Below are 112,060 nucleotides of genomic sequence, written 5' to 3'. Positions count from 1 at the left end.
CTGGGCCGAGGCCGCCCAGCTCCCGCTCGCGCTGCTGACACCGGACATGCGCTTCCGCCAGTTCATCGACGACGCCTTCGAGAGCAGCGGCGCCGTGGCGACCCCGCAGGTCGAGACCGACTCCGTCGCCTCCCTGTGCGCGCACGTCGCCACGGGCGCCTGGGCGAGCGTCGTCCCGCACACCTGGCTGAACGCGATGCCGATGACCGGTGGGACCCGTGCCGTACGGCTGGTGGAGCCCGACGCCAAGGCGCAGATCTCGGTGGCCATCCAGGCCGCCACCCCCGGCTCGGTCGCCGCCCGTGCCTTCCTCAACGTGGTCGCCGGACTCTCGCTGGACGAGGCGTTCCTGTCCGCGCGTCCCGACCTCGACGCCGTACCCGCCCCGGCCGGGGAGCCGTACGGCAGGCAGCCCGTGACCGTCAGCGGGGCGGGCTGATGCCCGCGGCCGGGGCCCGGGCCCCGGGGAGGCGGTCCTGACGACGGACACGGCCGCCGACGGGAGCCCGCGAGGGCCCGGGGCGCACCGCGCTCCGATCGATAAACGCCGTAAATCAGCTGGTTGGCAAAAGATCTTGGACGCATCGGCCCCCACGCGCCGATGGTGAACACGGAAGACGAACTCGGCGACCCTCTAGGGAGGATCCGGACCATGACGGACACTGTCACACAGGACACGGGGGTGGAGGGCGCCGAGGAACCGGCCGCCCTGACCGACGGGATCCATCTGGTCGTCGACGCGCTGAAGCTCAACGGGGTCGAGACCATCTACGGCGTCGTGGGCATCCCGATCACCGACCTGGCCCGCCTCGCCCAGGCGTCCGGCATCCGTTACATCGGGTTCCGGCACGAGAGCGACGCCGGCCACGCGGCGGCGGCGGCCGGCTTCCTCACCCAGAAGCCCGGCATCTGCCTGACGGTCTCCGCGCCCGGCTTCCTCAACGGACTCGTGGCGCTCGCCAACGCCACCACCAACTGCTTCCCGATGGTGCAGATCTCCGGCTCCAGCGAGCGCCACCTCGTCGACCTCCAGCGGGGCGACTACGAGGAGATGGACCAGCTCGCCGCCGCCAAACCCTTCGTGAAGGCGGCCTACCGGGTGCAGCGGGCCGAGGACATCGGCCGCGGTATCGCCCGCGCCCTGCGCACCGCGATCTCCGGCCGCCCCGGCGGCGTCTACCTCGACATCCCGGCCGCCGTGCTCGGCGAGATCATGGACGCCGACAAGGGCGCCGCCTCGCTGTGGGAGCTGGTCGACCCCGCGCCGCGCCAGCTCCCCCAGCCGGAGGCCGTCGACCGCGCGATCGAGCTGCTCGCGAGCGCCGAACGGCCGCTGGTGGTGCTCGGCAAGGGCGCCGCCTACGCGCGCGCGGACGAATCGATCCGCGAGTTCGTCGAGACCACCGGCATCCCGTACGTGCCCATGTCGATGGCGAAGGGCCTGCTGCCCGACGACCACCCGCAGTCGGCCGCCACCGCACGCTCGCTCGCGCTGCGCAAGGCGGACGTCGTCATGCTGGTCGGCGCCCGGCTCAACTGGCTGCTCGGCCACGGCGACGCGCCCCAGTGGAGCCCGGACGCCAAGTTCGTCCAGGTCGACATCGCGGCCAACGAGATGGACAGCAACCAGCCCATCGCCGCCCCGCTCGTCGGCGACGTCGGCTCCGTGATGGAGGCGCTCGTCGAGCGCAGCAAGCCCGGCCGGATCGCGGCCCCGGCGCAGTGGCGCGAGGAACTCGCCTCCCGCTCCGCGCAGAACGTCACCAAGATGGCCGGCCGGCTGAAGGCCGCCGAGACCGCGCACCCGATGAAGTTCCTGGGCGCGCTCCAGGCCATCCGCGACGTCCTCAAGGACAACCCGCGCGCCTACGTCGTCAACGAGGGCGCCAACGCCCTGGACCTGGCCCGCAACACGATCGGCATGTCCGTACCGCGCCACCGCCTGGACAGCGGCACCTGGGGCGTCATGGGCATCGGCATGGGCTACGCCATCGCCGCCGCCGTGGAGACCGGCGAACCGGTCGTCGCCATCGAGGGCGACAGCGCCTTCGGGTTCAGCGGCATGGAGATCGAGGCCGTCTGCCGCTACGGCCTGCCGATCGTCACCGTCGTCCTCAACAACAGCGGCGTCTACCGGGGCGACGACCCGTCGTCCAACTCCGACCCCGCGCCCACCGCCCTGAAGGCCCGGCACGACCTGATGATCGAGGCGTTCGGCGGCAAGGGCTACCAGGCCACGACGCCCGAAGAGGTCGCCACGGCCCTCCGTGAGGCCCTGGCGGCGGGCCGGCCCGCCCTCATCGACTGCGTGATCGACCCCTCGGACGGCACCGAGAGCGGCAACATCGCGCACCTCAACCCCAAGGGCATCACGGCCAAGCACTGACCACGTCCCGCCCCACCGCATCGAGATGCTTCACGAGAAGGAACAGACATGACTGAACTGCCGCTCTCCGGGATCAAGGTCATCGACTTCACCGGCGTACAGGCCGGACCGGCCTGTACGCAGCTGCTCGCCTGGCTCGGAGCCGACGTCCTCAAGGTCGAGCGCACCTCCGGCGGCGACGTGACGCGCAACCAGCTGCGCGACATACCCGACCTCGACGCCCTGTACTTCACCATGCTCAACAGCAACAAGCGCTCCCTGGCCATCAACACCAAGTCCGCCGAGGGCCGGGAGGTCATGGAGAAGCTGATCCGCGAGGCCGACGTCCTCGTGGAGAACTTCGCGCCCGGCGCCATGGACCGCATGGGCCTGGGCTGGGAGACCCTCCAGGAGTGGAACCCGCGGCTGATCTTCGGCTCGGTCAAGGGCTTCAACGAGGACTCGCCCTGGAACGACCTCAAGGTCTACGAGAACGTCGCCCAGTGCGCGGGCGGCGCCGCCTCCACGACCGGCTTCTGGGACGGCCCGCCCACCGTCAGCGGCGCCGCCCTCGGCGACAGCAACACCGGCATGCACCTGGCGATCGGGCTGCTGGCGGCGCTGATCGACCGGGACAGGACCGGCAAGGGCCAGAAGGTGGCGGTGTCCATGCAGGACGCCGTGCTCAACCTGTCCCGCGTCAAGCTCCGCGACCAGCAGCGCCTGGACAAGGTCGGCTACCTGGAGGAGTACCCGCAGTACCCGAACGGCGAGTTCGGCGAGGCCGTGCCCCGGGGCGGCAACGCCGGCGGCGGCGGCCAGCCGGGCTGGGTGCTCAAGTGCAAGGGCTGGGAGACCGACCCGAACGCGTACATCTACTTCACGGTCCAGGAGCAGAACTGGAAGCGGACCGCGGAGGCCATCGGCCACCCCGAGTGGGCCGAGGACCCGGAGTACAGCACCGCCAAGGCCCGCCAGAACCACATCTTCGAGATCTTCGGCGAGATCGAGAAGTGGCTGGCCGACAAGACGAAGTACGAGGCGGTCGACATCCTGCGCAAGTGGGAGGTGCCGTGCGCCCCGGTGCTCAGCATGAAGGAGATCGCCAACGACGAGGCGCTGCGCAAGAGCGGGACCGTCGTCGAGGTCGAGCAGAAGGGCCGCGGCACCTACCTGACCGTCGGCAGCCCGATCAAGTTCTCCCGCTTCAAGCCGGACATCCAGGGCGCCCCGCTGCTCGGTGAGCACACCGACGAGGTCCTGAAGGGCCTCGGCTACGACGCGGACGCGATCTCCCAGCTCCGCGACAAGCAGGTCATCATCTGACCGAACCCTGCGGGAGCCGCACACAGGAAGCCGGCTCGGGCCCCACGGCTCGGGCCGGCTTCCGCCGTGTCCGCACCGCACCCGAGAGACGCCGTCCGAAGGGTTCCGGTGAGGCCAGGAGCGCGGGATACTGGATACAGTATTCGATTGGTGGACGGCATCATGGACGACGACCGGCGTCAGGCCAGACACGCGCTCCTCCTCCTGCCCGCGCGACGCGCCTCCGTGGGCAGCGCACGACACTTCGCCGAGGCGCTGCTGCGCCAGTGGCGCCTGCCCGAGGACGACCGGGACACGGCCGCCCTCGTCGTCGGCGAGCTGGCGGCCAACGCGGCCGAGCACGGCCGCCCCCACATGGCGCTGCGCCTCACCCTGGGCCCGGACTTCCTGCACATCGGCGTCCGCGACCACGGCATCGACCCGGGCCCCCGCCCGCCCCGCCCCGACGGCGACCCCGACGAGCACGGCCGCGGCCTCGGCATCGTGGGCGCCCTCGCGGCCCGGATGGACGTACGGCGGGACAGCGCGGGCTGGAGCGTCCTCGTGGACCTGCGGCTCGGCGCCCAGGACGGCCCCTGGCCGCCCGCGGTGGAGGCTCCGGGCCCCGTGGGCCCCGCGACGCGGAAACGGCCGGACACGGGTGTGTCCGGCCGTTCGCTCGGCTGGGGGCCGGGCCCCGCCGTCACAGCGCCTTGAGCTCCTCGGTGATCTCGGCCACCGACGCCTTGGCGTCGCCGAAGAGCATCGCCGTCCGCGGCGTGTAGTACAGCTCGTTGTCGATGCCGGCGAAGCCGGGGCTCATCGACCGCTTGAGCACGATCACCGACCTCGCGTGGTCGACGTCGAGGATCGGCATGCCGTAGATCGGCGACGAGGAGTCGGTGCGGGCGGCCGGGTTGGTCACGTCGTTGGCGCCGATCACCAGGGCCACGTCCGTGCGCCCGAACTCGCCGTTGATGTCGTCCATCTCCTTCATCTGCTCGTAGGGCACGTCCGCCTCGGCCAGCAGCACGTTCATGTGGCCCGGCATCCGGCCCGCGACGGGGTGGATGGCGTGCTTGACCTCCACGCCCCGCGCCTCCAGCAGCCCGGCCATCTCCCGCACGACGTGCTGGGCCTGCGCGACCGCCATGCCGTAGCCGGGGACGATGATGACCTGCCCGGCGTACGCCATCTGGATCGCGGCGTCGGCCGCGCTGGTCGTGCGCACCGTCTGGTCGACGGCGCCGCCGCCCGCCGCCCCGGACCCGCCCGTGCCGCCGAAGCCGCCGGCGACGATCGCCGGGATCGAGCGGTTCATGGCCTTGGCCATCAGGTTGGTCAGGATGCTGCCGGAGGCGCCGACGATCATGCCGGCCACGATCAGCGCGGTGTTGTCCAGCGCCAGCCCGGTGGCCGCCGCGGACAGCCCGGTGAACGCGTTCAGCAGGGAGACCACGACCGGCATGTCCGCGCCGCCGATCGGCAGCACGACCATCACGCCCAGCACCGCCGCCGCCAGCAGCAGGCCCACGATCAGCGCCTCGGAGGAGGCCCCGAGGCCGATGGCGACGGCGCAGCCCAGCGCCGCGAGCAGCAGCGCGAGGTTGAGGGCCTGCTGGCCCCGGCCGAGGGTCACGGGCCGCCCCGGCAGCACCTCCTGGAGCTTGCCGAAGGCGATGAGCGAGCCCCAGAACGACACCGATCCCACGATCGCCGCGAACAGCGAGGTGACCGCGACGTACGCCGGCTCCGACGCGTAGGCGTGGCTGTCGCGGAACTCCACCCAGGAGATCAGCGCCACCGCGCCGCCGCCGACGCCGTTGAACAGGGCCACCATCTGCGGCATGGCGGTCATCCTGACCTTCTGCGCGGCCGGCACCCCGACCACCGTGCCGAGCACCAGGCCCAGCGCGATCAGCCACCAGTTGCCCGTCCCGGGGGTGAGCAGGGTGGCGACGACGGCGACGACCATGCCGGCCGCCGCGGTGAGGTTGCCGCGCAGGGCCGTGCGGGGGCCGGTCAGGCCCGACAGGCCGTGGATGAACAGCGCGAACGCGACGATGTAGAGGACGGTGACGACGTCACTCACGGCCGGCACCCCCTTCGGTCCCGGTCTTCGCCGGGTTCTTCTTGAACATGCCGAGCATGCGGTCGGTCACCAGGAAGCCGCCGACGACGTTGATCGTGCCGAAGGCGATGGCGACGACCAGCAGCAGCTTGTCGAGGAAGCCGGACGCGGACTGCCCGACCAGGATCAGCCCGCCGAGCAGCACGATGCCGTGGATGGCGTTGGTGCCGGACATCAGCGGGGTGTGGAGCGTGTTGGGCACCTTGGAGATGACCGCGAAGCCGACGAAGCCCGCGAGCACCAGGATCGCCAGGTTGGCCAGGAACATCAGCCCACCTCCGTCAGTTCCGCGCCCTCGCCGGTGATCCGGCAGGCCGCGACGATCTCGTCGGTGGGGTCCGGCGCGAACGCGCCGTCCTTCGTCATGAGGTCGAGCAGGGCGAACACATTGCGCGCGTACAGCTCGCTGGCGTGCTCGGGCATGGTCGCCGGGAGGTTGGCCGGCGCCGAGACGGTGACGTCGTGCCGGACGACGGTCTCGCCGGGCACCGTCAGCTCGCAGTTGCCCCCGGTCTCCCCGGCGAGGTCCACCACGACACCGCCCGGCCGCATGCGCCGTACCGCGTCGGCCGTGACCAGCCGGGGCGCCGGGCGGCCCGGCACCAGCGCGGTGGTGATCACCACGTCGAAACCGGCGATCGCGTCGGCCAGCCGCCGCTGCTGCTCGGCCTGTTCGTCCTCCGTGAGCGCTCGCGCGTAGCCGCCCTCACCGGCGGCCTCGATGCCCAGGTCGAGCCACCGGGCGCCGAGGGAGCGCACCTGCTCGGCGACCTCGGGGCGCACGTCGAAGCCCGTCGTACGGGCGCCCAGGCGCTTCGCGGTGGCCAGGGCCTGGAGGCCGGCCACGCCCACGCCGAGCACCAGCACGGTCGCCGGCTTCACCGTGCCCGCCGCGGTGGTGAGCATCGGGAAGAAGCGGGTGGAGTGCTCCGCGGCCGCCAGCACCGCCTTGTAGCCGGCCACGTTCGCCTGGGAGGAGAGCGCGTCCATGGACTGGGCGCGGGAGATCCGCGGCACGGCCTCCATCGCGAAGCCGGTGACCCGGGCCCGCTCCAGCTGCCCGGTGATCTCCGGCCGGGTCAGCGGTGCCAGGAAGCCGATCAGGGCGGAGCCCGCGGCGAGCCGGCCGATCTCGGCGGACGTCGGGGGGTTGACCTTCACCACCACGTCGGCCGACCAGGGGTCGCCGAGGGTGGCTCCGGACTCTTCGTACTGCTCGTCGGGGATCAGGGCGCCGGACCCGGCACCCGATTCCACCACCACGGACAGGCCCGCTGCGCGCAGGCGTTCGACGACTTTGGGGACGAGCGCGACACGGCGTTCGCCGCTCGCCGTCTCCCGCGGCACTCCGATCACGGTCATGTGTTTCTTCCTGGCTGAGGGTGGTGCGTCCCGTTCTCCGCAGTGCCGGGGGCCGGGGGAGAGCGCACACGGAACGTCTGGATCGGACGAGGATAGTGGGGATCGAATACTGTATGCAATGCCTGCAGATGTATTGCATACTGTATGGAGTAGGGGCCTACCCTGGGGCATGGCCCTCACTCGCACGCCCACAGCCGCGCAGGCCCTCGACATCCTCCTGTCGGGCAACCAGCGCTTCGTCGACGGAATGCCGCAGCACCCCAACCAGGGCGCCGCGCACCGCGCCTCCCTGGCGCCCGCCCAGCACCCCTTCGCCGTGCTCTTCGGCTGCTCCGACTCACGCCTGGCCGCCGAGATCGTCTTCGACCGCGGCCTCGGCGACCTCTTCGTGGTGCGCACCGCGGGCCACGTCCTCGGCGCCGAGGTGCTCGGCAGCATCGAGTACGGCGTGGGCCAGCTCGGCTGCCCCCTCGTCGTGGTCCTTGGCCACGACTCCTGCGGCGCCATCCGCGCCGCGCGCAGCACCCTGGAGGACGGTCTGACACCGGGCGGCTACGTACGGGACGTCGTCGAGCGCGTGACGTCCAGCGTGCTCGCCGCGCGCGCCGCCGGGCTCAGCGAGGAGCCCGACATCGTGGACGAGCACGTACGGCACACCGTGGACCTCCTCCTGGACCGCTCGCCCGCCCTCGCGGGCAGCGGCACGGCCGTCGTCGGCCTCTCCTACCACCTCGACGACGGACAGGTGCGCCTGGTCACCACCCGCGGCCTGGACGACGCCGAGGCCGCCTGACCCCCCACCCGCACACGACCGGGCCCCGGCTCCCCCCGCGACGAGGGGAGCCGGGGCCCGGTACCGCGTGGGCCGGTCAGCGCGCCGGTTCCTCCCGGGCGGCGCGCAGCAGCCGGGCGCCCTCGACCACCACCGGGTCCAGACCGTCCGCCCCGGTGTCCACCAGCTCGAACAGCCGGGCCCGCATCCGCGGGTCCCAGAACCGGTCGATGTGGTTCGCCAGCGACTCGGCGGCCCGCCCGGCCGGCACGTGCCGGAAGTTCGCGGCGATCTGGTTCGCCATCCGCTGCTCGGACGGCACTCCCGCGGCCATCTCAGTCCACCGCCGCGAGCCGGTCCGCACCGGCGGACTCGGCGTCGTGCCGCGCGAGCGGATGCGCGAGGCCCACCTGGACGGCGGTCACCTTGTACTCCGGGCAGTTGGTCGCCCAGTCGGAGTTCTCGGTGGTCACCACGTTGGCGCCGGTCACCGGGTGGTGGAACGTGGTGTAGACGACGCCCGGCGGCATCCGGTCGGACACCTTTGCCCGCAGTGTCGTACTGCCCACCCGGCTCGCCAGCGTCACCATGGCGCCGTCGGTGATGCCGCGGTTCTCGGCGTCCAGCGGGTGCAGTTCGAGCACGTCCTCGGGGTGCCAGGCCACGTTCTCCGTACGCCGTGTCTGGGCGCCCACGTTGTACTGGCTGAGGATGCGGCCCGTGGTCAGCACCAGCGGGAAGCGCGAGGTGGTGCGCTCGTCCGTCGGCACGTAGGCGGTGACCATGAACTGGCCCCTGCCGCGCGTGAACGCGTCCACGTGCATCGTCGGGGTGCCCTCGGGCGCCTCGTCGTTGCACGGCCACTGCACGCTGCCGAGCTTGTCCAGGACCTCGAAGGAGATGCCCTTGAACGTCGGCGTGACCCGGGCGATCTCGTCCATGATCTGGCTCGGGTGGTCGTACGCCATCGGGTAACCCATGGCGGTGGCGATCTCGCAGACGATCTGCCACTCGTGCTTGCCCGTCTTCGGCTTCATCACCGCGCGCACCCGGTTGACCCGCCGCTCGGCGTTGGTGAACGTGCCGTCCTTCTCCAGGAACGACGCGCCCGGCAGGAAGACGTGCGCGAACTTCGCCGTCTCGTTCAGGAACAGGTCCTGCACCACGACCAGGTCCATCGCGGCGAGCGCCGCGCTGACGTGCTGGAGGTTCGGGTCCGACTGCGCGATGTCCTCGCCGTGCACGAACAGACCGCGGAACGACCCGTCGATCGCGGCGTCGAACATGTTGGGGATGCGCAGCCCCGGCTCCGGCAGCAGCTCCCGGCCCCACAGCTCCTCGAACACGGTGCGCACCGCGTCGTCGGAGACGTGCCGGTAGCCCGTGAACTCGTGCGGGAAGGAACCCATGTCGCAGGAGCCCTGCACGTTGTTCTGGCCGCGCAGCGGGTTGACCCCGACGCCCTCGCGGCCGATGTTGCCGCACGCCATGGCGAGGTTGGCCATCCCCATGACCATCGTGGAGCCCTGGCTGTGCTCGGTGACGCCGAGGCCGTAGTAGATGGCCGCGTTGGGCGCCGCCGCGTACAGCCGTGCCGCCGCCCGCAGTTCCTCGGCCGGCACCCCGGTGATCGGCTCGGTCGCCTCCGGGCTGTTCTCCGGCCGGGCCACGAACTCCGCCCACCCGTCGAAGCCCTCGCACCGGGCCGTCACGAAGTCCCGGTCCACCAGGCCCTCGGTGACGACGACGTGCGCCATCGAGTTGATGACGGCCACGTTGGTGGACGGCTTGAGCTGGAGGTGGTGCGCGGCCTCCACGTGCGGGGAGCGCACCAGGTCGATGCGGCGCGGGTCGACCACGATCAACTGGGCGCCCTCGCGCAGCCGGCGCTTCATCTGGGAGCCGAACACCGGGTGCCCGTCGGTGGGGTTGGCGCCGATCACCACGATGACGTCGGCCTCGGCCACCGAGCGGAAGTCCTGGGTGCCCGCCGACTCGCCGAAGGTCTGCTTCAGCCCGTAGCCGGTGGGGGAGTGGCAGACGCGGGCGCAGGTGTCGACGTTGTTGTTGCCGAAGGCCGCGCGCACCATCTTCTGGACGACGTACACCTCTTCGTTGGTGCACCGGGAGGAGCTGATGGCGCCGATCGAACTGGGGCCGTACGTCTCCTGGATGGCGCGCATCCGGGTCGCGACCGTCCGGATCGCCTCGTCCCACTCGACCTCGCGCCACGGGTCGGTGATCCGGTCCCGGACCATCGGCTTGAGCTTGCGGTCGGGGTGGGTCGCGTAGCCGAACGCGAAGCGGCCCTTGACGCAGGAGTGGCCCTCGTTGGCGCCGCCGTCCTTGTACGGCACCATCCGCACCAGCTCGTCGCCGCGCAGCTCGGCCTTGAAGGAGCAGCCGACACCGCAGTACGCGCAGGTGGTGATCACCGAGCGGGACGGCATGCCCAGCTGGACGACCGACTTCTCCTGGAGCGTCGCCGTCGGGCACGCCTGCACGCACGCCCCGCAGGACACGCACTCGGAGTCCATGAACGACTCGCCGGCCCCGGCGGAGACCTTGGAGTCGAAGCCGCGGCCCTCGATGGTCAGCGCGAACGTGCCCTGCACCTCGCCGCAGGCCCGCACGCACCGCGAACACACGATGCACTTGGACGGGTTGAAGTCGAAGTACGGGTTGCTCAGGTCGGGCTTCGCGTCGAGGTGGTTCTCGCCCTCGTAGCCGTAGCGCACCTGGCGCAGCCCCACCGTGCCCGCCATGTCCTGGAGTTCGCAGTCCCCGTTCGCCGAACAGGTCAGGCAGTCCAGCGGATGGTCGGAGATGTACAGCTCCATGACGCCCTGGCGCAGCTTCTCCACCTTGGGCGTCTGGGTGCGGACGACCATGCCGTCGGCGCACGGGGTGGTGCAGGACGCCGGGGTGCCGCGGCGGCCGTCGATCTCCACCACGCACAGTCGGCAGGAGCCGAACGGCTCCACGCTGTCCGTGGCGCACAGCTTCGGGACGTCGATGCCGGCGAGTGCCGCCGCCCGCATCACCGAGGTGCCCTCCGGCACCGTGACGGGCAGTCCGTCCACCTCGACCGAGACGGTGGCCGCACCCGGGCGCTCCGGGGTTCCGTAGTCGGGTTCCTTGAGCAGGGTCATGCCGTGCCCTCCTCCCTCGCGAGGAAGTCGTCGGAGAAGTGTGTGACGGCGCTGCGCACGGGCATCGGCGTCAACCCGCCCATGGCGCACAGCGATCCGTCGGTCATCAGCTCGCAGAGGTCCTCCAGGAGCGCGAGGTTCTCGTCGCGCCGCTCGCCGGCCACGATGCGGTCGATCACCTCGACGCCGCGCACCGAACCGACGCGGCACGGCGTGCACTTGCCGCAGGACTCGGCGGCGCAGAACTCCATCGCGAACCGTGCCTGCGCGGCCATGTCGACGGAGTCGTCGAAGACCACGACCCCGCCGTGTCCCAGCATGGCACCGGCGGCCGCGAACGCCTCGTACTCCATGGGCAGGTCGAACATCGACGTCGGCAGGTAGGCGCCCAGCGGGCCGCCCACCTGGACCGTGCGCACCGGGCGCCCGGACAGGGTGCCGCCGCCGTAGTCCTCGACCAGTTCGCGCAGGGTGATGCCGAACGCGGTCTCCACGATGCCGCCGCGCGCCACGTTGCCGCCCAGCTGGAAGACCTGGGTGCCGCGCGAGCGCTCCACGCCGAGTTCCTGGTACGCCTTCGCCCCCTCGGCGAGGATCACCGGGACCGTGGCGAGGGTGAGGACGTTGTTGACGACGGTCGGCTTGCCGAACAGGCCCTCGATCGCGGGGATCGGCGGCTTGGCGCGGACCGTGCCCCGCTTGCCCTCCAGGCTCTCCAGCATGGAGGTCTCCTCGCCGCAGATGTACGCGCCGGCGCCGACCCTGACGTACAGGTCGAAGGAGAGGTCCGAGCCGAGGACGTTCTCGCCGAGCCAGCCGCGTTCCCGGGCGATCGAGATGGCCGCGCGCATCGTGGCCACCGCGTCCGGGTACTCCGAGCGGATGTAGACGTATCCCTCGCTCGCGCCGACCGCGTGGGCGGCGATCGTCATGCCCTCGATGAGCATGAACGGGTCGCCCTCCATGACCATGCGGTCCGCGAAGGTGCCGCTGTCGCCCTCGTCGGCGTTGCAGCAGACGAACTTCAGCTCGCCCGCGCACTCCAGCACGGTCTTCCACTTGATGCCGGCCGGGAACCCGGCCCCGCCCCGGCCGCGCAGCCCCGACTCGGTCACCGCGGCGACCACGTCGGCGGGCGGCAGTTCGAGCGCCTTGCGCAGCCCGGCCAGGCCGCCGTGGCGCTCGTAGTCCTCGGGGGAGAGCGGGTCGGTGACGCCGACGCGGGCGAAGGTGACCCGGTTCTGGCGGGCCAGCCACGGCAGTTCGTCGACGATCCCGAGGCGCAGTGTGTGCTCGCCGCCGTCCCACAGGCCGGCGGCGGCGAGCGCCGGCACGTCCTCGGGGGTCACCGGGCCGTAGCCGACGCGCCCCTCGGGCGTGACCACCTCGACCAGCGGCTCGGCCGAGAGCATGCCGCGCGAACCGTTGCGCACCACCTCGACCGCGCGGCCCTCGTCGGCCGCCGCCTTGCGGATCGCCTCGGCGACCGCGTCCGCGCCGACGGACCGCGCCGCCGAGTCGCGGGGCACGTACACCCGTACCGGGGTGTCGGCCTCCCGGGTCATGACGTCACCGCCTCGTCGAGGATGGAGCGCAGCCGGTCCGGGCTCACCCGTCCGAGCACCTGGCCGTCGACCTCGACGGACGGGCCGAGGGCGCAGTTGCCGAGGCAGAAGACCTGCTCGACGGTGACCGAGCCGTCGGCCCGGGTCTCGCCGAGGGCCGTGCCCGTGCGCTCCTGGGCGCATGCCACCAGGGCGTTCGCGCCGAGTGCCTGGCAGGCCTCGGCCCGGCAGATGCGGACCGTGGTGCGGCCCGCGGGCGCCTCGCGGAAGTCGTGGTAGAAGGAGACCACGCCGTGCACGTCGGCCCGGGACAGGTTCAGTTCCCGGGCGAGGAGCGGGACGGCCTCCTTCGGTACGTGGCCCAGTTCGGCCTGGATGGCGTGCAGGATCTCCAGCAGTGGACCACGCCGGCCGCGATGGGCCGCCACGATCGCACTGACGGCGGCCTCCGTGGTCACGTCACTGACGCTCGTCGTCGTCATGATTCCTCCCCCTCGCCGCCTGCTCGTGCGGTGCATAACGCCCCTGAGTGCGAACCGAGTCGGGTTCCGTGTGCCTGTCTGTACGCGCTCTGTGCATGTGGCTGTATACGGGTTTCTCGTTCGTGGAATACTGTATGCAGTTCCCGATCGATACGTCCACCGTCCGGAAGACGCCAACTGCCTCGCGGGACGTCCTGGCCGCCGCGCCGCGCGCCGGTCAGATGAGGGCGGTGGAGGCTGCCGGTTCGGGCCGCGGCGCGGGCACCGCGTCCAGCCACGCGCGCACCGTGCTGAGCACCCCGTCGAGCCCGCCGTCGTCCTCGACGAGCAGCGCGCCCGCCGGGATCAGCACCGGGTCCGCGCAGACCGTGGACGTCCCGCTGCCCCGGGGGCCGGCGCCGCTCGGGCGGGCCGGCACGTACAGGCCGGGCGCGTCCGCGGGCACCAGCCAGAGCGCCCGGCCCGCGCCGCCCGCCGGGTCCGAGGACCAGATGTAGCTGTCGGCCTCGCCGGCCGCGACGACGTCGTGCTTGCGCGCGTGCAGCGCGACCACGTCGCCGGTGCGGTGCGCCGTCGCCCGCGGGGGCGGCGCGGCGGCGTCGGGGCCGGTCTCCTCGCCGGCCGCGTCGGCCAGGGCGAGGGTGCTGAGGTGGTGGCCGACGGCGACCTTGCGGCGCACCCACGGGCTGCCGTGCGCCTCGATGAAGGCGACGGCCGCGTAGTGCGAGCGCAGCACGGCCCCGGTGGCCGGGCAGGCGCGCGACACCTGGGCGACGACGTCGGCGGCCTCGGTCAGTCCCAGGCCGCCGCCGCCGACGTCGGCGGAGACGGTGAGCCCCAGCAGCCCCACCTCTCCGAGGGCGGCCACCGACGCGCGCGGGAACCTCCCCCGGGTGCCGGAGTGCGGGGCGGAAGGGGTGATGGTGCCGATCAGGACGGAGGAGAGGGCGGAGCGGTACGACATCGGGCGGCTCCTTGAGTCTCGGAGGATTGCATACTGTATACCGCGATCGCTCGCACATCCATGCCCCCGGAGGCAAAACCCTTGCGGGAGGGGGCCGGGGCGCCCGTTCGCCGTCCGTACGCGTGAACGCCATACCGCGTCTTTGATCGTTCTTGGGGAAAACCACACCCGTTCACGGGGATCCCTCCCGCCACACGGCGACTAAGGTCCCTGCTCGCTGCATGCAGTTCGGTTCCACCACAGGTCAGGACCGGGTGCCCGTTCGTCGGGCACCGGGACCCGGCCTCCCCGCTTTGCCCACGGAGTACCGGCCAGGGGGCGCTGGCGAGTCTCTCGAGCAAGGGGAACGAAACGACATGACCAATGCATCACCCATACGCACGGCCCACCGTGAGGTCACGGATGCCAACGGCCGTGTGTACCGGATCGGCGAGAGTCCGCGGGACATCCTCGGCGGGCCACGCCTGCTGATGGTGGTGTTGCCGTGGGTGGCGATGATGGCGATCAGCGTCGCCGAGTACGCCTACGGTTCGGCCGAGGAGACCCTCTCCTCGGTGCACGGCTGGTCCAGCACCAACACCTTCTGGCTGCTCGGTGTGTGGACCGTCTTCCAGGCGGCCGTGGCCTTCCCGGTCGGCCGGCTGCGGGAACGGGGACTGCTGACGGCCCGCCAGGCCATGCTGATCGGAGCCGCCCTGGCCGGCGCCGGCTTCTTCGCGCTCAGCCACGCGCCGGACATCACCCTGGCCGTCCTGGGCTTCGGCGTCCTCGGCGGCTCCGGCGCGGGCATGGTCTACGCGACCTGCATCAACATCGTCGGCAAGTGGTACCCCGAGCGCCGGGGCGGCAAGACGGGCTTCGTCAACAGCGGGTTCGCCTACGGGTCCGTACCGATGATCTTCGTCTTCACCTACGCGTTCGACGCGCACAACTTCCGTACGGTCCTCGACCTGGTCGGCACCTACGTGCTGGTGTTCGTCGCCGTCGTCGGCTGGTTCTTCAAGGACCCGCCGAAGAACTGGTGGCCCGCGGACATCGACCCGCTCGCCACCAAGCGGGACACCAAGCGCGACGCGGCGCTCACCAAGAACCCGCCGGCGGTACGGCAGTACGGGCCCATGGAGGCGGTCCGCACCGGCATGCTGCCGCTGATGTGGTTCTGCCTGACGCTGACCTCGGGCGTGTCCATCTTCGGCATCTCCTTCCAGGTGCCCTTCGCCAAGGAGGCCGGGTTCGGTCCGCTGGTGGTCGCCTCCTCCATGGGCGTCATGGCCGTCGTCAACGGCACCGGACGCGGTGTCATGGGCTGGGTCTCCGACGTCCTCGGCCGCAAGCAGGCCCTCGTCCTCGTCGTGGCCGTCGAGGGGCTCTCCCAGTTCGGCGTGCTGTGGGCAGGTGACCTGCACAACGAGGCCCTGTTCATGATCTTCGCGTTCGTCTCGGGCTTCGGCGGCGGCTCGTTCTACCCGCTGTTCGCCTCGCTGGTCCCCGACTACTTCGGGGAGAACAACAACGCCCAGAACTACGGCCTCGTCTACAGCTCCAAGCTGGTCGGCGGCCTCGCCGGCAGCGGCCTCGGCGCCACCGTCGTCGCGGCCTGGGGCTACTCCGGGGCGTACGCCCTCGCGGGCTGCTTCGGACTCGTCTCGGCGGCGCTCGCCATGCTGCTGCGCCAGCCCGGCCGCACCGAGGCCCGCGAAGTCCGGCCGGCCGAGCTCCAGGTCACCGGTGTCACCAAGGTCACCGGTGAAAAGGTCTGACCCCCGGGTGAGTTGAGCACCCGCCCGCCCCGGGCCCCCGCCGCACGGTCGCGGCGCGTGGCCCGGGGCGGGCGGCCCTGCGTGCGGGGGAAGGCCCTGTGCGGTGAGGGCGGCCGGGGCCGGCCCGCCGGGGTCAACGCCCCGAGCCGGACCGTCCGTTGCTCGCGGCGCGTTCGCGGTAGCTGGTCCGGGTGTGCTCGGTGTGGGCCCGCATCAGCCGCTGCGCGCGCTGTTCGTCGTGCGACGCGATCGCGTCGATCATCGCCCGGTGTTCGTCCCAGGAGAGCGAGCCACGGGTGCGGGCGACCGGCGTGTAGAACCAGCGCACCCGGCGGTCCACCTGGGCGGACAGCTCCGCGAGCACCGAGTTGGCGGCCAGCTCCATCACATACGCGTGGAAGGTGGCGTTGGCCGCCACCACGGCGTCGATGTCGTCCGACTCCAGCGCCCGTTCGCCCGCCTCGCACAGCTCGCGCAGCCGCGCCGTCGTGCGCTCGGTCGCGTTGGCCGCCGCGAGCCGCGCCGCCTCCGCCTCCAGCAGGCCGCGTACGACGAGGAGCTGGTCGGCCTCCGCCTCCGTGGGATCGTGCACGAACGCGCCCTGGGCGGGCCGCAGGTCCACCCAGCCCTCGGTGTTGAGCCGTTGCAGCGCCTCGCGCACCGGCTGGCGCGAGACCCCCAGATGACCGGCGAGTTCGGTCTCCACCAGATGCTGGCCCGGCTTGAGCGACCTGGTGACGATCAGGTCCAGCAGGGCCTCGTAGACGCGTTCACGCAGCGGGCCGGGGCGCTCCAGCCTGGACACGGAGCCGGTCGGCAGCGCAGACGCCATGGCTTCACTCCTCGGTTGTTGACTCACCGGCGACAGACATTGGTTTTCGTCTACAGTCTACCGCCCATGTGTTCGCGAACCGGCTGAACGTCCGCCGACGGCCGGATGAGCCCCCGATGTCACCTCCCGTGATCGACCTGTCCTGCACGCCCCTTGTCAGCGTGAAGCGGAATACTGTAGACAGAATGCTGTCGACATTTGATGACGCCCGGCGGTCACGGACACGGCAGCGATGCGGTCCCGACCTCCGCGGCACCCCATGACCGTGTCCACGGACGACGACGCCCGACCCGACGCGCGGCGGCCACCGCGCGCCGGCGGCGTCGTCGCACGTGGCACGGATGCGGGACCGGCCGGCGGGTGCGCCCCCTGGGCCGGCCGGTCCCCTCGTCCGACACCGGACGCCCGGCGCGGTCGTCCCGCCGCCGGGCCGCCCGGAGAACGGTCAGCCGGAGAACACGCTGACCAGCAGCGCCACGTTGAGCGCCACCACGACCACGCTGATGCCCCACGCGGTGTACGTCGTCGCCCGCCGGTTGACCCAGCGGCCCATCACCGCCCGGTCCCGGGTGACCAGGACCAGCGGGACGAGGGCGAAGGGGATGCCGAAGGACAGGATGATCTGGCTGACGACCAGGCTCTCCGTGGGTCCCGCGCCGGCGGCCAGGACCACGATCGCCGGGATCATGGTGAGCAGCCGGCGCAGCAGAACCGGAATGCGCCGGCCCAGGAAGCCGCCCATGACGACCTCGCCCGCGTACATGCCGACACTGGTTCCGGCCAGACCGGAGACCAGCAGGGCGAGGGCGAAGGCCAGCGCCGCGAGCGGGCCCACGAGCTTCCCGTAGGCGTCGTGCGCGGCGGCCAGCGAGTCGGCGGCGCCCGGCGTGCCCGGGTGGAACAGGGTGGCCGCGGACACCAGCAGCGCCACGTTCACGGCGCCCGCGAGCCCCATCGCGATCAGCACGTCGACGCGCACGTGACGCAGCAGCCGGTGGCGCAGCGGCCGGTCGGGGTCCCCGGGCGGGCCGTCGGCGCCGGGGGAGAGGTCCAGGCTGAAACGGTCGCTGGTGAGGGCCGAGTGCAGATAGATGACGTGCGGCATGACGGTCGCGCCGACGATGCCGCCCGCGAGGACCAGGCTGTCGGCGCCGGACAGCCGGGGCAGCAGACCGTCGGCCGCCCCGCCGAGCGGCGCCCCGGCGCCCAGGACCTGCCCCATGAACAGGGCCAGCAGACAGGTCAGCCCCGCCGCCATCAGCACCTCGAAGCGGCGCCGGCCCCGCCCGCGCATGGGCATGAGCAGCAGCGAGACGGCGCCGACGAGCACCCCGCCGAGCCACAGCGGTATCCCGGCCAGCAGGTGGAGCGCGATGGCACCGCCGACCACCTCGGCGAGGTCGGTCATCACCACGACCGCCTCCGCCTGCGCCCACAGCCCCCACACCACCGGCCGCCGGTACCGCTCCCGGCACACCCGCGGCAGGCTCATCCCGGTGGCCACACCCAGCTTCGCGGAGAGGTACTGCAACAGCATCGCCACCACGTTCGCGGCGAGCAGCACCCACAGCAACAACGGCCCGAAGGCGGCCCCCGCCTGCACATTGGTGGCGAAGTTCCCCGGATCGACATAGGCGACGGCGGCCACGAACGCGGGCCCGAGTAGCGTGTACGACAACCCGGCCCGCAACCGGGGCCGCCGCTCCCCGGGAGTCCGCCCGCAAGCCTTCGACGAACGAGGGGGATCAAGCTCCGGCGACTGGGCGGAAGTGGGTTCGATCGCCACGGGGTTCTCCTTGCTCTCCGGTCCGGACAGCGCCCCGAAGGGGCGCGGGGAACTGCGCGATCAACCACGACGAACCCGCGGTCGACCATCAACCGCACATGGCAGAGGCAACGAACCACCCACTACGGGATGTTGGACGGACGGGCCAGCCCCTCCGCCAGATCCCCGATCTCCGGAGAGACGATGGCCCCGGGATTCAGGACGACCTCCTCCACCACCAGCGTCTCGGTCGTCAGCAGCAGCGCAGCGATCGACGCCGCACTCAGCAGCGCGCACCGCGTGACCTTCACCGGATCGACGATCCCCCGCTCGTACAGATCGACGTAGTCACCGGCCATCGCGTCCAGCCCACTCCCGTTGGGCAGCGCAGCGACCTCCGCCTCCGCCTCGTCGGGATCGAGCCCCGCGTTGATGGCGATCCACCGCAATGGCTCGGCGAGCGCCCGCTCCACGATCGCCTGCCCGGTCACCGCGTCACGGTCGGTCAGCGCGAGCTCGGCCAGCCCCGCACGGGCGTGCAGCAACGCCGCACCGCCCCCCGCGACGACCCCCTCCTCCGCGGCCGCCCGGGTGGCCGCGAGCGAGTCCTCCAGCCGCATCTGCTTCTCCTTCAGCTCCACCCCGCTCGCGGCGCCGACCCGGATGACGGCGACCCCGCCGGAGAGCTTCGCGATGCGTTCGCCGAGCTTGTCCCGGTCGTGCTCGTTGGTGGCGCGCTCCAGCTCCGTCTTGAGGTTCTCGATGCGCTCGGCCACCCGCTCGTCGCCGCCCGCCCCGCCGAGCACCGTGGTCGAGCGCTCGGTGGCGATGACCTTCTCCGCCCGGCCGAGGTCGTCGAGCGTGACGCCCTCCAGGGTGCGTCCCGCGGTCATGGTGATGACGCGCCCGCCGGTGAGCGCGGCCATGTCCTCCAGCTCGGCGATCCGCCGGAAGCCGAAGCCGGGCGCCCGCACGGCCAGCGAACGGAACGTGCCGTGCGCGGCGTTGGTCACCAGCATGCCGAGCGCGGGCCCGTCGACGTTCTCGGCGACGACGACCAGCGGCGAGCCGGTGCGCATCACCAGCTCCAGGACCGGCATCAGCTCCTGCACCCGGGTGATCTTCGTGTCGCAGTACAGCAGGAACGGGTTCTCCAGGACGGCCTCCATCCGCCCCTCGTCGGTGATCATGTACGGCGAGATCCAGCCGTTGTCGAACTCCAGGCCCTCCGCGTACTCCACGGAGAGCCCCAGCGTGGACGCCTCCTCCACGGTGACGACACCGGTGCGGCCCACCCGGGCCACGGCCTCGGCGATGGCCCCGCCGATCGCGGGGTCGTTGCCCGCCGACAGGGCCGCCACGCGCACGAGTTCGTCGTCCGAGCGCACCGGCCGGGCCTGCGCGGCCAGCGAACCGACGGCCGCCGCGACCGCCGCCTCGATGCCGTTCTTCACCAGTACCGGATTGGCACCGGAGTTGACCGCCTTCAGCCCCTCCCGCACGATCGCCTGCGCGAGCACGGTCGCGGTGGTGGTGCCGTCGCCGACGTCGCCGTTGGTGCGGGTGGCGACCTCCTTGACGAGCTGGGCGCCCATGTTGGCGAAGGGGTCCTTGAGCTGGATCTCACGCGCGATGGTGACGCCGTCGTTGGTGATGGTGGGCGGACCGGTGAGCTTCTCCAGGACCGCGTTGCGGCCCTTCGGGCCGAGGGTGACACGCACCGCGTCGGCCAGCGCGTTCACCCCGCTCTCCAGCAGTGCGCGCGCTTCGGCGTTGAAGCGCAGTTCCTTCGCCATGGCGGTGTCGTCCCTTCGGTACGGCGGTGTACGGGGGGTACGCGCGGGTGGAGCGGTGGCGGCGGCCCGGTGTGCGGTCTCCGTGGTGCGCCGACCCGCTTGCGGGTCCACGGATCGGCCGCCGCCACCTGCAAGGGGGCGCCGCCGTCACACGGGGAGGCGTGCGGTGGCGCCGGCCGGGCCCGCGCAAGGCCCGGTGTCAGGGGTGAGGCCGGCGGCGGCCGTACCGCCGCGCAGCAGATGCCGTTCGAGTCCCGCGGCCGGTACGGCACGTCCCCGGTCGTCGGTGAACAGGGCGGTGCCGGGGTCGGCGGGCAGCCCCAGCAGGGTGCGCCGCCGGCGGAGCGCGACCGTGAGGCGTTCCGGGAGGTCGCCGAGCCGGGCCTCGGCCAACTGCCGTGTCGTCCAGCCCCGTTCGAGCAGCCGACGGCCGAGCTCGGCCTGGGCGGCGAGATGGCCCCGGCGCAGGGAGGCGGCCCGCAGCTCCTCCGGCCGGCCGGCCGTGGCGAGCCCCGGGAACGCCTCGGCGAACGAGGTGCCGCGGCCCACCCCCCGGTTGATCTCGGCGGAGGCGAAGTGGTCCTCCAGGACCACCGTGCACCGGCTGGCCCAGGACAGCCCGGCCAGCGCCTGCCGGGCGTCCTCGACCATCAGCCAGGCGAAGCCGGGCGCGCAGAAGGAGGTGGGCAGCCGCAGTCTCGCCTCGACCGCGCCGTCGGCACCGACGCTCACGGCCCGGACGAAGCCGAGGTCGGTGATGGGGCGGTCGAGTTCCGGGTCGAGCACCGCCGCCAGCGCTGAGTTGACGGCGGTGATCCGGTCGACCGCGTCGGTGACGGCGGTCATGCGCCCACCCCACCGGGTGTCTCGGCGAAGCGGACGAAGCCGTCACCGTCCTTGCGGTACATGGGACCTCCTCGGCCGTCAGTCGACCGGGCTGAGGTCGAAGTCGATGTACTCTGCGGCGTCCTCGGGGTTGGCGAAGAGCACGGTGCGGTCGTCGAGGTGGACCATGCGCCCGTAGTGGGTGGACATGATCTCCTCGAACTCGGCCTGGTCGAAGTCGAAGCCGAGGGCCTTGGAGATCTCGTCGAAGTCGAAGGTCAGCACGCGTTCGCCGTCCACTCGGATCATCGACGGGTAGTCGGTGACGGTGACGTTCTCCTTGCCGCGCATGACGTCGGCGACGACATGGCCGTTCTGGTTGTTCATCAGCGTCACGCCGCACTTGTTGGACGAGGTGCGGTCGGCGCTGAACTGCTGGGGCAGCGTGGTCACTTGTCGGTCCCTTCGCTCGTGCGGTCGGCGGGCGCGGCGAGGCCGAGGTCGCCGATCAGCCGGCCGAAGCGCTCCTTGGCGCGGTCCAGGCTGTCCTCGAAACGGATGGGCTTCTCGCCGGGCTGCGACCACAGCGGCTGGAGCCGCCGGGCGGCGTCCAGGCTCACCGGCACCCAGCGCTCCGCCCACTCCTGGGCGACGGCCCGGTTGGCGGCGCCGTGCGTGTCGTCGCCGAGCAGCAGCGTGAACAGGGCGCGGGTGTAGCGCAGGTCGCGGTCGTAGTCGTTCTCGCCGGCGCCCAGCACGGTCGGGGTGGTGTAGTCGCCGTTGCGGGCGGCGATCTGGAGCACCAGATGACTGCGGAACAGCTCGCCGACCAGCGGCTCGAAGACGACGTTCGCCGCGAACAGCGCCTCGGCCCAGTCGTCCACCGCCGTCAGCCGCTCCACGTTCTCGCGCACGCCCTGCCACGCCGGGTCCGACTGCCACACGTCCTTGTGCGCGGAGCCGTCGAAGCCGTCCAGCTGCTCCTCGACGTCGAGGTTGTACAGCGCGAGGTCCTGGGCGAAGCGCAGCTTGTGGGCGCCGTTGACCGCCATCGCGTTGTTGATCATGTTGGTGGGGGCGGAGCGCTGGATCGCCACGAACACGTGCATGCCCAGGCCCTGTTCGGCGTGCATCCAGGCCCCGACGTGCCGCTCCACGAAGCGCGCCCAGGAGCGTGTCCACAGCCCGTACGCCTCCGCCTTGCGGGCGTTGGCCAGGTTCTGCTGCACCTGCCGCACGACGTTGGCGTTGTTGCGGTAGATCGTCTGCTCCCACTCCTCGTTCGGGTCGAGGAAGCGGTGCCAGTCGGAGGACCTGAGCGCGGTCCAGTCCTGCGGGTATCCGGCGGACCCGTCGGCGAAGCCGTAGATCCAGCCCTGGAGCAGGTGCCGTTCGGGGTCGGGCTGGACGTCGAAGGTGACGTCCTCGTACATGGTGGCCCGCAGCTTCTGTGGCTTGTAGTAGGAGAAGGCGCGGCTGGTGGAGCTCGGGAAGGTGAGGGCTCCCGCCTCCGCGTCCGTGAACTGAGGCTTGGGGAAACTGCGTTCGGCCTTGACCGGCTTGTCGGCTTGCGTGGTCATGCGTACGGCTCTCCTCGCGACGCTGGGGTCAGGTGTCGGTGGAAGTGGTGAACTTGTCCAGGAAGATCCGCTCCTCGGGCACGCCCTTGCCGGTGAGCAGGTCCAGCGCGGCGTCGCACATCGGCGGCGGACCGCACAGATAGGCGTCGGCGCGCGACAGGTCGCCCTCGTGCCGGTCGACGACCTCGGTGATCAGACCGGTCTCGTACGCTCCGGAGGCGTCCTCGGACAGCGCCGGGACGAACGCGAAGTCGGGTATCCGGGAGCCCAGTCCGGCGATCTCGTCGAGGGCGAACAGATCGCGCGCGGTGCGCGCGCCGTAGTAGAAGCGGGTGCGCCGGGCGGTGCCGGCGGCGGCGAGGGCGCGCAGCTGGGCCAGGATCGGCGCCATGCCCGCGCCGCCCGCGAGGAGGATCAGGTCGCGGTCCGGGGCGTCGCGCATCACACAGGTGCCGTAGGGGCCCTTGACGGTGAGCGGGTCGCCCGGACGCAGCCGTTCGCCGTCGAGCAGACCGGAGAACAGCCCCCCGGGGTAGCGCTTGATGAGGAACTCCAGCTCGCCGCCGGGCGGTCCGGCCATCGAGAAGGACCGCCACTGCTCGCCGCCCGGCACCCTGATGTCGACGTACTGCCCGCTCCGGTAGGGGAGTTCACCGTCCGGGTCGACCGTGAGGGCCAGCCGGACGATGTCGTGCGTCTGCGCCTCGACCGCGGCGACCGTCGTGCGGACCTCGCGCGGCGGGATGCCGTTGAGGAGCATCTCCTCGTCGTAGTTGATGAGTTCGACGGAGAGATCGCCGTAGGCGTGCGCCCGGCACAGCAGGACGTAGCCCTCCTCGCTCTCGTAGTCGGCGAGCGCGAAGGTCGAGTAGCGCTCCATCTGCTGGTCGCCGTCCAGCAGGAAGGACTTGCAGGAGGAGCACTGGCCCTCCTTGCAGCCGTGCATGAGCATCACGCCCTGGCGGAACGCGGCGTCCAGGACGGTCTCCTCCTCGTCGGCCTCGATCTCGATGCCGACCGGTTCGAAGCGGATGCGGTGCTTGTCGCCCACAGGGACCAGCCTTCCGGGGCGGCGGCCCCGCGACGGTTCGCCGCCGCCCCTTGCCCGGGTTCGGTCAGAGCATCGAGGGGGTGATGTTGGTGCGGCCGCGGTAGTCCGCGACGTGCGCCTCGCGCTCCTCGTCGGACATCTCGTTCAGCGACACGTTGGGGCTGACGAACGTGTTGCCGCGCACGTCGTCGAGCGTCCACAGCTTCTTCGGGTCGTCGAGGTCGAGGTGCGGCTGCGGGACGAGGGTCCTGCCGTCGTCACGGACGTAGCCCAGGTCCTTGATGATGTCGGCCAGGTCCTGCCCGTGGTACACGGTCTCCCACTCGCGCTTGCCGGTCAGCCGGCCCATCGACGGCGTCGGCCGGCCCTCGTACTCGGGACGGAACGCGGTCCGGTCGGTCCACGCGCAGGTCTCCGAGCAGTAGGTGCGCCACTGGCCGTCGACCTTGTCGACCACCATGTCCTGCCGGATCAGGCAGGGCACCATGCACGACCAGCAGCGGTGCGGGTACTGGTAGCCGACGTCCTCGAACGCGATCGGCTTGTTGGCGCCCGGGTGCCGCAGCCGGTTGTACGCCTCCCACCAGGCGCCGTACTCCGCGTACCAGCCCGGGTACTTGGACTCGAACCACTCGAAGTCGGCGTCCGTCATCCCGTCGATGCGCCAGAAGTTGACCGGCCAGCCGGTCGCGAAGAACTGGGCGACCTTGTGCACGTAGCCCTGCTCCCAGATCCGCTTCCACGCCTCCTCGACGAGGTCGTGCGGGATCTTCAGACCGTACTTCTCCAGCGGGATCAGGTACGACCGGTAGTAGTCGTCGTAGATCCAGCGGCGCCACATCTCCGCGTACGAGTCCCGGTCCCCCCGGCGGTCCTTGGAGCCGTACTCGATGAACGTGCCGATGGCCGCGTCCACCACGCAGTGGTTGTTCCACCACGCGTAGCGCAGGTCGCGCTCCAGGAGCTGGCGGTTGTCCTCGTCGGCCAGCGCCATCAGCAGGATGGAGTAGCCGTTGGAGATGTGCCGCGACTCGTCCGACTGCACCGAGTGGAACACGGTCGGCAGCAGGTAGTCGCCGTTGGCCGCCGCCTCGGCGGGCATGGCCACGAACAGGGTGTTGGTGAAGGCGGTTTCGGCGACCAGCGTCAGGTAGACGTTGGCGGCGGTGATCGCGTCACCGGTGATGAACCCCTCGCCGAACTGGCGGCCGATGGTGCCGGCGTAGCAGTTCGCGAACGCCTTCTCCGAGATGTCGAACCCGGCGGGGTCGATGTAGTGGTTCATGTAGAGGCGCTTGAGGTTCATCTGGATCGTCGAGTGCCGCACCTCGTCGATCATCTGCACCGCGAGCCCGTTGTGCAGCTGCGGGTTGGGCACGGCCCCGATCGCCATGGGCATCGCGCGGGCCGCGCTGATCTCGGGGAACGGGATGATCGACAGGAACAGCTTCTGCCACTCCATCCAGCGCTGCTGGACCTGGCGGAACATGTTGCCGCGGATCGCGCCGTCCATCGCGCCGTAGACCCGGTTGTCCTTCTCCTCCTCCATCGGGAAGTAGGAGCGCAGGACCTGCTTGAGCGGGTCCTTCTTGGGGGCCTTGTCGAAGCGGTAGTCGGTGGCGAAGCGTGTCGAGGGCGTCGCGAACGTCGGTTCCCACGACAACTCGGTGATCTTCTTGTGCGCCTTGCTCAGGCTCTGTCGGCTCACGGGTGAGACTCCTCCGGCTGACTCGGCGTCGAGGCATCGCCTCGGTCGGCCCGGTGCCGCGGCGGCGCACAGCCGTCGATGACCGGGGCGTCGCCCATCGTGGGGGCGCCCGCCGCGACGGGTCGTCTCAAGATGAGACACGGGTCACTGCGCGGGTCTGGCCCCCGTCGGACGGCCGGACTTAACGTGCAGGACATACCCGGAGCCGGAGCGTCACCACAGCAAACCAGCGGCGTCACAGAACGGCAGAAGGCACAGAGCCCATGGAACCCTTGGAATCCCCGGAACCCGTGGACCGGCCGCGACCGACCCCCTCGGCCGCCCCGCTCGCTCTCGACCGCCCCGTCCCCCACCTCAACCCCGTGCGCGCCCGGACCCTGTTCCTGGAGGGCGGCCAGGTCCCGGCCGCCGACGTGCGGGAGCCGATCCTCAACTCCTGGCAGCGCTCCCGCTTCTGGGGCGTGGACGCCGACCGGATCGAGGCGCCCTACAACGCGGACTTCGATCCGCACTCCCGGCTGGCCACGGCCGCCCGCCCGGTCCTCGACCGGCTCGCCGAGGCCCTCCAGGGCACGCCCATGTCGCTGATCCTCACCGACTCCAAGGGGCGGGTGCGCGAACGCCGTACCGGGGACCGGGCCCTGCACCGGCACCTGGACGACATCTGCCTGGCGCCCGGCTTCAGCTACGCCGAGGAGTACGTCGGCACCAACGGCATCGGCACCGCCGCCGAGGACGGCCGCACGGCCCATGTCTTCGGCTCGGAGCACTTCTCCGAACGGCTCCAGCGGGTCTCGTGCGCCGCCGCCCCCATCCGCAACCCGGTCAGCGGCCGGGTGCTCGGCCTGATCGACCTGACCTCCTGGCAGCGCACCGCCTCACCGCTGATGCTGGCGCTGGTCCGCGAGGCCGCCGCCGACATCGAGGAACGCCTGCTCGACATCGGCTCCGAACGCGAACGGGCCGCGTTGCGAGCCTTCCTGACGTATCGTCAGAGCTCGCGCAAGGCGCTGGTCACGCTCACCGACGGACTGCTGCTCGCCGACGCCGCCGCCACCGAACTGCTCGGCCCCGACGACCACCGCAGACTGCGCGAGCTGGCCGCCGACCCGGCGGGTCCGATCGAGCAGCGGATGCTGCTCAGCGACGGGCGGGCGGTGCAGGTCCGCGGGCGGCACGTGGAGGGGGAGGCGGGCGACAGCGGCCCCGCCGCCTTCCTCATCGAACTGCGGCTGCTCGCCGAGCGGGAGGAACCCGCCGCGCGCGCCGCCTTCCAGGCACCCCGGCTGCCCGGGATCGCGGGGGCGTGCCCCGTGTTCCAGGGGGTGGTCAGCCAACTGGTCCGGCACTGCGGACAGGGCCGCTGGACCCTCGTCGACGGGGAGGCGGGCACCGGCAAGCACGAACTGGTCCGGGCCGTGCACCGGCACGCCGCCCCCACCGCGCCGTACACCGCGCACGACGCGGCCCACGCCCGCGACGGGACCGCCGACTGGCTGCGCACGGTCTTCCAGGACCTCGCCGAGGACCGCGGCACCGTGGTCCTGCGCCATCTCGAACTGCTGTCGCCCGGCGTCCTCGCCCAGCTCGACGCCGTGCTGCGCACCACCGCGGGGCGCTCGGGCTGGGTCGCCGCGCTGCTCACCCGCGACCGGCCCACCCTGCCCGGCGCGGCCACGCCCCGCGAGGGCACCGACCCCGTCGCGGCGGTGCGGGCCCGGTTCGGCGCGGAGGTCACGCTGCCGCCGCTGCGCCACCGCACGGCCGACATCCCGCCGCTCGTCGACTGTCTGATCGCCCGGCAGGGCGGGGACGCGCGCTGCACCGAGGGCGCGCTGCGGGCCCTCGGCCGGGCGCCCTGGCCGGGCAACGTCCGCCAGCTCGCCGGTTCGCTGCGGTACGCCGACGCGCACCGCACGGGTCCGTACATCGAGGAGTCCGACCTGCCGCCCTCGCTGCTCTCCCAGTCCCAGCACCCCCTGTCCGCCTGGGAGTCCACGGAACGCGACCTCGTCGTCCAGGCGCTGCTCGACCACGGCGGCGACAAGGCGAAGGCGGCGAAGGCGCTGGGCATCTCCCGCGCCACGATCTACCGCAAGATCACGTCCTACGGCATCCGCCTGGGCCCGGACACCCCCTGACTCACCGGGCGCGCCCGCGGTACGCGTGGAAGGCCCATAGGGCGAGGGCCTCCCAGCAGGCCAGGACGAGGCCCGTCGCGGCGAGGCCGGGTCCCGCCGTGGCGCCGGCCGCCGTCGCGACCGCGCCGCACACCAGCAGCAGGACGCCGAACGCGCCGAGCGCCAGCAGCCGTTCGCGGTGTCCCCATGACCGTGTCCCCATCCGGGCCTCCCCGTCTCGCCGGTGGCTGTCGTCCCGTGTCGAGCGTGCGCCCCGGCGGCGGGCCGGGGTGTCTCAGCTTGAGACGCCCCGGCGCGGGGCCGTGCGCAAGACCCCGGTTCGCGCCATAACGACGGATCACCGGGGGCGTCGGCGCGGTGGCTCGCCACCGGTGCGCGGGCCGTGGAAGCAGCGGTGCGGGCGGGTACGGTGCCCGCCGCCGGGGCCGCGGGCCGGGGGTCGAGTCCCGGTCAGGCGCCGTTTCCGGAGGGTTCGCCGGGCCGCCCCGGCAGTATGGTGAGTCCGCTTTTCCAACTCATCACGTGCCGACGCGTGGTGACCGTTCGCGCGAGGAGTTGACATGGGCGCTTCACCCGTCGCACCGGCCGGAAACGGGCTCGACCCCAGGTGGCGACCGTGGACCTCGGAGCACGCCGGGCGCACGGCGGCCGTCGCCCTCGCCGCCGTACGCGACCACTTCGCGGGCGGCGCGCACCCGGTCCGCAGCCTGACCACCCACTTCCTGGCCCCCGTCGGCGCCAGCCCCCTCTACGTCTCCGGGGTCGCGCCCGCCGTCGGACCCGACACGGTGACCTGCGTCTTCGACGGGCACCAGGACGACAGCCCGGTACTCGTCGGCTCGGCCGTCCTCGGCCCCGGCCGCACCGGCCCGTCGTACGAGGGGCTCCGCGCCCCCGCCGGCGTACCCGAACCGGAGGACTGCCCGCACCTCGACCTGCCGGCCGGACCCGCGCCGTTCGCCGAGGACGTCGAGGTCCGCCCCGTCGCCCCCGGCCCGCTCCCCGCCGACGGGCGCCCGGAACTGCTCGCCTGGGTGCAGTTCTCCGACGGGCGCCCGCTGGACACCGGCGCCGTCGTGACCCTCGCGGACGTCCTGCCGCCCGCGCTCCACGCCCGCAGGCCCGTGCGGCTGAGCGCGCAGACGGCCGAACTCTCCGTCCACTTCACCGACGTCCTCGACACGAACGCCCCGCGCGGCTGGGCCCTGGTCAGGGCGCGCACCGAACAGGCCGGCGCGGGCTGGTGCGTCGACGGCGGCGAGGTCTGGTCGTCCGACGGCCGGCTGCTCGCCCTCGCCCGCCGGACCCGCGTGCTGCGCGAGGAGCCCCCGGCCCCCCGGGCCGCCTGACCCGCGCCCCGGCACCGCGCGGCGCCCACCCGACCACCGGGACCGCTCCCGCCGCCCTGGCGTGGCGGGGCGGCAGGAGCGGGCGCAGCGTGGGAGGGAGGGGGCCGAGGAGAGGTGGTCGTATGGACAGGGACGTCTCGGGGGCGCGGGTCGTGGTGGGTGTCGACGGGTCGCCGTCCTCGCACGCGGCACTGCGCTGGGCCGTCCGGTACGCCGGACTGGCCGGCGGCACCGTGGACGCGGTCGCCGCCTGGGAGCTTGCCGGGATGTACGGCTGGTCGGCGCCGGCCGTGGACACCGACTTCGACGAGGAGAACGCCCGGCAGCGGCTCACCCGTGAGCTGGCGGAGGCGCTCGGCCCCGAGGGCGCGGGCGCCGTCCGGCCCCTGCTGGTGCGCGGCAACCCGGTCGACGTGCTGCTGCGGGCCTCCGAGGGCGCCGGGGCGCTGGTCGTCGGCAGCCACGGACGCGGCGGCTTCGCCCGCGCCCTGCTCGGCTCCGTCAGCCAGCACCTCGCCCAGCACGCGAACTGCCCCGTCGTGATCGTGCGCCCGGACGAGCCGTGACCGCACGCCCTCACAGCCGGGCGGTCAGGTCCCGCTCCAGCACCCGGTCCGCCGTACGGCGCGGTGTGGGCGGGCCCTCCGGGCCGTAGCCGAGCCGGATCAGCATGTGGGGCCGGGCCCGCGGGTCCGGTGTGGACAGCGCCAGCTGGTCCCGCAGGTCGGGCCACTCCAGCGCCTGGTGCAGCAGCGACGCCCGCAGTCCCCGCGCCGTCGCGACCAGCAGCACCCGCTCCAGGGCCTGTCCGGCCCGCAGCCAGTCGGCGCGGCGGTCGTGCGCGGTGGTCAGCACGGCGATCGCGGGGCGCTTCTCGAAGGGCCGCGCGGGCAGCACGTGCGGGTGCCGGTGGGCGCCGAAGTCCCGCATGGGGACCCGCTCACGGAAGTCCTGCGCGCCGAGCGTCGCGGGCGGCATGCCGAGCGCCGAGTCGCCGGGCTCGTGCACCCACCGGCGGCTCTCCACGGCCCGTGCGCCGTCCGCCGTGGTCCGGTGCTCCCCCTCGGCCGTGAGCCGCAGCAGCCGGTCGCGGTCGGCGGGCGCCGGATGGTGCAGCAGGGCGCCCTCGCAGCGGGCCGCGTCGGCGAGTTCGGTGAGCACGGCCGCGGGCAGCCGGCGCTCCGAGAAGGGGAACCGGCTGCTGTGCCGGCGCCACAGGGCGTCGTACAGACCGGGGAAGGACGGGGGCCGGGCGCCGGCGGCGAGCCGGACGGTGGCGAGCAGGTCCGGCCGGTCGGGGCGCGGCAGCAGCCGGGTCACCGGCTCCCAGCCGAAGTGGGCCACCGCGACCCGCAGGTTGAACACGGCGCAGCCCACGGAGAGGTGCAGGGCGCGGCCGCTCGGGTCGATGTGCTGGAGCCCGCGTTCGGCGGCCGCGCGGATCTCCAGCGTGACCGTGTCCGGGTCCAGGCGGAACCGCCACGGCTGGGTGTTGAGGATCGACGGCGCGGCCACGGCGGCGGACACGAGCGACTCCAGGGCCGGCCCGTCGAGAACTGCGGAAGGCATCCGGGACTCCTCCCCGCCCGCACCGGGGGAGACCGGCCGGGCTCTGCGACGACCGCTCCAGCGTCCCGCGCCGCGCCCCCACGAGGGCAGGGGCCGTCCGGCCCTACGGGGTACCCCGAGCGCCCCTGAGCAGGGAGGGATGGGTGGCACGGGGACGGGAGAGGTTGGAGGCCGGGGGAGGGGAGTGGGCAGGGGAACGGGTCGGAAGGAGTCGGGGCAGGGGATCGGTACGCCCGGGTGCGTCCGGTGCACGGGCGACCTTCGGGGCCGTGATCCGCCTCGTGTGGCGGGGTACCCGGGGGACGCGTCCCGGCGGTCGCCGCGGGAGCTGCGGGCCGGTCCGGCGCGTATCGCCGGGCGGGCCTTGGCGGGGGGCCCGGCGGGTGGGTTCTGAGGGACGGGTTCCGGCGGGCGGTCCCCGGCGGGAGGGGCCCCGGCGGGTGGGCGGCGGGCGCTCCCTGGCGCAACGGCCCCCGACGGACGGTTCCCGGCGGGACGAGCCCTGCCGGGTGGGCCCTGGGGGACGGGCCTCCGGTCGGTCGGTTCTAGCGGGTGGAGCCGCCCGGTTCGGGCTGGTCCAGGTGGGAGGCGAGGACGGCGGCCTGGACCCGGCGCTGGACACCCAGCTTGGCCAGCAGCCGGGAGATGTGGTTCTTGACGGTCTTCTCCGACAGGTACAGCCGCTTGCCGATCTCCCGGTTGGTCAGCCCGTCCCCGATCAGCGCGAGGATGTCCCGCTCCCGGGGCGACAGGCTCGCCAGCTCGGGCGGCATCGCCGGCGTCTCCGCGGGGTCGGCCCGCAGCGAGCGCATCAGCCGGGCCGTCGTCGCGGGGTCCAGCATCGACTGGCCCGAGGCGACGGTGCGCACGGCCGACACCAGGTCGGAGCCCTTGATCTGCTTGAGGACGTAACCCGAGGCACCAGCCATGATCGCGTCCAGCAGGGCGTCCTCGTCGTCGAACGAGGTCAGCATCAGACAGGCCAGCTCGGGCATCTGGCTGCGCAGCTCACGGCACACGGAGATGCCGTCGCCGTCCGGCAGCCGTACGTCGAGCACGGCGACGTCGGGACGCAGGGCCGGGCCCCGGACCAGCGCGTGCTGGACCGTGTCGGCGTCGCCGATCACGGAGATGTCCGGCTCGGCGTCGAGCAGGTCCGCCAGTCCGCGCCGTACGACCTCGTGGTCGTCCAGCAGGAAGACACGGATGGGATTCTGCTCCGTGAAGGTGCGTGTCTCGGTCATGAGGCCCCTCGTTCCCCGGGTGAAGGGCAGACTGCGGGCTGCCCACCAGGGGATCATCACCCGCGGGCGCCCGCGGCAGCTAGGGCCGACCGGCCCCAGTCACCCGGGGACGGGTGTCCCCGGACGACACGACGGGCCGGTACGCCTAGGCCCTGGGCTCGCGCGGCCGGTGTGCGAGGTCGAAGCGGACGTCCACCACGCCCTCGACCGCCCGGATCAGCCGGGCCGCCACCGGCACCAGGGACGCGTCCCGCATCCGGCCGGAGAGGGTCACGATCCCGTCGTGCACCCCCACCCGCAGGGCCGAGCCCGGCCGGGGGAACAGATAGGACACCACCTCGCGGCGCACCTCCTCGGCGATGTCCTCGTCGGGCCGCAGGAACACCTTGAGCAGGTCGCCGCGGCTGACGATGCCCTGGAGGAGACCGACGTCGTCCACCACCGGCAGCCGCTTCACTCCGCCCCGGGCCATCGCGCGGGCGGCCTCGGCGAGGGTCGCGCCGGCCAGGACGGTCAGGGCGGGGGCGGTCATCAGCCCGCTCGCCCGCACCGCGCCGGCCTTGGCGCGGGCACCGGGGCGCCGCAGTACGGCGTGCCGGTCCACCGGGGCGTCCCGGAACTCCTCCTTGGGCAGCAGGTCGGCCTCGCTGACCACGCCCACGACCCGGCCCTCGCCCTCGACGACCGGCAGCGCGCTCACCCGCCAGTCCCGCAGCAGCCGCACGATCTCCTTGAACCCGGCGTCGGGGCCGACGGACGCCACCGTGAGGGTCATGACGTCGCTGACGATGTGCGGGGTGCCGTGCATGGGCCACTCCTCGGACTCGCGGGCGCGGGGCCCGGTCAGACGGCGCTCCCGGCGCCGTAGGGGGCGTACAGGTCGAGCAGCCGGGTGCGGGCGGAGCGCAGCCGGTGGGCGAGCACCTCGCCGACCCACTGGGAGACGGCGTAACCGAGCACCGGGTCGTCGTGGCACATCGAACGGACGGCCGTCGCGTCGAACTCCCAGGCGCGCACCGGGGTGACCGCCTCGGCGCCCAGGTGCCAGACGTTCGGGGCGAACAGCCAGGACCAGCCGACGAGTTCGTTGTGGCCGAGGGTCTCGATGACGGCCGACCGCCGGCCCGGGACGCGCATGTCCAGCTCGACGGTGCCGGTGCGCAGGACCCAGAAGCGGTCGGCGCGGGCGCCCTCGTCGAAGAGGCGGGTGTTCTGCGGGAAGGACACCTCCCGGGCGATGCCCATGAGCCGCTCCCGCTGCTCGGCGGGCAGGGCACGCAGCATGCTGGGGGTGGGGGGACCGTTCATGACACGCCTCCCTGGCAGACGATACGAACTGTCCCCCTCACCCTCCCCCCGAGCCCCGCCCCCGCCCATGGGCCACCCGTCCCACGCTCGGTGCCATCCGACCCGGGTAAAGCCTTTCGAGGACCGCGGGGAACCAGGGCAAACGCGCCGCACGGCAACTTCCCAGGGGCGCGGGGAACTGCGCGATCAACCACACACGACCCGCGGCCGCCCGCCACAGGCACCCCCGCCCCCGTGGGCGCCCGTCCCTACAGGACTCCACGACGCGCCGCACGGCAACTCCCCCAGGGGCGCGGGGAACCGCGCGATCAGCCCCCCGCCCACCCGCAGTCGCCCGCCGGCACACCCCCCGCCCCGGTGGGCGCTCCCGCGGAGAGGACCATCGGCACCGCAGTGGAGGACACCCGGCCGCTCCCCATCCGCGCTGCGCCCGGGCAGCATCGCCGCGGCACCGCCGCCGGTGGTGTCCGGCACCAGGACCCACCCCGGAGGACTGACCATGCGCATCGTCGTCGCCCTCGGCGGCAACGCCCTGCCGCACCTCGCCGCCCGCACGGGCACGGGCGGCCGCCGGGCGGACGCCGACCGGGTCGCCGCCGCCCTCGCCCCCCTCGCCCACGAGCACGACCTGGTGCTCACCCACGGCGACGGCCCCCACACCGGCCCCCACTCCGACGCGGGCACGGAACCCCAGCAGTACCCCCTGCACCTCCTCGGCGCCCAGGCCCAGGGACTCGCCGGCTCCGTCCTCGCCCGCACCCTGCACGACGCCCTGCCAGGACAGCCGGTCGCCGTCCTGGTCACCCACACCCTCGTCCGCGCCGACGACACCGCCTTCGCCCGGCCCTCGCGCCCCGTCGGCCCGCTGCTGTCCCGCGACACCGCCAAGACCCTCGCCCGCGACCGCGGTTGGTACATCGCCCGGGACACCGGCGGCTGGCGCCGGGTCGTCCCCGCACCGCAGCCCCGACGGATCGTGGAGAGCGACACGATCCACCAACTCCTGCACAGCGGCGTCCTGGTGATCTGCGCCGGGGGCGGCGGCGTGCCCGTCCTCGCCGACCGCCGCACCGGAGCGCTGAGCGCCGTGGACGCCGTCGTCGACAAGGACCTCACCGCGGCGCTGCTCGCCGAGGAACTCAAGGCCGACTTCCTGCTGATCCTCACCGACGTCCCCCACGTGTACCAGGGTTACGGCACCCCCGATCCGACCCCGCTGCTCGACGCGACCCCGGCCGAACTGCGCCGCGGCGACTTCCCCGCGCGCTCGATGGGCCCCAAGACCGAGGCGGCGGCCCGGTTCGTGGAACGCACCGGGGGACTGGCCGCGATAGGCGCCCTGGACGCGGCGTACGACATCGTCCACGGCAGGTCGGGCACCCTCGTCCGCCCCGACCTGACCGGCGCCTGACCGCCTCCCCGCCGACCACGCCCCGTCCGCCCCACGTCTCCCGCGCCTCGACCCGTCCACCCCCCCGTCTCCCACGCCTCGCCCTCATCTTCCCTCCCGTTCACCGGAGTCGGCCCGGTCGCCCGCCCGACCCCCGCCCACCGGCGCATTCGTGACTTCGGGCCAGTTCCCGGCACCCGACCGGACGTGCGGTCAGGGACGTTCAGCCCAACCGCCACAGACCTTCGGCATCCGTCCCGGACGGGGTCGGCGGACCAGAGTTATGGGCGTCAGGCAACGCCGGACCGCCTCCGAAGGGAACACCGTCATGGCCGTCCACGAGCACTCGCAGCCCTCGGGCTTCCACATCGACCTCCACACCGACCGGACCGAGTCCGAGGCCGCCGCGTCGGCCCAGGCCGGAACCCACGTCGCCCGCCGCGCGCTCGCCGTGCTGCGCGTCCTCATCGGCTTCGTCTTCCTGTGGGCCTTCGTCGACAAGCTGTTCGGCCTGGGCTACGCCACCCAGTCCGGCAAGGGCTGGCTGGACGGCGGCTCGCCCACCAAGGGGTTCCTCAGCTCCGTGTCCGCCGGGCCGATGCAGTCCACCTTCCACTCCTGGGCCGGCGACACCTGGGTGAACTGGCTGTTCATGCTCGGTCTGCTCGGCGTCGGCGGTGCCTTCGTCCTCGGTGTCGCGCTGCGGCCGGCCGCCGTCGGAGGGGCCCTCATGATGGCCTTCATGTGGCTGGCCGAGTTTCCGCCCGCCAAGCACCTCGCCGACGGCACCCCCAGCGGATCGTCGAACCCGTTCACCGACGACCACGTGATCTACGCGATCATCGTGATCGCCCTCGCGGCGGCCGGCGCGGGAGCCACCTGGGGCCTCGGCAGGATATGGGCCCAGCTCCCGGTCGTCCGCGACCACGGCTGGCTGCGCTGAACGCCCACGGTGCGACGGGCCGCAGAACCACGGCCCGTCGCGCCGGCGTGTCCACGGGGCCGGTCGGCCCCGGGCGAGGACCAGCGGCCCCTGCCCCGCGCACCACCCCCGTACGACGCTGGAAGCGGTTCCCCGAATCGGAGAGGTGGAGATCATGGCCCGCACCATCACGGTCGGACTGGACGGTTCCCCCGAGAGCAGGGCGGCGGCGGAATGGGCCGCCCGCGAGGCACGGCTGCGCGACCTGCCCCTGAAGCTCGTCCACGTCTGGGAACCCGTCCCCGAACCCATGGCCCAGGCACCGCTCCTCGGCACCGAGACCCAGCAGCACTGGTCCGAGCGCGTGCCGCGCGAGGCAGCGGAGGGACTGCGGCTGCGTCACCCCGGCGTCGGGATCACCACCGCACAGCTCACCGGCACACCCGGCGAGGTCCTGGCCCACGAGGCCGCCGACGCCGAACTCCTCGTCCTCGGCTCGCGCGGCATGAGCGGCCTCGGCGGCTTCATGACCGGCTCCGTCTCCCTCGCCGTCGTCGCCCACGCCGAACGGCCCGTCGTGCTCGTCCGCGCGGGTGAACAGGCCGCCGACGAACACCGGCCCGACCCCGTCGGCATCCCCACCACCGCCACCCCCTTCCGGCCCGTCCTGCTCGGCCTCGACGTCGACGGCCCCGACGCGGACCTCGTCGAGTTCGCCTTCGACGCCGCCGCCCGCCGCGAGGCGCCCCTGCGTGTCCTGCACACCTGGAGCCCGCCGCCGTACTACGCATACGCCTATGGCATGGCCCTCGACCCCGAGATCAACCGGGCGCTCGCCGAGCGCGACACCGCCGCCCTGGCCGAGACGCTGCGCCCCTGGCGGCAGAAGTTCCCGGACGTCGAGGTCGTCGCCGAGTCCCGCTACGGCAGCCCCGCCGTCGAACTCGTCGAGGCCGCCCGCGAGGCGTCCCTCGTCGTCGTGGGCCGCCGCGTGCGCCGCAGCCCCCTCGGCGCCCACATCGGCCACGTCACCCACGCCCTGCTGCACCACTCCACGACCCCCGTCGCCGTCGTCGCCCACACCTGACCCGCCCCGGGGAGGGACACCATGAGGGCAGCCGGCGGCACCCGGCGGCGCGGCCGCCCCGCAGGAGCCGGGGCGACCGGCTCACAGGTGAGCCGCATGGTCCGGGACGTAGGTCTGGAGGTCGCGCGGCGGACGCTCGTAGCCCGTCGACGGCGGCCGGTGCGGCAGCTCCAGGACGGGCGGCGGCACCTCGTGGTAGGGCACCGAGGACAGCAGGTGCGCGATCATGTTCAGCCGGGCCCGGCGCTTGTCGTCGCTCTCCACCACGAACCAGGGCGACTCCGACACGTCCGTGTGGACCAGCATCTCGTCCTTCGCCCGGGAGTACGCCTCCCAGCGCGTGATCGACTCCAGGTCCATCGGCGACAGCTTCCAGCGCCGCAGCGGATCGTCGAGCCGGCGCCTGAACCGCTCCTGCTGCTCGGTGTCGCTCACCGAGAACCAGTACTTGCGCAGCAGGATGCCGTCCTCCACCAGCATCCGCTCGAAGATCGGGCACTGGCGCAGGAACCGCTGGTGCTCCTCCTTCGTGCAGAACCCCATCACCTGCTCGACCCCGGCCCGGTTGTACCAGGACCGGTCGAACAGCACGATCTCCCCGGCCGCCGGCAGATGCTCCACGTACCGCTGGAAGTACCACTGCGTGCGCTCGCGCTCGGTGGGCTTCGGCAGCGCCGCGATCCGCGCCACCCGAGGGTTCAGATGCTCGGCGACCCGCTTGATCGTGCCGCCCTTGCCGGCCGCGTCCCGGCCCTCGAAGACCACCACGAGACGGGCGCCCGTCGATCGCACCCACTCCTGGAGCCTCACCAACTCCGCCTGGAGCCTCAGCAGTTCCCGCTCGTACACCTTGCGCGACAAGGTCGCCGCCCGCTTGTCGGCCATGCCGCCTCCACCGTCCGATGACCCCACGCCGATGACCTCCGGAGCCACCATGCCCACCGTCGAACACCAGGACGCCACGGTACTTTCCGACGACGAACTGCGCACCCTGGACGCCCACTGGCGCGCCGCCAACTACCTCGCCGCCGGACAGATCTACCTGATGGCCAACCCCCTGCTCACCGAACCCCTGCGGCCCGAGCACATCAAACCGCGGCTGCTCGGGCACTGGGGCACCTCGCCCGGCCTCAACCTCGTGTACACCCACCTCAACCGGGTGATCAAGGCGCGCGGCCTGGACGCCCTGTGCGTGTGGGGGCCCGGCCACGGCGGGCCGTCCGTGGTCGCCAACTCCTGGCTCGAGGGCAGCTACAGCGAGACCTACCCCGACGTGTCCCGGGACGCGGCGGGCATGGCCAGGCTCTTCCGGCAGTTCTCGTTCCCCGGCGGCGTGCCCAGCCACGTGGCGCCCGAGACACCCGGCTCGATCCACGAGGGCGGCGAACTCGGCTACTCCCTCGCCCACGCGTACGGCGCCGCCCTCGACAACCCCGACCTGGTCGTCGCCTGCGTCATCGGCGACGGCGAGGCCGAGACCGGCCCGCTCGCCGCGTCCTGGCACTCCAACAAGTTCCTCGACCCCGTGCACGACGGGGCCGTCCTGCCCATCCTCCACCTCAACGGCTACAAGATCGCCAACCCGACGGTGCTCGCCCGGCTGCCGGAGCACGAACTCGACGCCCTGCTGCGCGGATACGGCCACGAGCCCCTGCACGTCACCGGCGACGACCCGGTCCAGGTGCACCACGCCCTCGCCCGCGCCCTCGACGAGGCGCTCGACCGGATCGCCCTGATGCAGCGCAGCGCCCGCGAGGACGGCGTCACCGAACGCGTCCACTGGCCGGTCGTCGTGCTGCGCACCCCCAAGGGCTGGACCGGCCCCGCCGAGGTCGACGGTCTGCCCGTCGAGGGCACCTGGCGCGCCCACCAGGTGCCGCTCGCCGGCGTGCGCGACAACCCCGAGCACCTGCGCCAGCTGGAGGAGTGGCTGCGCTCGTACCGCCCCGAGGAACTGTTCCACGAGGACGGGCGGCCGGTCGCCGACGTCCTCGCCTGCATCCCCTACGGCGCCAAGCGGCTCGGCGCCACCCCGTACGCCAACGGCGGCCTGCTCTCCCGCGAACTGCCCGTGCCGCCGCTCGACGACCACGCCGTCCCGGTCGACAAGCCCGGCACCACCCTCCACGAACCCACCCGCGTCCTGGGCGGGCTGATCGAGCAGATCATGAAGGACACCGCCGGCCGGCGGGACTTCCGGGTGGTCGGCCCCGACGAGACCGCCTCCAACCGCCTCCAGGCCGTCTTCGACGCCAGCGGCAAGGCGTGGCAGGCGGGGACCCTGCCCGTGGACGAACACCTCGACCGGCACGGCCGGGTCATGGAGATCCTCTCCGAACACCTCTGCCAGGGCTGGCTGGAGGGCTATCTGCTCACCGGCCGGCACGGACTGTTCTCCTGCTACGAGGCGTTCGTGCACATCGTCGACTCCATGGTCAACCAGCACATCAAATGGCTCAGGACCTCCCGCGAGCTGCCCTGGCGGGCCCCCATCGCCTCCCTCAACTACCTGCTCACCTCGCACGTGTGGCGCCAGGACCACAACGGCTTCTCCCACCAGGACCCCGGCTTCGTCGACCACGTCCTCAACAAGAGCCCCGAGGTCGTGCGCGTCTATCTGCCGCCGGACGCCAACACCCTGCTCTCCGTCGCCGACCACGCCCTGCGCAGCCGCGACTACGTCAACGTGATCGTCGCCGGCAAACAGCCCTGCTTCGACTGGCTGTCCATGGACCAGGCCCGCGCCCACTGCGCGCGCGGCGCAGGGATCTGGGAGTGGGCCGGCACCGAGAACGGCGGCGAACCGGACGTCGTCCTCGCCTGCGCAGGCGACGTCCCCACCCAGGAGGTGCTGGCCGCAGCCCAGTTGCTCCGCCGCCACCTGCCGCAGCTCGCGGTGCGCGTCGTCAACGTCGTCGACATGACCCGGCTGCTGCCCCGCGAGGAACACCCGCACGGCATGACCGACTTCGAGTACGACGGCCTCTTCACCCAGGACAAACCCGTCGTCTTCGCCTACCACGGCTACCCCTGGCTGATCCACCGCCTCGCCTACCGCCGCGCCGGGCACCGCAACCTGCACGTGCGCGGCTACAAGGAGTCCGGGACCACGACCACCCCGTTCGACATGGTCGTCCGCAACGACCTCGACCGCTACCGGCTGGTCATGGACGTCATCGACCGCGTGCCCGGACTCGCGGTGCGCGCCGCCGCCGTACGCCAGCAGATGGCCGACGCCCGCACCCGCCACCACGCCTGGATCCGCGCCCACGGCACCGACCTGCCCGAGGTCGCGGAGTGGAGTTGGAACGCCTGACCCCCGGTCCGGGGGCCGTCCGGCCCCCGGACCGCCCCCGGCCGGCCCCTGCGCGAGCGGCCCCGGAAGACGGACGATCGGGGTGTGAACAGGCATGGAGGAGAAGCGAGATGACGGACCGCACGCTCGACCGCCCCCCGGTCCACGCCCTGCTCGCCGACGGCACCACCGTCGGCATCCGCCCCGTACGGCCCGGTGACCACGACCGACTGGAGGGCCTGTACGAGGAGATGTCCCCGGAGAACCTCCGCCTCCGGTTCTTCTCCGCCAACCGCCGCTCCGCCGCCCTCGCCGCCGACCGCGCCTGCGACCCCGGCCGCCCGGGCCACCGCGCCCTGCTCGCCGAGACCCTGGGACGGGTCGTCGGCGTCGCCGAGTACGACACCGGCGGCGCCGAGGACAGCGCAGAGGTCTCCCTCGCCGTCGCCGACGCCCTGCACCACCGGGGCGTCGGCACCCTCCTCGTCGAACACCTCGTCTCCGCCGCCCGCGCCGACGGCATCACCACCTTCACCGCCGACGCGCTCAGCGAGAACCACGAGGTGCTGCGGCTGTTCGCCGACCTCGCCCTGCCCACCTCCCGCAGCTTCGAGGGCCCCGAGGTCCGCTGCGTCATCCACCTCGACGAGGACGACACCTACCTGTCCGCCGTGGAGGCCCGCGGCCGGGCCGCCGACGTGGCCAGCCTCCACCCGCTGCTGTGCCCCGACGTCGTCGCCGTCGTCGGCGTCGGCCGCACACCCGGCTCCGTCGGCCGCGCCGTCCTGCGCCAACTGCGCGGCGGCGGCTTCCCCCGCCTCCTGTTCGCGGTCGACCCCGCGGCCGGCTCCGTGTCCGGCGTGCCCACGTACCCGTCGGTCGCCGCGCTCCCCGAGGTGCCCGACCTCGCCGTGGTCGCCGTGCCCGCCGCCGCCGTCCCGGCCGTCGCCGAGGAGTGCGGCAGGGCCGGCGTACGCGCCCTCGTCGTGGTCAGCTCCGGCCTCGACGGAGTCCGGGCGAAGGCCCTGCTGACCGCCTGCCGCACCCACGGCATGCGCCTCGTCGGCCCCGAGTCCCTCGGCGTCGTCCACACCGACCCCGCGGCCCGACTCGACGCGACCTACGCCGCCGGCCGCCCGGCCGCCGGCACCGCGGGCGTCGCCGTCCAGTCCGGCGGCATCGGCGTCGCCCTGCTCGACGGACTGACCCGGCTCGGCATCGGCGTCTCCTCCTTCGTCTCCCTCGGGGACAAGTACGACGTCAGCGGCAACGACATGCTCCAGTGGTGGGAGAGCGACGGCCGCACCGACCTCGCCCTGCTGCACCTGGAGTCCTTCGGCAACCCGCGCGCCTTCTCCCGCACCGCCCGCCGCGTCACCCGCCGCATGCCCGTCCTCACCGTCGACGCGGGCCGCACCGACGCCGGCCGCCGCGCCGCCGCCGCGCACACCGCGGCCGGCGCCACCCCCACCATGACCCGCCGCGCCCTGTTCACCCAGGCCGGCATCACCGCCACCGACTCGGTCGGCGAACTCCTCGGGACCGCCGCCCTGCTGCGCTCCCAGCCGCTGCCGGACGGCACCCGCGTCGCCGTCGTCACCAACGCGGGCGGTGCGGGCGTCCTCACCGCCGACGCCTGCGCCGAGGCCGGCCTCACCCTCCCCGAGCTCACCCCCGCCACCGCCGCCGCCCTCGGCGCCGTACTGCCCGCCGGGGCGCGCACCGCCAACCCCGTCGACACCACCGCCGCCGTGACCGAGGAGCAACTGACCGACTGCGTCGACCTGCTGGTGCGCCACCCCGGGATCGACGCGGTGCTCGTCGCCCTCGTCCCCACGGCCGTCTCCGCCGCCACCGGCGACGACCTCCTGCGGGCCGTCACCGCCGGGCCCGGCCGCCGGGAGCACCCGCTCGCCGTCGTCCGGCTCGAACAGGACGTGCCCGTACGGCTGCTGCCCGACGCCGACGGGGGACACGTCCCCTCCTACGCCGAACCCCAGGCCGCCGCCCGCGCGTTGGCGCACGCCGCACACCGCGCCGCCTGGCTCGCCCGCCCCGCCGGCCGCACACCGGAACTCGACCTCGTCGACAGCGCCCGCGCACACGCCGTGGTCGACGCCCACCTCGCCCGACACCCCGAGGGCGGCTGGCTCGACCCGCGCACCTGCGCCGACCTCCTCGCCTGCTACGGCATCCCCCAACTCCCGTGGGCCTGGGCCGAGTCCGAGGACGACGCGGTGCGCGCCGCCGGACGGCTGCGGGGCAGCGACGGCCGGGTGGCGCTCCAGGCCCACTGGCCGGGCCTGGTGCGCAGGGGCGAGCGGGACGCGGTCCGGCTCGACCTGCGCGGCGACGCCCAGGTGCGCACCGCGTACCGCGAACTCGCCGCGGGCTTCGGCGACCTGATGACCGGGGTGGTCGTCCGGCCGCTCGCCGCGCGCGGCACCGAACTGTACGCGGGCGTCGTCCAGGACGAGGTCTTCGGACCGCTCGTCCTGTTCGGCCAGGGCGGCACGGCCGCCCAGGTGCTCGCCGACCACGCCGCCCGCCTCGCCCCGCTCACCGACCACGACGTCCACGACCTCATCACCTCCCCGCGCTGCGCACCCCTCCTCCTCGGCGCCGGGTCCGGCGGCCCCGCCGACCTGGAGGGCCTGGCCCAGCTCCTGCTGCGGCTGTCCCGCATGGCGGCCGACCTGCCGCAGCTCGCCGAGGCCGACTTCAACCCCGTCCTCGCCACCCCCGACACCGTGACCGTGGTCGACGCCCGCGTACGTCTGCTGCCGCGCCGGCCCCAGGACCCCCATCTGCGCCGACTCCGCTGAGGAGGAAACGGACATGAAGTACGACAAGGTCGGCTCCGTGATGACCACGGACGTCGTCAGCGCCCGCCCCGGGACCCCGTTCAAGGAGGTCGCCCGCAGGCTCGCGGACCACCACATCAGCGGGCTGCCCGTGATCGACGAGGACGACAAGGTCGTCGGCGTCGTCTCCGAGACGGACCTGATGGCCCATCAGGCCGCCGCCCCCGACCCCTACGCACCGCGCCGGCACCTGCCGCGGCCCGTCCGCTGGACGGCCGCCGCGCGCCGGCGGGCCGCCAAGGCGCGGGCCCGCACCGCGGGCGAGCTGATGAGCGAACCGCCCGTGACCGTGCACGCCGACGACACCATCGTGCGGGCCGCGCGGACCATGGCCCAGCGACGCGTCGAGCGGCTGCCCGTGCTCGACGAGGAGGACCGGCTCGTCGGCATCGTCACCCGCCGCGACCTGCTCAGCGTCTTCCTGAGGCCCGACCGGCAGATCCGCGAGGAGGTCGTCGACGAGGTCCTCGTGCGCACCCTGTGGCTGGTGCCGCGCACCGTCGACGTCTCCGTGTCCGAAGGCGTCGTCACCCTCACCGGGCAGGTGGAACGGCTCAGCGACAAGGAGATCGCCCTCTCGGCCACCCGGCGGATCGACGGTGTCGTCGACGTGGTCGACCGGCTCACCCACCGGCTCGACGACACCCGCCTGCGCCCCGCGGAGCAGGCCCTGCACGGCGTGGCCGACGACTGGCTGCGCGGACTGTGAGAGGAGGCGAACCGTCATGACCGGCACCGTGTTGGTCACGTACGGGACGACCAACGGATCGACGGCGCGGATCGCGGAGGCGGTCGCCGAGGCGCTGCGCCGGGACGGACTCACCACGGAGGTACGGCCCGCCGCGACCGTGGCACGGGTGACGCCGTACGCCGCCGTCGTGGTCGGCGGGGCGCTCTACCGCGGGCGCTGGCACCGCGACGCGCGCGCCTTCGTCCGCCGCAACCGCCGCGAGCTCGCCCTGCGCCCGGTGTGGTTCTTCAGCAGCGGACCCCTCGACGACTCGGCCTCCAGGCGGGACCTGCCGCCCGTGCGGGGCGTCCGGCGCGACATGGCCCGGCTCGCCGCCCGCGGCCACGCCACCTTCGGCGGCTGCCTGGAGGAGGGTGCCCACGGCCGGACGGCCCGCATGATCCTTCGCTCGGGCCGGGGCGGCGACCACCGGGACTTCGCGGCCGTCGAATCCTGGGCGGACCGGGTCGCCGGTGAACTGACGCGGCCCTAGCGGTCGTTCACTCCGGTACGACGGCGACGGGGCACGGGGACTCCCGCACGACGGTGCGGACCACGTGCCCCCAGCCCGGCGCGGCGCTGCGGTGGCCCACCACGAGCAGCGCTCCGTGGGCGCGGTGGTGCAGCAGCGCCTCGGCCGGCGGGAACAGCAGCACGTCCTCCACGACGTCCACCTCCGGGTACCGGGCGCGCCACGGCCGCAGCACGTCGGCCAGCAGCTGCACCTCCTGGTCCTCCCAGGCCCCCCGGTCCTCCTCCGGTATCCCGAAGGGCAGGTCGGCGGCCTCGGCGGGCAGCGTCCAGGCGTGCACGGCGTGCAGCCGCAGGCCGTGCAGCCGGGCACATCCGAAGGCGAAACCGACGGCGGACCCCACCGGCCGGCGGGCGTCCACGCCGAGCAGGACCTGATCGTTCCTCCGGGTGGGGGAGAAGCCGTCGGGGACGAGGACGACGGGGCGGGGCACGGTCTCGGGCACCGGCCCTCCGGTGTCCGCGACGACCAGCCGCGCCCCGTCCGCGTCGGCCGCCCGCCCCGTGCACAGGGGCAGCCCGCGCAGCACGGCCGCACGCTCGGCCCAGTCCGCCGCCGCGCGTGCCGTGGTGGTCAGGAGCACTCGGTCCATGGCGGGTCCGCCTCTCCGGTCGGGGCAACGCACGTCCGCCGCACCAGCCTGCCGGGCCGCCGCCCGGTCCGCGCAGGGGCCGAACGGCTCCGCCGCACGGGGCGGCCGGCCCGCACGGGTCACGCCGGGTGCAGCGGCTGCGCCCCCGTGTTCATCAGATGCGCGGTGAACCAGTCGCGGGCCAGCGCGGCGGCCGTGGGCAGGGTGCCCGGCTCGGCGAAGAGGTGCCCGGCGCCGGGCACGACCGCGATGCGGTGCTCGCAGTGCATCCAGTCCGCGGCCAGCCGGTTGAGGCTGAGCACCCGGGTGTCCCTGCTGCCCACGACGAACAGCGTCGGCGCGCACACCCGGGCGAGCGCCGCGGGCGAGGCGAGGTCGGGACGCCCGCCCCGGGAGACGACGGCGCCGATCGTGGGGTCGTCCGCCGCCGCCTCCAGCGCCGCGCCCGCCCCGGTGCTCGCGCCGAAGTAGCCCACCGGCAGCTCGGTCTCGCCGCGCAGCCACGCCGCCGCGCACCCGAGCCGCCGGGCCAGCAGCACGATGTCGAACACGTTGTGCCGGTCGCGTTCCTCGTCCTCGGTGAGCAGGTCGAGCAGCAGGGTCGCGAACCCGGCGCGGTTGAGCACGGCGGCGACGTACCGGTTGCGCGGGCTGTGCCGGCCGCTGCCGCTGCCGTGCGCGAACGCCACCACGGCGCGCGCCCGCTCCGGCACCACGAACCGGGCCGCCAGGGTGACGCGGCCGGCCGGCACCTCGATCTCCCGGTTGGGCGGCGCGGGCGGGCGCACGGGCCGTGCGGCCCGGCCGAGCAGCGCCGTGACCTCGTCGTCGGTGGTCTGCGCGAAGTCGTGGTACCAGGCGCCGACCGAGCCGAAGGCGCGCGCCGGCTCCAGGCACACGACCTCGTCGGCCGGCCCCTCCAGCTGGGCGAGGGTCCGCTCGGGCCCGACCGGCACGGCCAGGACGATCCGGGCCGCGCCCCGGTCCCGCACCACCCGGCAGGCCGCCGCGGCGGTGGCGCCGGTGGCCAGGCCGTCGTCCACGAGCACGGCCGTCCGCCCCGCGAGGGGGACGGGGGCGCGGCCCGCGCGATAGCGGTCCAGGCGCCGCTCCAGTTCGGCGCGCTCGGACCGCTCGACCGCGGTCAGGTCGTCCGGGCCGAGCCCGGTGTCCCTGATCACGTCGTCGTTGAGCACCCGGACGCCGTGCTCGCCGATCGCGCCGAAGCCCAGCTCGGGCTGCCAGGGCACGCCCAGCTTGCGCACGACCAGCACGTCCAGCGGCGCGTCGAGCGCCCGCGCCACCTCATAGGCCACCGGGATCCCGCCGCGCGGCAGGCCAAGCACCACCACGTCGCCGCCCCGCAGCCGCTCCAGTCGCCGGGCCAGACGGCGCCCGGCGTCCGTACGGTCGTCGAACCGCATCCCGCACCTCCTCGGACCGCCCCTTCCATTGCAACGCGCCGACCCCAACTCGGCACCGCCGAATCCAGCCGGTTCCCTCCGGGGGTGGGACGGGGGCGGGGTGGTTCCCGCCGGGGCGAAGTGGGCCGATGGGTTGGTTTCCGGCGGGGGTGGGGTGGACGGACGGGGTGGTTTCCGGTGGGGGCGGGGACGGACAGGGCGGCTCCCGCTGGGGGGCGGGCCTGCGGAGCGATTCCTGCTGGGGGTGGGGCGGGCGGCCAGGGGCCGTTCTCGCCGGGGGTGGAGTGGACGGGGGGCGGTTCCCGGCGGGGGGAGTGGACGGGCCGGGGGCTCCCGCTGGTGGTGGGGTGGGTTGGCGGGGCGATTCCTGCTGGGGGTGGAGTGGACGGGCGGGGCGGTTCCTGCTGGGGGTGGAGTGGACGGGCGGGGCGGTTCCCGGCGGGGGAGTGGACGGGCCGGGGGGCTCCCGCTGGTGGTGGGGTGGGTTGGCGGGGCGATTCCTGCCGGGGGCGGGGCGGACGGGCGGGGCGGTTCCCGCCGCAGGCGAAGTGGACCGGCGGGGCGGTTTCGGCTGGGGGCGGAGTGGACGGGCGGGGTGGTTTCCGCTGGGGCGGAGCGGACCGACGAGGTAGTTCCCGCTGGTGGTGGGGCGGATGGACAGGTGGGTTCCCGGCGGGGGCGGGTGGGTCGGCGGCGGGACTTCCGTCGCGGGTGGAGTCGGCCGGCAGGGGACCGTGGCAGTTCGTCCGGGGCTCGTGTCGGCCTGCCCCCCCGGCGGCCCTGCCGGCTTACCCGGGGCCGTGTCAGCCTGTCCGGTGGTTCCAGTGCGGGTCCACCAGGGCCCACTCGTGGTCCCATGCCGTGAGGCGGTGTCGGTCGAGTCGCCACAGGGCCGTCGCTCCGGCGCCCAGGGCCAGGCCCGCGAAGGCGCAGGCGGCGGCCGCGCCGAGGGTGGCCGCCTCCACGGCCGCCTCCCGGCCGGTGGTCGGCGGGGGCGTGAGGCGGCCCCGGCCGTCCTGCCAGGTGTCGACCCGGTCGCCGGCCCGCAGGCCGGTGCCGACCGCCGTCAGGCCGCTGCGGGGCGTGCCGTCGGGCCCGGTCCACCGGACGGTCGCCCGTACCTTGCCGGCCGCGCCCCACACCGGGGTGCCGGTGGCGTCCGTGACGAGCACCGCCCGCACGGGTCGCCGTTCGGCGCGCTGTTCGGCGAGGACACCGGCGGCGGCCGACGCCGTCACCGCTCCCGCGAGCGCGCCGCCCACCACGACGACCGCCCACACCACCAGTACGAGCCACGCCTCGATCACGTCGTCGCGCCGCCGCAGCGGATTGCTCCGCCACCGCCACAGCAGGTCCCTCGTGTTCCCGCGGGAGCGCATCCGCGCACCTCCTCGTCGTGGTCCGTCCGTACCAGGGTGGCGTCGGCGCACGGCCGGGGGCAGGGGCCCACAGGCCGCCACCGAGGGGCCGCCCGGCACCCACGCTCCGCCCGCCCGGGGGCCGTTCGGCCGTTCCGCGGCGGACCGCGACAGGAGAGGGCCGGACCGGGGCGGGTGGGACCGGGTCAGAGGGGTGGGAGCGGGGGCGTTGCCGAAAGGGGGCCCGCGGGCACGGTCGGGCACAGTTCGAAGACGTTCGCCAGGCCCGCTGCCCGCAGCACCCGGCGGAACATGCCGCTGTCGGTCACCAGGCGCAGTCGGCCGCCGCGCTCCAGCACCCGGTTGCGCACCCGGCACAGCACCCCGAGACCGGCGCAGTCGATGAACTCCACCGGCCGCAGATCGAGTACCAGGTCGGGCCGGGGGCCGGCGGTCAGCGCGTCGAGCCGGGCCGCGAGCGGGGTCGCCGTCAGCAGGTCGATCTCGCCGCGCAGGGTCACGACGGTCGTCCCGTCGACGGTGCGCCCCGTCGTCGGACGCGTGGCCGGCCTCGTGTGCGTGTCGGTCATACGACGAGGAAAACCGCGCGGACGGGCCGTGCGGAAGGGCCGGTCGGTCCAAGTTTCGGCACGGGCCGGCGCAGCGGCGCCGCCCGGAAGGCCCCGCACGGGCGTTCCAGGGGGCCGACCGGCCCATGCGGAACCCGCCACCACGGAACAAGCTGGACTCACAGGGCGAAACACCCCATCCGAACCGGCACACCATCCGAACCAGCGGCACACCGTCCGAACCAGGAGCACGACGAGAAGGCGAGGAACACCATGAAGGGCTTGGTCTTCCACGGGCCCGGGCAGTCCGCCTGGGAGGACGTCCCGGACCCCGCGCTCAAGGAACCCACCGACGCCGTCGTCAGGGTCGACACCGTCACCATCTGCGGCACCGACCTGCACATCCTCAAGGGTGACGTGCCCGAGGTACGGCCCGGCACGGTGCTCGGCCACGAGGCCGTGGGAGAGGTCGTAGAGGTCGGCAGCGAGGTGCGCACCGTACGCCCCGGCGACCGGGTCCTCGTCTCCTGCATCACCGCCTGCGGCCGCTGCCGCTACTGCCGCGAGGCCGCCTACGGCCAGTGCCGCGGCGGCGGTGGCTGGATCCTCGGCCACCTGATCGACGGCACCCAGGCCGAGTACGTCCGCGTCCCGTACGCCGACCTCTCCGTGCACCCCCTGCCCGGCACCCTCGCCGCACAGGACGCCGTGTTGCTCGCGGACATCTTCCCGACCTCCTACGAGGTGGGCGTGCTCAACGGCCGGGTGCGCCCCGGCGACACCGTCGCCGTCGTCGGCGCCGGCCCCGTCGGCCTCGCCGCGATCGCCACGGCACGTCTGTTCGCGCCCGAGCGGATCATCGCGATCGACCTCGCCCCCTCCCGCCTCGAGGCGGCCCGCCGGTTCGGCGCCGACGCCGTCGCCGACGCCCGCGAGGCGCCCCGCCAACTGGTCGACGACCTCACCGACGGCCTCGGCGCGGACGTCGCCATCGAGGCCGTGGGGGTGCCCGAGACCTTCGAGCTGTGCACCCGGCTGGTCCGCCCCGGCGGCCACGTCGCCAACGTCGGCGTCCACGGCAGGCCCGCGACCCTGCACCTCGAAGACCTGTGGATCAGGAACCTCACCATCACGACCGGCCTGGTCGACACCCGCACCACGCCCACGCTGCTGCGCATGGCGGCCGCGGGCAGGCTGCCGACCGGGCGGATGGTCACGCACACCTTCCCGCTGGGGAGCATGGAGGAGGCGTACGACGTCTTCTCCCGGGCCGCCGAGACCGGCGCGCTCAAGGTGGTCCTCGGCGAGGAGCGCCACGACGTGCTCGCACGGACCGGCTGACGCGGGACGCGTGCGGGCGAGACCGACCGACGAAGGAGGTGACGGCCGTGGCCGAGCCGACACGGGCCAACGCGGTCGCCGGGGCGCCACTGGGCGACCTGGGCCGGCGCCTGGCCACCCGGCGCGCACAGCTCGGTCTGACCGTGCCGGAGACGGCCGCGCGGGCCGGCATGGCGGCCAGCTATCTGCGCTATCTGGAGGAGCATCCCGGCGCGGCGCCCGGCACCGGCCCGCTGATGCGGCTGGCCGAGGTCCTGGAGACCAGCCTGACGGAGCTGACCGGCGGCACGACCGATCTGCCGCCGGGCCCCGGGCGGGCCGGGCACGACCCCGAGTTCACGGAGCTCGGCCCCGCCGAGTGCCGCTCCCTGCTGTCCACCCACGGGGTGGGCCGGCTCGCGGTGCCCACGGACTCGGGGCCGGTGATCGTGCCGGTCAACTACGACGTCGTGGACGGCGCGATCGTCTTCCGGACCGCCCCGGGCGCCACGCCCGCGCTCGCGGAGGGCGCGCCCGTCGCCTTCGAGGCGGACCGGATCGACGACGCGTTCAGCCGCGGCTGGAGCGTGCTGGTGCGGGGGCCCGCCCGCACCGTCACCGATCCCGACGAGGCGGACCGGCTCGCCGAGCGGGCGTACAGCACCCCGTGGGCCGGCGGTGGCCGCACGCTCTGGGTGCGCGTCGAGCCGAGGTCCGTCACCGGACGCCGGATCACGGTCTGACACACGGTCACGGCCGCAGTCGGGCCCTTCGCCCGTGCGGCCGGGACCGATGGCCCCTCGCCGCCCGCCCGGGCCCGCCGGAGGATGAACGGACGTACTTCCGCTGTGGACCAGGTGAGAGACGAGACGGCTGATGTATCCCAACGACGGATTCCGCGAACTCGACCGGCAGGAGTGTCTGCGGCTGCTGGCGAAGGCGGCCGTCGGCCGCATCGTCCACACGCGTCAGGCCCTGCCCGCCGTCCTCCCGGTCACCTTCGCCCTGGACGACGACGGCACGGTCCTGCTGCGGACCTCCGCCGCCTCGGAGCTGGTGCGGGCCATCGACGGGTCGGTGGTCGCGTTCGAGGCCGACCAGGTCGACGTGGTCCGCCAGTCCGGCTGGAGCGTGGTGGTCACGGGGGCGGCGGCGGTGGTCACCGACGCCGCCGAACACGCCCGCCTGGTGCGCACCGGCCCGCGCTCCTGGGTCCCCGCGCCCCAGGAGGTCTTCGTCCGCATCGCCCCGGAACTGGTCACCGGCCGCGAACTGGCCACCGACCGCGCCCCCCGCACCACGGCCACCGACCTCCCCTCCTGAACGACGTCCCCTCCGGGGCGAAGGCACCGCCTCCCGAAGGGCGGGCACCGCCTCTCGGCCGCGTGCCGTGCCCCGCGGAACCCGGGCCTCGCCCCCGAAGGACGGCGGGCTCCGCCTCCGGGGGTTCGGGCTCTCCTCCGGGGGCTCCGGAGCGCGGGCCCCGTCCCCCCGGCGCCGCCTCCGGCGCGCGGGTCCGCCCGGTCGGGCCGGGCCCGGCCTCCCGAGGCGCGGCCCCTGTCTCCCCTCCGATGCGCGGGGCTCGTTCGGGACGGTGCGGCGGGGATGCCGAACGGACGTGTCAGGAGGGGCCGTTCGGCACGGGGACGGGTTCGCACGGCTCCTGCCCGGGGGCCCGGCGGGCGGTCAGCATCGTCCCCGTGGATCACCGGGACAGAAGGGAGGCCGGGTCATGACCGACCGTCGGGTGGCCGTCGGAGTGGACGGTTCGCCGATCTCCGTGCGCGCCCTGGACTGGGCCGCGCAGGAGGCCGTACGACGGGAGGCCCGGCTGAGCGTGGTGTACGCCGTTCCCGACCGCGACGAGGCCGTTCCGGTCCTCGGCGCCGCCCTCTCCCGGGCGCGCGCCCGGCACCCGGGGCTCGCACTGGAGGCGGTGGCCGTGGAGAGCGGTGCCGTACGGGCCCTGGTGCGGGCCGGCGAGTCGGCCGCCCTGACCGTCGTGGGCACCCGGGGCTTCGGCGGACTCGCGGGACGGCTGCTCGGCTCGGTCAGCCTCGGCCTCGCCGCCCGCGCCCGGGGCCCGCTCGCGATCGTCCGCGGCGACGGCCCGCCGCCCGGCCGGTCCGGCGCGCTCTCGGCGCCGCCCGGCCCCGTCCTGCTCGGCCTGACCGCCGCCACGGCGACGGTGACCTGCGCCTACGCCTTCCAGGACGCCGAGCGGCGCGGCACCGCCCTGCGCGTCCTGCACGCCGTCGACCCCGGCACGGAGCGGACCCGAGCGGACGGGACGCGCGCGGACGCGCCGACGCGCTCCGCGCTGGACCGCATCCGGGACCTGTACCCCGCGGTCGACCTGGAGGGCGGCACGGTCCCCGGCACCCCGGCGCGCGCGCTGCTCGACGCGAGCCGGGCGGCGGCCGTCGTGGTCGTCGGCGCCCACCACCGGCCGGACGGCCCGCGCCGGTGCCCGGGTCCCGTCGTCCGCGCCCTGCTGCGCCGCGCGCACTGCCCGGTCGTCGTGGTGCCCTCCGCGTGACGCGCGGCCCGTCGGCGTCAGTCCCCGCCCGGCCGGTCCCCGACCGCGGCCAGCCGGACCCCGGTGACCAGGTCGGGGTGGATGCGCACGGCGTACTCCATGCTGTGCTCGTGCACCCACGGATGCACCAGCCGCTGGATACGGGTCAGCTCCTCGGGATCGGTCACCAGACGGGCGTACCCCGTCACGACCACGCTCCAGCCGAGGTGCGTCTCCGGGTCGATGGCGTCGGCCTCGTAGGCCACCACCACCCCCGTGCCGTCGCCCTGCCGGGCGTGGGAGGTCAGCGCCGCGCCCTCGTGGGTGCGGATGACGATGTCGCCCTCGTCCAGGACGTGGTTGACCGGGCGGATGGTGGGCAGGGCGTGCCGGGTGAAGACGATCCTCCCCAGCGACACGCTGCCGAGCAGCCGCAGCGCCTCGACACGGTCGAGGTCGATGCTGCGGGGCGGGGCGTCGTTGCGGGTCATGGCGGGTATCCGTACGGGTCCGTGGCGCGCTCTTCTCTGTGGTCCGGAAACGTCGGTTCGTGTCCGGAAGCGGCCGAGACGGCCACAGTCTGATCATTCGACCGTGCCCGGAGCCCGCACGCTAGGGCCGTTCGGCCCTGGAGCCCCGTCCGGACGGGTCCTCCGGCGCGGCCCGCCCATGGACGGAGCGACACCGCGGGGGATCGGTGCCGCTCCTACGACCCAGTGTCCACCTCCGCCCCCGTCCCCTCCAGTGCCGAACGGACCCGTCAGCGTGCCGGACGGACCAGGGACTCAGGTCCTGGGCCCGGTGGCGTCCCGCCACGGCGGGAGCGAGGACGGGCGGCGCGGGGCGGTGGTGTGGTGGGCCACCCGCTCGGCCTGGGCGCGCAGCCGGTCCGCGAGCCGGTCGGCCAGCTCCCGCGCCGTGGCCTCCGTGGCGTGCACCAGGACCGCGGTCTTCCCGACCCGGATCTCCGCGCCCCCCGACCACGGCGCCCCGGCGTGGTGCGCCGCCGCCCGCGCGATCCGCACCTCGCCGCTGACCGCCGGCAACCCGGGCCGCGCGAAGGCCGCCTCGACCTTGGCACGGACGTACGCGAGGTCCTCCGCGCACACGTCCCCGACGGCCCGCACCCGAACGGCGCCGCCGGACGACTCGTCAACTGTCATGTGGTGAACTCCTTGTGACGGTCCGTCAGTCATGAGAGGCAGAAGGGTACGTCCTCACGCTCACCGCGTGTCGGAGGTCCCCCCCGCGCGGCAGTGCCGCCCGCCCCGCCTCCAGCCGGGCGACCGGGACACGGAAGGGCGAGCAGGACACGTAGTCGAGCCCCGCGTCGTGGAAGAAGCGGACCGACTCCGGGTCGCCGCCGTGCTCGCCGCAGACGCCGATCGTCAGGCCGGGCCGGGCCGCCCGCCCCTCCTCGACGGCGATCCGCACCAGCCGCCCGACGCCGTCCCGGTCGATCGTCTCGAACGGCGACACCGAGAACACGCCCTGGTCGAGATACGCGGAGAAGAACTCGGCCTCCACGTCGTCGCGGGAGAAACCCCACGTCGTCTGCGTCAGGTCGTTCGTGCCGAACGAGAAGAACTCCGCCTCCCCGGCGATCCGCCCCGCGGTCAGCGCGGCCCGCGGCAGCTCGATCATCGTGCCGACCGGGCAGCGCACGGGCACCCCGGTCTCCGCGGACACCTCGGCCAGCACCCGCTCGACCTCCTCCCGCTCGATGCGCAGCTCCTCCACGGCACCGACCAGCGGCACCATGATCTCGGCCCGGGGCGTCCCCCCGGCCCGGACGCGCTCCACGACCGCCTCGGCGACCGCCCGCACCTGCATCGCCACCAGCCCCGGCACCACCAGCCCGAGCCGCACGCCCCGCAGCCCGAGCATCGGGTTCTCCTCGTGCATCCGCCCGACCGCGTCCAGCAGTTCGACGTCGCGCTGCTCGGGCCGTCGCCCCGCGGCCTCCGCGGAGGCGACCCGGACGGCCAGCGCGGTACGGTCCGGCAGGAACTCGTGCAGCGGCGGATCCAGCAGCCGGATCGTCACCGGCAGGCCGTCCATCGCCGCCAGGATGCCCGTGAAGTCCCGCCGCTGGAGCGGCAGCAGGGCCGCCAGCGCCCGGTCGCGCTCCCCGTCCGTCCGGGCCAGGATCATCGCCTCGACCAGCCGGCGCCGCTCCCCGAGGAACATGTGCTCGGTCCGGCACAGCCCGATGCCCTGCGCGCCGAACCGCCGCGCACGGGCCGCGTCCTCGGGCGTGTCGGCGTTGGCCCGCACCTCCAGCCGGCGCACCTCGTCCGCCTGGTGCAGCGAACGGGCCACCGCGCTCACGATCCCGTCCGACTGCTCCCCGGTCTCCAGGTGCCGCATGACCGCCGACGCCACCAGCGGCACCGCGCCCGGGTACACCGCGCCCGCCGACCCGTCCACGGAGACCACCGTGCCCTCCTCGACGACCGTGCCGCCGCGCGCGGTGAAGCGCCGGGCACCGGTGTCGACGGCCAGCTCCTCCGCGCCGCACACACAGACCTTGCCCATGCCGCGGGCGACCACGGCCGCGTGACTGGTCTTGCCGCCCCGGCTGGTCAGCACGGCCCGCGCGGCGACCATGCCCGGCAGGTCGTCCGGGGTCGTCTCCTGCCGCACCAGGACCACGTCCGTGCCGGCCGCGGCCCGCCGCACGGCCTCGGCCGGGTCGAAGACCACCGCGCCGACGGCGGCGCCCGGCGAGGCCGGCACGCCCCGGGCCAGCGGCTCACCGGTCGCCGCAGTGTCGAAGCGCGGGAACATCAGCCGCGCGAGCCCTTCGCCGCCCACCCGGGCCAGCCCCTCCTCCGGCGCGATCAGCCCCTCCTCGACCAGCTCGGCGGCGATCGCGAACGCCGCCTCGGCGGTCCGCTTGCCGACCCTGGTCTGGAGCATCCACAGCGTGCCCCGCTCGATGGTGAACTCGATGTCGCACAGGTCCCGGTAGTGCCGCTCCAGGGTGTGCGCGTGGTCGCGCAGCGCCCGGTACGAGGGCGGGTCGAGCCGGGCCAGCTCGGCGAGCGGCACGGTGTTGCGGACACCGGCGACGACGTCCTCGCCCTGCGCGTTCGCCAGGTAGTCGCCGTACAGACCGGGCCGCCCGGTCGCCGGGTCGCGGGTGAAGGCGACCCCGCTGCCGGAGTCCGGGCCCAGGTTGCCGAACACCATGCGCTGCACGGTGACGGCGGTGCCGAGGTCGTCCGGGATGCGCTCACGGCGCCGGTAGAGCCGGGCCCGCTCGCCGTTCCAGGAGCGGAACACGGCGAGGACCGCGAGCCGCAGCTGCTCGGCGGGGGACTGCGGGAACTCGCGGCCGGTCTCCTCCCGGATCACGCGCTTGTACGTCTCCACCAGTGCGCGCAGGTCGGCCGCCGCCAGATCGACGTCGTCCCGGACGTCCCGCTCCGCCTTCAGCAGGGACAGCGCCTCCTCGAAGCGGGCGGCGTCGACCCCGAGAACCGTGCTGCCGAACATCTGGACGAGACGGCGGTAGGAGTCCCAGGCGAAGCGCTCGTTCCCGGACACCTCGGCGAGCGCGCGCACGGACCCGTCGTGGAGCCCGACGTCCAGGACCGTCTCCATCATCCCCGGCATGGAGAACCGGGCGCCGGAGCGCACGGACAGCAGCAGCGGATCGCCGTCCCCGCCCAGCCGCCGCCCCGCGGCGGTCTCCAGCGCCGACAGGTGCCGGGACACCTCGTCCGTCATCCCGTCCGGTTCCGCGCCGGTCGCCAGGAAGGCCCGGCACGCCTCGGTGGTGACGGTGAACCCCGGCGGCACCGGCAGCCCCAGCCGGGCCATCTCGGCGAGGTTCGCACCCTTGCCGCCCAGCAGGTCCGCCATCTCCCGGCCGCCGTCCGCGAAGTCGTACACCCAACGACCCATCACGCCGCCCTCCTCGGTACGGACTTCCGGTACGCCACCAGCGTCCCCCCGGGGCCCGCCGCCCGCGCAGATGCCGTACGACCCCGGCACCCGGCCGCCCGGCCCCCGCGCACCCTCCCCACACCCAGAATCGGCCCCTCCGGGCGCCCCCGCCCGGCGAGCGCCCGGTACCGTGCCGCACCCCGGTTCCGACCCCGTCGTACCGGTGGGTCCGCCCGATCCGGTACCGTCCGTTCGCGCCTCCCACTACCGTGACAGGTGGGCGGCGCGGTCGGCGTCCGCGCGTTGGTTGAGGGGACCTGGAGGAACGCACGTGGGAAGCCCTGAGGAGGCCCGCGTTCGGCTGCCCCAGCTGAGGCTGGACGACCTGCTGGAGGAGTTGCAGGCCCGGCTGGACGCGGCTCGCGGCACCCGTGACCGGGTGCACAGCCTGCTGGAGGCCGTCCTGTCCGTCGGGCGGGAGCTGGACCTGGAGCAGGCACTGCGCAGCATCGTGGAGGCCGCCGCGGTCCTCGTCGACGCGGAGTACGCGGCGCTCGGTGTCATCGGCCCCGACGGCAAACGCCTGTCGGCCTTCCACACCGTCGGCGTCCCCGAGGAGGAGATCCGGAAGATCGGCCCCTTCCCCGAGGGCCACGGCATCCTCGGCGAGCTGATCCGGCACCCCGAACCGCTGCGCCTCGCCAAGATTTCCGACCATCCGTCGTCGTACGGCTTCCCGCCCCACCATCCGCCGATGAACACCTTCCTCGGTGTGCCCATCCGCGTGCGCGACCAGGTCTTCGGCAACCTCTACCTCACCGAGAAGCGCGGCGGCGCCCAGTTCGACGAGGAGGACGTCTCCGTCACCCTCACCCTCGCCGTCGCCGCCGGTGTCGCCATCGACAACGCCCGTCTCTACGCCGAGTCCCGCACCCGCGAGCGCTGGCTGCGCGCCAACGCCGAGATCACCCACAGTCTGATGTCCGGCGCCGGCCGCGCCGAGGTGCTCGGCCTGATCGCCGAGAGCGCCCGGGAGATCACCGGCGCCGCCCTCACCGTCGTCGCCATGCCCATGGAGGACACCGGCTCCCTCTCCGTCGAACTCGCCCTCGGCGAGCAGGCCGAGAGCCTGCGCGGCCTGGTGCTGCCCGTCGACGGCAGCCTGATCGGCGAGGCGTTCTCCGGCGGCGCCGCGGTCACCAGCACCGACGTCACCCGCGACGAGCGCTTCCCCGACGTGCCGGCCCGCTTCACCGGACTCGGCCCCGGCGTGGCCGTGCCCATCGGCACCGGCGAGGGCGGCGTGCGCGGTGTGGTGCTCCTCGTGCGCGAGGCGGGCCGGATGGCGTTCACCGACAAGGAGACCGAACCCCTCCAGGTCTTCTCCGCGCAGGCCGCCATCGCCATGGAGCTCGCCGAGCGGCGCAGCGACGCCGAGGAGATCGCGGTGCTCAAGGACCGCGACCGCATCGCCCGCGACCTGCACGACCTCGCGATCCAGCGGCTGTTCGCCACCGGGATGACCCTCCAGAGCGCCGGCCGCTTCATCGAGCACGCGGAGGCGTCCGAGCGGGTCCTGCGCGCCGTGGACGACCTCGACGAGACCATCAAGATCATCAGGTCGACCATCTTCGGCCTGCGGGCCCGTGAGGGCGGCGCCGGCAGCGGACTGCGCGCCCGTGTCGTGCGCGTGGCGGGGGAGGCGGCCTCCGTGCTCGGATTCGCCCCCAGCGTCCGCATGGAGGGCCTGCTCGACACCGACGTGCCCCGCGAGATCGGCGACAACGTGGTGGCGGTGCTCTCCGAGGCGCTGACCAACGTCGCCCGGCACGCCCGCGCCAAGCGCGCGGACGTCGTCCTGACCACGGACGGCCGGGAACTGCGCCTGTCGGTCACCGACGACGGCGTGGGCATCCCGGCCGAGGGCCGCCGCAGCGGCCTGCGCAACATGGCCGAGCGCGCCCAGCAGCTCGGCGGCGACCTGGAGCGCGGCACCCCCGACGGCGGCGGCACCGCACTGCTGTGGCGGGTCCCGGTCCGCCCCCGGGCCGACGACACCACGGACCCGGAGGCGTAGCGCCCCGGGCACCGTGCCCCGCCCGAGCACGTCCGCCACGGGGGCGGCCCTCCGCCCCGCCACCCGGGGACGCCTCCGGGCGGGAGCCCGGACAGCCGCGGCCCGGCCCGGTCGGGCGCGGATCGCCGGACTGCCCCGCGACCCCGCTGCTTCCGGCCCGGTTCGGGCACGGGGCAGCGTACGGCGGAGCCTCCAGCGCCGCACGGCGGACCGCCGGGGCCGTTCGGCCCATGCGATCAGCGCGTTCCTGACCGACGCTGGAGATGTCGTACACGGACATCCGAGCGCGCCTGGAGGTCGCCATGGAGGGCACGCGCCACGTCGTGAGCGATGTGATGACCCGCACCGTCGTCGCCCTGGGCGCCGGGGCCTCCTTCAAGGACATCGTGCGCACCATGCGCGAGTGGAGCGTCAGCGCCCTGCCGGTGCTCGACGGCGCGGAACGGGTCGTCGGCATCGTCTCCGAGGCCGATCTGCTGCCCAAGGAGGAGTTCCGCGACGGCGACCCCGACCGGTACACCCAACTGCGCCGGCTCGCCGACCTCGCCAAGGCCGGCGCGGTCACCGCCGAGGAGCTGATGACCGCGCCCGCCGTGACGGTGACCGCGGACGCCACCCTCGCCCAGGCCGCCCGCCTCATGGCCGTCCACCGGGTCAAACGGCTGCCGGTGGTCGACGGCGACGGAGTGCTCAAGGGCGTCGTCAGCCGCTCCGACCTGCTCAAGGTGTTCCTGCGGGAGGACGCGGAGATCGCCGAGGAGGTGCGGCGCGAGGTCGTGGCACGGCTGTTCACCGCGCCGGACGAACGCGTCGAGGCCGTGGTGCGCGACGGTGTGGTGACCCTGACCGGCCGCGTCCGCGACACCGCGCTCGGGCCCGTCGCCGTACGGCTGGCGCGGACCGTCGAGGGCGTGGTCGACGTGGAGCTGGCGCTCGGCGGACCACCGCGCCGCCCCGACCTCGACCCCGACCTGCCGGACGACGAAGGAGCCCGGTCCGCCTGAACGCCCGGCGGCCGGGCAGGCCAGGGAAGGAGGCGTCCGTCATGGCGAGAGCACGTCGTACGAACAACCGCCGGTACCGGTTCTGGCGATGGCGGCGCAACCCGCTGCGGCGGCGCTGCGACATCGTCGAGGGCTGGCTGCTCGTGATCACGTGGACCCTGACCGTGCTCGCCGGGGTGCTCGTGGGCACGGCGGCGGCCGGCACCGTGGACCGCGCGCTGGAGACCCGCCGCGCCCAGGTGCACGAGGTGTCGGCCGTCCTCACCGGGGACGCGTCCCGCACGGCGTCCGGCCCGACCGGCTACGACGACGGCCGGGTCTGGGCGAGCGTCCGCTGGACCGCCCCGGACGGCACGGTCCGCACGGGCCAGGCGAAGGTGTCTCCCGGCACCGCCGAGGGCACCCGGGTCACGGTGTGGACCAACAACGCCCACCGCATCGTCACCCCGCCCCTCACCCCGCGGGAGTCCGCGCTCCAGGCCGCCCTGACCGGGGCGTTCGTGGCGCCCGCCGCCGCGGCCGCCGTCTGGGCGGCCGGCCGTCTGGTCCGCGGCCGGCTCATCCGGCGCTGCCTCGCCGAGTGGGACGAGGAGTGGAAGCGTGTCGGCCCCCAGTGGCGCAACCTCAGCGGCGGCCGGGGCTGACCCGGCGGTCCCGCGCGGCACACGGCGGAGCGTGCCGCCGCGCGGGACCGTCCGCCCGCGAGGGGCCCCTTTGCCGGGGAGGGCCGGTCGTCCCCGTGCCGGGGCCGGACCGGCCCTCGTGACGGGACCGGCACGGTGCCACGCTGGAGGGGGAACCACCGAACAGCCCGACGAAAGGCGGTGGGAGCGATGACACTCCCCCTGGTCGTGGGCGTCGACGGATCGGACGCGAGCCTGCGGGCGGTCGACTGGGCGGTGGACGAGGCCGCCCGCCACGGACTGCCCCTGCGGCTGGTGCACGCCTCCCTGTGGGAACGCTACGAGACCGGCGTCCCCACGGACAGCCTCGACCGCCCCTCCGAACGCGTCATGGCCGAGCACGTCGTGGCCTCCGCGGCCGAACGCGCCCACAGACGCGAACCCGCCGTACCGGTGTCCACCGGCATCGTCCCCGAGGAGGCCGCCGACGCCCTCCTGCGCGAGGGCGACGAGGCCACCGCCGTGGTGACCGGCTCGCGCGGCCGCGGCGGACTCAAGGAACTCCTCCTCGGCTCGGTCGGACTGGCGGTCGCCGCCCGCGCCCGCTGCCCCGTGATCGTGGTCCGCGGCGATCCGCAGGCCCTCGCCGGCTCCCACGAACGGGTCCTGCTCGGCGCCGGCGACCCGGACACCTGCCGGGAGGCCGTACGGTTCGCCTTCCGCGAGGCCGCCGCCCGCAAGAGCGTCCTCGACGCCGTGCGCGCCTGGCGCCACCCCGCCCACGAGGGCGCCGCCGAACCCGCCGTCCGCCCCGAGGAACGCGCCTCCGCCGAACTCGACACCCTGCTGCGGGAGGCCATGGCCGACCACCCGGGCGTCCGGGTGCGCCGCACCACGGTCGAGGGCACGCCCCGCCGGGTCCTGCTGCGCCGCTCGGCCGCCGCGGACCTCGTGGTCGTCGGCGCCCGCCGCCGCGACGGCCGCTTCGGACTCCAGCTCGGCCGGATCGCCCACACCCTGCTCCACCACGCCGACTGCCCCGTGGCCGTCGTCCCCGAACCGGTCTGACCCCGTCCCGCGCGGGCCGACACGGTGAGATCACCACGTCCCCCGGCGTGGACCGCGCCGCCCGGCCCGCGCACCGGGTCACACTGCTGCGACACGGCGCCGAGACCGAAGGGGGACCGCCACCGTGACGGGCTGGACCTGGGAGTACGACGGCTACGACCCGGCACGGGAACGCCTCAGGGAGTCGCTGTGCACCCTGGGCAACGGCTACCTCGCCACCCGGGGCGCGCTCCCCGAGTGCGCCGCCGACGACGTCCACCACCCGGGCACCTACGCGGCCGGCTGCTACGACCGGCTCACCTCCGTGGTGGCCGGCCACCGGCTCGAGAACGAGGACATGGTCAACCTCACCAACTGGCTGCCCCTGCGCTTCCGGCTCGACGGCGAGGACTGGCTCACCCCCGACACCGCCACGGTCCTCGACCACCACCAGGTCCTGCACCTCGACTCCGGCCTCCTGGAACGCCGTACCCGCTACGGATTCGGCGCCGAACGCGTCCTGTTCGTGCGGCAGGTGCGGCTCGTGCACATGGCCGACCCCCATCTCGCCGCCCTGCGCACCGAGTTCACCGCCGAGGGCTTCGTGGGCGACCTGCTCGTCGAGGCCGCGCTCGACGCCGGCGTCACCAACTCCGGCGTGGCCCGCTACCGCGACCTCGACGGCCGCCACCTCACCGGGGTGCGCACCGGCAGCGCCGGAGCGGACACCGTCTGGCTGCACTGCCGCACCCGCACCTCCGACATCGGCGTCGGCACGGCCGCCCGGCTCACCGCCGACGCGCCCGTCGCCGACCCGCACGAGGAGAGCCGCGCCGTCCAGCACCTGCGCCTGACCCTCACCCCCGGCCGCACGGTCGCCGTCGACAAGACCGTCGCCGTGCACACCTCCCGCGACCCCGCGATCAGCGACCCGCTGCGCGCCGCCGTCGACCGGGCCCGCGGCGCGCCCGGCTTCGACGCGTTGTGCGAGAGCCACCGCACCGCCTGGGAACAGCTGTGGCGCCGCGCCGAACTGGACGTCCCCGGCGAGGCCGGCCACATCCTGCGGCTGCACCTCTTCCACGTCCTTCAGACCCTCTCCCCGCACACCGCGGACCTGGACGTCGGCGTCCCCGCGCGCGGACTGCACGGCGAGGCGTACCGCGGCCATGTCTTCTGGGACGAACTGTTCGTCCTGCCCTACCTCGACCTGCACTTCCCCGAGGTCTCCCGCGCCCTGCTGCGCTACCGGCACCGCCGGCTCGACCAGGCCCGCGCCGCCGCCCGCGCGCTCGGCAGACGCGGCGCCCGCTACCCCTGGCAGAGCGGCAGCGACGGACGCGAGGAGACACAGGCACTGCATCTCAACCCCCGTTCCGGGCACTGGCTGCCGGACCACTCACGGCTCCAGTGGCACGTCGGCTCGGCGGTCGCGTACAACGTGTGGCGCTACTGCGAGGCGAGCGGCGACACCGAGTTCCTGCACACCGAGGGCGCCGAGATCCTGCTGGAGGTCGCCCGCTTCTGGGCCGACTCCGCCACCTACGACGACCACCTCGGCCGCCACCGCCTGCGCGGCGTGGTCGGCCCCGACGAGTACCACGACGCCTACCCCGGCGCGAGCGGACCCGGCGTCGACGACAACGCCTACACCAACGTCACCGCCGCCTGGGTCCTCACCCGCGCCCTCGCCCTGCTGCGCCTCCTGCCCGAGCCGCGCCGCCGCGAACTCACCGAGAGCATCGGCCTGGACGCCGCGGAGCCCGACCGCTGGGAGGAGGTGTCCCGCACCCTCCACCTCCCCTTCCACGACGGTGTCATCAGCCAGTTCGACGGCTACGGCGCCCTCGCCGAACTCGACTGGGACGCCTACCGCGAGCGCTACGAGGACATCCGCCGTCTCGACCGGATCCTGGAGGCGGAGGGCGACACCGTCAACCGCTACCGGGCGTCCAAACAGGCCGACGTGCTCATGCTCGGCTACCTCTTCTCCCCGGCCGAACTGCGCGCCCTCTTCCACCGGCTGGGCCACCGGCTCGACGAGGAGACCTGGCGGCGCACCGTCGACCACTACCTGCGCCGCACCAGCCACGGCTCCACGCTCAGCGGCCTCGTGCACGGCTGGGTCCTCGCCCGCGCCCGCCGCTCGGACGCCTGGACCTTCGTCCAGGAGGCCCTGCGGGGCGACATCGCCGACCTCCAGGGCGGCACCACGGGCGAGGGCATCCACCTCGGCGCCATGGGCGGCACCCTCGACCTCGTCCAGCGGGGCCTGACCGGCCTGGAGACCCGGGACGGCGCCCTGTGGCTCGACCCCGTGCCGCTGCCCGGACTCTCCTCGTACGGCTTCTCGTTCCACTACCGGGGCCACTGGGGCGTACGGGTTCGCCTGGAGCACGGGCTGCTGGCCGTGGCCGTGCCCGACTCCGATCTGCCGCCCGTCGACATCCGGCTGCCGGACCGCTCGGTGCGTGTGCCGCCGGGGGAGACCGTCCGCCTGGCGCTGCCCGGCTGACCCCCGGCGGCGCCGCGCGCCGGGCCGGTCGGCCCGCGCGCGGCCCCGGTGGCCCCTCGCCGGGCCCCGCCCGCCCCGCGACCGTGGTGGCGGAAGACCCGTACAGCACCGGAGGTACCGTCCCATGCAGCCGTTCGTCGTCGCCGGAGTCGACGGATCCGCCGAGAGCCTGGCCGCCGCCGCGTGGGCGGCGCGGGAGGCCGCCCGCAGGGAGCTGCCGCTGCGGCTCGTGCACGCCCGCGACGCCCCGGGCCCGCGCGACGGCGACCTCGCCGCCGCCGCGGCACGTCAGCGGGCCGGGGGCGTCCTGCGCCGCGCCGAGGAGCGCGTCCGTGCCGAAGGGCCCGGCGTCCGGCTCCTGGAGGAGCAGACCGACGGACCCGCCCCCGCCGTCCTGCTGGCCCGTGCCCGCGACGCCGAACTCCTCGTCCTCGGCTCACGCGGGCTGAGCGGTTTCACCGGGTTCCTCGTGGGCTCGGTCGCGCTCGCCGTGTCGGCACGGGCCGAGCGGCCCGTCGTCCTCGTCCGCGCGGGCGAGGACGCCGCCGACGAACGCCTCCCGGCCGAGGGCGGTGGCCCGGCCACGGACACCGGCCACCGGGACGTGGTGCTCGGCCTCGACCCCGGCCGGCCCCGCGACGAGGTCACGCGGTTCGCCTTCGAGGCGGCCCGTCTGCGCCGCGCCCGGCTGCGCGCCGTGCACACCCGGCGCGTGCCCGGCGACGTACCGGAGCGCCTGGACCTGCTGCGGTCCTCGCTGCGGCTCTGGCGGGAGAAGTACCCCGGGGTGGAGACCGTCGAGACCGTGGTCGAGGACCGGCCCGCCAACGTCCTGGTGCGCGCGGCGACCGGTGCGGGCCTCCTGGTCGTCGGGCATCGTGTCCCCGACCACCGGCGCGCCGCGCGTCTCGGCGCGGTCCCGCACGCCGCGATCCACCACGTGGGCTGCCCGGTGGCGGTGGTGCCGTACCGGTGAGGCGCCGCGCCGCCGGGCAGCGGGGTCACCGCCGCGGGGAAGGACCGGTCGTCCAGGCGAGGTCCTCGGTGGCCGCGTCGCGCAGCCTGAGCGCCAGCGCTTCCAGCGCCCGGCCCGCGGCCAGTTCGTCGCCGATCTCCGGGACCGCCGGGTCGGCGGGGCTGCGCCGGGCGGTGCCCAGCCCGCTGAGCGCCGTCGTGTCGTGCGTGGTGAGGACGGCACGCGCCCGCGTGTCGTCGCCCTCCTCCGTGATGAAGATCTGTACGGTCCACCGCTTGGCCCGCATCGTGATCACCTCCTGGACGAGTCCCCTCCGCCTTCCAGGCTGCGCCCCCTCCGTCCCCCGGTCCAGGGCCGTACGGCGCGCTCCCGGGACCTCTTCGGCCCCTGTGGGCAAGCGGTCGGCGGGCGCACGGTGGAGGTGCCCGGGCCGTGCCGTACGGCCGTCGGGCACGACCGGGAGGGGAGGACGCCATGAAGGGTCCCGTCGTGGTGGGAGTGGACGGCTCGGCGTCGGACCGCGGGGTGGTCGAGGCGGCGGCGCGCGAGGCCGACCGGCGCGATACGGCCCTCAGGCTGGTCCACGCGATGGGCTGGTCGGCGGGCGCCGCCGCCTGGGACCCGGCGGGCCGCGCGGTGCGCGAGCGGGTGAGCGCGATCCTCACCGAGGCGGAGCGCCGGGCCCGGCAGGTCGCCCCGCACCTGGACGTCGCGCAGGACGTCCTCATCGGCGACCCCGGGCCGGTGCTGGAGACGGAGTCGTCCGACGCGTCGCTGGCCGTCGTCGGCGGTCGCTGCCCCGAACACCCGCACAAGGGCTCGGTCGCCGGGCACCTGAGCACGCACGCGCGCTGCCCGGTCCTGGTGGTCCGCGGGCGGCCCGAGCCGGGCGGCACGGTCGTCCTGGCAGGAGACGGCTCACCGGGGATGCGGGAGGCGGCCGAGTTCGCCTTCGCCGAGGCGGCGGCCCGCGGCGCCGACCTGACGGCGCTGCACCCGCACGTCCTCGCCGGGATGCTCCACGACCTGCGCGCGGCCCACCCAGGCGTCACCGTGCACGACCACCCGGTCCCGGGACGGTTCGGGCGCACGGTCACCGTGGCCAGCGCGCACGCCCAGCTCGTCGTCCTCGCGGCGCGCGGCCGGCGGCGCATGGCGTGGGAGGCGCTGCGCCGCTCCCTGCTGCGGGACGCGGGCTGCCCGGTGGCCGTCGTCCCCGCGCCCGGCCGGTAGACGCCGCCCACAGTCGGTGACGCGGCCTACAGGGGCCGTACCGTCAGGATCTGCTGGGCCGTGCCCACGGGACCGTGCACGTCGTGCAGGACCGTGCTGGTGAGTCCCTGACCGGTCGGCCCGAAGGCGACCGTGGTGTCGAGACCCGTCCAGCGGCCCCCGGGCGTGCGGTGCAGATGGACGGTGAGGTCGACGTTGGGGAACATCCACGCCTCGGGCGACTCGCGCACCGCGATGCCGTTGGCCGTGTCGACGAGCGCGAGGAACGACGCGAGCGGGCCCACCGTCTCGCCCGCCACCAGGTCGAGGGGCGTCGCCACCCAGGCGGTCGTACGGCCCGGACGCGGCGGCGCGACGGGGCGGACGTCGAGGGACGCGATGTAGCCGCCGGGCCACAGCTCGGACATCCGCCACGGCGCGAGGGAGCCGGGGGAGGGCAGCGGGTCGCCGGCGCCGCCCGCGACGGCCGAGGTGTCGGCGGCGGCCAGGAACCAGGCGCGGGCGCGCACCACCGGCCGGTCCGCCACCAGCACGACGGCTTCGAGGAGTTCGATCGTGCGGCCGGGCCGGACCGTCTCCACCCGGATCTCGCACTCGTCGAGCGCGAGCCGCCCCAGGATGTCGTAGCCGATCCGGGCCAGGACGAGTCCGTCGTCCCGGCGCTGCGCGCGCGACCGGTCGAGGACGTGCGCGACGAGACCGCCGAGCGGGCTGAAGTGCAGCTCGTCCGGGTCCCAGGCGCCGCCCGCGTGCGGGGTGGGCTTGTACCGGTCGTCGCCGACACGTTCGTAGTAGCTTCCGGTGCTCACCGCACGCCTCTCCTCGGACCGCTCACCCGGCCAGGATGACGCACGCCGGGGCGGGCCCGGCGGGCGGGCCCGTCAGCCCGCGCGCCCGGCCTCGCCCCGGGTGGCGGACAGGTAGTTGTACGCCGACGCCCGTGAGATGCCGAGCCGCGCGGCGACCTGCCGCACCGAGCCGCGCACCGCGAACACGCCCCGCCGGTCGAGGTCGCGCACCAGCTCCAGCCGTTCCTCGCGCGTGAGCTGCGCCCAGGGCCTGTTCCGGCGCAGTTCGTGGGTGTCCACGAGGGAGTCGAGCACCGCGCCGACGTCGTCGCCGAAGGTCGTCGTCGGCGCCGCGGCCGTGGCGACCCCGGCCAGCTCGCCGACGAGATCGTGGACCCGGTGCACCGCGGTCACGTCGAGGTTGACGCACAGCGCCCCGAACACCGTGCCCCGGGTGTCGCGCAGCACCATCGTGGACGACTTGACCAGCTTCCCGTCCTGGGTGCGGGTGAGGTAGTTCAGCTCGTCGCGCGCCTCGTCGCCGCGCGCCAGCAGCCGCATCCCGATCTCGCTCATCGATCCGCCGGTGCCGCGGCCGGTGACGGACCCGGCGAGGGCGACGACCGACCGCTCGGGCCGGCGGAAGTCGTGGACCACGACCTCGCAGAACGAGCCGAGCGTCGCGGCGATCCCGTCGACCAGCGGGGCGAGGGCGGCCAGGACCGCGTCCTGCTCGCGCCGCGCCGCCGCACCGGCCGGGTCCGTCGTCTCCTGCGTCATCGGCTGCCTTCCCGAGGAGGGGGCTGGATTTGAGGGGCTGGACTTTCGGTCCATCGGGTAGACAATAATTCCAGACAGTCCCCGGTGGAAGAGCGCAGGGCGTCCGCGGCGCCCGGAACGGAGCACACGCATGTCCGACACCCCGCCCGTCACCCTGCGGGACGTCCAGGACGCCGCGGCACAGATCAAGGGCGTCGCCCACCGCACCCCCGTGCTGCGCTCGCGCACCCTGGACGAACTCGTCGGCGCCGAGGTCTTCCTCAAGTGCGAGAACTTCCAGCGCATCGGCGCCTTCAAGTTCCGCGGCGCCTACAACACCGCCTCCCGGCTCTCCGCCGAGCAGCTCGCCAAGGGCATCGCGGCCTACTCGTCGGGCAACCACGCCCAGGCGGTCGCCCTGAGCGCGCGCGAGCTGGGCACCACCGCCGTGATCGTCATGCCCGAGGACACCCCGCGCTCCAAGCTGGAGGCGACCGCCGGCTACGGCGCGGAGATCGTCACCTACGACCGCTACACCGGCGACCGTGTCGCCATCGGCGAGGCCCTGGCCGCCGAGCGCGGTCTGACCCTCGTACCGCCCTACGAACACCCGCACGTCATCGCGGGACAGGGCACGGCCGCCCTCGAACTCGTCGAGGAGGCGGGGGAGCTGGACGCGCTCGTGGTGCCGGTCGGCGGCGGCGGGCTGATCGCGGGCAGCGCCACCGCCGCCAAGGGGCTGCTCCCCGGGGTCCGGGTCGTCGGCGTCGAGCCCGAGGCGGGCGACGACACCCGGCGCTCCCTCGCGGCGGGCCACCGGGTGTCGATCCCCGTGCCGCGGACCATCGCCGACGGCCAGGCCGCCGACATCCCCGGCGAACTCACCTTCTCCGTCAACCGACGGCTCGTGGACGGCATCTCACTGGTGAGCGACGATCAGATCCGGGACGCGATGCGGTTCGCGTTCGAACGACTGAAGATCGTCCTCGAACCGAGCGGCGCCAGCGGCCTCGCCGCCCTGCTCGCCCACCGTGTCGAGGCGCTGCCGCGCAGGGTGGGCGTCGTCCTGTCCGGCGGCAACGTGGGCGCCGCGCGCTTCGCCGAACTCGTCCGGGGCTGAACGCCCCCCGGGGCCGGGCCGGTTCAGCAGTCCCGCAGCTCCGGCGACTGGTTGAGGAGCTGGGCGCGCGGCGAGGTGAACCGGGTGTGCACGGCGCCGCCCCGGGCCTCGGGCGGGAAGACCGCCACCCGGTGGCAGTTCTGGAAGGCGAGCGCGACCCCGAAGTGCCGCTCCAGGCTGCCCCGGATGGCGTCGCTGGACAGCGCCCGCAGCAGCTGCCCGCGCTCCTTCTCCGAGGGCGGCGGGGTCTGGTTGTCGGCGAACTCCGCTTCACCCGCGCGCAGTTCACCCGCCAGCCGGGCGACGAGGTCGTAGGCGTACGGGAGGGAGACGCGGACCGTTTCCACGAAGTCCTCCTCCCGCACGGGGCCGTTCTCGGCCTCGGCGAGCAACTGCGGGGAGACGTCGAGGGACATGAAGGGTTTTCCTCTCTGCTGTACGGATGGTGAGGGGTGGTGAGGGGTCACACGAGGGCGGCCAGGGCCGCCGGGCCGTGTGCGAAGCCGGGGTCGACCTGTTCGGCGAGGTCCCGGCCCGTGGCGTCGTTCGCCCAGGCCGAGGCGTTGCGCAGATGGAACTCGACGGCGTGCCGCTGGAACGCGGTCCAGTCCTTCTGCCGTACGTCGACGGCGGCCCGCAGCCGGTCCAGGGTCCGCAGGTTGTGCGGCTCCAGCTCGCCCCGGTCGCGGCCCTGTTCCTGCGCGCGGACGAACGGCGACAGCGCGCAGTGGGCGAGCAGGTCGGCGCCGACGTGCTCGCGCAGGAAGGCGAGGTCGTCCTCGCCGGTGACCTTGTTGCCCACCACGGCGACCGGGACGCCGAACCCGGCGGCGTGGTCGCGGTACTGCCGGTACACGGACAGGCTCCTGAGGGTCGGCTCGACCACCAGGAAGGTCATGTCGAACCGGGTGAACAGCCCCGACGCGAAGGCGTCGGCGCCCGCCGTCATGTCGACGACGACGTACTCCCCCGGCCCGTCCACGAGATGGTTGAGGTACAGCTCGACCGCGCCGAGCTTGGAGTGGTAGCAGGCCACCCCGAGATCGCTCTCGCCGAACGCCCCGGTGGCCATCAGCGGCACCCCGCCGACCTCCTGGACGTGCCGGGAGTGGATCTCGTCGTCCCCGAGCGGACGCAGCAGCCGTGAGCCGCGCCCCGCCGGGGTCGTCTTGACCATCGCGTCCGGGGACGGGATGCGCGGATTGCTGCCCCGCAGATAGTCCTTGATCTCGGCCGTGCGCGCGCCGAGCGGCGGCACGGCGAGGGATTCGTCCTCGCCGAGCCCCAGCGCATGGGCGAGGTGCTGGTTGATGTCGCCGTCGATCGCGACGACCGGCGCTCCCGAACGCGCCAGATGACGGGAGAAGAGGGCCGACAGGGTCGTCTTGCCGCTGCCGCCCTTTCCGACGAAGGCCACACGCATCGGCTAGCCACCCCTATTGGAAATGGATTTCATGAGCATAGAGTGGTGAGGCGGAAGATCGTGTGTCAAGTCGGCGTTGCTCCGTCCGAGGGGAGCGCGGACCCGGTCGCGGGTAGCTTCCACGGAACACTTCCGGACAGGGGTCGGCGATGGCGGGCAGCGCAGCAACGGGCAGCAGGGACACGGGCAGACAGCTCCAGGTCGAGACGCACGGCCTCGACGTGATCGGCGACGCCGAACGCAAGGGCACCCCGCGATCCCTCTTCTGGCCCTGGTTCGGGGCGAACGTCTCCGTCCTGGGCCTCAGCTACGGCGCCTTCGCGCTCGGCTTCGGCATCTCCTTCTGGCAGGCGCTCGTCGCCGGCGTGCTCGGCATCGTCGCCTCGTTCCTGCTGTGCGGCTTCGTCGCCGTGGCCGGCAAACGCGGCTCCGCGCCCACGATGGTGCTCAGCCGCGCCGCCTACGGGGTGCGCGGCAACCGGCTCCCCGCCGTCGTGTCCTGGGTGCTCACCGTCGGCTGGGAGACCGTCCTGACCGCCCTCGCCACCATGGCCACCGCGACCGTCTTCACCCGGCTCGGCTGGGGCGGCGGCACCGGGACCGAGGTCGTCGCCCTCGTCGTGGTGTGCGCGCTGACCGTGGCCGGCGGCGTCATGGGCTTCGACCTGATCATGCGGCTGCAGACCGTGATCACCGTCGTGACCGGCGTCCTCACCCTCGTCTACGTCGTCCTCGTCGCCGACCACGTCCACTGGAGCACCGTCAGCGCCGTGCCCGGCGGCTCCGCCCAGGAGTTCATCGGCGCCCTCGTCTTCATGATGACCGGCTTCGGCCTCGGCTGGGTCAACGCCGCCGCCGACTACTCCCGTTACCTGCCCCGCTCCTCCTCGGGGCGGGGCGTGATCGGCTGGACCACCGCCGGCGCCTCCGCCGCCCCGCTGCTCCTGCTGGTCTTCGGGCTGCTGCTCGCCGGCTCCTCCGAGACGCTGGACAAGGCCGTCGCCGCCGACCCCATCGGCGCCCTCACCACCCTCCTGCCCACGTGGTTCCTCGTCCCGTTCGCCGTGGTCGCGGTGCTCGGCCTCGTCGGCGGCGCCGTCCTCGACATCTACTCCTCCGGGCTCGCCCTGCTCTCCGCCGGACTGCCCGTGCCCCGCTATCTGGCCGCGCTCGTCGACGGCGTCCTGATGATCGCCGGCTCGGTCTACATCGTCTTCTTCGCCGACGACTTCCTCGGCCAGTTCATGGGCTTCCTCACCACGCTCGGCGTGCCCATCGCCGCCTGGTGCGGCATCGTGCTCGCCGACCTCGCCCTGCGCCGGCGCGACTACGACGAGGACGACCTCTACCGGCCGCACGGCCGCTACGGCGACGTACCGGCCGTGCCCCTGCTGCTCACCCTCGCCGCGACCGGCGTCGGCTGGGGCCTGGTCACCAACACCGCCGCGAACTGGCTCACCTGGCAGGGCTATCTCCTCGGACCCCTCGGCCTGGGCGGCAGGTCCGGCGCCTGGGCGTACGCCAACCTAGGTGTCCTCGCCGCCCTGCTGATCGGTCTGCTCGGCACGTTCGCCCTCGGGCGGGGGCGGGTCCGCGCGCAGGAGAGCCGGGCGCGGGGCCGGGCCGCGGACGAGGAGGTGCTCGGCGCGTGACGTCCGCCCACGGCCTGCTCGCCGTCATCGACATGCAGCGCGTCTTCGCCGACTCGGGGAGCCCCTGGGCCGCCCCGCGTTTCGCCGAGGCGGCGGCGGGCGTGCGCCGGCTGCTTCCTGCCTTCGGCGACCGTACGGTCCTCACCCGCTTCGTGGCCCCGCCGCGGCCCACCGGCGCCTGGCGGGCCTACTACGCGCGCTGGCCCTTCGCCCTGCGACCGCCGGAAGCCGAACTCTGGGAACTGGCCGAGGAGTTCGGCGACGGCACCGGGGAGGTGCTGGACGCCCCGACGTTCGGCAAGTGGACCCCGCGGCTCGCCGAGCGCGTCGGACCGGACGGCCGGCTCGTCCTGGCCGGGGTCAGCACCGACTGCTGTGTGCTGTCCACGGCCCTGGCCGCCGCCGACGCCGGGACCGAGGTCCTGATCGCCGCGGACGCCTGCGCGGGCGCCGACGACGACTCCCACGCCAAGGCCCTCCACCTGCTGGACCTGTACCGGCCCCTGATCCGGGTCACGACGGTCGCCGAGATCCTCGCGGAGGGCGCCTGACGCCGACGCGCCGTCCGCCGCCCGGTTCAGACGCGTCCCGTGCCCCGGTAGAGGTCCAGTTCGCCGTCCAGGTCGACCGCCAGGACCGTGGCGTACGCGTCCACGTCGGACGGGGGTGGGGCGTCGATCCAGGTGACGCCGGGGACCTCGTGCAGACCGCCCGTCACCCGGTGGCCCAGTTCCCTGCCCGTGCCGAGGACGGTCACCCGGCGGATCCGGTTGCGCAGACCACGCACGGACACCGTCTCACGGGGGGCGTCGAAGCACGTCAGATAGAGGGTGCGCCGGTCGGCGGAGAGCGTGCTCGGGCCGTAGTGGTGGCCCGGCGGCAGCCCCGCCACCGTCCCGTACACCGCCTCCGCGTGCCGCGCGATCCACGCGCCCAGCCCCTCCAGGCGCTCCGCCTGCGCGCGCGGGACCGTGCCGTCCTCGCGCGGGCCGACGCCGAGCAGCAGATTGCCGCCCGCCCCGACGGTCTCCGCGAAGTACCGCACCAACTGCCGCACCGACTTGTGATTCCGGTCGCCGTGCTGGAACCCCCACGAGTCGTTGACGGTCAGACACAGCTCCCACGGCCCGTCGGGGGGTGTCAGCGGCACCCCCTGCTCCGGGGTGGCGTAGTCGCCGTGGCTCAGCATCCGCGCGTTGAGGACCGTCTCCGGGTTGCCCGCGAGGATCAGCCCGGCCAGCCTCCCCAGACCCCACTGCTCCTCCGTGCGCTCCCACTCGCCGTCGAACCACAGCAGGTCGGGGCGGAACATCTCGACCAGCTCACCGACCTGGCCGTCCCGGTAGCCGAGGTAGCGCGCCCAGGCGACGGGATCCTCGGTGCCCGGCGCCGCCTGGGAGTACGGACCGGACGCCATCCCGTCCGGCGCGGGGTGCCGCACGCTCGCGTAGTCGGGGTGGTTCCAGTCGGAGTGCGAGTAGTACAGGCCCACCCTGAGGCCCCGTTCGCGCAGGGCCCCGGCGTACCCGGCGACCAGGTCCCGGCCCGCCGGGGTGCGCCCGACCACGCCCAGCTCCCCGTGGGCGGTGTCCCACAGGGCGACCCCGTCGTGGTGCCGGGCGGTCAGCACCGCGTACCGGGCGCCCGCCCGCGCGAACAGGGCGGCCCAGGCGCCCGGGTCGTAGCGCGCGGCCGTGAAGCCGTCCAGCTGTCTCATGTACCGCTCGTGCGGCACCTGGCCGGTGTAGAACGACCAGGACTCCGGCACTCCGTCCACCGCGTAGATCCCCCAGTGGACGAAGATGCCCAGCTTGGCGTCGCGGAACCAGGGCTGCATCGGCATGCGCCCAGGCTAGTGCCCCGACAGGCGACGTTCGCCCCGTCGCGACGCCCGGCACGCACTCCCGACGGACAGACGTCGCCTGCCGGGGCACTAGGACCTGTCGCGGCGTGCGACCTCCACGTTCTCCAGCACGCCCAGCGCGTCCGGCACCAGCACCGCCGCCGAGAAGTACGTGCTCACCAGATAGGAGGTCACCGCCTGCTCGTTGACCCCCATGAACCGCACGTTGAGCCCCGGCTCGAACTCCTCCGGGATACCCGTCCGGTAGAGGCCGATCACCCCCTGGTCGTCCTCGCCGACGCGCAGCGCGAGGACCGACGACGTACGGCCCCCGACGACCGGGATCTTGCCGCACGGCAGCAGCGGCACCCCGCGCCAGGCCGGCAGCCGGTGACCGTTCAGCTCGACCCCGCCGAAGTACAGGCCCCGCCTGTTGCACTCCCGGCCGAACGCGGCGATCGCCCGCGGGTGCGCGAACAGGAAGTCCGTCCCGCGCCGCATGCTCAGCAACTCGTCCAGGTCGTCCGGGGTGGGCGGTCCCGACCGGGTCGTGATCCGCTGGTCGAAGTCGACGTTGTGCAGCAGCCCGAAGTCCCGGTCGTTGACCAGCTCGTACTCCTGACGCTCCCGCAACTCCCTGATCGTGAGCTTCAGTTGCTGCTCGGTCTGGTTCATCGGCTCGTTGTAGAGGTCGGCGACGCGGGTGTGCACCCGCAGCACGGTCTGCGCGACGCTCAACTCGTACTCGCGCGGCTCCGGTTCGTAGTCCACGAACGTGTGCGGCAGCTCGGGCTCGCCCGTGTGGCCCGAGCCGAGCGCGATCTCGGCCTCCCCGCTGCCGTTCACCGGCCGCCGCCCGTCCCGCCGGACCGCCGCCATGTGCGCGCGCAGGCCCGGAAGGCGCTCCGCCAGCTCCTCGAACGCCGTGTACGGCAGCGCGAGCACCGTCGTGGCCGTCGCCGCGCGGGCCGTGAACTCCCAGACGCCGTCCGGGTCGGCGAGCACCCGCCCGCCGAACGTGTCCCCGTCCGCGAGCAGTCCGAGCACGGCCTCGTCGCCGTACGGGCCCTCGCCGATCCGCTCCACCTTGCCGTGCGCCACCAGATGGACGTGGTCGGCCGGACGGCCCGCCGTCACGATCACCTCGCCGGGGGCGAACTCGCGCTGCTCGAACCGCTCCGCCAGCGCCTCCAGCGCCGGTCCGTCCGAGAAGCCGCGCAGCGGCGGGAGTTCGGCCAGCTCGGCCGGGACGACCCGCACCAGCACGCCCGTTCTGACGAACGTGACGCGTCCGTCGCCGAGCACGTACGACAGCCGCCGGTTGACGCGGTACGTGCCGCCCGGCACGTCCACCCACGGCAGCACACGCGTCAGCCAGCGCGAGCTGATCCCGCGCATCTGCGGTTCGGACTTGGCCGTCGTGGCGAGGTGACGCGCCGCGGCGGTCCCGAGGCTCTGCTGCTCCAGCACCCCGGCCCCCGCGGGCTCCGTACCGGTGTCGACCGACATGGTTCCTTCTCTCTCGTGGGTCTCTCGTCGCCCTGGTGACGTTCCGTCCGCGCGGCGTCACACTCCGCGCGTAGGGCTACCCGCGCCGCACCGGCACGAGTGCCGCGGCGCGACGGCGGGCGAGGCACGGCCGCCGGCGGACTGCCTCCGCACCACCCCGGGCGGCTCCGCGCTCACCCGAACGGCGGTGTCCGGCCACGGACGGCACCGTTCCACCGGGCGCGGGAATTCGCAGGTGTGGCCCCGGCGCGGCGGGGTACGCGAGCAGGGCCCTGCCCGCGGCCGAGAGCGCGCGAGCGGGTCGTACGACCGCCGCTACCAGGGGATTCACCATGACGACACCCGCTGATGACGACCTTCCCACGCCGGCCAGGCAGGCGCTCGACGCGCTGGCGGCGAACGCCGCGGACCCGGTCGCCCTGGACACGCTCGCGAGCAGCGACGTGCTCGTCCCCGTGCCGGACGACCTCGCCGACTCGGACGCCACCGACCCCACGGCGGTGGCCGTGCCGGTGCTCGAACAGCCCGGCGGGGGCCCGCTCGTGCCCGTGTTCACCTCGGAGGCCGCACTCGCCGAACTTCTGCCCGCCATCTCCCGCTACCGGCTTGTTCCCCTCGGCGCCCTCGCCGCGCAGTGGCCGGACGACACCCTTGCACTGGCCGTCGACGCGGGCTCGCCCCACGGTCTGATGCTCACCGCGGAGGGCATCCGCACCCTGGCGACGCGCTGACCGACCCGCCCCTCCAGTGCCCCGGCAGGCGACGTCCGCCCGTCGAGGAGCGGCGTCCGTGCCGGGCGTCGCGACGGGGCGAACGTCGCCTGTCGGGGCACTGGCATCCGTCCGTGCGTCCTGTCCCGCGCGCGTCGCCCACGGACCGCGTCGGGCCGGGTCGGCCTGAACTGGGGCCCCCGCGGGGGTGGTTGATCCCCGTTCGGAGGGAAGGTCCCTGCGAAGGGTCCGGGTGGGCGAGAGGGGTGGATGGTCGTGAGGGTCGTTGTGCTGGGCACGGCGGCGGGGGGTGGCTTCCCGCGCTGGAACTGTGGTTGCGTGCGCTGTGCCGCGGCCCGGGACGGGAAACTGCCCGGTCGTACCGAGGAATGCGTGGCCCTGACCGGCAACAGCCGTGACTGGTGGCTGCTCAACGCCTCGCCCGATCTGCGCGCCCAACTGGCCGCCGCGCCCGCGCTGTGGCCGGGCCCCGACCGGCCGGACGTGCCGGTGCGCGGTGTGCTGCTGACGGACGCCGAGATCCACCACGTGACCGGGCTGACCGCGCTGCGCGGCACGGCCGGTCTCAAGGTCTACGCGGCCCCCGCGGTGAGCGCCGTGCTCACCGCGGCCCGTGGCGCGCTCGACCGGTACGAGCCCTGGGAGTGGGCCGACAGCCTGGCCGACGACGGGTTCGTCCTGGCCGGCGGCCTCGTCGTCACGGCCCACCCGGTGGGCACGACGGCCCCCGAGTACGTGCCGCCCGGCCGCGCGGGGTCCGACGACCGCTGGGTGACGGCGTACCGGGTGGAGGACCTGGCCACCGGGCGGGTGCTGGTGTACGCGCCCCGGGTGGACGCCTGGTCGCCGGTGCTGGACGAGCTGTGCGCCGAGGCGGACTGCGTGCTGCTGGACGGCACGTACTACGCGCCCCGCAGGGGCAGGCCCGTACGGTCCGGCGGCGGCCGGAGCGGGCGGGGTGTTCCGCCGCACCTGCCGGTCACCGGCGGCCGGGGCAGCCTCGCCGCCCTGGCCCGGCACCCGGGCGTCCGCCGGATCTACACCCACCTCGACCACTCGAACCCGCTGCTCGACCCGTCCTCGGAGGCCCGCGCCCAGGTCGGCACGGCGGGCGTCGAGATCCCCCCGGACGGCGCGGAGTTCATCGTCTAGCGGGGACGCGGGCCCAGACGCGGGCGCGGGCGCCGACGCAGGGGTGGGGCGTGCCGTGCGGGGCCGGTCCTAGGAGGCGTGCGCGAGGGTGGGCAGCGGGGTGTCGGGGAGCATGCGGGTCAGGACCGCGCGCTGGAGGGGGAGGACCTCGGCGTGCAGGTCACGGCCCTTGCGGGTGAGCGCGACCCAGACGCCCCGCCGGTCCTCCGCGCACACCGAGCGCTCCACCAGGCCGTCCTTCTCCAGCCGTCCGATCAGCCGGGACAGCGCGCTCTGGCTGAGGTGGACCCGGCCGGCCAGGTTCTGCACCCGGCACTGGTCGCCCTCCCCGGGCGACTCGACGGCGAGGATGTCGAGCACCTCGAAGTCGCTCGCGCCCAGACCGTGGGGGTGCAGCACCCGGTCGATCTCGCACATCGTGCGCGCGTGCACCGACAGGATGTCCCGCCACCGTTCCTCGAGCCGGGTCTCGGCCGTTTTCACTGCCATACCCGCACGGTAACACCGGTTCACCTCATTGTTGAGCGTGCAACTAGCAGCTTTTCGCGCCCGTTTCCGCAGCGCGCGCCCGGACACGACATGACCGGCCCCCGCACCCGGCGTTAACCTGGGCACCGGTCGCGACGCGACGCGGCGGTGGGGCCCGCCGTACCCGAACCGTGGCACGGCAGCCACCGACGGTCCCTGCTTCCCGAAGGCATGCGCCCGCCCGGCCGGGCCTGCGGACAGTAGGAGACGTACGACCATGACCGCCCCCGAGGCCGAGAGCGTGCGCGCCCGGCCGCACCCCCCTCGCCCCGCCGTCCTGCGCGGGCAACTGCCCGTCGTCGCGACGGTCGCGTTCGGCGGCGCCCTCGGCGCCTGCGCCCGCTACGGCCTGACCCTGTGGTGGCCCACCCCGCCCGGCGGATTCCCCTGGGCCACGTTCTGGACCAACGTCGTCGGCTGCGCCGTGATCGGCGTGTTCATGGTGGTCATCACCGAGGTGTGGACCGCCCACCGGCTCGTGCGGCCCTTCTTCGGCACCGGTGTGCTCGGCGGCTTCACCACCTTCTCGACGGCCGCCGTCGACGTGCAGCGGCTCGTCGACGGCGGCCGTACCGCCACCGCCCTCGCCTATCTCCTCGCGACCCTGTGCGCGGCCCTCGCGGCGGTGTGGCTCGCCTCCCTGGCGGCCCGCCGGGTCCTGCTCGGAAGCCTCACCGGGAGGCGGCCATGACACGGCTGACCGGACGCGCCCTGCGCCTGACCGTGTTCGTCGGGGAGAACGACACCTGGCACCACCGGCCCCTCTGCGCCGAGATCGTGCACCGCGCCCACGCCGCCGGCCTCGCGGGGGCGAGCGTCTTCCACGGCGTCGAGGGCTTCGGCGTGTCCTCCCGCATCCACACCGCCCGGCTGCTCTCCCTGAGCGAGGACCTGCCCGTGGCGATCGTCGTGATCGACACCGAGGAGCGGGTGCGCGCCTTCCTGCCGCAGCTCGACGAACTGGTGACCGAGGGGCTGGTGACCCTCGACGAGTGCGAGGTGATCAGATACGTCGGCCGGACGGATGAACCCGGCAATCCGGACGCGAAGGGTAAGAACTCGTTGTGAACTGGCTCCTCGTCGTCCTGGGCGCGGTGGTCGGCGCCCCGCTCCGCTACCTCACCGACCGCGCCCTCCAGGCGAGGCACGACACGGTCTTCCCCTGGGGCACCCTCGTGGTGAACGTCACGGGCTGCCTGATCCTGGGCCTGCTGACCGGCGCCGTATCCGCCGGAGCCGCTGGTCCGCACGCCCAGTTGCTGCTGGGCACCGGGCTGTGCGGCGCCCTCACGACGTACTCGACCTTCTCCTACGAGACCCTCAGGCTGACCGAGACGGGCGCCGCCCTCTACGCTGCCGCCAATGTCGTCGCGAGCCTCGTGGCCGGCCTCGCCGCCGCCTTCGCGGGAGTCGCGATCGCCCAGTCGCTGTGGTCCTAGGTTCTCGCGCGCTGTCCGGGCGTAGTAAGACTGTCTACAGCACTGTCGACCAACTTCCCCAGAACTGGATCCCATGAGCGCCATCTCCGTCGGTCAGGCCGTCGTCCTCGGAGTCGTCGAGGGGGTGACCGAGTTCCTCCCCGTGTCCTCCACCGGCCACCTCAAGATCACCGAGGGGCTCATGCACATCCCCGTCGACGACAAGTCCGTCGTCGGGTTCTCCGCCGTCATCCAGGTCGGCGCCATCGCCGCCGTGCTCGTGTACTTCTTCAAGGACATCGTGCGGATCGTCTCCGCCTGGGGCCGCGGTCTGAGGAACCGTGAGGAGCGTGTGCACCACGACTACAAGTTCGCCTGGTGGGTCATCTACGCGACCGTCCCGATCGTCGTGGTCGGCCTCGCCGCCAAGCCCCTCATCGACGGCCCGCTCGCCTCGCTCTGGGTGGTCGCCGGCTCGCTGATCGTCGGCTCGGGCGTGATGTGGGCCGCCGACCAGATGGGCCGCCACAAGCGCGGCGAGGACGACACCTCCTTCAAGGACGCGATGCTCGTCGGCTCCTCCCAGATCCTCGCGCTCCTCTTCCCGGGCTTCTCCCGCTCCGGCGCCACCATGTCCACGGCGCTCGTCCTCGACCTCGACCGCGTCGCCGCCACCCGCCTCTCCTTCTTCCTCGGCATCCCCGCCCTGACCGGCGCCGGCCTGTACGAGCTGAAGGACGCCCTGGGCACGGGCGTCGGCGCCGCCCCGCTCGTCGTCGGCACGGTCGTCTCCTTCGTCGTCGCGTACGCGTCCATCTCCTGGCTGCTGAAGTTCGTCGCCCGGCACTCCTTCAACGCGTTCGTGCTCTACCGCATCGTCATCGGCCTGGGCCTCTTCGGCCTCCTGGCCACCGGGGTCATCGACAGCTGACCGGGGGACCCGGTCGACCCGCACGGGCGCGCAGCCGTCACCGGCCGCGCGCCCGTCGCCGTTCCCGGCCGTACCGCCGCGCGGCCGGCGCGTTTGACAGCGGACCGGGGGCGGACCGACCATCTGTCCCGTGAACCTGTCAGACAGCCAGACAGGTGGTGCGGGACCGCGGCGCGTCAGCGCCATGGAGGCGGTGCTCGCCCACCTCCGCGACGCCATCGAGCGCGGCCGGTACGCCATCGGCGACAAACTCCCCTCCGAGGCGGAGCTCTGCCGCACCCTGGAGGTCTCCCGGCCCGTCCTGCGCGAGGCCCTGCGCGCGCTCCAGACCATGGGGCTCACCGTCTCCCGGACCGGCAAGGGCACCTTCGTCGTCGCCGACGCCGTCGAGGACCCCACCTTCGGCGACTACTCCGCCAGCCACCTGCTGGAGGTCCGCCGCCACGTCGAGATCCCGGTCGCCGGGTACGCCGCCGAGCGCCGCACCCCGGAGAACCTCGACCACCTCACCCACCTGCTGGAACGCATGGAACGGGAGACCGACACCATCGCGTGGGTGGCCATGGACACCCTCTTCCACCTCGCCGTCGCCGAAGCCACCCAGAACCCCGTCTTCCGCCGGGTCATCGAGGAGATCCGCGACGCCCTCGCCCGCCAGTCGGCGTTCCTGACCGAACTGGCCGACCGCCGCGAGCAGTCCGACCGCGAGCACCGCGCGATCGTCGAGGCCCTGGCCGACGGCTCCCGGCACGACGCGGTGGAGGCCATGAGCCACCACCTCGACCGGGTCGAGAACACCCTGACCGCCATCCTGCGCCCCGGAGCCGGCACATGAACCCGGCGCCGTACCGTACGCCGCACCGCACCGTCCCACCGAGCCAGGCAGCCATGTACAGCAGCGATCCCACCGACACGCCCCCCGTCCGCGAACCCCGCCACGCCCCCGTCGCCCACCTGGTGCGCGGGGGAGTGGTCGAGGGAGTCCACCACGGTTCCGTCGTCGTCCTCGGCGCCGACGGCGGGATCGCGTTCCGGCTCGGCGACGTCGACGCCGCGTTCTACCCGCGCTCGGCCCTCAAGCCCGTGCAGGCCGTGGCCATGGTGCGGGCCGGACTGCCGCTGGAGGGCGCGCTGCTCTCGCTGGCCGCCGCCAGCCACTCAGGCGAGGAACGCCACCTCGCCGGCGCCCGGCGCGTCCTCGGCCTCGCCGGGCTCACCGAGGACGACCTGCGCAACGTGCCCGACCTGCCCTACGGCGCCGCCGTACGGGACACCTGGCTGTGCGAGGGACGGCAGCCGTCCCGGCTCGCCCAGAACTGCTCGGGCAAGCACGCGGCGATGCTGTACACCGCGCGGCTGGGCGGCTGGTCCCTGCACGACTACCTGGACCCGGCGCACCCCCTCCAGCAGGCGATCAGGGAGATCGTCGAGGACCTCACCGGGCAGCGGGTCGCCCGGGTCACGGTCGACGGCTGCGGCGCCCCGCTGTTCGCGGTCTCGCTGCACGGCCTCGCACGGGCGCTCTCCCGCATCGTCACGGCCCCGCCGGGCACGCCCGAGGCGCGGGTCGCCGACGCGATGCGCGAGCACCCCGAGATGGCGTCCGGCGCCGGACGGGACGTGGCCGAGCTGATGGGGGCCGTGCCAGGGCTGCTCGCCAAGGACGGCTTCGAGGGCGTCGAGGTCGCGGCCCTGCCCGACGGGCGCGCGGTCGCCGTCAAGATCGCCGACGGCGCGGACCGCGCCCGCGTCCCGGTCACCGCGGCGGCCCTCACCCTGGCCGGGGTCGACCCCGCCCTCCTCACCCGCTTCGAGACCACCCCCCTCCTGGGCGGCGGCCACCCGGTAGGCACCCTCCACCCCACCCTGACACCCCCGACCCCCGTCCCCACCCACACCTGACCAACCCCAGGAACACGAGAAACGGCGCGTGTACGGGGGCGCGAGGAACGATGCATGTAGGGGGCGCGAGGAACGGCGCACGCAGGGGCGCGGGGAACGGCGCAAAAGACAAACGCACCCGCACACGCCGACACGGGCCGCCCCCACCCCCCAGGGGTGCGGGGAACTGCGCAAAAGGGTGGCCCACCCGCACGTGCCGACACCGGTCACCCGACCCACCTCAGGGGCGCGGGGAACGGCGCGACGAGCCACAACGCACCCGCACCCGAACCCGCCGCCCCCCACCACGCACCGGACACATCCCGGCCCCCACCCGGAGGGCCCCGCGTCGCTTCCCGGCCACCCCGAGTTGACACGCTTTCCGAGTGTTGGCCATGGCTTTCCCCGTCGATCTCCGCCGCTGCCAGGTCCTCGGACTGGCCGGAACCGCCTTCCTCGCACTGGGCGGTGAGACGGCCGGCGCCCTGCCCGTCCAGGACCTCCTGACCCCCGCCTCGGTCCGGGCCGCCCTCGGCCTGGTCGGCGTCTACTTCGGCGTCGTCCTGCTGATAGCCGCCTGGGCCCTGCTGGGCCGCGTCGTCCGCGGCCCCGAACCCCCCACCCCGCGCGCCCTGTTCCTGGTCCTCGTCCTGTGGGCGGCCCCGCTCCTGCTCGCGCCCCCGCTGTTCAGCCGCGACGTCTACAGCTACCTCGCCCAGGGCGCCATGGTCGACGCCCACATGGACGTGTACACACACGGCCCCGCCCAGCTCGGTGGCCCGCTCGCCGACGAGGTCGCCCCCGTGTGGCAGCACACCGCCGCCCCCTACGGCCCCGCCTTCCTCGCCGTCGCCTCCGCCCTGTCCGCCCTCACCAGCGGTCAACTGCCCGCCGGACTCCTCGGGATGCGGCTCGTCGCCCTGCTCGGCGTGGCCCTGATGGCCGCCGCCCTGCCCCGCCTCGCCCGCCACAGCGGCGCCGACCCGGCCGCCGCCCTCTGGCTCGGCGCCCTCAACCCCCTCGTGCTGCTGCACCTGGTCGCCGGCGCCCACAACGACGCCATCATGCTGGGCCTGCTCGGCCTCGGCCTGGTCGCCGCCCTCGGCCGCTGGCCCGTCCTGGGCGCCGTACTCGTCACCCTCGCCGCCCTGGTCAAGGCACCCGCCGCGCTCGGCCTCCTCGCCGTCGTGGTCGTCCAGGTGCGCGCCGGCCGCCGCCCCGTGCCCGCCGTCCTCACGACCGCGGCCGCCGCGGCGGGGACCACCGTCGTGGCGACGGCCGTCGCCGGCACGGGATACGGCTGGATAGGCGCCCTGGACACCCCGGTCTCCCCGCACAACTGGGCCCTGACCAGCCTGCTCGGCCGCGCCACCGGCGCCCTGCTGGAACACCTCGGCAGCGGCCTGGCACCCTTCGCCGTCCCGGCCTGGCACGTGTTCGGCCTCGCGCTCACCGCCGTGGCCGTCCTGTTCATATGGGTGCGGCTGCGCCCGCGCCCGGTGTACGCGCTCGGCCTCAGCCTCGCCGTCGTCGCCGCCTTCGGCCCCGCGATCCGCCCCTGGTACGCCCTGTGGGGCCTGTTCCTGATCGCCGCCGCCGCGCCCACCACCTCCGTACGGCACCGGGTGGCGGCCGTGACCGGCGCGCTCGCCCTCGCCGTGCTGCCCAGCGGGGGACCGGCGGACACGGGCCAGCTGGTGCTGGCCGTCTCCGGTGGCCTGCTCGCCGTGGTCGTGCTGTGGCAGGCCCACCAGGCCGCGCAGGCCCCGGCCGTGGGGCGCACGGCATGAGGGGGCCCGCCACCGACCGGGGGCGCCTGGTCCTCGTCCTGGTGCTCGCCGCCGCCGTCGCCGTCTTCACGGCCACCGTGCCGCTGCTGCGCGACTGGTTCGACCTGCGCGTCTACCACGGCGCCGTCGACAGCTGGGTCCACCACGGCGGCCGGATCTACGACTACCAGGTGCCCGGTACGACGTACGGCTTCACCTATCCGCCGTTCGCCGCGCTCGGCATGCTCCCCATGGCCCTCATGGGGCTGCGCACGGCGATCGTCGTGGCCCTGCTGCTCAACCTGGCGGCCCTCGCGGTCGTGCTGCGCATCCTGGCGGGCGCCGAGTGGCGGCGCCACGGCTGGTACGGCTGGTCCCTCGCCCTGTGCGTGCTGGCGCTGTTCGAGCCGCTGCGCGACACGTTCAGCTTCGGCCAGGTGAACCTGCTGCTGCTCGCCCTGGTCCTGGGCGACTGCTGGCTGCTGTCGACCGGCCGGGGCGGCGCGGCGGGCGTCGGCATCGGGCTCGCCGCCGCGATCAAGCTCACGCCGGCCCTGTTCATCGGCATGCTGCTGATCGCCCGCCGCTGGCGTGCCGCCGCCGTCGCCACGGCCGTCGCCGTCGGCGCGACCGCGCTCGCGGCCTGGGCGGACCCCGGCGCCTCCCGCTTCTACTGGACGCGCGCGCTGTGGGACACCGGCCGGGTCGGGCGCCTGGAGTACGTGTCGAACCAGTCCCTGCAGGGCGTGCTGGCCCGGCTCGGCGCCACCGGACGGCCCCTGTGGGCGACGCTCGTGCTGCTGACGCTGTGCGTGTGGGCGTGGCGCACCCGCCGGGCCGTCGCGGCCGGCGAGTGGACGACCGCCTTCGCCCTGACCGGTCTCACCGCCTGCCTCGTCAGCCCGATCACCTGGGTGCACCACCTGGTGTGGCTGCTGCCGTCGTTCGTGGTGCTGGTGCGCGCCGGGCACCCGCGCGTGGCGGGCACTCTGTACGCGGTGATGTGCAGCAGCGTGGTGTGGCTGTGGTTCAAGGACGCGTCCGGCGTCGACGGGTTCCTCGGCAGCAACGTCTACACCTGGATCACCCTGGGCCTGCTGCTCGGTCTGCCGGTGGGTCAGCCGCGCGCGGACCGGTTCGCCTTGACCCGCAGGGCCAGGGCCACGGCGCCCGCGCCGAGCCCGGCCATGGCCGCGATGGCGCCCGTCTCCGGCCAGCCGGACTCCGAGTCCGGCACCGTCGACGCGACCGCCGCCGGGGCGGGGGCGGGGGTCGACCGGGCGCGCGCCCCGTCGAGCGAGCCCACCGGATCGACGTGCCCGCCGGCCGCGAACCCCCAGTCGAGCAGCGCGCGCGCCTCCTCGTACACGGTGAACCCGCCCTCCTCCTGAGGGTTCAGCACCGTCACGACGAGCGTGCGGCCGCCGCGGTGCGCGGCGGCCACGAGGGTGTTGCCGGCGTTGCTGGTGTAGCCGTTCTTGATGCCGAGGAGCCCCGGATAGGGGTCCACGCCGTCGTGGCCGGTCAGCAGCCGGTTGGTGTTCTCGATCCCGTACGACCCCCCGTCTCCGGGGAAGCCGGCCTCGGCGGTGGAGCAGTAGTGGGCGAAGTCCGGGTTGCGCAGCCCGGCCCGGCCGAAGACGGCCAGGTCGTACGCCGAGGACACCTGGCCGGGCGCGTCGTAGCCGTCGGGCGAGACGACGTGGGTGTCGAGGGCGCCCAGCGCGCGGGCCTTGGCCTGCATACGGGCGGCGGTGGTGCGCCAGCCGCCGTTGAGCGCGGCCAGCACGTGGACGGCGTCGTTGCCCGAGCTGAGGAAGACCCCGCGCCACAGGTCGGCGACCTGGTAGGTGTGCCCCTCCTCGACGCCGACCAGACTGCTGCCCGGCCCCACGTCGGCGAGTTCCTCCGCCGTCACGGTGTGGCGCACGCCGGCGGGCAGGACGGGCAGGACGGTGAGGGCGAACAGCGTCTTCAGGGTGGAGGCCGGGGGCAGTCGGCGGTGCGCGTCGTGGGCGGCCAGGACGTCGCCGGTGCGGGCGTCGGCCACCAGCCAGGACAGCGCGGAGACGTCGGGCACCTCGGGGGCGCCGGGGTGGGCACGGACCTGCGTTCCCGGGCGCTGCAGGAGCGAGGGCTGCGGCGGCACGGCGCCGTGCCGGGGCGCCGGGCTGGGTTCCGCCGCCCCGGGGTGGGCCGCGGCCGTGGTGGCGGGCGTGAGCGCGGCGACGCCCGCCACACAGAGGGCGCAGGCGGACACCGCCACCCGAGAAGAGAATCCGATAGTCATACGATCAACGTAAGAAGGGGGTGGGTTCGCACCACCCCGTCCGGGCCGAACGGGGGTTCCGAGCACCCGGATGCCGCACGCGGCCCGTTCCGCGCCCCCGGCGCTCACTCCGCCCGCAGCGTCGGGAGCACCTGCCGCAGGAACGTCGTGTTGTCCGGCGTCCGCCGCATCCGCTCCAGCAGCGTCTCCAGGTTCGCCGGGCCCCCGTCCCGTCCCCGCAGCGCCCGCCGCAGCCCCTGGACGGCCGTCAACTCGGCCGGGGGAAGCAGGAGTTCCTCGCGCCGGGTGCCCGAAGGGGTCAGGTCGACGGCCGGGAACAGCCGCCGGGAGGCGAGCTCGCGGTCCAGCAGCAGCTCCATGTTGCCGGTGCCCTTCAGTTCCTCGTAGTAGAAGCCGTCGGCGCGCGACCCGGTGTCTACCAGGGCGGTGGCGAGGACGGTGAGCGAGCCGCCCTCCTCGGCCCGGCGCGCGGCGCCGAAGAACCGCTTGGGCCCGAGCAGCGCGCTCGCGTCCACACCGCCGCTCAGGGTGCGTCCACCGGCCGCGGCGGCGTTGTTGTGGGCCCGGCACAGCCGGGTGAGCGAGTCGAGCAGGATCACGACGTCCTCACCGGCCTCGACCAGGCGCTTGGCGCGTTCGATCACCAGCTCGGCGAGCGCGATGTGCTGCGCGGGCGCCCGGTCGAAGGTGGAGGCGTACACCTCGCCGCGCACCGAGCGGCGCATCTCGGTGACCTCCTCGGGGCGCTCGTCGAGCAGCACGACCATCAGCCGGCACTCGGGGTGGTTGCCGGCGACGGCCGCCGCGATCTGCTGGAGCAGCACCGTCTTGCCGGTCTTCGGCGGGGCCACGATCAGCCCGCGCTGGCCCTTGACGACGGGGGCGAACAGGTCGATGACCCGGCCGGCGAGGCCCGACGCCGGGTGTTCGAGGCGGATCCGCTCGCTCGGGTGCAGCGGGGTGAGGTCCCGGAAGTGACGGCGGCCCCGCAGCTCGTCGGGGGTCCGGCCGTTGACGAGGGTGACCTCGGTGAGGGTGTGCTGCGTGCCCTGGACGCCCTCGACGAGGTCGCCCGCGCGCAGCCCGTACCGGCGCACCAGCGCCGGCGGGACCTGGGGATCGGTGGGGGTGGGCAGGCAGTTCTCGGCCCGCAGCCGTCCCTTTCCGTTTCCGCGGGTGTCGATGTCGAGGACACCGCCGACGGTACGGACCGCCTGCTGCTGGACGGGCGGGTGTTCGAGTGTGGTGGTCATGTGGAGTGGTCCTTTCGCGGACGGACGGCCCGGCGTCGGGCGGGAAGAGAGAGGGGGAGGCGAGCCGCGAACGAGGGCGTACGAGCGCCTCGGCGGCGGGGAAACACCTCAGTTCGGTGCGGCACGCGACGAAGCCGCCTGCTCACGAGGTGTGCGGGGAAGCCGGTGCGCCGGCCTGGAGGGCGGGCGGATCGGCGTGGGAAAGAGAAGAACGGCACCGGCGCCCGCAGCGGGGCGTACACAGGTGCTGACCGCACTGTAGCACGCGGAGTGACGGTGTGGGCGGTATCCGTGTGTTCCCGGCCCCTGGACCGTCGTATCGGCCAACAAGGCGACGGTGTGGCCTATTCCCGGGCCCGCGGCGGCCCGTCCGTGTCGCCTAGGCTGAGTGGATGTTCAGCCCCGAGGGACCCGGCCTCCGTGAACTCGCCGTCCAGGCGCTGTCGTCCGTGGAGCACGGCTACGACCTGCTCGCGCCCAAGTTCGACCACACCCCCTTCCGCACCCCGGACCCGGTGCTGGAGTCCGTCGCCGCCGCCCTCGACGGCATCGGGCCCTTCACGGACGGGCTCGACCTGTGCTGCGGCACCGGCGCGGGCATGGACGTGCTGGCACGGGTGTGCCGGGAGAGCGTCACGGGTGTCGACTTCAGCGCCGGGATGCTCGACGTGGCCCGCCGCAACCACACGACCGCCGGGCAGCCCGACCCGTCCGGCCTCTCCGGCCTCTCAGAACCGTCCGGCCTCTCAGAACCGTCCGGACCGTCCGGCCTGACCGGCCCGTCCCGCCCGTCCCGGCCGCGGGGGCCGCGCACCGCCTGGGTGCGCGGCGACGCCCGCGCCCTGCCCTTCGGACCCGCCTTCGACCTCGTCGTCAGCTTCGGCGCCTTCGGCCACTTCCTGCCGCGCGAACTGCCCGGACTCTTCGCGCAGGTGCACTCGGTGCTGAGACCGGGCGGCGCCTTCGCCTTCCCCGTCCTCGCCCCGCCGCGCCCCACCCGGCCGGCCTACTGGATGCTGCTCGGCTTCGACGCCGTGATGCGGGTCCGCAACGCCGTGTGGCGGCCCCCGTTCGTCATGTACTACCGCGCCTTCCGACTCGGCACCGTCCTGGCCGAGTTGGAGCGGGTCGGCTTCACCACGGACCTCCGCGCCCTGCCCGAGTTCGGCCGTCGCGCCGACGGCAGCCCCCGCGCGCGGCTCCTGGTCGCCCGGCGGCCGCGCTGACGTCCCTCACACCGCCGCCGCCGGCACGGTGAACTCGTAGACCAGCGCGTCCTGCTGGGCGTCCACGACCAGGTCCGTGATCTCCAGCGGGCGGTCGTACTGGTCGTGCACACGACGCGTCACCCGGACCGACGAGGCGTCCGCGACCTGGGTGATGGCGTCCCGGTGGTGGAGGGTCAGACCCGCCTGGCGCATCCAGTCGTAGGCCCGCCGCAACTGGGCGGCCGCCGAGCCGTCCGCCCGGTCCCGGTAGCGGCCCAGCTCCTCCACCTCCGACAGCGCCACCGCCGAGAACGACGTCACCGCGGCGCGCAGCGTCCGGCCGTCGGGCGCGGCCGACTCGTAACGGTGGACCAGGGTCGGCCGCAGCGGCGCCAGCCCCAGCGCGGCGGCGTGCTCCGGCGACGGCGCCTCCCAGGTCACCGTCGCCCGGTCCACCGCCCGCGGATCGGCCCCGCGCACCCCCACCGGGAACGCCAGCGACACCGGCTCCTCCACCGGCCGGCCGGTCAGCACGGCATGGCTGCCCCGCCGGTCGGTGGTGACGAGACCGTCCCGCCGCAGCACCTCCAGCGCCTGCCGGACGGTCTCCCGGCTGACCCCGAAACGGCGGGCCAACTGCCGCTCGCCCGGCAGCCGTTCACCCGGCGGGACACCGCCGTCGCGCAACTCGTCGAGCAGCCGTGTCGCCACCCGCCAGTACAGCGGCGGCGCCTGGTCGTCGGGTAGCGGGGGTCCGTCGGGGTTGGTGCGGGCCATGCCGCGCCTCCTGTGGTCACAAGGTGTAGCCGTGCGGGCTCGTAACGCGACCACATCTAGCATTGGTCTAAACCACGAGGGAAGGGCGGCCCGCCGGTTCGGCCGAAACCCGATCCGCCCGCCCGCCCGCGCGCACGGCCCGCCGCCGACCACCGGCGCCGGGGCGTCCCTCAGGCGTACGACCGCAGCCAGCGCAGCTTCGCCGTCTGCTGGTACGGACCGCCGCCCTCGTGGTCGTTGAAGTCGTACACCTCGATGGCCTTGTCCTCGTGCGCCCACGCGTTGAACGCGGCGAACACCGTCGACGGGGGACACGTCTGGTCCTCCAGCGCCGCCGAGAACAGCGCGGGGGCCCGGCCGCGGGCCGCGAAGTGGACGCCGTCGAAGTACGACAGCGTGCGCAGCGCGTCCTCGGTGCGCCCGCGGTGCGTCTTCAGGTACAGGCCGACCTCGCGGTACGGGTGGCGGTCCGTCAGCGTCGTCGCGCGCGGGAAGTCGCACAGGAACGGCACGTCCGGCGCGACCGCCACCAGGTCGGGGACCAGCCCGCCCACGGCCAGGGTGATGCCGCCGCCCTGGCTCTCGCCCAGCGCCACGGTCCGCGTCGCGTCCGCCAGCGGATGCGAGCGGGCCGCCTCCACCGCGCGCACCGCGTCCGTGAACACCCGCCGGTAGTAGTAGTTCTCCGGCGCGTCGATGCCCCGGGTCATGAAGCCCGGGTACGCCGGCGCACCGCCCACCGGGTCGGCCGTGCCGCCCCCGCCGCCCCAGGCGCTGCCCTGGCCCCGGGTGTCCATCACGAAGTGCGCCCGGCCCGACGACGCCCACAGCAGGTGCTCGACGGGCAGCCCCCGCCCGCCGCCGTAACCCACGAACTGCACCACCAGCGGAAGCGGCCGCTCCGTCCCGGCCGGCACCACGAACCAGCCCTTGACCGGGTGACCGCCGAACCCGGCGAACGTCACGTCGAACACCTCGACGCCCGGCAGGCCGGCGTCGACCGGCTCGAAACGCGCGTCCAGCTCGTGCTCACGCGCCTCGTGGAGCGTCTTGGACCAGAAGGCGTCGAAGTCCTCGGGCTCCGGGGACGCGCTCCGGTACTCACGGAGCTCGTCCGGAGTGAGGTCGAACAGGGCCATCGACAACCGCCTTTGCGAGGGAGGACTGCGGATGATCACACCGTACGTGGACGATCCGGGTGGCCGCCAGGCCCATGGGGCCCCGCCCCACGCCACCCCACCCCACCGCATCCGCTCGGCAGGGGCCAGGGGGGTCAGGCCCGGCCGCGGCTCCAGTCCGGCCCCGTACGGGCCCACTCGTGCTCCCACTCGCCCAGCCGGTGCCGCAGCGAGATCCTGCGCAGGACACCGTTGCCGAGCAGCACCGTCACCGCGGCCGCGCCCGCCGCGGTGACGCCGAGGGTCACCGTGTGCTGCCACACCGCCACGTCACCCGGCGGGGCGGGCACGTCACGCCCCGCCGGGTCGAACCACACGTCCACCACGTCGCCGTCGCGCGTCCCGCCCGGCACCCGGGCCTCGGCCGTCCGTGTCCCCGCGCCGGGCTCCGTCCAGCTCACCCGCGCCTCGTAGGGGCGCTGCCTGCCGCCCTGCGCCACCGGCAGCCGCTCGGGCACGCTGCCCAGCACCTCGGCCCGTACGTGATGCCGCTCGGCCCGCTGGGCCGCGGCCAGGGAGCGCGCCTCGTCATGGGCCCACAGCCCGGCCAGCGCCCCGGCCAGCGGAGCCCCCACGCACAGCAGCACCGCGACGGCCACCGCCGTCCACGCCTCCAGCACGTCCGAGCGCCGGCGCAGCGGGTTGCGCCGCCAGCGCCAGCCGATGACCCGGGTTCGCATGTCGACCTCCTCGCCGTCACCGGGGCCCGGGGCCGGGCAGCACCCTGGCGGGACCGGTACGCCGCCGCCCGCGCGCCGTGCGCGCGGCCGGACGTCCCCACCGGCCCGGTACCCCGTCCGGCGCCGTTCGTGCGTGCCACGAGCCCCCCGCCACGGGGACGTCCACCGTGGCGGGGCACCCCGAAGCGGCAGCGGTCCCCGGCTTGCGTGTCACCACTGCTCCACCCACTGCTCCACCCCCTGTCCGGTCCGCCCGGCCCGCCGTCCGGGCCTCAGCCGAACCGTTCGATACGGACCCGGTCCACCGGCTGCCCCGCCGCGACGAGCAGCCGCGAGGCATGCTCCGCGAAGGCGTCCGAGCCACACACATAGGCTTCCCACCCACCGGGCGGCTGCTCGGCCAGGAGCGGCGCCACATGTGCCGCGCTCAGACGGCCCACCGGCACGCCCTCCGGCGCCGTCCGCGTGAACACCGGTGTGGTCTCCGCGCCCAGCTCCCGCGCGTAGATCAGCTCCTCGGGCCCCCGGGCGGACGCCAGCAGCCGCAGCGGCACGTCGAGGCCCCGCGCCCTGTGGTGCCGGACCATGGACATCAGCGGCACGATGCCCGAACCGGCGCCGAGCAGCAGCGCGGGCCGGTCGCCGGGCCAGGCGAAGAAGCCGCTGAGCGGGCCGCGCACCTCGACCGTGTCACCGGGCCGCGCCTCGGTGTGGAACCAGCCCGAGACCTCACCGCCCGGCACCCGGTCGAGCGTCAGCTCGATGTGCCCGGGGTCGTCGGGCGCGGACGCGATCGAGTAGTGGCGCTGGGCCGTGTAGCCGTCCGCGGCGGTCAGCCGCAGCATCAGGTGCTGCCCGGGCAGATGCCCCGCCCAGGCCGGCACCGCGAACCGGAAGGTCGCCGCGCGCGGCGTCTCCCGCCGGATCCCGGTCAGCGTCGCCGACTGCCAGGTGGAGGCGGTGGTGACGCCCACGGAGATCCGGCCGGGCACCGCGAAGCGGGTCGGGGGAGCGAAGACCTCAGTCACCGGAGTACCGCTGTTCCTCCCAGGGGTTGCCCCGCGCGTGGTACCCGTTGCCCTCCCAGAAACCGGGCTCGTCGTGGTCGAGCAGCGTGAGGCCCGCGATCCACTTGGCGCTCTTCCAGAAGTACAGGTGCGGCACCACCAGCCGTGCCGGGCCGCCGTGTTCGGGGGCCAGCGGCTCACCGCCGTACTCCCAGGCGATCCACGCCCGTCCGCCCGTGACGTCGGCCAGCGGCAGATTGGTGGTGTAGCCGGTGTGCGAGTAGGCGACGACATGGGTGGCGGACACATGGGGCTGGACCGCGCTCAGGAAGGCGTCCAGCGAGACGCCCCCGAACCGCACGCCGAACTTCGACCAGCTCGTCACGCAGTGGATGGCGCCCTCGTACGCGGACGGCGGCAGCGCGTGCGCCTCGTCCCAGGTCCAGGTGCGCGGCCGGGCCACCAGCCCGTCCACCCGGAACGTCCAGTCGGCCGCCGCCAGGTCGGGTGTGACCTCCGCGGACAGCACGGGCCAGTCGTCACCCGCGTCGTACTGGCCCGGCGGAAGCCCGGGGTCGTCCACGCGGGGGCGGCCGGTGAAGCCGCGGGTGACGTTCATTCCGGGTGCCGCCTGCCTGTGTGCCGTTCGCTTACGGCTTCAACGGTACGTGCACCGCCGGGCCGCCCTCGACCGGGGTGCTCCCGCGATCGTCACAGCCGTGTGAACTCTCCCGGGCCCGGGGAATAGCCGCCCGGTGATCCCCCTTGCACGAGGCGTGCCGGAAACCGGTCGTCCGCACGGCCGCCGCCCCGGCGACAGCGAAGGAGAGTGGGAGCCATGCCCAAGGCGTACGTCTTCACGCGGTACGGAGGCCCGGAGACCGAGGCGTTCGTCGACGTCGACCGGCCCCGGCCGGGCGCCGGGGAGATCCTGGTCGCGGTGCGCGCCGCGGGGGTCAACCCCGTGGACTGGAAGCAGCGTTCGGGCTACCGCCGCCCCGGCGAGACGGGTGAGCGCGTCTTCCCCGTGGTGTTCGGCAACGAGGTCTCCGGCGTCGTGGTCGAGACCGGCCCGGACGTGGCCGGCTTCGCCGCGGGCGACGAGGTCTTCGGCAACACCGTGGCCGGCGGCTACGCCGAGTACGCCCTGCTGCCCGTCGCCGTCGCCGCCCACAAGCCCGCCGCCCTGTCCTTCGCCGACGCCGCCACCCTGCCGGTGGCCGCGGCGACCGCGTACGACGGCGTCCGCCAGCTCGACCTGCCCGCCGGCGCGACCCTGCTGGTCACCGGGGCGGGCGGCGGGGTCGGCGCGGCCGTGACGCAGATCGCCCGCGCCGAAGGACTGCGTGTCGTGGGTGTGGCGAGCGAGGGCAAGAAGGACTTCGTGGAGTCGCTGGGCGCGGTGCACGTGCCCGCCGGAGCGGATCTCGCCGCACGCGTCCGGGCCGCCGCGCCCGACGGGATCGACGGCGTGTACGACCTGATCGGCGGCGCCGTGCTCGACGAGGCCGCCACCCTCCTCGCCGACCGCACCAAGCTGATCAGCGCGGGCGCGCCGGACGCCGTGGCGGAGCTCGGCGGGGCCCGGGTCGCCCGCGCCCGCACCGCGGCCGTCCTCGACGAGGTCGCCCGCCTCGTGGTCGACGGGAAGCTGGACCCGCACGTCACCCGGACCGTCCCGCTGGAGCGCGCGGCCGAGGCCCTGCGCGAGGTCGAGGACGGCCACGCCCGCGGCAAGATCGTGATCGAGGCCGCCGAATGAACCGACCGACCGGGGAGCACGTGATGGACGCCCGAAGAAGCGGCGCGCACGCCGATGGGACCACCGCGCACCACGAGGACGACGGCGTGCCCGGCGCCATGCGCGACACCGTGAGTGACGGCCGCGCACAGGTCGCGCGCACCCCTCATGGCCCCCATGCCCTTCACACCCCCCACGTCCTCGACAACCCCGCCCGCGCCGCGCTGACCGGGCCGCACGCGCACTTCGCCGAGCGGCGCGGCCGTGTGCTGCGCTACCCGGTGGACGTCACCCCGTGGCTGGCCCTGCCCGACGATCCCGGCCCCGACGACTGGGCGGACCTCGTGGCGCTGGTCGGACCGGGGACCGAGGTCCCGCTGCTCGGCTTCCGGGGCGAGGTGCCCGAGGGCTGGGAGGTCACCTTCCGGATGGAGGGCGTCCAGCTCGTCGACGACGGGCTCGCGGCGGCACCGGACGCGGAGGCGGTCCGGCTCGGCCCCGCCGACGTGCCCGAGATGCTCGACCTGGTGGAGCGCACCCGCCCCGGCCCGTTCCTGCCGCGCACCGTCGAACTCGGCACCTACCTCGGCATCCGGCGGGAGGGCGCGCTCGTCGCCATGGCGGGGGAGCGGCTGCACCCGCCGGGCTGGACCGAGATCAGCGCGGTGTGCACCGACCCGGCGTACCGCGGCGAGGGGCTGGCCACCCGTCTGATCCTCGCCGTCGCCCACGGTGTCCGGGAGCGCGGCGAGACCTCGTTCCTGCACACGGGCGCCGACAACACCGGCGCCATCCGGCTGTACGAGTCCCTGGGCTTCCGGCTGCGCCGCAGAACCGCCTTCCTGGCAGCCCGCGCACCACAACCCCTCCCGGTGGCCTGACGGGGGACCCACCGCGGGCCCGACGGGAGCGGCCGTGCCCCAGCCCCAGTCGCCCCATCCACCCTTGTCAGCGCTGACGCGGTGGCTGAACAGGAGGTCGAGGAGACCGCCGGTGTCCCGGTGGCCTGACGGGGACGTACTGCGGTCCGACGGGGGGCGGCCGGGGCCCAGCCCCATTCGCCCCCGCCCCGTTCACCCTGTCCGCTTCCGGTTCCGCCCTCACCGCTGACGCGGCGGCCGAGCAGGAGGTCGGGGAGATCGCCGGTGTCCCGGTGGCCTGACGGGGACGTACTGCGGTCCGACGGGGGGCGGCCGGGGCCCAGCCCCATTCGCCCCCGCCCCGTCCACCCTGTCCGCTTCCGGCTGCGCGTCAGCGTTGGGATAAGGTGGCGGGTCGGTCGGGGATCGTCCCGGCCCCGTCGTTCAGGAGGTGAGCGCAGTCGCCGTCGTACCGGCCCGTGCGGACGCGCCCCGATCGCCGCTCACCCCGCCCGAGGTCGTCGCCGCGCTGCGCGCCGCCGGGTGCGTGTTCGCCGAGGACGAGGCCGAGCTGATCCTCGCCGCCGCCCGCACCCCCGCGGAACTCGCCGCGATGGTCGACCGGCGGGTCTCCGGACTGCCCCTCGAACAGGTCCTCGGACAGGCCGAGTTCCACGGACTGCGCATCGCGGTGGAACCGGGCGTCTTCGTGCCCCGCCGCCGCACCGAGTTCCTCGTCGACCAGGCCCTCGCCCAGGCCCCGGACGCCTCCGTGGTCGTGGACCTGTGCTGCGGCTCCGGCGCGGTCGGCGCGGCCCTGGCCGCCGCGCTCGGACCGGTCGAACTGCACGCCGCCGACGTCGACCCCGTCGCCGTACGCTGCGCCCGCCGCAACCTCGCCCCGTTCGGCGGCCGGGCCCACACCGGCGATCTCTTCGACGCCCTGCCCGCCGAGCTGCGCGGCCGCGTCGGCATCCTCGCGGCGAACGTGCCGTACGTCCCCAGCGACGAGATCGCCCTGCTGCCCGCGGAGGCCCGCGACCACGAGCCGCTGACCGCCCTCGACGGCGGCCCGGACGGCCTCGACGTCCTGCGCCGCGTCGCCGCCGCCGCGCCCGACTGGCTGGCCCCCGGCGGCTGCCTCCTGGTGGAGACCAGCGAACGCCAGGCCCCGCGGGCGGCCGAGGAGTTCACCCGGGCCGGGCTGACCCCCCGCCTGGCCGTGTCCGAAGAGCTGTACACCACAGTGCTGATCGGCGTACGGCGGTGACCGTCCCGCGCCGGGTCAGTCCGGTGGCAGGGCCCGCGCGATGAGCAGGGCCACGTCGTCGTGGTTGTCCGGGTGGTGCAGGCGCCGCAGCAGCAGGTCGCAGACCTCCTCCAGCGGGCGGGCCGGATCGTCAAGGAGCGCCAGCATCATGTCCAGCCGCTCGTCCAGCGAGTGCCGCCGGGTCTCCACCAACCCGTCCGTGTAGAAGACCAGTTCGTCGCCGGGGGCGAAGTCGACCGTGGTGGTGGAGAAGGCCACCCCGCCCACCCCCAGCGGCACCCCCGTGGGCAGTTCGAGCAGTTCGGCGGGGCGCCCGGCACGCACCCTGGCCGGCGGCAGATGGCCCGCGTTGGCGATCCGGCACCGACCCAGCAGCGGATCGTGGACGGCGTACACACAGGTCGCGATCGAGTGGTCCAGATCCGACGTGATCTTGTCCAGATGTTCCAGGAGCCGCGCCGGATCGAGGCCGAGGGCCGCCAGCGTGGTGGTCGCGGTCCGCAGCCGGCCCATCGTGGCCGCCGCGCCCACCCCGCTGCCCATCACGTCCCCGACGACGAGCGCGGTCTTGCCGCCCTCCAGCGGGATCACGTCGAACCAGTCCCCGCCGACCTCGCTGGTCGCGCCCGCCGGCTGGTAGCGCGAGGCCACCTCCAGACCGTTCGTCACCGGCGGCCGGCCGGGCAGCAGGCTGCGCTGGAGGGTGAGCGCGGTGGTGCGGGCGTTCTGGTACCAGCGGGCGTTGTCGATCTGCACCGCCGCCCGCGCGGCCAACTCCCGGGCGAGCAGCACGTCGTCCTCGTCGAACGGCGCCGGATTGCACGTCCGTTTGAGATCGAGCGCGCCCAGCACCTCGCCCCGCGCGATCAGCGGCACCGCCAGGTACGAGTGCAGGCCCGCCCGCGCCAGCAGCGTCGCCGCCTCGGAGGAGCGTGCGATCCGCAGCAGGTCGTCGTCCTTGACCTGCGCCACCACCACCGGGCGCCCGGTGCGCACGCACTCGGTGATCAGGAGGTCCGGGGCGTAGCGGGCCGGCCGGCCGTGCGGATCGGCGGCCCGTACGGCGTCCGTCTCCTGCTCGGCGCGCACCGCGAGCGCCCGGAGCACGGCGGGTTCGGTGGGCCCCAGCGTGCTGCGGCGGCCCTCCACGACCGCGTCGAGCAGATCCACGGACGCCACGTCGGCCAGCTCGGGCACGGCGAAGTCGGCCAGTTCGCGGGCGGTGCGGTCCAGTTCCAGGGTGGTGCCGATGCGGGCGGAGGCGTCGGCGATCAGCGCGAGGCGGCGGCGCGCGGCCTCCGCCTCGATGCCCGCCCGGTACTGCTCGGAGATGTCGACCACCGACAGCGCGACGCCGAGCACGGTGCCCACGGCGTCCTCCAGCCGGTACATCGACAGCGACCAGGCGTGGTCCTCCTCCGGGTCGGCCGGGGTGCGGCCCACGGTGGGCCGGTCCACCAGCGGCACACCCGTGGCCAGCACCCGGTGGGCCGCCTCCTCCATGGTGTCGACGTCCACCAGCGGCAGCAGTTCCCGGGTGGTGCGCCCCGTGTGCTCGTCCGCCGGGATGCCGTTGATCTTCACCAGGGCCGGGTTGACCGACACATAGCGCAGCTCCCGGTCCAGCACGGCGAGCCCGATGGGTGACTGCGTCACCATCCGCTCCGACAGCGCCACGTCCTGTTCGAGCCGGCGCACCGTCGACCGGTCGGCCGCGAGCCCCAGCGCGAACACGTCGCCCCGGTCGTCCAGCAGGCGCATGTTGCGGAACTCCACGATGCGGGTGCCCCCGCCCTTGACGCGGATGGGGAACGCGCCGGCCCAGCTGCGGCCGGTGCGCATCACGTCGGAGAAGAGCTCGTTGGCCAGCTCGGCGTGCTGCTCGTGCACCATCAGCCGGGCCGCGTACCGCCCGAGGGCCTCCCGCGCGGAGTAGCCGAACAGCTCCTCGGCCTGCGGGCTCCACAGCACGATGTGGCCCCGGACGTCCAGTACGACCGAGGCCACCCCCAGCACGTCGAGCAGTCCGCTCGGACGCAGGGGTCCGTCTCCCTCGGCCATGCGAGCCTCGGCTGGACTCATTCCACGCACCGCCTTCGACCGGTCGCACGGCACGCCGTCCCCCGTGCCGACTCCCCTTGTTCCACCGCGCTCGCACCGGAGTCTCCGCCGGAGCCGCAGTCCTCCTCCACCATCCCTCAACACGGCGGCGGGTGTACGGCAAAGCGCGCACGACGGCGGCGCCGGGCGCGTCACAGGGGCGCGCGTTCATCCCGCCGTCGCCTGTATTGGTCTGTACATGCCTAGCCGGGCGGGTCAGACTGTGCGCCGAAACGCGCAGCCCACCCCCCGAACCCGAGGAGCAGGCCCATGCCCGCGTCCGCCCGGCAACGTTGTCACGCGGTCCTCACCGGACTCGTCGCCCTCGCCACCGCCGTCGTCGTGTCCTCCGCCACACCCGCCTCGGCCGCCGACACCTGGACCGAGGTCGGCTCCGACCGCGCCGACCCCCTCACCGAGAGCCAGGGCCTGACCTCCGTCGAGGTCCCGGCCGGCAGCCCCAACCGGTACACCGGCATCGGCACCATCCCCTTCGACGTGGCCGTGCGCGGCTGGAACCACGTCGGCGACCCCGACGCCTCCTACGACGGCCACTACATCGAGCCCTACCAGCGCGACGACGGCGGCTCGAAGATGTTCCGCGTCCAGGCGCCCGACGGGACCCGGTCCGAGTACGTCCACGCGCTGAGCCCCGGCGAGGCGCTCAACAACTCCTGGGTCGCCGTCTCGCCGGGCGGACAGTGGATGCTCTCCGGCGAGTGGGGCACGATGACCCGGCTGCTGGTCTTCCCGACCCCCGGCGTCAACCCGGCCACCTCGCCCTCCGCGAACCTGCCGCAGGCGTCCACGGTGCGCCTCGACCACGCGGTGCGCGACGTGCAGGGCTGCGACTTCTCCGGCCCGACCACGCTGCTGTGCTCCTCCGACGACCCCGAGGGCAGCCTCTTCGGCATCACCAAGCCGCTGCTCCGGATCGACCTGTCCGCCGAGCCGAACGGCACCGGCGACGTGTCCGGGCACGTCACGGCGGTGCGCCAACTGCCGCTGCGCAGCGCGTGCTCCGGGACGTTCGAGGCGGAGGGCATCGACTACGACCGGCGCACCGGCACCCTGCGGGTGATCGTCGTGTCGCCGGGGTTCTGCGTGCTGACCGACAGCAAGACGTACCGCTTCACCCGCGGCTGACCCCGTTCGGCCGGACCCGCCGCGGATGGTGCTCTTCCCGTCCGGGGTGGTTTTCTGGTGGCGTGGCGCGGTACGCGGAGTCCGCGGTACCGCGCCGCAGCCACGAGAGGAGCGATCACGATGGACCGTGAGCGAGCGCACGAAGAACCCGTCTCGGTCGAGATCAGCGGATGCAGCAAGGAAGACGCCCGGATCGTGTTCGACACGCTGTGCGCGTGCTTCGAGTCCGACCGGAGCGCGGAGGACGTGCCCCAGCAGCTCCACGAGACACGTCCGATGGTGTGGCTCGGCACGTTCGAGGTGACCGACGCCCACACCTGCCGGCCGCCGGACCGCCTCGCGGCCTCCGTCGAGGCCGACGCGCAGGGCGGCTACTGGGCGATCGACCGCCTCCGCACCACCCTGGACTCCCTCTTCACGGTCCGTGACCTCACCTCGGCCTCGGGCGACCAGGAGAGGGAACTCCACGTCCTCCTGGAGAACCGCTGACCCACGGGCCCGCCGTACGGCGTTGTGCAACTTGTTGCATAAACGGGGTGGCCTCCTCTACAACTGAGGGGACCGCTCACGTACGGAGGGCCCCATGAGTCGTTATCCGCATCTGCTGAAGCCGTTGGACCTGGGGTTCGTGACCCTGCCGAACCGGGTGCTGATGGGGTCGATGCACGTGGGGCTCGAGGAGGCCGAGCGGGGTTTCGAGCGGATGGCGGAGTTCTACGCGGCCCGGGCCCGCGGCGGTGTGGGTCTGATCGTCACCGGCGGCATCGCCCCCAACGAGGAGGGCCGGCCGTACGAGGGCGGGGCGAAGCTCACCACGCAGGAGGAGGCCGGGCGGCACGCCCTCGTCACGCGGGCGGTGCACCGGGCGGGCGGTCTGATCGCCCTGCAGATCCTGCACTTCGGCCGCTACGCCCACCACCCCGGCCTCGTCGCCCCCAGCCCCCTCAAGGCCCCGATCAGCGCCCACGTCCCCCGGGAGCTGACCGACGCGGAGGTCGAGCGCACCGTCGAGGACTACGTCCGCACGGCCCGCCTGGCCCGCCGCGCCGGCTACGACGGCGTGGAGATCATGGGCTCCGAGGGTTATCTGATCAACGAGTTCACCGCCGCCCGCACCAACCACCGCACCGACCGCTGGGGCGGCTCCTACGACAACCGCATCCGCTTCCCCGTCGAGATCGTCCGCCGGGTCCGTGAGGCCGTCGGCGCGGACTTCGTCATCGTCTACCGCCTGTCCATGCTCGATCTCGTCCCCGGCGGCTCCACCCTCGACGAAGTGATCACCCTCGCCAGGGCCGTCGAGGCGGCGGGCGCCACCCTGATCAACACGGGCATCGGCTGGCACGAGGCCCGCATCCCCACCATCGCCACCCCGGTGCCGCGCGGCGCCTACACCTGGGTCACCAGGAAACTGATGGGCGAGGTCGCCGTCCCCCTGATCACCACCAACCGCATCAACACCCCCGAACTCGCCGAGGAACTCCTGGCGAGCGGCTGCGCCGACATGGTCTCCATGGCCCGCCCGATGCTCGCCGACCCCGACTTCGTCGCCAAGGCCGCCGCCGGCCGCCCCGAGGCCGTCAACACCTGCATCGGCTGCAACCAGGCCTGCCTCGACCACACGTTCAGCGGCCGGATCACCTCCTGCCTGGTCAACCCCCGCGCCTGCCACGAGACCGAACTCGTCCTCACCCCCACCCGCCGCGCCAAGCGCGTCGCCGTCGTCGGCGCGGGCCCGGCCGGCCTGGCCTGCGCCATCGGCTGCGCCGAACGCGGCCACCACGTCACCCTCTTCGACGCCGCCGGCGAGATCGGCGGACAGCTCAACATCGCCCGCACCGTCCCCGGCAAGCAGGAGTTCGACGAGACCCTGCGCTACTACCGCCACCGCCTCGACGAACTCGGCGTCGACGTACGCCTCGGCACCCGGGCCGGCGCCGACGACCTCACCGGCCACGACGAGATCGTCGTCGCCACCGGCGTCACCCCCCGCACCCCCGACATCCCCGGCACCGACCACCCGAGCGTCCTCGGCTACCTCGACGTCCTGCGCGACCGTGCCCCCGTCGGCGAACGCGTCGCCGTCCTCGGCGCCGGCGGCATCGGCTTCGACGTCGCCGCCTACCTCACCGACCCCGGCGACCACACCAGCCAGGACCCCGAAGCGTACTTCCGCGCCTGGGGCGTCGACACCGCCTACCGCACCCCCGGCGGCCTCACACCCCCAAACCGCCCCACCCCGCCCCGCACCGTCCACCTCCTCCAGCGCAGGACCACCAAGGTCGGCGCCGGCCTCGGGAAGACCACCGGCTGGATCCACCGCACCGAACTCGGACACCGCGGCGTCACCATGCACCCCGGCGTCCGGTACGACCGCATCGACGACGCCGGACTCCACATCACCGTCGGCGGCGAGAGCACCGTGCTCGACGTCGACACCGTCGTCCTGTGCACCGGACAGGAACCCCGCCGCGACCTCTACGAGACCCTCCTCGCCGCCGGACACACCCCCCACCTCATCGGCGGCGCCCACACCGCGACCGAACTCGACGCCGAACGAGCCATCCGGCAGGGCACCGAACTGGCGGCGGCGCTCTAGCCGCCACCGCACCCGTCCGTGCCGTCTTCCTAGGATGAGCCCATGTCACTCCCGCACGCGATCCTCACCGCCCTCCTGGAGAAGCCGTCCTCGGGGCTGGAGCTGACCCGCCGCTTCGACAGGTCCATCGGCTACTTCTGGTCGGCGACGCACCAGCAGATCTATCGCGAGCTGGGAAAGCTGGAGGCCGACGGGCTGATCCGCACCCTGCCGGCCGAGCAGCCGGCCCGCGGGCAGCGCAAGAGCTACGAGGTCCTGCCCGCGGGCCGTGGCGAACTGGCCCGCTGGACCGCCGCCGCCCAGGAGCCGAAGCCGCTGCGCGACACCCTGCTGCTGCGGCTGCGGGCCGCCGCGGTCGTCGGCACCGGCGGACTCGACGCCGATCTGCGCCACCATCTCGACCTGCACCGGCGCCGGTTGGCCGAGTACGAGGCCATCGAGCGCCGGGACTTCCCGCCGGGCAGCGACAGCCCCGAGGACCGCCTGCGCCATCTGGTCCTGCGCGCGGGCATCGACCTGGAGACCTTCTGGACCCGGTGGCTCACCCACGCGGCGCGGGAGATCGAGGAGTTGACCGGGGAACGCGGGGAGCCGACCGGGGGAGAGGACCCCGGCCGGGACTGACGGCGGTCAGAGGCGGTACGGCTTCTTGCGGCGGCGCAGGTACCAGCCGGCCGCGATCACACCCGTGCCGACGAGTGCCGCGCCGATGCCCAGGGTGAGCGGGCCGTAGTCGCGGGCCGCGCCGCCGATGCCGCCCAGCACGCCCCGCGGTGTCGACGAGGCGGTGGTCGGCGCGGCCGGGGCGGCCGACGTGGAGGAGATCGTCGGCGCGGAGTTGGGCGAGACGATCACGGACTGGGTGCCCGCCGTGCCGCCGTTGGAGCAGACGACGATCACCGTGTAGGTGCCCGGTGTGACGTTCGACCAGGCCGCCGACTGGCTGACGGTCGTCCCGGCCAGCGCCGACTGCCGGCCCTGGGCGAAGGTCGCCTGGCCGCTGTTCAGCAGCGAGGCGTTGCCCCAGCTGCCGTTGGTCTGCGAGCAGGCGCTGGTCACCACCGACACGGTGGAGCCGGACGTGCTCACCGAGATGCCGGAGACGGCGCCGGACGGAGCAGCCAGGACGATCGGCAGCGCGGCGGCCGCCAGCACGGGGCCGGAGCGGAGGAGGAGTCTGGATGTGCGCATGGGGGTGCCCTCCGGCGGCACGGTCGGCGGAACGTCCCGTGCGCCGCCAGGGTAGGGGAACGTCCGTGCTGCCTCAGGGGCAGCCAACGCGCCCCGGGCCCCCGCCGCATGCGGACCGCCCCCGGCCAGGTGACGCGCTGCGCCGTCCGGGGGAATCCTCGGGCGCCTCACGAACCGGTGCCGGCACCCGCTCCGGTGGTCACCTTCAGCTCCGCCGAGTAGCCGCCCCAGGTGCCGTCCGGCAGCTTGGCCCGCAGGCGCACCCGGTGGGCCGCCCCGGCCTCCCGGCCCAGGTAGAAGCTGTACGTCGACCGGCCCTTCGGCGGCTCGCCGCCCCACACCAGGGAGGTCGCCGCGGCGCCGTCGAGCCGGATCTGGTACTCGGTGACGACCCCGTCGGTGCGCGGCGGGTCCCAGGACAGGTCCATGTAGTACGCCCCGTCGTCGCCGCGGTGGGTCGTCGCCCGGAAGGACGTCGGCGCGGTGTCCCGTCCGTCGTCGGTGCCCGGCGTGGTGAGGCGCACGGCGGCGCTGGCGGGGGAGAGGTTGTCGGCCGCGTCGCGGGCCCGCACGCTGAACGCGTAGCGGGTGCCGGGGCGCAGCCCGGTGACCACCGTCGCGGTCTGCGCGCCGCCCACGCTGTGGATCTTCGTCGTGCCCTGGTAGACGTCGTACGAGGCCACGGACCGGTCGTCCCTCGACGCGGTCCAGGACAGCTGGGCCGCCCGGCTGCCCACCGCCCTGCCGCGCGGCTCGCCCGGCCGGGTCGGCGGCGAGTCGTCCGCGGCGACGGCGGCCGGTGTGCGGGCCCGCACCTGGCGGCTGGGCGGGCCGAGACGCCCGTCGGTGTCCCGGGCCCGCACGGTGAAGGCGTAGGCGGTGGACGGGGTGAGCCCGATGACGTCCACCATGTGCTCGGAGGCCGGCACCTCGCGGACCTTCGTGCGGTCGCGGTACACCTCGTAGGTGTCGATGCCGGGACCGTCGGTCAGCGCGTTCCACATCACGTGCACACTGGTGGCGCTGCCCGCCGCCGCGGTGACGCCCGTCGGCGCCCCCGGCATCCGCCCGCTCTCGCCCTCGGCCGATGCACCCCACCCGCAGGCGGTCACCAGCAGCAGGGCCGCCAGACTCGGCACCTGGGCCCACCGAACGCGTCGCACGGCTCCGCCTCCCCGGGAACGGCCACACGGCAAAGGTCCGGACCAATATGGCCCGGCGCGGCGGTCCCGGCAAGAGGGCCGCGTTGGTGAGCATCGGTGAACGTTACGTATGCTGAGTTTCCTCACGGCTGAACTCACCAGGAGGGCTTGGGAGTTCATGCCTGTGGCGCGGAACGCTGTCGTCGCTGATCCCGCGCCGGCGAGGGCGGCCGGGGTGACCTGATCCGACATGGATCAGGTCCCCGGCCCCCGTTCGCCGACGGAACCCGTCGGCCGACGGCCGACGGGTACCCCTCACACCTTCCGGTAGGAGTACGCCTCGACGGCCGCCGCCTCCACCGCGTCCAGGTCCGCGCCCGCGGACGCCGTGACCACCGCGGCCACCGCCCCCTCGACGAACGGCGCGTCCACCAGGCGTGTGCCGTCGGGGAGTTCGTCCCCCTCCGCGAGCAGCGCCTTCACGGTGAGCACCGCGCTGCCCAGATCGGTGAGGACGGCGACCCCGGCGCCCCGGTCCACGGACGCGGCCGCCGCGGCGATCAGCTCCGCGCTGGTGCCGAGCCCCCCGCCCTCCGTACCGCCCGCCGCGGCGAGCGGCACCGCCGTCGCCCCGCCCGCGAGCCCCTTCGCCAGCTCGGCGACCGACGCGGCCACCTCCGCGCTGTGCGACACCAGCACGATCCCGACCAGCTTCCCGTCACTCACCCGCGGCCTCCACGAGTGCGGCGACGAGCAGCGCCGAGGAGGTCGCGCCCGGGTCCTGGTGGCCGATGCTGCGCTCCCCGAGATAGCTCGCCCTGCCCTTGCGGGCCTGGAGCGGAACCGTCGCCAGGGCGCCCTCCTCGGCGGCCGTGCGCGCCGCGGCGAACCCGTCGCCGAGCGCGTCCACGGCCGGCACCAGCGCGTCGATCATGGTCTTGTCGCCGGGCGCCGCACCGCCGAGCGCGACGACCCCGTCCACGCCCGCCCGCAGGGCCGCGGCGAACTCGTCCTCGCCGACCTCGGCCGCGTCGCCGAGCGCCTTGCCCGCGCGGCGCAGCAGCGTCCCGTACAGCGGCCCGGACGCGCCGCCGACCGTCGAGATCAACTGGCGTCCGGCGAGCGTCAGTACGGCACCCGGCGTGGCGGGTGCCTCCTTCTCCAGCACGGCCGTCACGGCCCTGAACCCCCGCTGGAGGTTGCTGCCGTGGTCGGCGTCCCCGATGGCCGAGTCGAGAGCGGTGAGCCGTTCCGCCTCGCGGTCGACGGACGCGGCGACCGCGGCCATCCAGCGGCGGAAGAAGTCGGCGTCGAGCACTGGATCTCCTTGCGTCATAGGTACGTTGGTCGGATCTGCCGCGATGTCACGTCCGCGGCGGGGTCACATCCCCCAGCGCAGACCGGGCGTCCGCACCGGCGCGTCCCACAGCCGCAGCAGCTCCTCGTCCGCCTGGCACAGCGTGACCGAGGCTCCGGCCATGTCGAGCGAGGTGACGTAGTTGCCGACGAGCGTGCGGGCCACGCTCACCCCGCGCTCGCCGAGCACCCGCTGCACCTCGGCGTTGAAGCCGTACAGTTCGAGCAGCGGGGTGGCGCCCATCCCGTTGACCAGGACGAGGACCGGATCGCGCGGGGCGAGGTCGTCGAGGACGGCGCCGACCGCGAAGTCCGCGATCTCGCCGGAGGTCATCATCGCGCGCCGCTCACGGCCCGGCTCGCCGTGGATGCCGATGCCCAACTCCAGCTCCCCGGGCGGGAGGTCGAAGGTCGGGCTGCCCTTGGCCGGGGTGGTCACGGCGCTCAGCGCGAAGCCGAAGCTGCGGGAGCTCTCGTTGACCTGGCGGGCGATCGACTCCACGCGCTCCAGGGGCTGCCCCTCGGCCGCGGCGGCGCCGGCGATCTTCTCCACGAACAGCGTCGCGCCCGTGCCGCGCCGGCCCGCGGTGTAGAGGCTGTCGGTGACCGCGACGTCGTCGTTGACGAGCACCTTGGCGATCCGGATGCCCTCGTCCTCGGCGAGTTCGGCCGCCATGTCGAAGTTGAGCACGTCACCGGTGTAGTTCTTCACGATGAACAGCACGCCCGCGCCGCTGTCCACGGCGGCCGCGGCCCGCGCCATCTGGTCCGGCACCGGGGAGGTGAACACCTCGCCGGGACAGGCCGCCGAGAGCATCCCGGGACCCACGAAACCGCCGTGCAGCGGCTCGTGCCCCGATCCGCCGCCGGAGACCAGCGCGACCTGACCGGCCACGGGAGCGTCCCGCCGTACGATCACCCGGTTGTCCACGTCGACGATCAGGTCGGGGTGGGTGGCCGCCATACCGCGCAGCGCGTCCGCCACCACGGTCTCCGGGACGTTGATCAGCATTTTCATCGGTACCTCCTGGTGAGCCTTGCGCGCGGCCTTGGTGGTCCTCTGTGGGAAGTATCTGCCGTCCGCGGACGAAGGTCACCTCCGGGTGCGCGCTACGCTCACGGCATGCGGATCTCCGTCTCCTCCGACATGGACGAACCCGTCGCCCGCCTCCTCCTCGCCGAGCTGGGCAGGCGCGGGCACGAGGTGCGCGCGTACGGCGCGCTGGAGCCCGGTGCGGACCCGCGGTGGGCCTTCTGCTCCGAGGCGGCGGCCCGGGACGTGGCCGACGGCGCCGCCGACCAGGCGGTCGTGTGCTGCTGGACCGGTACGGGCGCCTCGATCGCCGCGAACAAGGTGCCGGGGGTGCGGGCGGCGCTGTGCACCGACGCGTACACCGCCGAGGGCGCCCGCCGCTGGAACGACGCCAACGTCCTCGCCCTCGGCCTCCGCCTCACCTCCGGACCCCTCCTGAGGGAGATCCTGGACGCCTGGTTCGCCACCGCGGCCGGCGAGGACGCCGAGGACCGCGAGAACGGCGCGCACCTGGCCCGGCTGGACTCCGCCGGGGCCTGACCCCGCCGGTCAGTGGGCGCCGAGCCCGCCGCCGCCGAACGAACCGCTCGACCCCTTGCTCCAGCGGGGGCGGTCCTTCGACGTGCCCGGGCGGGTCTGCATGTTGCTCAGGTCGTACGGGGTGAGCGGACGCTCCCCCTTGGGGATCCGCGGTATCTCCTCGGGCTCGCGGTTCTCCCGGATCTCGTGGACCGCGCCGTCCGGAGGCAGGTGCGGCTGTTCCTCGGGGCGGGGCCGGGGCGACTCGCGGTACTTGACGCGGGAGCCCAGCCAGAAGCTCCCGGCGAGCACCGCCAGGACGGCCACGGCCACCACGAAGAGCACAAGACTCATCAGACCGCTCGCGGCGGCCAGCTGCATCGATACGGTACTCATACCCACCCGATACCCCGACGATAATGGGACGAACCGGACGCAATGTGTGACCGTCCGGCGACAACGGGCAACCGGGAAAAGGGTTTTGACCGGGCGCCGAACGGCTACCCGACCAGTGTGAGCCCGCCGACCCCGCAGCAGGAGCTCTACCGCTTCCTGGAGGACCGCTTCGCCTGCGCGCAGGCGTGCGCCGAGTGCGCCCGCGTGTGCGTCCTGCGCGCGAGCCTGCTCGACCCGGACGGCACGGACGAACAGGAACGCGCACGGCGGCAGGGGATCATGTGCGCCGAGGTCTGCGAGGTGACCTGCCGGCTGCTGTCCGAGCAGAGCAGCCAGGACGAGACCGGCGTCCGCGTCCAGCTGGAGTGGTGCCGGACGGTCTGCCTGGACTGCGCCCACGCCTACGACGGCCGCACGGGCGCCGAAGGGGTCGCGGCGGCCTGCCGCGCCTGCGCACGCGCCTGCACCGACTTCCTCGCCCTGCTCGACTGACGGCCCGGGCGCACCCACCCGTTCCGCCGCGCCGCGCGGCCGTGGCATCGTGGACGCGGAGCGGAGGTGACCCGATGACCGACACGGACCCCGGACTGTTCGGCCCGGCCTCCGTGACCTGGCAACTGCACTCCGACCCCATGATGTGGGTCGCCGGCATCCGCGCGCTCTACCTCCAGGCGCTCCACCCCCGCGCGGTGCGCGGCGTCACCCAGAACTCCGACTTCCGCCACGACGCCTGGGGCCGGCTGCTGCGCACCGCGCGCTTCGTCGGCACCACCACCTACGGCACCACCCGGGCCGCCGAGGACGCCGGCGCCCGGGTGCGCCGGATCCACAGCCGGCTGAGGGCCACCGACCCCGCCACGGGCGAGCCCTACGGCATCGACGAACCCGACCTGCTGCTGTGGGTGCACTGCGCCGAGATCGACTCCTACCTGCACGTCGTACGCCGCTCCGGCTTCCCCCTCACCGACGACCTCGCCGACCGCTACGTCGCCGAACACCGCGCGAGCGCCCGCCTGGTCGGCCTCGACCCCGACGCCGTACCCGCCGACCGCGCCCGACTCGCCGCCTACTTCGAGCGGACCCGCCCCGAACTCGCCGCCGGCGCCGAGGCCCGCGAGGTGGACGACTTCCTGCGGCACCCTCCCGTCCACCCCCTGCTCCTCCCGGCCCGCGCACTGCTGTGGCACCACGTCGCCCACCTCGCCTACGCCTCCCTGCCGCCGTACGCCCACGAGCTCTACGGCAGACCGGCCCCCGCGCCCGCCACCGTCACCCGCCGCCTGCGCACCACCGGCGCCCTGCTGCGCGCCGTCCCCGCCCGGGTGCGCTGGCAGCTCCCGCCCCGGCACATCCTGGGCGCCATGGCCCGGCTCGGCCCCGAAGCACGCCCGTCGCCGTACAAAGCCGTACCGCGGGCCGCCATACTGGGCGGACGGCGGGGGCGTCGCGGGGCGGGCCGGCGAGCACGCCCCGACACGGCACGGGTGACGGGGGAGACGGACGCGCGATGGCGGACACCAGGCTGATCCAGGGCCGGTACCGGCTGCTCGACCCGATCGGGCGGGGCGGCATGGGCGAGGTGTGGCGCGCCCAGGACGAGTCCCTCGGCCGGCACGTCGCCGTCAAGTGCCTGAAACCGGCCGGCCCCCACCACGACCAGTCCTTCACCCGCCTCCTGCGCGAACGCTTCCGCCGCGAGGCCCGCGTGGCCGCCGCCCTCTCCCACCGCGGCGTCACCGTCGTCCACGACTTCGGCGAGGACGACGGAGTCCTCTACCTCGTGATGGAACTGCTGGAGGGCCGCAACCTCGGCCAGCTCCTGGCGGACAACGAGAAGAACCCGCTGCCCGTCGCCGACGTCCTCGACATCGCCGACCAGGTCACCGACGCCCTCGCCTACACCCACCAGCAGGGCATCGTGCACCGCGACCTGAAACCCGCGAACATCATGCGGCTCACCGACGGCACGGTGAAGATCTGCGACTTCGGCATCGCCCGCCTCGGCCACGACACCGGACTCACCTCCCGCCTCACCGCCACCGGCATCGCCATGGGCACCCCGCACTACATGTCGCCCGAGCAGATCGGCGGCGAGGAGGTCGACCAGCGCAGCGACCTCTACTCACTGGGCTGCGTCCTGTACGAGATGGCCACCGGGGCGCCCCCGTTCGACCTGGAGGACACCTGGTCGATCCTCGTCGGCCACCGCGACACTGCACCCGTCCCACCGCGCAGCCACCGCCCCGACCTGCCCGCCTACCTGGACGCGGTCATCCTCGACCTGCTCGCCAAGACACCGGACCGACGCCCCGACGACGCACGCGAGGTGGGCCGCCGCCTCGACGCCGGACGCACCGCCCCCGGCCACGAGCCGACCGCGGCGACCACCCGGCCCGCACCCGACCGGGCCGCACCCCGCGATCCCCGGCTGCCCTCCTGGACCCGCGGCATGACCACCGGGCACAAGGCCACCGGCCCCGCCCCGCGCACGGCCCCGGGCGACCCCGCGGCCGCACTCACCGCCGAGTGGACCGTCCGCCCGCCCACCGGCGCCCTCCCCACCCCCGCCCCGCCGGCCACCGCCGCCCCGTCGGCCACCCCCGCCCCGCCCGACCCCACGGCCACGCCCACCCCGGACCCGGAGGCCGTCGCCGCGCTCGCCGCACGCCACAACGCCGCCCTCAGCCTGGGCCGGCTCGGCCGCTGGAGCGAGGCCGGCGAGATGCACCGCACGACGGCCGGCGAACGCGCGCGGCTGCTCGGCGCCGACCATCCCGACACCCTCACCAGCCACTACGAGCACGCCTTCACCCTCAGCCGCACCGGCCGCCCCGCCGACGCCCTGCGCGCCTACACCGAGGTCGCCCGCGCCCGCGGCCGCGTCCTCGGCGAGGACCACCCCGACACCCTCGCCGCCCGCCAGGAGACCGCCTACGTCCTGGGCCAGTCGGGCCGCCACTCCGACGCCCACCAGGTCTACGCCTCGGTCCTGGCCGCCCGCGAGCGCACCATGGGCACCGACCACCCCGACACCCTGCGCTGCCGGCACAACCTCGCCTTCAACCTCAGCAGACTCGGCCGCCTCGACGACTCGTACCGCATGGCCCACGACGTGGCCTCCGCGCGCGCCCGCGTCCTCGGCCCCGAGCACCCCGACACCCTGGTCACCCTCTACGAGGTCGCCTACGCGCTCGGCCAGCTGGGCCGCTGGGAGGAGGCGCTGCGCACCTACCGCGAGGTCGCCGCCGCCCGTGCCCGCACCCTCGGCCCCGACCACGCCGACACCCTCGCCGCCCGCTACGAGATCGGCATCGGACTCGGCCGGCTCGGCCGCAGCGCCGACGCCCTCGCGCACTACCGGGAACTCGTCGCCGACCGCACCCGCGTCCACGGCCCCACCCACGCCGAGACCCTCCGCGCCCGCCACGGCATCGGCGTCAACCTCGGCCGGCTCGGCCGCTGGGAGGAGGCCCTCGCCGAGTCCCGCGACGTGTGCGAGCTGCGCCGCCGCGCCCTCGGCCCCGAACACCCCGACACCCTGGTCAGCCGACGCGAGGTCGCCGTCGGACTGGGGGGGCTCGGCCGCTGGTCCGACGCGCTCGCCGAGTACCGCCAGGTCGCCGCCGCGCGCGCCCGCGTCCTCGGCCCCGACCACCCCGACACCCTCGCCGGCCGCAACGACGAGGCCCACTGCCTCGAACAGCTCGGCCGGGGCGCCGAGGCCGCCGCGCTGTACCGGCGGGTCGAGGCACTGCGCGGACGGCGGGCACGGGCGTCCGGCGGACAGTGAGGGTGTCGGGGTGGCCGGCGCGGCACGCCTCGGACCGACGCAGATCATCACGTGTTACGAAGAACCATGCCTGCACACAAGGGTTCCGGGACGTACGACGCCGTCGTCGTGGGCGGCGGCCACAACGGTCTGGTCGCCGCCGCCTACCTGGCCCGCGCCGGACGCTCCGTCCTGGTCCTGGAACGCCTGGACCACACCGGCGGCGCCGCCGTGTCCACCCGCCCCTTCACCGGGGTCGACGCCCGCCTGTCGCGCTACTCCTACCTGGTCAGCCTGCTGCCCCGGAAGATCGTCCGCGACCTCGGCCTCGACTTCCGGGTCCGCGGGCGCGCCATCTCCTCGTACACCCCCGTCGAACGCGGCGGGCGCGCGACGGGACTGCTCGTCGGCGGCGGCGAGCGGCGCACCCGGGAGTCGTTCGCCCGGCTGACCGGCGACGGACGCGAGTACGAGTCCTGGCGCCGCTTCCACGCCATGACCGCCCGGGTTGCCGAACGCGTCTTCCCCACCCTCACCGAACCGCTGCCCACCCGCGAAGGACTGCGCCGCCGCATCGACGACGAGGACGCCTGGCGGGCCCTGTTCGAGGAACCGATCGGCGTCGCCGTCGAGCAGCACTTCGCCGACGACCTCGTGCGCGGCATCGTCCTCACCGACGCCCTCATCGGCACCTTCGCCGACGCCCACGACCCCTCCCTCGTCCAGAACCGCTGCTTCCTCTACCACGTCATCGGCGGCGGCACCGGAGCCTGGGACGTACCGGTCGGCGGCATGGGCGCCCTCACCGACGCCCTGGCCGCCGCCGCGCGCGCCGCGGGCGCCGTGATCGCCACGGGTCACGAGGCCGTACGGATCGACACGGACGGCCGGGTCGCCGAGGTCGTCCACCGCACCCCCGACGGCGAGGGCACGGCCACCGCCCGGCACGTCCTGGTGAACGCCGCACCCCGCGAACTCGCCGCCCTCACCGGCGATCCGGCCCCCGAACCCGCCGAGGGCGCCCAGCTCAAGGTCAACATGCTGCTCGAACGGCTGCCGCGGCTCAACGACACCTCGGTCGACCCGCGCGAGGCGTTCGCCGGCACCTTCCACGTCGCCGAGGGCTACGAGCAACTGGCCGCCGCCCACGCACAGGCCGCCGCCGGCGAACTCCCCGCCGCGCCGCCCTCCGAGATCTACTGCCACTCCCTCACCGACCCCGGCATCCTCGGCCCCGGCCTGGCCGAACGCGGCCGGCACACGCTCACCCTGTTCGGACTGCACACCCCCGCCCGGCTGTTCGCGCGGGACAACAACGCCGTGCGCGACGCCCTCCTCAGGGCGACACTCGCCCAGCTCGACGCCCATCTCGCCGAACCGCTCGCCGGCTGCCTGGCCACCGACGCGGACGGCCACCCCTGCATCGAGGCGAAGACCCCGCTCGACCTCGAACGCGAACTGCGGCTGCCCGGCGGCAACATCTTCCACCGCGCGCTCTCCTGGCCCCACGCCCAGGAGGACACCGGGCGCTGGGGCGTGGAGACCCGGCACACCAACGTGCTGCTGTGCGGGGCGGGCGCGGTGCGCGGCGGCGGGGTCAGCGGAGTGCCGGGACACAACGCGGCGATGGCGGTGCTGGAGCGGGACTGAGGCCCGAATGCCGTACGGGCGCCGGGAGTTCAGTCGGCCGAGAGGGTCCAGCCCACCGCGGTGAGGCGGGCCGCGTCCGCCGGGCGCTCCCCGTCGAACACGACGTCGCCGCCCGCCTCGACGCGCAGCTCGTCGACGTAGGCGCCCCGGCCGACGTAGAGCCGGTCGGTGGTGTACCGCCAGCGCAGGACCGTCCCCCGCCCCGCGGGCACGACCGCGGTCAGCCGGTGCCGGACCCGTCCCGACCAGCCCGTGGCCGTGCCGTCCGAGTGCTCCCGCGGCGCCTCGCCGTGCCGGGCCGTGGTGAACGGGACGGGACCCCAGGTGGCCCCGCCGTCCGCCGAGGACTCCAGCACCAGGACGTCGGAGCGCGGTTCGGTGTCCCACCACAGCGC

At 74.2% G+C, this 112,060-nt stretch carries 104 protein-coding genes and 1 pseudogene (2 of these 105 running past the window's edge); 53 read left to right on the top strand and 52 right to left on the bottom strand.

The features are described 5' to 3' along the window. The 4 genes from AB0F77_RS12315 to AB0F77_RS12300 all read left to right on the top strand — a co-directional run. Window positions 1–439, top strand: partial view of a LysR family transcriptional regulator gene (locus AB0F77_RS12315; RefSeq protein ID WP_361945680.1) — the 3' end only. It extends 548 nt beyond the left edge of the window; 439 of the gene's 987 nt are visible here — the last part of the coding sequence; its start codon lies off the left edge, out of view; its stop codon occupies window positions 437–439. Window positions 440–652: 213 nt separating this feature from the next. Further along, window positions 653–2,386, top strand: a complete 1,734-nt coding sequence (gene oxc, locus AB0F77_RS12310) for an oxalyl-CoA decarboxylase (protein WP_361945677.1) — start codon at window positions 653–655, stop codon at window positions 2,384–2,386. A 48-nt stretch (window positions 2,387–2,434) separates the two neighbouring features. Next, window positions 2,435–3,691: a formyl-CoA transferase gene (gene frc, locus AB0F77_RS12305; protein WP_361945674.1), complete on the top strand. Its 1,257-nt coding sequence runs from the start codon at window positions 2,435–2,437 to the stop codon at window positions 3,689–3,691. Window positions 3,692–3,841: 150 nt separating this feature from the next. Continuing rightward, window positions 3,842–4,387: an ATP-binding protein gene (locus AB0F77_RS12300; protein ID WP_361945856.1), complete on the top strand. Its 546-nt coding sequence runs from the start codon at window positions 3,842–3,844 to the stop codon at window positions 4,385–4,387. Here the strand turns inward: AB0F77_RS12300 and AB0F77_RS12295 are convergent. The 3 genes from AB0F77_RS12295 to AB0F77_RS12285 are packed head-to-tail and all read right to left on the bottom strand — an operon-like array spanning window position 4,374 to window position 7,163. Continuing rightward, window positions 4,374–5,762 (bottom strand): NAD(P)(+) transhydrogenase (Re/Si-specific) subunit beta, encoded by a 1,389-nt coding sequence (locus tag AB0F77_RS12295; protein WP_361945671.1) that lies wholly within the window; start codon window positions 5,760–5,762, stop codon window positions 4,374–4,376. The two genes, AB0F77_RS12300 and AB0F77_RS12295, sit on opposite strands and share 14 nt — an antisense overlap. Then, window positions 5,755–6,069: an NAD(P) transhydrogenase subunit alpha gene (locus AB0F77_RS12290; RefSeq protein WP_361945668.1), complete on the bottom strand. Its 315-nt coding sequence runs from the start codon at window positions 6,067–6,069 to the stop codon at window positions 5,755–5,757. Before AB0F77_RS12290 ends, AB0F77_RS12295 begins: the two co-directional genes overlap by 8 nt. Continuing rightward, on the bottom strand, window positions 6,069–7,163 hold the full coding sequence (locus AB0F77_RS12285; protein WP_361945665.1) for a Re/Si-specific NAD(P)(+) transhydrogenase subunit alpha: 1,095 nt from the start codon (window positions 7,161–7,163) through the stop codon (window positions 6,069–6,071). The genes AB0F77_RS12290 and AB0F77_RS12285 overlap by 1 nt, the downstream gene beginning before the upstream one ends. Before the next feature lie 169 nt (window positions 7,164–7,332). Here AB0F77_RS12285 and AB0F77_RS12280 point away from each other — a divergent pair, with 169 nt between their 5' ends. Then, entirely contained in the window at window positions 7,333–7,956 is a 624-nt protein-coding gene (locus tag AB0F77_RS12280; RefSeq protein WP_361945662.1) for a carbonic anhydrase, read from the top strand. Between the two features lie 76 nt (window positions 7,957–8,032). Here AB0F77_RS12280 and AB0F77_RS12275 read toward each other — a convergent pair whose 3' ends face one another. The 5 genes from AB0F77_RS12275 to AB0F77_RS12255 form a co-directional block, all read right to left on the bottom strand. Beyond that, window positions 8,033–8,269, bottom strand: coding sequence for a formate dehydrogenase subunit delta (locus AB0F77_RS12275; RefSeq protein WP_361945659.1), 237 nt, complete (start codon window positions 8,267–8,269; stop codon window positions 8,033–8,035). A 1-nt stretch (window position 8,270) separates the two neighbouring features. Then, a complete protein-coding gene (fdhF, locus tag AB0F77_RS12270) occupies window positions 8,271–11,087 on the bottom strand; it encodes a formate dehydrogenase subunit alpha (protein ID WP_361945656.1) in 2,817 nt (938 codons plus the stop codon). Continuing rightward, window positions 11,084–12,652, bottom strand: a complete 1,569-nt coding sequence (locus AB0F77_RS12265) for an NADH-quinone oxidoreductase subunit NuoF (RefSeq protein WP_361945653.1) — start codon at window positions 12,650–12,652, stop codon at window positions 11,084–11,086. Before AB0F77_RS12265 ends, fdhF begins: the two co-directional genes overlap by 4 nt. Continuing rightward, the gene (locus tag AB0F77_RS12260; protein ID WP_361945650.1) at window positions 12,649–13,134 is read right to left on the bottom strand and encodes a formate dehydrogenase subunit gamma; all 486 of its coding nucleotides are present in this window, start codon (window positions 13,132–13,134) and stop codon (window positions 12,649–12,651) included. The genes AB0F77_RS12265 and AB0F77_RS12260 overlap by 4 nt, the downstream gene beginning before the upstream one ends. A gap of 217 nt (window positions 13,135–13,351) precedes the next feature. Further along, window positions 13,352–14,098 (bottom strand): acyl-CoA dehydrogenase family protein, encoded by a 747-nt coding sequence (locus tag AB0F77_RS12255; RefSeq protein ID WP_361945647.1) that lies wholly within the window; start codon window positions 14,096–14,098, stop codon window positions 13,352–13,354. 356 nt (window positions 14,099–14,454) lie between these two features. Between AB0F77_RS12255 and AB0F77_RS12250 the strand changes: the two genes are divergently transcribed. Beyond that, window positions 14,455–15,858 carry an OFA family MFS transporter gene (locus AB0F77_RS12250; RefSeq protein WP_361945644.1) on the top strand — a complete coding sequence of 468 codons (1,404 nt, stop codon included), beginning with the start codon at window positions 14,455–14,457 and terminating at the stop codon, window positions 15,856–15,858. Between the two features lie 133 nt (window positions 15,859–15,991). On the opposite strand, the gene AB0F77_RS12245 is transcribed toward AB0F77_RS12250, so the two are convergent. The 8 genes from AB0F77_RS12245 to AB0F77_RS12210 form a co-directional block, all read right to left on the bottom strand. Continuing rightward, the gene (locus tag AB0F77_RS12245; RefSeq protein ID WP_361945641.1) at window positions 15,992–16,690 is read right to left on the bottom strand and encodes a GntR family transcriptional regulator; all 699 of its coding nucleotides are present in this window, start codon (window positions 16,688–16,690) and stop codon (window positions 15,992–15,994) included. Between the two features lie 445 nt (window positions 16,691–17,135). Continuing rightward, window positions 17,136–18,476: an Nramp family divalent metal transporter gene (locus tag AB0F77_RS12240; protein WP_361945638.1), complete on the bottom strand. Its 1,341-nt coding sequence runs from the start codon at window positions 18,474–18,476 to the stop codon at window positions 17,136–17,138. 122 nt (window positions 18,477–18,598) lie between these two features. Then, window positions 18,599–20,251 (bottom strand): chaperonin GroEL, encoded by a 1,653-nt coding sequence (gene groL / locus AB0F77_RS12235; RefSeq protein WP_361945635.1) that lies wholly within the window; start codon window positions 20,249–20,251, stop codon window positions 18,599–18,601. Between the two features lie 147 nt (window positions 20,252–20,398). Further along, a complete protein-coding gene (locus AB0F77_RS12230) occupies window positions 20,399–21,097 on the bottom strand; it encodes an iron-sulfur cluster assembly protein (RefSeq protein WP_361945632.1) in 699 nt (232 codons plus the stop codon). A gap of 78 nt (window positions 21,098–21,175) precedes the next feature. Continuing rightward, on the bottom strand, window positions 21,176–21,529 hold the full coding sequence (gene mimD, locus AB0F77_RS12225; RefSeq protein ID WP_361945629.1) for a propane 2-monooxygenase effector subunit MimD: 354 nt from the start codon (window positions 21,527–21,529) through the stop codon (window positions 21,176–21,178). Beyond that, window positions 21,526–22,656, bottom strand: coding sequence for an aromatic/alkene monooxygenase hydroxylase subunit beta (locus AB0F77_RS12220; protein ID WP_361945627.1), 1,131 nt, complete (start codon window positions 22,654–22,656; stop codon window positions 21,526–21,528). The genes mimD and AB0F77_RS12220 overlap by 4 nt, the downstream gene beginning before the upstream one ends. Before the next feature lie 28 nt (window positions 22,657–22,684). Next, window positions 22,685–23,707 (bottom strand): 2Fe-2S iron-sulfur cluster binding domain-containing protein, encoded by a 1,023-nt coding sequence (locus AB0F77_RS12215; RefSeq protein WP_361945624.1) that lies wholly within the window; start codon window positions 23,705–23,707, stop codon window positions 22,685–22,687. Window positions 23,708–23,771: 64 nt separating this feature from the next. After that, window positions 23,772–25,415 carry a methane monooxygenase gene (locus AB0F77_RS12210; protein WP_361945621.1) on the bottom strand — a complete coding sequence of 548 codons (1,644 nt, stop codon included), beginning with the start codon at window positions 25,413–25,415 and terminating at the stop codon, window positions 23,772–23,774. Between the two features lie 263 nt (window positions 25,416–25,678). On the opposite strand from AB0F77_RS12210, the gene AB0F77_RS12205 reads away from it, so the two are divergent. Beyond that, complete coding sequence (locus tag AB0F77_RS12205) at window positions 25,679–27,556, top strand: GAF domain-containing protein (RefSeq protein ID WP_361945618.1); 1,878 nt, start codon at window positions 25,679–25,681, stop codon at window positions 27,554–27,556. 1 nt (window position 27,557) lies between these two features. Here the strand turns inward: AB0F77_RS12205 and AB0F77_RS12200 are convergent, their stop codons facing one another. Continuing rightward, a complete protein-coding gene (locus tag AB0F77_RS12200) occupies window positions 27,558–27,758 on the bottom strand; it encodes a hypothetical protein (protein WP_361945615.1) in 201 nt (66 codons plus the stop codon). Window positions 27,759–28,116: 358 nt separating this feature from the next. Between AB0F77_RS12200 and AB0F77_RS12195 the strand changes: the two genes are divergently transcribed. Together AB0F77_RS12195 and AB0F77_RS12190 are read left to right on the top strand one after the other, a co-directional pair. Further along, on the top strand, window positions 28,117–28,905 hold the full coding sequence (locus tag AB0F77_RS12195) for a thioesterase family protein (RefSeq protein ID WP_361945612.1): 789 nt from the start codon (window positions 28,117–28,119) through the stop codon (window positions 28,903–28,905). Between the two features lie 122 nt (window positions 28,906–29,027). After that, a complete protein-coding gene (locus tag AB0F77_RS12190; RefSeq protein WP_361945609.1) occupies window positions 29,028–29,471 on the top strand; it encodes a universal stress protein in 444 nt (147 codons plus the stop codon). A 10-nt stretch (window positions 29,472–29,481) separates the two neighbouring features. Here the strand turns inward: AB0F77_RS12190 and AB0F77_RS12185 are convergent, their stop codons facing one another. From AB0F77_RS12185 to AB0F77_RS12170, 4 genes are all read right to left on the bottom strand, one after another. Continuing rightward, window positions 29,482–30,474, bottom strand: coding sequence for a nitroreductase family protein (locus AB0F77_RS12185; RefSeq protein ID WP_361945606.1), 993 nt, complete (start codon window positions 30,472–30,474; stop codon window positions 29,482–29,484). Window positions 30,475–31,019: 545 nt separating this feature from the next. Beyond that, a complete protein-coding gene (locus tag AB0F77_RS12180) occupies window positions 31,020–31,718 on the bottom strand; it encodes a response regulator transcription factor (protein WP_361945603.1) in 699 nt (232 codons plus the stop codon). Between the two features lie 145 nt (window positions 31,719–31,863). Next, window positions 31,864–32,526 carry a CBS domain-containing protein gene (locus AB0F77_RS12175; RefSeq protein WP_361945600.1) on the bottom strand — a complete coding sequence of 221 codons (663 nt, stop codon included), beginning with the start codon at window positions 32,524–32,526 and terminating at the stop codon, window positions 31,864–31,866. Between the two features lie 35 nt (window positions 32,527–32,561). After that, window positions 32,562–33,026: a cyclic nucleotide-binding domain-containing protein gene (locus AB0F77_RS12170; RefSeq protein ID WP_361945597.1), complete on the bottom strand. Its 465-nt coding sequence runs from the start codon at window positions 33,024–33,026 to the stop codon at window positions 32,562–32,564. A gap of 499 nt (window positions 33,027–33,525) precedes the next feature. Here AB0F77_RS12170 and AB0F77_RS12165 point away from each other — a divergent pair, with 499 nt between their 5' ends. The 3 genes from AB0F77_RS12165 to AB0F77_RS12155 all read left to right on the top strand — a co-directional run bounded on the left by AB0F77_RS12165 (window position 33,526) and on the right by AB0F77_RS12155 (window position 36,425). Continuing rightward, window positions 33,526–34,437 (top strand): carbamate kinase, encoded by a 912-nt coding sequence (locus tag AB0F77_RS12165; RefSeq protein ID WP_361945594.1) that lies wholly within the window; start codon window positions 33,526–33,528, stop codon window positions 34,435–34,437. A 307-nt stretch (window positions 34,438–34,744) separates the two neighbouring features. After that, the gene (locus AB0F77_RS12160; protein WP_361945591.1) at window positions 34,745–35,359 is read left to right on the top strand and encodes a hypothetical protein; all 615 of its coding nucleotides are present in this window, start codon (window positions 34,745–34,747) and stop codon (window positions 35,357–35,359) included. A 154-nt stretch (window positions 35,360–35,513) separates the two neighbouring features. Beyond that, on the top strand, window positions 35,514–36,425 hold the full coding sequence (locus AB0F77_RS12155) for a universal stress protein (protein ID WP_361945588.1): 912 nt from the start codon (window positions 35,514–35,516) through the stop codon (window positions 36,423–36,425). An 81-nt stretch (window positions 36,426–36,506) separates the two neighbouring features. Here the strand turns inward: AB0F77_RS12155 and ppk2 are convergent, their stop codons facing one another. Beyond that, window positions 36,507–37,310: a polyphosphate kinase 2 gene (ppk2, locus tag AB0F77_RS12150; RefSeq protein ID WP_361945585.1), complete on the bottom strand. Its 804-nt coding sequence runs from the start codon at window positions 37,308–37,310 to the stop codon at window positions 36,507–36,509. 49 nt (window positions 37,311–37,359) lie between these two features. Between ppk2 and AB0F77_RS12145 the strand changes: the two genes are divergently transcribed. The 4 genes from AB0F77_RS12145 to AB0F77_RS12130 all read left to right on the top strand — a co-directional run bounded on the left by AB0F77_RS12145 (window position 37,360) and on the right by AB0F77_RS12130 (window position 43,807). After that, window positions 37,360–39,741 carry a phosphoketolase family protein gene (locus tag AB0F77_RS12145; protein ID WP_361945582.1) on the top strand — a complete coding sequence of 794 codons (2,382 nt, stop codon included), beginning with the start codon at window positions 37,360–37,362 and terminating at the stop codon, window positions 39,739–39,741. 110 nt (window positions 39,742–39,851) lie between these two features. Continuing rightward, window positions 39,852–42,545: a GNAT family N-acetyltransferase gene (locus AB0F77_RS12140; RefSeq protein ID WP_361945579.1), complete on the top strand. Its 2,694-nt coding sequence runs from the start codon at window positions 39,852–39,854 to the stop codon at window positions 42,543–42,545. Window positions 42,546–42,558: 13 nt separating this feature from the next. Continuing rightward, the gene (locus tag AB0F77_RS12135) at window positions 42,559–43,293 is read left to right on the top strand and encodes a CBS domain-containing protein (RefSeq protein ID WP_361945577.1); all 735 of its coding nucleotides are present in this window, start codon (window positions 42,559–42,561) and stop codon (window positions 43,291–43,293) included. Between the two features lie 16 nt (window positions 43,294–43,309). Further along, the gene (locus AB0F77_RS12130) at window positions 43,310–43,807 is read left to right on the top strand and encodes a flavodoxin domain-containing protein (RefSeq protein ID WP_361945574.1); all 498 of its coding nucleotides are present in this window, start codon (window positions 43,310–43,312) and stop codon (window positions 43,805–43,807) included. 7 nt (window positions 43,808–43,814) lie between these two features. On the opposite strand, the gene AB0F77_RS12125 is transcribed toward AB0F77_RS12130, so the two are convergent. The 4 genes from AB0F77_RS12125 to AB0F77_RS12110 form a co-directional block, all read right to left on the bottom strand. Next, a complete protein-coding gene (locus AB0F77_RS12125; protein WP_361945571.1) occupies window positions 43,815–44,438 on the bottom strand; it encodes a universal stress protein in 624 nt (207 codons plus the stop codon). Window positions 44,439–44,557: 119 nt separating this feature from the next. Next, entirely contained in the window at window positions 44,558–45,862 is a 1,305-nt protein-coding gene (locus AB0F77_RS12120) for a phosphoribosyltransferase family protein (RefSeq protein ID WP_361945568.1), read from the bottom strand. Between the two features lie 803 nt (window positions 45,863–46,665). After that, window positions 46,666–47,241, bottom strand: coding sequence for a hypothetical protein (locus tag AB0F77_RS12115; protein ID WP_361945565.1), 576 nt, complete (start codon window positions 47,239–47,241; stop codon window positions 46,666–46,668). Window positions 47,242–47,426: 185 nt separating this feature from the next. After that, window positions 47,427–47,810 carry an STAS domain-containing protein gene (locus AB0F77_RS12110; protein ID WP_361945562.1) on the bottom strand — a complete coding sequence of 128 codons (384 nt, stop codon included), beginning with the start codon at window positions 47,808–47,810 and terminating at the stop codon, window positions 47,427–47,429. 252 nt (window positions 47,811–48,062) lie between these two features. On the opposite strand from AB0F77_RS12110, the gene AB0F77_RS12105 reads away from it, so the two are divergent. The 4 genes from AB0F77_RS12105 (at window position 48,063) to AB0F77_RS12090 (ending at window position 51,648) form a co-directional block, all read left to right on the top strand. After that, window positions 48,063–49,130, top strand: coding sequence for a zinc-dependent alcohol dehydrogenase family protein (locus AB0F77_RS12105; RefSeq protein WP_361945559.1), 1,068 nt, complete (start codon window positions 48,063–48,065; stop codon window positions 49,128–49,130). Between the two features lie 38 nt (window positions 49,131–49,168). After that, complete coding sequence (locus tag AB0F77_RS12100; protein WP_361945556.1) at window positions 49,169–49,852, top strand: pyridoxamine 5'-phosphate oxidase family protein; 684 nt, start codon at window positions 49,169–49,171, stop codon at window positions 49,850–49,852. A gap of 133 nt (window positions 49,853–49,985) precedes the next feature. Further along, window positions 49,986–50,432: a pyridoxamine 5'-phosphate oxidase family protein gene (locus tag AB0F77_RS12095; RefSeq protein ID WP_361945553.1), complete on the top strand. Its 447-nt coding sequence runs from the start codon at window positions 49,986–49,988 to the stop codon at window positions 50,430–50,432. A 409-nt stretch (window positions 50,433–50,841) separates the two neighbouring features. After that, a complete protein-coding gene (locus AB0F77_RS12090) occupies window positions 50,842–51,648 on the top strand; it encodes a universal stress protein (RefSeq protein WP_361945550.1) in 807 nt (268 codons plus the stop codon). A 17-nt stretch (window positions 51,649–51,665) separates the two neighbouring features. Here the strand turns inward: AB0F77_RS12090 and AB0F77_RS12085 are convergent, their stop codons facing one another. From AB0F77_RS12085 to ppdK, 3 genes are all read right to left on the bottom strand, one after another. Next, a complete protein-coding gene (locus AB0F77_RS12085; protein WP_361945547.1) occupies window positions 51,666–52,118 on the bottom strand; it encodes a pyridoxamine 5'-phosphate oxidase family protein in 453 nt (150 codons plus the stop codon). A gap of 294 nt (window positions 52,119–52,412) precedes the next feature. After that, entirely contained in the window at window positions 52,413–52,790 is a 378-nt protein-coding gene (locus tag AB0F77_RS12080; RefSeq protein WP_361945544.1) for a hypothetical protein, read from the bottom strand. 25 nt (window positions 52,791–52,815) lie between these two features. Further along, window positions 52,816–55,539 carry a pyruvate, phosphate dikinase gene (ppdK, locus tag AB0F77_RS12075; RefSeq protein WP_361945541.1) on the bottom strand — a complete coding sequence of 908 codons (2,724 nt, stop codon included), beginning with the start codon at window positions 55,537–55,539 and terminating at the stop codon, window positions 52,816–52,818. 313 nt (window positions 55,540–55,852) lie between these two features. On the opposite strand from ppdK, the gene AB0F77_RS12070 reads away from it, so the two are divergent. The 6 genes from AB0F77_RS12070 (at window position 55,853) to AB0F77_RS12045 (ending at window position 63,763) form a co-directional block, all read left to right on the top strand. After that, window positions 55,853–57,598, top strand: coding sequence for a GAF domain-containing protein (locus tag AB0F77_RS12070; protein ID WP_361945538.1), 1,746 nt, complete (start codon window positions 55,853–55,855; stop codon window positions 57,596–57,598). Between the two features lie 302 nt (window positions 57,599–57,900). Then, complete coding sequence (locus AB0F77_RS12065; protein ID WP_361945853.1) at window positions 57,901–58,602, top strand: CBS domain-containing protein; 702 nt, start codon at window positions 57,901–57,903, stop codon at window positions 58,600–58,602. Between the two features lie 41 nt (window positions 58,603–58,643). Beyond that, on the top strand, window positions 58,644–59,246 hold the full coding sequence (locus AB0F77_RS12060; protein WP_361945535.1) for a hypothetical protein: 603 nt from the start codon (window positions 58,644–58,646) through the stop codon (window positions 59,244–59,246). Window positions 59,247–59,435: 189 nt separating this feature from the next. Next, a complete protein-coding gene (locus AB0F77_RS12055) occupies window positions 59,436–60,293 on the top strand; it encodes a universal stress protein (protein ID WP_361945533.1) in 858 nt (285 codons plus the stop codon). Window positions 60,294–60,417: 124 nt separating this feature from the next. Next, window positions 60,418–62,787, top strand: a complete 2,370-nt coding sequence (locus AB0F77_RS12050) for a glycosyl hydrolase family 65 protein (RefSeq protein ID WP_361945530.1) — start codon at window positions 60,418–60,420, stop codon at window positions 62,785–62,787. Between the two features lie 124 nt (window positions 62,788–62,911). After that, window positions 62,912–63,763: a universal stress protein gene (locus tag AB0F77_RS12045; RefSeq protein ID WP_361945527.1), complete on the top strand. Its 852-nt coding sequence runs from the start codon at window positions 62,912–62,914 to the stop codon at window positions 63,761–63,763. 25 nt (window positions 63,764–63,788) lie between these two features. Here AB0F77_RS12045 and AB0F77_RS12040 read toward each other — a convergent pair whose 3' ends face one another. Further along, window positions 63,789–64,049, bottom strand: a complete 261-nt coding sequence (locus AB0F77_RS12040; protein ID WP_361945524.1) for a DUF1876 domain-containing protein — start codon at window positions 64,047–64,049, stop codon at window positions 63,789–63,791. Between the two features lie 188 nt (window positions 64,050–64,237). Between AB0F77_RS12040 and AB0F77_RS12035 the strand changes: the two genes are divergently transcribed. Then, a complete protein-coding gene (locus AB0F77_RS12035; protein WP_361945521.1) occupies window positions 64,238–64,996 on the top strand; it encodes a universal stress protein in 759 nt (252 codons plus the stop codon). A gap of 26 nt (window positions 64,997–65,022) precedes the next feature. On the opposite strand, the gene AB0F77_RS12030 is transcribed toward AB0F77_RS12035, so the two are convergent. Together AB0F77_RS12030 and AB0F77_RS12025 are read right to left on the bottom strand one after the other, a co-directional pair. Further along, entirely contained in the window at window positions 65,023–65,805 is a 783-nt protein-coding gene (locus tag AB0F77_RS12030; RefSeq protein WP_361945518.1) for a thioesterase family protein, read from the bottom strand. Window positions 65,806–65,877: 72 nt separating this feature from the next. Continuing rightward, complete coding sequence (locus tag AB0F77_RS12025) at window positions 65,878–66,564, bottom strand: helix-turn-helix transcriptional regulator (RefSeq protein WP_361945515.1); 687 nt, start codon at window positions 66,562–66,564, stop codon at window positions 65,878–65,880. Window positions 66,565–66,694: 130 nt separating this feature from the next. Between AB0F77_RS12025 and AB0F77_RS12020 the strand changes: the two genes are divergently transcribed. Then, entirely contained in the window at window positions 66,695–67,663 is a 969-nt protein-coding gene (locus AB0F77_RS12020) for a threo-3-hydroxy-L-aspartate ammonia-lyase (protein ID WP_361945513.1), read from the top strand. A 23-nt stretch (window positions 67,664–67,686) separates the two neighbouring features. Here the strand turns inward: AB0F77_RS12020 and AB0F77_RS12015 are convergent, their stop codons facing one another. Further along, window positions 67,687–68,079 carry an SCO5389 family protein gene (locus AB0F77_RS12015; protein WP_361945510.1) on the bottom strand — a complete coding sequence of 131 codons (393 nt, stop codon included), beginning with the start codon at window positions 68,077–68,079 and terminating at the stop codon, window positions 67,687–67,689. A 47-nt stretch (window positions 68,080–68,126) separates the two neighbouring features. After that, entirely contained in the window at window positions 68,127–69,086 is a 960-nt protein-coding gene (locus AB0F77_RS12010) for an ATP-binding protein (RefSeq protein ID WP_361945507.1), read from the bottom strand. 149 nt (window positions 69,087–69,235) lie between these two features. On the opposite strand from AB0F77_RS12010, the gene AB0F77_RS12005 reads away from it, so the two are divergent. After that, the gene (locus AB0F77_RS12005) at window positions 69,236–70,738 is read left to right on the top strand and encodes a cytosine permease (RefSeq protein WP_361945504.1); all 1,503 of its coding nucleotides are present in this window, start codon (window positions 69,236–69,238) and stop codon (window positions 70,736–70,738) included. Then, window positions 70,735–71,289 (top strand): isochorismatase family protein, encoded by a 555-nt coding sequence (locus AB0F77_RS12000; RefSeq protein ID WP_361945501.1) that lies wholly within the window; start codon window positions 70,735–70,737, stop codon window positions 71,287–71,289. Before AB0F77_RS12005 ends, AB0F77_RS12000 begins: the two co-directional genes overlap by 4 nt. A 26-nt stretch (window positions 71,290–71,315) precedes the next feature. Here AB0F77_RS12000 and AB0F77_RS11995 read toward each other — a convergent pair whose 3' ends face one another. Both AB0F77_RS11995 and AB0F77_RS11990 read right to left on the bottom strand, forming a co-directional pair. Then, window positions 71,316–72,581, bottom strand: a complete 1,266-nt coding sequence (locus AB0F77_RS11995) for an alpha-L-fucosidase (RefSeq protein WP_361945498.1) — start codon at window positions 72,579–72,581, stop codon at window positions 71,316–71,318. A gap of 90 nt (window positions 72,582–72,671) precedes the next feature. Continuing rightward, complete coding sequence (locus AB0F77_RS11990) at window positions 72,672–74,090, bottom strand: family 2B encapsulin nanocompartment shell protein (RefSeq protein WP_361945495.1); 1,419 nt, start codon at window positions 74,088–74,090, stop codon at window positions 72,672–72,674. 332 nt (window positions 74,091–74,422) lie between these two features. Between AB0F77_RS11990 and AB0F77_RS11985 the strand changes: the two genes are divergently transcribed. After that, a complete protein-coding gene (locus AB0F77_RS11985) occupies window positions 74,423–74,821 on the top strand; it encodes an SseB family protein (protein WP_361945492.1) in 399 nt (132 codons plus the stop codon). Window positions 74,822–75,193: 372 nt separating this feature from the next. Continuing rightward, entirely contained in the window at window positions 75,194–75,973 is a 780-nt protein-coding gene (locus tag AB0F77_RS11980; protein WP_361945489.1) for an MBL fold metallo-hydrolase, read from the top strand. Between the two features lie 69 nt (window positions 75,974–76,042). On the opposite strand, the gene AB0F77_RS11975 is transcribed toward AB0F77_RS11980, so the two are convergent. Further along, entirely contained in the window at window positions 76,043–76,462 is a 420-nt protein-coding gene (locus AB0F77_RS11975) for a MarR family transcriptional regulator (RefSeq protein ID WP_361945486.1), read from the bottom strand. 256 nt (window positions 76,463–76,718) lie between these two features. Here AB0F77_RS11975 and crcB (AB0F77_RS11970) point away from each other — a divergent pair, with 256 nt between their 5' ends. The 8 genes from crcB (AB0F77_RS11970) to AB0F77_RS11935 all read left to right on the top strand — a co-directional run bounded on the left by crcB (AB0F77_RS11970) (window position 76,719) and on the right by AB0F77_RS11935 (window position 83,891). Further along, window positions 76,719–77,192, top strand: coding sequence for a fluoride efflux transporter CrcB (crcB, locus tag AB0F77_RS11970; RefSeq protein ID WP_361945483.1), 474 nt, complete (start codon window positions 76,719–76,721; stop codon window positions 77,190–77,192). Beyond that, entirely contained in the window at window positions 77,189–77,569 is a 381-nt protein-coding gene (locus tag AB0F77_RS11965; protein WP_361945480.1) for a DUF190 domain-containing protein, read from the top strand. Before crcB (AB0F77_RS11970) ends, AB0F77_RS11965 begins: the two co-directional genes overlap by 4 nt. After that, window positions 77,566–77,940 carry a fluoride efflux transporter CrcB gene (gene crcB / locus AB0F77_RS11960; RefSeq protein ID WP_361945477.1) on the top strand — a complete coding sequence of 125 codons (375 nt, stop codon included), beginning with the start codon at window positions 77,566–77,568 and terminating at the stop codon, window positions 77,938–77,940. The genes AB0F77_RS11965 and crcB (AB0F77_RS11960) overlap by 4 nt, the downstream gene beginning before the upstream one ends. A gap of 73 nt (window positions 77,941–78,013) precedes the next feature. Next, window positions 78,014–78,850, top strand: a complete 837-nt coding sequence (locus tag AB0F77_RS11955; RefSeq protein WP_361945474.1) for an undecaprenyl-diphosphate phosphatase — start codon at window positions 78,014–78,016, stop codon at window positions 78,848–78,850. A gap of 130 nt (window positions 78,851–78,980) precedes the next feature. Continuing rightward, window positions 78,981–79,685, top strand: coding sequence for a FadR/GntR family transcriptional regulator (locus tag AB0F77_RS11950; protein ID WP_361945471.1), 705 nt, complete (start codon window positions 78,981–78,983; stop codon window positions 79,683–79,685). Window positions 79,686–79,738: 53 nt separating this feature from the next. Beyond that, window positions 79,739–80,752, top strand: coding sequence for an asparaginase (locus tag AB0F77_RS11945; RefSeq protein ID WP_361945850.1), 1,014 nt, complete (start codon window positions 79,739–79,741; stop codon window positions 80,750–80,752). Window positions 80,753–81,126: 374 nt separating this feature from the next. Next, window positions 81,127–82,521, top strand: a complete 1,395-nt coding sequence (gene mptB / locus AB0F77_RS11940) for a polyprenol phosphomannose-dependent alpha 1,6 mannosyltransferase MptB (RefSeq protein WP_361945468.1) — start codon at window positions 81,127–81,129, stop codon at window positions 82,519–82,521. Further along, entirely contained in the window at window positions 82,518–83,891 is a 1,374-nt protein-coding gene (locus AB0F77_RS11935) for a glycosyltransferase family 87 protein (RefSeq protein ID WP_361945465.1), read from the top strand. Before mptB ends, AB0F77_RS11935 begins: the two co-directional genes overlap by 4 nt. An 11-nt stretch (window positions 83,892–83,902) precedes the next feature. On the opposite strand, the pseudogene AB0F77_RS11930 reads toward AB0F77_RS11935, so the two are convergent. Then, window positions 83,903–84,790: pseudogene (locus AB0F77_RS11930) on the bottom strand (serine hydrolase); the annotation flags it as partial. Window positions 84,791–84,894: 104 nt separating this feature from the next. Next, window positions 84,895–86,043, bottom strand: coding sequence for a transcription termination factor Rho (gene rho / locus AB0F77_RS11925; protein WP_361945462.1), 1,149 nt, complete (start codon window positions 86,041–86,043; stop codon window positions 84,895–84,897). 392 nt (window positions 86,044–86,435) lie between these two features. Here rho and AB0F77_RS11920 point away from each other — a divergent pair, with 392 nt between their 5' ends. Continuing rightward, the gene (locus tag AB0F77_RS11920) at window positions 86,436–87,269 is read left to right on the top strand and encodes a class I SAM-dependent methyltransferase (protein ID WP_361945460.1); all 834 of its coding nucleotides are present in this window, start codon (window positions 86,436–86,438) and stop codon (window positions 87,267–87,269) included. A 6-nt stretch (window positions 87,270–87,275) separates the two neighbouring features. On the opposite strand, the gene AB0F77_RS11915 is transcribed toward AB0F77_RS11920, so the two are convergent. The 5 genes from AB0F77_RS11915 to AB0F77_RS11895 all read right to left on the bottom strand — a co-directional run bounded on the left by AB0F77_RS11915 (window position 87,276) and on the right by AB0F77_RS11895 (window position 91,512). Further along, window positions 87,276–88,028 carry a GntR family transcriptional regulator gene (locus AB0F77_RS11915; RefSeq protein ID WP_361945457.1) on the bottom strand — a complete coding sequence of 251 codons (753 nt, stop codon included), beginning with the start codon at window positions 88,026–88,028 and terminating at the stop codon, window positions 87,276–87,278. A 170-nt stretch (window positions 88,029–88,198) separates the two neighbouring features. Next, window positions 88,199–89,167, bottom strand: coding sequence for an acetylxylan esterase (locus AB0F77_RS11910; protein WP_361945454.1), 969 nt, complete (start codon window positions 89,165–89,167; stop codon window positions 88,199–88,201). Window positions 89,168–89,301: 134 nt separating this feature from the next. Further along, window positions 89,302–89,886 (bottom strand): hypothetical protein, encoded by a 585-nt coding sequence (locus AB0F77_RS11905; protein WP_361945451.1) that lies wholly within the window; start codon window positions 89,884–89,886, stop codon window positions 89,302–89,304. 272 nt (window positions 89,887–90,158) lie between these two features. Then, a complete protein-coding gene (locus tag AB0F77_RS11900; protein ID WP_361945448.1) occupies window positions 90,159–90,914 on the bottom strand; it encodes a ferredoxin reductase in 756 nt (251 codons plus the stop codon). Then, window positions 90,907–91,512: a sulfite oxidase-like oxidoreductase gene (locus tag AB0F77_RS11895; RefSeq protein WP_361945445.1), complete on the bottom strand. Its 606-nt coding sequence runs from the start codon at window positions 91,510–91,512 to the stop codon at window positions 90,907–90,909. The genes AB0F77_RS11900 and AB0F77_RS11895 overlap by 8 nt, the downstream gene beginning before the upstream one ends. A 219-nt stretch (window positions 91,513–91,731) precedes the next feature. Between AB0F77_RS11895 and AB0F77_RS11890 the strand changes: the two genes are divergently transcribed. The 3 genes from AB0F77_RS11890 (at window position 91,732) to AB0F77_RS11880 (ending at window position 94,764) form a co-directional block, all read left to right on the top strand. Beyond that, window positions 91,732–92,655, top strand: coding sequence for an NADP-dependent oxidoreductase (locus AB0F77_RS11890; RefSeq protein ID WP_361945442.1), 924 nt, complete (start codon window positions 91,732–91,734; stop codon window positions 92,653–92,655). Between the two features lie 23 nt (window positions 92,656–92,678). Next, window positions 92,679–93,515 carry a GNAT family N-acetyltransferase gene (locus tag AB0F77_RS11885; RefSeq protein ID WP_361945439.1) on the top strand — a complete coding sequence of 279 codons (837 nt, stop codon included), beginning with the start codon at window positions 92,679–92,681 and terminating at the stop codon, window positions 93,513–93,515. 430 nt (window positions 93,516–93,945) lie between these two features. Further along, window positions 93,946–94,764, top strand: coding sequence for a putative protein N(5)-glutamine methyltransferase (locus AB0F77_RS11880; RefSeq protein ID WP_361945437.1), 819 nt, complete (start codon window positions 93,946–93,948; stop codon window positions 94,762–94,764). Between the two features lie 15 nt (window positions 94,765–94,779). Here AB0F77_RS11880 and AB0F77_RS11875 read toward each other — a convergent pair whose 3' ends face one another. Then, on the bottom strand, window positions 94,780–96,825 hold the full coding sequence (locus AB0F77_RS11875; protein ID WP_361945434.1) for a SpoIIE family protein phosphatase: 2,046 nt from the start codon (window positions 96,823–96,825) through the stop codon (window positions 94,780–94,782). A 309-nt stretch (window positions 96,826–97,134) separates the two neighbouring features. Here AB0F77_RS11875 and AB0F77_RS11870 point away from each other — a divergent pair, with 309 nt between their 5' ends. From AB0F77_RS11870 to AB0F77_RS11855, 4 genes are all read left to right on the top strand, one after another. After that, on the top strand, window positions 97,135–98,010 hold the full coding sequence (locus tag AB0F77_RS11870; protein WP_361945431.1) for a hypothetical protein: 876 nt from the start codon (window positions 97,135–97,137) through the stop codon (window positions 98,008–98,010). Between the two features lie 120 nt (window positions 98,011–98,130). Continuing rightward, window positions 98,131–98,499, top strand: coding sequence for a hypothetical protein (locus AB0F77_RS11865; protein WP_361945428.1), 369 nt, complete (start codon window positions 98,131–98,133; stop codon window positions 98,497–98,499). A gap of 94 nt (window positions 98,500–98,593) precedes the next feature. Further along, window positions 98,594–100,609 carry an NADPH-dependent 2,4-dienoyl-CoA reductase gene (locus AB0F77_RS11860; protein ID WP_361945425.1) on the top strand — a complete coding sequence of 672 codons (2,016 nt, stop codon included), beginning with the start codon at window positions 98,594–98,596 and terminating at the stop codon, window positions 100,607–100,609. A 42-nt stretch (window positions 100,610–100,651) separates the two neighbouring features. Further along, window positions 100,652–101,233, top strand: a complete 582-nt coding sequence (locus tag AB0F77_RS11855; RefSeq protein WP_361945423.1) for a PadR family transcriptional regulator — start codon at window positions 100,652–100,654, stop codon at window positions 101,231–101,233. 6 nt (window positions 101,234–101,239) lie between these two features. Here the strand turns inward: AB0F77_RS11855 and AB0F77_RS11850 are convergent, their stop codons facing one another. From AB0F77_RS11850 to dhaK, 5 genes are all read right to left on the bottom strand, one after another. After that, window positions 101,240–101,800: a hypothetical protein gene (locus tag AB0F77_RS11850; protein ID WP_361945420.1), complete on the bottom strand. Its 561-nt coding sequence runs from the start codon at window positions 101,798–101,800 to the stop codon at window positions 101,240–101,242. A gap of 167 nt (window positions 101,801–101,967) precedes the next feature. Beyond that, complete coding sequence (locus AB0F77_RS11845; RefSeq protein ID WP_361945417.1) at window positions 101,968–102,963, bottom strand: fibronectin type III domain-containing protein; 996 nt, start codon at window positions 102,961–102,963, stop codon at window positions 101,968–101,970. A gap of 294 nt (window positions 102,964–103,257) precedes the next feature. Beyond that, window positions 103,258–103,668 (bottom strand): PTS fructose transporter subunit IIA, encoded by a 411-nt coding sequence (locus AB0F77_RS11840; RefSeq protein WP_361945415.1) that lies wholly within the window; start codon window positions 103,666–103,668, stop codon window positions 103,258–103,260. After that, entirely contained in the window at window positions 103,661–104,260 is a 600-nt protein-coding gene (gene dhaL / locus AB0F77_RS11835; RefSeq protein ID WP_361945412.1) for a dihydroxyacetone kinase subunit DhaL, read from the bottom strand. The genes AB0F77_RS11840 and dhaL overlap by 8 nt, the downstream gene beginning before the upstream one ends. A 63-nt stretch (window positions 104,261–104,323) precedes the next feature. Beyond that, window positions 104,324–105,316, bottom strand: a complete 993-nt coding sequence (gene dhaK, locus AB0F77_RS11830; RefSeq protein ID WP_361945411.1) for a dihydroxyacetone kinase subunit DhaK — start codon at window positions 105,314–105,316, stop codon at window positions 104,324–104,326. Between the two features lie 105 nt (window positions 105,317–105,421). On the opposite strand from dhaK, the gene AB0F77_RS11825 reads away from it, so the two are divergent. Continuing rightward, window positions 105,422–105,871 carry an RpiB/LacA/LacB family sugar-phosphate isomerase gene (locus AB0F77_RS11825; protein ID WP_361945408.1) on the top strand — a complete coding sequence of 150 codons (450 nt, stop codon included), beginning with the start codon at window positions 105,422–105,424 and terminating at the stop codon, window positions 105,869–105,871. Window positions 105,872–105,880: 9 nt separating this feature from the next. On the opposite strand, the gene AB0F77_RS11820 is transcribed toward AB0F77_RS11825, so the two are convergent. Continuing rightward, window positions 105,881–106,246 carry a DUF6479 family protein gene (locus tag AB0F77_RS11820; RefSeq protein WP_361945405.1) on the bottom strand — a complete coding sequence of 122 codons (366 nt, stop codon included), beginning with the start codon at window positions 106,244–106,246 and terminating at the stop codon, window positions 105,881–105,883. A gap of 117 nt (window positions 106,247–106,363) precedes the next feature. Here AB0F77_RS11820 and AB0F77_RS11815 point away from each other — a divergent pair, with 117 nt between their 5' ends. The 4 genes from AB0F77_RS11815 to AB0F77_RS11800 all read left to right on the top strand — a co-directional run bounded on the left by AB0F77_RS11815 (window position 106,364) and on the right by AB0F77_RS11800 (window position 111,665). Further along, window positions 106,364–106,738, top strand: coding sequence for a ferredoxin (locus AB0F77_RS11815; RefSeq protein WP_361945402.1), 375 nt, complete (start codon window positions 106,364–106,366; stop codon window positions 106,736–106,738). Window positions 106,739–106,812: 74 nt separating this feature from the next. Next, window positions 106,813–107,772 carry an oxygenase MpaB family protein gene (locus AB0F77_RS11810; protein WP_361945399.1) on the top strand — a complete coding sequence of 320 codons (960 nt, stop codon included), beginning with the start codon at window positions 106,813–106,815 and terminating at the stop codon, window positions 107,770–107,772. Further along, window positions 107,754–110,036 (top strand): serine/threonine-protein kinase, encoded by a 2,283-nt coding sequence (locus AB0F77_RS11805; RefSeq protein WP_361945397.1) that lies wholly within the window; start codon window positions 107,754–107,756, stop codon window positions 110,034–110,036. The genes AB0F77_RS11810 and AB0F77_RS11805 overlap by 19 nt, the downstream gene beginning before the upstream one ends. A 66-nt stretch (window positions 110,037–110,102) precedes the next feature. Continuing rightward, the gene (locus AB0F77_RS11800) at window positions 110,103–111,665 is read left to right on the top strand and encodes an NAD(P)/FAD-dependent oxidoreductase (protein WP_361945394.1); all 1,563 of its coding nucleotides are present in this window, start codon (window positions 110,103–110,105) and stop codon (window positions 111,663–111,665) included. 29 nt (window positions 111,666–111,694) lie between these two features. On the opposite strand, the gene AB0F77_RS11795 is transcribed toward AB0F77_RS11800, so the two are convergent. Continuing rightward, window positions 111,695–112,060: the end of a serine hydrolase gene (locus AB0F77_RS11795; RefSeq protein ID WP_361945391.1), read on the bottom strand. Its footprint extends 1,431 nt past the window's final position; 366 of the gene's 1,797 nt are visible here — the last part of the coding sequence; its start codon lies off the right edge, out of view; its stop codon occupies window positions 111,695–111,697.

The organism is Streptomyces sp. NPDC026672 (assembly GCF_040638185.1).
Lineage (GTDB): Bacteria > Actinomycetota > Actinomycetes > Streptomycetales > Streptomycetaceae > Streptomyces.
The sequence above is the reverse complement of the archived record's forward strand: the minus strand, read 5'-3'. Positions and strand labels throughout refer to the sequence as shown.

Excerpts from the sequence above, each read along its gene's own strand:
- oxc (WP_361945677.1), top strand. The coding sequence starts at position 653 with ATGACGGACACTGTCACACAGGACACGGGGGTGGAGGGCGCCGAGGAA.
- frc (WP_361945674.1), top strand. The coding sequence starts at position 2,435 with ATGACTGAACTGCCGCTCTCCGGGATCAAGGTCATCGACTTCACCGGC.
- AB0F77_RS12290 (WP_361945668.1), bottom strand. The coding sequence starts at position 6,069 with ATGTTCCTGGCCAACCTGGCGATCCTGGTGCTCGCGGGCTTCGTCGGC.
- AB0F77_RS12285 (WP_361945665.1), bottom strand. The coding sequence starts at position 7,163 with ATGACCGTGATCGGAGTGCCGCGGGAGACGGCGAGCGGCGAACGCCGT.
- AB0F77_RS12280 (WP_361945662.1), top strand. The coding sequence starts at position 7,333 with ATGGCCCTCACTCGCACGCCCACAGCCGCGCAGGCCCTCGACATCCTC.
- AB0F77_RS12275 (WP_361945659.1), bottom strand. The coding sequence starts at position 8,269 with ATGGCCGCGGGAGTGCCGTCCGAGCAGCGGATGGCGAACCAGATCGCC.
- fdhF (WP_361945656.1), bottom strand. The coding sequence starts at position 11,087 with ATGACCCTGCTCAAGGAACCCGACTACGGAACCCCGGAGCGCCCGGGT.
- AB0F77_RS12265 (WP_361945653.1), bottom strand. The coding sequence starts at position 12,652 with ATGACCCGGGAGGCCGACACCCCGGTACGGGTGTACGTGCCCCGCGAC.
- AB0F77_RS12260 (WP_361945650.1), bottom strand. The coding sequence starts at position 13,134 with ATGACGACGACGAGCGTCAGTGACGTGACCACGGAGGCCGCCGTCAGT.
- AB0F77_RS12255 (WP_361945647.1), bottom strand. The coding sequence starts at position 14,098 with ATGTCGTACCGCTCCGCCCTCTCCTCCGTCCTGATCGGCACCATCACC.
- AB0F77_RS12250 (WP_361945644.1), top strand. The coding sequence starts at position 14,455 with ATGACCAATGCATCACCCATACGCACGGCCCACCGTGAGGTCACGGAT.
- AB0F77_RS12245 (WP_361945641.1), bottom strand. The coding sequence starts at position 16,690 with ATGGCGTCTGCGCTGCCGACCGGCTCCGTGTCCAGGCTGGAGCGCCCC.
- groL (WP_361945635.1), bottom strand. The coding sequence starts at position 20,251 with ATGGCGAAGGAACTGCGCTTCAACGCCGAAGCGCGCGCACTGCTGGAG.
- AB0F77_RS12230 (WP_361945632.1), bottom strand. The coding sequence starts at position 21,097 with ATGACCGCCGTCACCGACGCGGTCGACCGGATCACCGCCGTCAACTCA.
- AB0F77_RS12220 (WP_361945627.1), bottom strand. The coding sequence starts at position 22,656 with ATGACCACGCAAGCCGACAAGCCGGTCAAGGCCGAACGCAGTTTCCCC.
- AB0F77_RS12205 (WP_361945618.1), top strand. The coding sequence starts at position 25,679 with ATGGAACCCTTGGAATCCCCGGAACCCGTGGACCGGCCGCGACCGACC.
- AB0F77_RS12200 (WP_361945615.1), bottom strand. The coding sequence starts at position 27,758 with ATGGGGACACGGTCATGGGGACACCGCGAACGGCTGCTGGCGCTCGGC.
- AB0F77_RS12195 (WP_361945612.1), top strand. The coding sequence starts at position 28,117 with ATGGGCGCTTCACCCGTCGCACCGGCCGGAAACGGGCTCGACCCCAGG.
- AB0F77_RS12190 (WP_361945609.1), top strand. The coding sequence starts at position 29,028 with ATGGACAGGGACGTCTCGGGGGCGCGGGTCGTGGTGGGTGTCGACGGG.
- AB0F77_RS12185 (WP_361945606.1), bottom strand. The coding sequence starts at position 30,474 with ATGCCTTCCGCAGTTCTCGACGGGCCGGCCCTGGAGTCGCTCGTGTCC.
- AB0F77_RS12180 (WP_361945603.1), bottom strand. The coding sequence starts at position 31,718 with ATGACCGAGACACGCACCTTCACGGAGCAGAATCCCATCCGTGTCTTC.
- AB0F77_RS12175 (WP_361945600.1), bottom strand. The coding sequence starts at position 32,526 with ATGCACGGCACCCCGCACATCGTCAGCGACGTCATGACCCTCACGGTG.
- AB0F77_RS12170 (WP_361945597.1), bottom strand. The coding sequence starts at position 33,026 with ATGAACGGTCCCCCCACCCCCAGCATGCTGCGTGCCCTGCCCGCCGAG.
- AB0F77_RS12165 (WP_361945594.1), top strand. The coding sequence starts at position 33,526 with ATGCGCATCGTCGTCGCCCTCGGCGGCAACGCCCTGCCGCACCTCGCC.
- AB0F77_RS12160 (WP_361945591.1), top strand. The coding sequence starts at position 34,745 with ATGGCCGTCCACGAGCACTCGCAGCCCTCGGGCTTCCACATCGACCTC.
- AB0F77_RS12155 (WP_361945588.1), top strand. The coding sequence starts at position 35,514 with ATGGCCCGCACCATCACGGTCGGACTGGACGGTTCCCCCGAGAGCAGG.
- ppk2 (WP_361945585.1), bottom strand. The coding sequence starts at position 37,310 with ATGGCCGACAAGCGGGCGGCGACCTTGTCGCGCAAGGTGTACGAGCGG.
- AB0F77_RS12145 (WP_361945582.1), top strand. The coding sequence starts at position 37,360 with ATGCCCACCGTCGAACACCAGGACGCCACGGTACTTTCCGACGACGAA.
- AB0F77_RS12140 (WP_361945579.1), top strand. The coding sequence starts at position 39,852 with ATGACGGACCGCACGCTCGACCGCCCCCCGGTCCACGCCCTGCTCGCC.
- AB0F77_RS12135 (WP_361945577.1), top strand. The coding sequence starts at position 42,559 with ATGAAGTACGACAAGGTCGGCTCCGTGATGACCACGGACGTCGTCAGC.
- AB0F77_RS12130 (WP_361945574.1), top strand. The coding sequence starts at position 43,310 with ATGACCGGCACCGTGTTGGTCACGTACGGGACGACCAACGGATCGACG.
- AB0F77_RS12125 (WP_361945571.1), bottom strand. The coding sequence starts at position 44,438 with ATGGACCGAGTGCTCCTGACCACCACGGCACGCGCGGCGGCGGACTGG.
- AB0F77_RS12120 (WP_361945568.1), bottom strand. The coding sequence starts at position 45,862 with ATGCGGTTCGACGACCGTACGGACGCCGGGCGCCGTCTGGCCCGGCGA.
- AB0F77_RS12115 (WP_361945565.1), bottom strand. The coding sequence starts at position 47,241 with ATGCGCTCCCGCGGGAACACGAGGGACCTGCTGTGGCGGTGGCGGAGC.
- AB0F77_RS12110 (WP_361945562.1), bottom strand. The coding sequence starts at position 47,810 with ATGACCGACACGCACACGAGGCCGGCCACGCGTCCGACGACGGGGCGC.
- AB0F77_RS12105 (WP_361945559.1), top strand. The coding sequence starts at position 48,063 with ATGAAGGGCTTGGTCTTCCACGGGCCCGGGCAGTCCGCCTGGGAGGAC.
- AB0F77_RS12095 (WP_361945553.1), top strand. The coding sequence starts at position 49,986 with ATGTATCCCAACGACGGATTCCGCGAACTCGACCGGCAGGAGTGTCTG.
- AB0F77_RS12090 (WP_361945550.1), top strand. The coding sequence starts at position 50,842 with ATGACCGACCGTCGGGTGGCCGTCGGAGTGGACGGTTCGCCGATCTCC.
- AB0F77_RS12085 (WP_361945547.1), bottom strand. The coding sequence starts at position 52,118 with ATGACCCGCAACGACGCCCCGCCCCGCAGCATCGACCTCGACCGTGTC.
- AB0F77_RS12080 (WP_361945544.1), bottom strand. The coding sequence starts at position 52,790 with ATGACAGTTGACGAGTCGTCCGGCGGCGCCGTTCGGGTGCGGGCCGTC.
- ppdK (WP_361945541.1), bottom strand. The coding sequence starts at position 55,539 with ATGGGTCGTTGGGTGTACGACTTCGCGGACGGCGGCCGGGAGATGGCG.
- AB0F77_RS12065 (WP_361945853.1), top strand. The coding sequence starts at position 57,901 with ATGGAGGGCACGCGCCACGTCGTGAGCGATGTGATGACCCGCACCGTC.
- AB0F77_RS12060 (WP_361945535.1), top strand. The coding sequence starts at position 58,644 with ATGGCGAGAGCACGTCGTACGAACAACCGCCGGTACCGGTTCTGGCGA.
- AB0F77_RS12055 (WP_361945533.1), top strand. The coding sequence starts at position 59,436 with ATGACACTCCCCCTGGTCGTGGGCGTCGACGGATCGGACGCGAGCCTG.
- AB0F77_RS12045 (WP_361945527.1), top strand. The coding sequence starts at position 62,912 with ATGCAGCCGTTCGTCGTCGCCGGAGTCGACGGATCCGCCGAGAGCCTG.
- AB0F77_RS12040 (WP_361945524.1), bottom strand. The coding sequence starts at position 64,049 with ATGCGGGCCAAGCGGTGGACCGTACAGATCTTCATCACGGAGGAGGGC.
- AB0F77_RS12035 (WP_361945521.1), top strand. The coding sequence starts at position 64,238 with ATGAAGGGTCCCGTCGTGGTGGGAGTGGACGGCTCGGCGTCGGACCGC.
- AB0F77_RS12025 (WP_361945515.1), bottom strand. The coding sequence starts at position 66,564 with ATGACGCAGGAGACGACGGACCCGGCCGGTGCGGCGGCGCGGCGCGAG.
- AB0F77_RS12020 (WP_361945513.1), top strand. The coding sequence starts at position 66,695 with ATGTCCGACACCCCGCCCGTCACCCTGCGGGACGTCCAGGACGCCGCG.
- AB0F77_RS12015 (WP_361945510.1), bottom strand. The coding sequence starts at position 68,079 with ATGTCCCTCGACGTCTCCCCGCAGTTGCTCGCCGAGGCCGAGAACGGC.
- AB0F77_RS12010 (WP_361945507.1), bottom strand. The coding sequence starts at position 69,086 with ATGCGTGTGGCCTTCGTCGGAAAGGGCGGCAGCGGCAAGACGACCCTG.
- AB0F77_RS12005 (WP_361945504.1), top strand. The coding sequence starts at position 69,236 with ATGGCGGGCAGCGCAGCAACGGGCAGCAGGGACACGGGCAGACAGCTC.
- AB0F77_RS11995 (WP_361945498.1), bottom strand. The coding sequence starts at position 72,581 with ATGCCGATGCAGCCCTGGTTCCGCGACGCCAAGCTGGGCATCTTCGTC.
- AB0F77_RS11990 (WP_361945495.1), bottom strand. The coding sequence starts at position 74,090 with ATGTCGGTCGACACCGGTACGGAGCCCGCGGGGGCCGGGGTGCTGGAG.
- AB0F77_RS11985 (WP_361945492.1), top strand. The coding sequence starts at position 74,423 with ATGACGACACCCGCTGATGACGACCTTCCCACGCCGGCCAGGCAGGCG.
- AB0F77_RS11975 (WP_361945486.1), bottom strand. The coding sequence starts at position 76,462 with ATGGCAGTGAAAACGGCCGAGACCCGGCTCGAGGAACGGTGGCGGGAC.
- crcB (WP_361945483.1), top strand. The coding sequence starts at position 76,719 with ATGACCGCCCCCGAGGCCGAGAGCGTGCGCGCCCGGCCGCACCCCCCT.
- AB0F77_RS11965 (WP_361945480.1), top strand. The coding sequence starts at position 77,189 with ATGACACGGCTGACCGGACGCGCCCTGCGCCTGACCGTGTTCGTCGGG.
- AB0F77_RS11955 (WP_361945474.1), top strand. The coding sequence starts at position 78,014 with ATGAGCGCCATCTCCGTCGGTCAGGCCGTCGTCCTCGGAGTCGTCGAG.
- AB0F77_RS11945 (WP_361945850.1), top strand. The coding sequence starts at position 79,739 with ATGTACAGCAGCGATCCCACCGACACGCCCCCCGTCCGCGAACCCCGC.
- mptB (WP_361945468.1), top strand. The coding sequence starts at position 81,127 with ATGGCTTTCCCCGTCGATCTCCGCCGCTGCCAGGTCCTCGGACTGGCC.
- AB0F77_RS11935 (WP_361945465.1), top strand. The coding sequence starts at position 82,518 with ATGAGGGGGCCCGCCACCGACCGGGGGCGCCTGGTCCTCGTCCTGGTG.
- rho (WP_361945462.1), bottom strand. The coding sequence starts at position 86,043 with ATGACCACCACACTCGAACACCCGCCCGTCCAGCAGCAGGCGGTCCGT.
- AB0F77_RS11920 (WP_361945460.1), top strand. The coding sequence starts at position 86,436 with ATGTTCAGCCCCGAGGGACCCGGCCTCCGTGAACTCGCCGTCCAGGCG.
- AB0F77_RS11915 (WP_361945457.1), bottom strand. The coding sequence starts at position 88,028 with ATGGCCCGCACCAACCCCGACGGACCCCCGCTACCCGACGACCAGGCG.
- AB0F77_RS11910 (WP_361945454.1), bottom strand. The coding sequence starts at position 89,167 with ATGGCCCTGTTCGACCTCACTCCGGACGAGCTCCGTGAGTACCGGAGC.
- AB0F77_RS11905 (WP_361945451.1), bottom strand. The coding sequence starts at position 89,886 with ATGCGAACCCGGGTCATCGGCTGGCGCTGGCGGCGCAACCCGCTGCGC.
- AB0F77_RS11895 (WP_361945445.1), bottom strand. The coding sequence starts at position 91,512 with ATGAACGTCACCCGCGGCTTCACCGGCCGCCCCCGCGTGGACGACCCC.
- AB0F77_RS11890 (WP_361945442.1), top strand. The coding sequence starts at position 91,732 with ATGCCCAAGGCGTACGTCTTCACGCGGTACGGAGGCCCGGAGACCGAG.
- AB0F77_RS11885 (WP_361945439.1), top strand. The coding sequence starts at position 92,679 with ATGGACGCCCGAAGAAGCGGCGCGCACGCCGATGGGACCACCGCGCAC.
- AB0F77_RS11875 (WP_361945434.1), bottom strand. The coding sequence starts at position 96,825 with ATGGCCGAGGGAGACGGACCCCTGCGTCCGAGCGGACTGCTCGACGTG.
- AB0F77_RS11870 (WP_361945431.1), top strand. The coding sequence starts at position 97,135 with ATGCCCGCGTCCGCCCGGCAACGTTGTCACGCGGTCCTCACCGGACTC.
- AB0F77_RS11865 (WP_361945428.1), top strand. The coding sequence starts at position 98,131 with ATGGACCGTGAGCGAGCGCACGAAGAACCCGTCTCGGTCGAGATCAGC.
- AB0F77_RS11860 (WP_361945425.1), top strand. The coding sequence starts at position 98,594 with ATGAGTCGTTATCCGCATCTGCTGAAGCCGTTGGACCTGGGGTTCGTG.
- AB0F77_RS11855 (WP_361945423.1), top strand. The coding sequence starts at position 100,652 with ATGTCACTCCCGCACGCGATCCTCACCGCCCTCCTGGAGAAGCCGTCC.
- AB0F77_RS11850 (WP_361945420.1), bottom strand. The coding sequence starts at position 101,800 with ATGCGCACATCCAGACTCCTCCTCCGCTCCGGCCCCGTGCTGGCGGCC.
- dhaK (WP_361945411.1), bottom strand. The coding sequence starts at position 105,316 with ATGAAAATGCTGATCAACGTCCCGGAGACCGTGGTGGCGGACGCGCTG.
- AB0F77_RS11825 (WP_361945408.1), top strand. The coding sequence starts at position 105,422 with ATGCGGATCTCCGTCTCCTCCGACATGGACGAACCCGTCGCCCGCCTC.
- AB0F77_RS11820 (WP_361945405.1), bottom strand. The coding sequence starts at position 106,246 with ATGAGTACCGTATCGATGCAGCTGGCCGCCGCGAGCGGTCTGATGAGT.
- AB0F77_RS11810 (WP_361945399.1), top strand. The coding sequence starts at position 106,813 with ATGACCGACACGGACCCCGGACTGTTCGGCCCGGCCTCCGTGACCTGG.
- AB0F77_RS11805 (WP_361945397.1), top strand. The coding sequence starts at position 107,754 with ATGGCGGACACCAGGCTGATCCAGGGCCGGTACCGGCTGCTCGACCCG.
- AB0F77_RS11800 (WP_361945394.1), top strand. The coding sequence starts at position 110,103 with ATGCCTGCACACAAGGGTTCCGGGACGTACGACGCCGTCGTCGTGGGC.